118 protein-coding genes and 7 pseudogenes (2 of these 125 only partly in view) are annotated in these 109,607 nt (G+C 70.3%); 50 read left to right on the forward strand and 75 right to left on the reverse strand.

Going from position 1 to position 109,607, the window contains the following annotated elements; genetic code table 11:
• Positions 1-881: the 3' portion of a 3-oxoacyl-ACP reductase gene (locus tag DQ392_RS27665; RefSeq protein WP_181856599.1), read on the forward strand. The gene continues 64 nt to the left of window position 1, outside the view; only the last 881 of its 945 coding nucleotides appear in the window; its start codon lies off the left edge, out of view; the stop codon is at positions 879-881.
• Between the two features lie 341 nt (positions 882-1,222).
• On the opposite strand, the gene DQ392_RS27670 is transcribed toward DQ392_RS27665, so the two are convergent.
• On the reverse strand, positions 1,223-2,740 hold the full coding sequence (locus DQ392_RS27670; protein WP_181856600.1) for a hypothetical protein: 1,518 nt from the start codon (positions 2,738-2,740) through the stop codon (positions 1,223-1,225).
• Between the two features lie 321 nt (positions 2,741-3,061).
• Here DQ392_RS27670 and DQ392_RS27675 point away from each other — a divergent pair, with 321 nt between their 5' ends.
• The 3 genes from DQ392_RS27675 to DQ392_RS27685 are packed head-to-tail and all read left to right on the forward strand — an operon-like array spanning position 3,062 to position 5,987.
• Complete coding sequence (locus DQ392_RS27675) at positions 3,062-3,991, forward strand: Nif3-like dinuclear metal center hexameric protein (protein ID WP_114018427.1); 930 nt, start codon at positions 3,062-3,064, stop codon at positions 3,989-3,991.
• A complete protein-coding gene (locus tag DQ392_RS27680; protein ID WP_181856623.1) occupies positions 3,988-4,731 on the forward strand; it encodes a zinc ribbon domain-containing protein in 744 nt (247 codons plus the stop codon). Before DQ392_RS27675 ends, DQ392_RS27680 begins: the two co-directional genes overlap by 4 nt.
• Positions 4,728-5,987 carry a bifunctional RNase H/acid phosphatase gene (locus DQ392_RS27685; protein ID WP_114018429.1) on the forward strand — a complete coding sequence of 420 codons (1,260 nt, stop codon included), beginning with the start codon at positions 4,728-4,730 and terminating at the stop codon, positions 5,985-5,987. The genes DQ392_RS27680 and DQ392_RS27685 overlap by 4 nt, the downstream gene beginning before the upstream one ends.
• 33 nt (positions 5,988-6,020) lie before the next feature.
• Here the strand turns inward: DQ392_RS27685 and DQ392_RS27690 are convergent, their stop codons facing one another.
• The 3 genes from DQ392_RS27690 to DQ392_RS27700 all read right to left on the reverse strand — a co-directional run bounded on the left by DQ392_RS27690 (position 6,021) and on the right by DQ392_RS27700 (position 9,275).
• Complete coding sequence (locus tag DQ392_RS27690; RefSeq protein WP_114018430.1) at positions 6,021-6,653, reverse strand: bifunctional 4-hydroxy-2-oxoglutarate aldolase/2-dehydro-3-deoxy-phosphogluconate aldolase; 633 nt, start codon at positions 6,651-6,653, stop codon at positions 6,021-6,023.
• Positions 6,654-6,723: 70 nt separating this feature from the next.
• Complete coding sequence (yaaA, locus tag DQ392_RS27695; protein WP_114018431.1) at positions 6,724-7,524, reverse strand: peroxide stress protein YaaA; 801 nt, start codon at positions 7,522-7,524, stop codon at positions 6,724-6,726.
• 230 nt (positions 7,525-7,754) lie between these two features.
• Complete coding sequence (locus DQ392_RS27700) at positions 7,755-9,275, reverse strand: FAD-binding oxidoreductase (protein ID WP_245982037.1); 1,521 nt, start codon at positions 9,273-9,275, stop codon at positions 7,755-7,757.
• Between the two features lie 144 nt (positions 9,276-9,419).
• On the opposite strand from DQ392_RS27700, the gene DQ392_RS27705 reads away from it, so the two are divergent.
• Positions 9,420-9,938: a DinB family protein gene (locus DQ392_RS27705; RefSeq protein WP_114018432.1), complete on the forward strand. Its 519-nt coding sequence runs from the start codon at positions 9,420-9,422 to the stop codon at positions 9,936-9,938.
• 326 nt (positions 9,939-10,264) lie between these two features.
• Here DQ392_RS27705 and DQ392_RS27710 read toward each other — a convergent pair whose 3' ends face one another.
• Positions 10,265-11,644, reverse strand: coding sequence for a radical SAM protein (locus DQ392_RS27710; protein ID WP_114018666.1), 1,380 nt, complete (start codon positions 11,642-11,644; stop codon positions 10,265-10,267).
• A 139-nt stretch (positions 11,645-11,783) separates the two neighbouring features.
• A complete protein-coding gene (locus DQ392_RS27715; RefSeq protein ID WP_114018433.1) occupies positions 11,784-11,987 on the reverse strand; it encodes a hypothetical protein in 204 nt (67 codons plus the stop codon).
• A 134-nt stretch (positions 11,988-12,121) separates the two neighbouring features.
• Between DQ392_RS27715 and DQ392_RS34605 the strand changes: the two genes are divergently transcribed.
• The 7 genes and pseudogenes from DQ392_RS34605 to DQ392_RS27745 all read left to right on the forward strand — a co-directional run bounded on the left by DQ392_RS34605 (position 12,122) and on the right by DQ392_RS27745 (position 17,107).
• On the forward strand, positions 12,122-12,295 hold the full coding sequence (locus DQ392_RS34605; RefSeq protein ID WP_181856601.1) for a hypothetical protein: 174 nt from the start codon (positions 12,122-12,124) through the stop codon (positions 12,293-12,295).
• A 244-nt stretch (positions 12,296-12,539) separates the two neighbouring features.
• Entirely contained in the window at positions 12,540-13,337 is a 798-nt protein-coding gene (gene erm / locus DQ392_RS27720) for a 23S ribosomal RNA methyltransferase Erm (protein ID WP_114018434.1), read from the forward strand.
• Positions 13,338-13,634: 297 nt separating this feature from the next.
• Positions 13,635-14,043 (forward strand): annotated as a pseudogene (locus tag DQ392_RS27725) (nitroreductase/quinone reductase family protein).
• Between the two features lie 111 nt (positions 14,044-14,154).
• Positions 14,155-15,012, forward strand: a complete 858-nt coding sequence (locus DQ392_RS27730) for a class I SAM-dependent methyltransferase (protein ID WP_114018435.1) — start codon at positions 14,155-14,157, stop codon at positions 15,010-15,012.
• Between the two features lie 67 nt (positions 15,013-15,079).
• A complete protein-coding gene (locus tag DQ392_RS27735; RefSeq protein WP_114018436.1) occupies positions 15,080-15,649 on the forward strand; it encodes a TetR/AcrR family transcriptional regulator in 570 nt (189 codons plus the stop codon).
• A gap of 166 nt (positions 15,650-15,815) precedes the next feature.
• Positions 15,816-16,232 carry a Dabb family protein gene (locus DQ392_RS27740; RefSeq protein ID WP_114018437.1) on the forward strand — a complete coding sequence of 139 codons (417 nt, stop codon included), beginning with the start codon at positions 15,816-15,818 and terminating at the stop codon, positions 16,230-16,232.
• A 260-nt stretch (positions 16,233-16,492) separates the two neighbouring features.
• Positions 16,493-17,107, forward strand: coding sequence for a hypothetical protein (locus DQ392_RS27745; protein WP_114018438.1), 615 nt, complete (start codon positions 16,493-16,495; stop codon positions 17,105-17,107).
• Between the two features lie 36 nt (positions 17,108-17,143).
• On the opposite strand, the gene DQ392_RS27750 is transcribed toward DQ392_RS27745, so the two are convergent.
• Entirely contained in the window at positions 17,144-17,677 is a 534-nt protein-coding gene (locus DQ392_RS27750; protein ID WP_114018439.1) for a MarR family winged helix-turn-helix transcriptional regulator, read from the reverse strand.
• Positions 17,678-17,827: 150 nt separating this feature from the next.
• On the opposite strand from DQ392_RS27750, the gene DQ392_RS27755 reads away from it, so the two are divergent.
• Complete coding sequence (locus DQ392_RS27755) at positions 17,828-18,220, forward strand: VOC family protein (RefSeq protein ID WP_114018440.1); 393 nt, start codon at positions 17,828-17,830, stop codon at positions 18,218-18,220.
• A gap of 148 nt (positions 18,221-18,368) precedes the next feature.
• Here the strand turns inward: DQ392_RS27755 and DQ392_RS27760 are convergent, their stop codons facing one another.
• Positions 18,369-19,262: a helix-turn-helix transcriptional regulator gene (locus DQ392_RS27760; protein WP_114018441.1), complete on the reverse strand. Its 894-nt coding sequence runs from the start codon at positions 19,260-19,262 to the stop codon at positions 18,369-18,371.
• 265 nt (positions 19,263-19,527) lie between these two features.
• Between DQ392_RS27760 and DQ392_RS27765 the strand changes: the two genes are divergently transcribed.
• The 5 genes from DQ392_RS27765 to DQ392_RS27790 all read left to right on the forward strand — a co-directional run bounded on the left by DQ392_RS27765 (position 19,528) and on the right by DQ392_RS27790 (position 25,275).
• A complete protein-coding gene (locus tag DQ392_RS27765) occupies positions 19,528-20,544 on the forward strand; it encodes a zinc-dependent alcohol dehydrogenase family protein (RefSeq protein ID WP_114018442.1) in 1,017 nt (338 codons plus the stop codon).
• A gap of 73 nt (positions 20,545-20,617) precedes the next feature.
• Positions 20,618-20,761 carry a hypothetical protein gene (locus tag DQ392_RS27770; RefSeq protein WP_181856602.1) on the forward strand — a complete coding sequence of 48 codons (144 nt, stop codon included), beginning with the start codon at positions 20,618-20,620 and terminating at the stop codon, positions 20,759-20,761.
• A gap of 176 nt (positions 20,762-20,937) precedes the next feature.
• Complete coding sequence (locus DQ392_RS27775; protein ID WP_114018443.1) at positions 20,938-21,705, forward strand: SDR family NAD(P)-dependent oxidoreductase; 768 nt, start codon at positions 20,938-20,940, stop codon at positions 21,703-21,705.
• 465 nt (positions 21,706-22,170) lie between these two features.
• Entirely contained in the window at positions 22,171-23,160 is a 990-nt protein-coding gene (locus tag DQ392_RS27785; protein WP_114018667.1) for an aldo/keto reductase, read from the forward strand.
• 486 nt (positions 23,161-23,646) lie between these two features.
• Positions 23,647-25,275, forward strand: a complete 1,629-nt coding sequence (locus DQ392_RS27790; RefSeq protein ID WP_114018444.1) for a sigma-70 family RNA polymerase sigma factor — start codon at positions 23,647-23,649, stop codon at positions 25,273-25,275.
• 70 nt (positions 25,276-25,345) lie between these two features.
• Here DQ392_RS27790 and DQ392_RS27795 read toward each other — a convergent pair whose 3' ends face one another.
• Complete coding sequence (locus DQ392_RS27795) at positions 25,346-26,158, reverse strand: SAM-dependent methyltransferase (protein WP_114018445.1); 813 nt, start codon at positions 26,156-26,158, stop codon at positions 25,346-25,348.
• Positions 26,159-26,583: 425 nt separating this feature from the next.
• Between DQ392_RS27795 and DQ392_RS27800 the strand changes: the two genes are divergently transcribed.
• Positions 26,584-27,777 (forward strand): RNA-binding protein, encoded by a 1,194-nt coding sequence (locus DQ392_RS27800; RefSeq protein ID WP_220182665.1) that lies wholly within the window; start codon positions 26,584-26,586, stop codon positions 27,775-27,777.
• A 207-nt stretch (positions 27,778-27,984) separates the two neighbouring features.
• Here the strand turns inward: DQ392_RS27800 and DQ392_RS27805 are convergent, their stop codons facing one another.
• The 15 genes from DQ392_RS27805 to DQ392_RS27875 all read right to left on the reverse strand — a co-directional run bounded on the left by DQ392_RS27805 (position 27,985) and on the right by DQ392_RS27875 (position 41,658).
• Positions 27,985-28,863, reverse strand: coding sequence for a trypsin-like serine peptidase (locus tag DQ392_RS27805; protein ID WP_114018447.1), 879 nt, complete (start codon positions 28,861-28,863; stop codon positions 27,985-27,987).
• A gap of 1,062 nt (positions 28,864-29,925) precedes the next feature.
• On the reverse strand, positions 29,926-31,086 hold the full coding sequence (locus DQ392_RS27810; RefSeq protein WP_019359406.1) for a tyrosine-type recombinase/integrase: 1,161 nt from the start codon (positions 31,084-31,086) through the stop codon (positions 29,926-29,928).
• A 222-nt stretch (positions 31,087-31,308) separates the two neighbouring features.
• Positions 31,309-31,827: a helix-turn-helix transcriptional regulator gene (locus tag DQ392_RS35480; protein WP_337463734.1), complete on the reverse strand. Its 519-nt coding sequence runs from the start codon at positions 31,825-31,827 to the stop codon at positions 31,309-31,311.
• A gap of 457 nt (positions 31,828-32,284) precedes the next feature.
• The gene (locus DQ392_RS27825; protein WP_051019670.1) at positions 32,285-33,115 is read right to left on the reverse strand and encodes a glycosyltransferase family 2 protein; all 831 of its coding nucleotides are present in this window, start codon (positions 33,113-33,115) and stop codon (positions 32,285-32,287) included.
• A gap of 125 nt (positions 33,116-33,240) precedes the next feature.
• A complete protein-coding gene (locus DQ392_RS27830; protein WP_019359408.1) occupies positions 33,241-34,059 on the reverse strand; it encodes a nucleoside phosphorylase in 819 nt (272 codons plus the stop codon).
• On the reverse strand, positions 34,056-35,858 hold the full coding sequence (locus DQ392_RS27835; protein WP_019359409.1) for a B12-binding domain-containing radical SAM protein: 1,803 nt from the start codon (positions 35,856-35,858) through the stop codon (positions 34,056-34,058). Before DQ392_RS27835 ends, DQ392_RS27830 begins: the two co-directional genes overlap by 4 nt.
• A gap of 13 nt (positions 35,859-35,871) precedes the next feature.
• Positions 35,872-37,080, reverse strand: a complete 1,209-nt coding sequence (locus DQ392_RS27840; RefSeq protein ID WP_026005109.1) for a DegT/DnrJ/EryC1/StrS family aminotransferase — start codon at positions 37,078-37,080, stop codon at positions 35,872-35,874.
• A complete protein-coding gene (locus tag DQ392_RS27845; protein WP_019359411.1) occupies positions 37,080-37,580 on the reverse strand; it encodes an RpiB/LacA/LacB family sugar-phosphate isomerase in 501 nt (166 codons plus the stop codon). Before DQ392_RS27845 ends, DQ392_RS27840 begins: the two co-directional genes overlap by 1 nt.
• A complete protein-coding gene (locus DQ392_RS35485) occupies positions 37,573-38,574 on the reverse strand; it encodes an MvdC/MvdD family ATP grasp protein (RefSeq protein WP_063826285.1) in 1,002 nt (333 codons plus the stop codon). The genes DQ392_RS27845 and DQ392_RS35485 overlap by 8 nt, the downstream gene beginning before the upstream one ends.
• Positions 38,575-38,661: 87 nt before the next feature.
• Positions 38,662-38,907: a hypothetical protein gene (locus DQ392_RS27850; protein WP_114018448.1), complete on the reverse strand. Its 246-nt coding sequence runs from the start codon at positions 38,905-38,907 to the stop codon at positions 38,662-38,664.
• Between the two features lie 101 nt (positions 38,908-39,008).
• Positions 39,009-39,662, reverse strand: a complete 654-nt coding sequence (locus DQ392_RS27855) for a hypothetical protein (protein WP_019359414.1) — start codon at positions 39,660-39,662, stop codon at positions 39,009-39,011.
• The gene (locus DQ392_RS34865; protein WP_078565550.1) at positions 39,659-39,889 is read right to left on the reverse strand and encodes a DUF5999 family protein; all 231 of its coding nucleotides are present in this window, start codon (positions 39,887-39,889) and stop codon (positions 39,659-39,661) included. Before DQ392_RS34865 ends, DQ392_RS27855 begins: the two co-directional genes overlap by 4 nt.
• 294 nt (positions 39,890-40,183) lie before the next feature.
• Complete coding sequence (locus tag DQ392_RS27865; RefSeq protein ID WP_019359415.1) at positions 40,184-40,648, reverse strand: LuxR C-terminal-related transcriptional regulator; 465 nt, start codon at positions 40,646-40,648, stop codon at positions 40,184-40,186.
• A gap of 36 nt (positions 40,649-40,684) precedes the next feature.
• Positions 40,685-41,182, reverse strand: coding sequence for a hypothetical protein (locus DQ392_RS27870; RefSeq protein WP_019359416.1), 498 nt, complete (start codon positions 41,180-41,182; stop codon positions 40,685-40,687).
• The gene (locus DQ392_RS27875) at positions 41,182-41,658 is read right to left on the reverse strand and encodes an ATP-binding protein (RefSeq protein ID WP_019359417.1); all 477 of its coding nucleotides are present in this window, start codon (positions 41,656-41,658) and stop codon (positions 41,182-41,184) included. The genes DQ392_RS27870 and DQ392_RS27875 overlap by 1 nt, the downstream gene beginning before the upstream one ends.
• A gap of 192 nt (positions 41,659-41,850) precedes the next feature.
• Here DQ392_RS27875 and DQ392_RS27880 point away from each other — a divergent pair, with 192 nt between their 5' ends.
• Complete coding sequence (locus DQ392_RS27880; protein ID WP_019359418.1) at positions 41,851-43,197, forward strand: NsdA family TPR-like regulatory protein; 1,347 nt, start codon at positions 41,851-41,853, stop codon at positions 43,195-43,197.
• 5 nt (positions 43,198-43,202) lie between these two features.
• Here the strand turns inward: DQ392_RS27880 and DQ392_RS27885 are convergent, their stop codons facing one another.
• Both DQ392_RS27885 and DQ392_RS27890 read right to left on the reverse strand, forming a co-directional pair.
• Positions 43,203-44,234 (reverse strand): NAD-dependent epimerase/dehydratase family protein, encoded by a 1,032-nt coding sequence (locus DQ392_RS27885; protein WP_026005110.1) that lies wholly within the window; start codon positions 44,232-44,234, stop codon positions 43,203-43,205.
• Positions 44,235-44,653: 419 nt separating this feature from the next.
• On the reverse strand, positions 44,654-45,553 hold the full coding sequence (locus tag DQ392_RS27890; RefSeq protein ID WP_158687646.1) for a MerR family transcriptional regulator: 900 nt from the start codon (positions 45,551-45,553) through the stop codon (positions 44,654-44,656).
• Between the two features lie 139 nt (positions 45,554-45,692).
• Here DQ392_RS27890 and DQ392_RS27895 point away from each other — a divergent pair, with 139 nt between their 5' ends.
• From DQ392_RS27895 to DQ392_RS27935, 8 genes and pseudogenes are all read left to right on the forward strand, one after another.
• Positions 45,693-45,932 (forward strand): hypothetical protein, encoded by a 240-nt coding sequence (locus tag DQ392_RS27895; RefSeq protein WP_019359421.1) that lies wholly within the window; start codon positions 45,693-45,695, stop codon positions 45,930-45,932.
• A 61-nt stretch (positions 45,933-45,993) separates the two neighbouring features.
• A complete protein-coding gene (locus DQ392_RS27900) occupies positions 45,994-47,253 on the forward strand; it encodes a polyprenyl synthetase family protein (protein ID WP_078565552.1) in 1,260 nt (419 codons plus the stop codon).
• Positions 47,250-47,453, forward strand: a pseudogene (locus DQ392_RS35490) (FAD-dependent oxidoreductase); the annotation flags it as partial. The gene DQ392_RS27900 and the pseudogene DQ392_RS35490, both read left to right, overlap by 4 nt.
• Before the next feature lie 263 nt (positions 47,454-47,716).
• Complete coding sequence (locus DQ392_RS27910; protein WP_078565560.1) at positions 47,717-48,964, forward strand: hypothetical protein; 1,248 nt, start codon at positions 47,717-47,719, stop codon at positions 48,962-48,964.
• A 92-nt stretch (positions 48,965-49,056) separates the two neighbouring features.
• On the forward strand, positions 49,057-50,277 hold the full coding sequence (locus DQ392_RS27915) for a phospholipase D-like domain-containing protein (RefSeq protein WP_026005111.1): 1,221 nt from the start codon (positions 49,057-49,059) through the stop codon (positions 50,275-50,277).
• Positions 50,278-51,004: 727 nt separating this feature from the next.
• Positions 51,005-52,006 carry a DUF6192 family protein gene (locus tag DQ392_RS27925; protein WP_019359426.1) on the forward strand — a complete coding sequence of 334 codons (1,002 nt, stop codon included), beginning with the start codon at positions 51,005-51,007 and terminating at the stop codon, positions 52,004-52,006.
• A 2-nt stretch (positions 52,007-52,008) separates the two neighbouring features.
• Positions 52,009-52,428 (forward strand): hypothetical protein, encoded by a 420-nt coding sequence (locus tag DQ392_RS27930; RefSeq protein ID WP_019359427.1) that lies wholly within the window; start codon positions 52,009-52,011, stop codon positions 52,426-52,428.
• Positions 52,429-52,492: 64 nt separating this feature from the next.
• Positions 52,493-53,339, forward strand: a pseudogene (locus tag DQ392_RS27935) (IS5 family transposase).
• Positions 53,340-54,047: 708 nt separating this feature from the next.
• Here the strand turns inward: DQ392_RS27935 and DQ392_RS27940 are convergent.
• Together DQ392_RS27940 and DQ392_RS27945 are read right to left on the reverse strand one after the other, a co-directional pair.
• Positions 54,048-55,241, reverse strand: coding sequence for an alcohol dehydrogenase catalytic domain-containing protein (locus tag DQ392_RS27940; RefSeq protein WP_114018449.1), 1,194 nt, complete (start codon positions 55,239-55,241; stop codon positions 54,048-54,050).
• Between the two features lie 189 nt (positions 55,242-55,430).
• Complete coding sequence (locus DQ392_RS27945; protein ID WP_114018450.1) at positions 55,431-55,988, reverse strand: type 1 glutamine amidotransferase domain-containing protein; 558 nt, start codon at positions 55,986-55,988, stop codon at positions 55,431-55,433.
• A gap of 572 nt (positions 55,989-56,560) precedes the next feature.
• Between DQ392_RS27945 and DQ392_RS35500 the strand changes: the two are divergent.
• Both DQ392_RS35500 and DQ392_RS35505 read left to right on the forward strand, forming a co-directional pair.
• Positions 56,561-56,715: pseudogene (locus tag DQ392_RS35500) on the forward strand (transposase); the annotation flags it as partial.
• Between the two features lie 3 nt (positions 56,716-56,718).
• Positions 56,719-56,919: a hypothetical protein gene (locus tag DQ392_RS35505; RefSeq protein WP_228773899.1), complete on the forward strand. Its 201-nt coding sequence runs from the start codon at positions 56,719-56,721 to the stop codon at positions 56,917-56,919.
• A 122-nt stretch (positions 56,920-57,041) separates the two neighbouring features.
• Here DQ392_RS35505 and DQ392_RS27960 read toward each other — a convergent pair whose 3' ends face one another.
• From DQ392_RS27960 to DQ392_RS27990, 8 genes are all read right to left on the reverse strand, one after another.
• On the reverse strand, positions 57,042-57,350 hold the full coding sequence (locus DQ392_RS27960; RefSeq protein ID WP_007389165.1) for a putative quinol monooxygenase: 309 nt from the start codon (positions 57,348-57,350) through the stop codon (positions 57,042-57,044).
• Between the two features lie 304 nt (positions 57,351-57,654).
• Positions 57,655-57,927, reverse strand: coding sequence for a GlcG/HbpS family heme-binding protein (locus DQ392_RS27965; protein ID WP_245982039.1), 273 nt, complete (start codon positions 57,925-57,927; stop codon positions 57,655-57,657).
• The gene (locus DQ392_RS35510; RefSeq protein WP_245982041.1) at positions 57,912-58,064 is read right to left on the reverse strand and encodes a heme-binding protein; all 153 of its coding nucleotides are present in this window, start codon (positions 58,062-58,064) and stop codon (positions 57,912-57,914) included. Before DQ392_RS35510 ends, DQ392_RS27965 begins: the two co-directional genes overlap by 16 nt.
• Positions 58,065-58,474: 410 nt before the next feature.
• On the reverse strand, positions 58,475-58,666 hold the full coding sequence (locus DQ392_RS27970; protein WP_147266579.1) for a hypothetical protein: 192 nt from the start codon (positions 58,664-58,666) through the stop codon (positions 58,475-58,477).
• Positions 58,667-58,781: 115 nt separating this feature from the next.
• A complete protein-coding gene (locus DQ392_RS27975) occupies positions 58,782-59,615 on the reverse strand; it encodes an aldo/keto reductase (protein WP_026005114.1) in 834 nt (277 codons plus the stop codon).
• 134 nt (positions 59,616-59,749) lie between these two features.
• Positions 59,750-60,850 carry an NAD(P)/FAD-dependent oxidoreductase gene (locus DQ392_RS27980; RefSeq protein ID WP_019359437.1) on the reverse strand — a complete coding sequence of 367 codons (1,101 nt, stop codon included), beginning with the start codon at positions 60,848-60,850 and terminating at the stop codon, positions 59,750-59,752.
• 1,214 nt (positions 60,851-62,064) lie between these two features.
• A complete protein-coding gene (locus DQ392_RS27985) occupies positions 62,065-62,466 on the reverse strand; it encodes an OsmC family protein (protein WP_019359438.1) in 402 nt (133 codons plus the stop codon).
• A gap of 201 nt (positions 62,467-62,667) precedes the next feature.
• Positions 62,668-64,266 (reverse strand): FAD-dependent oxidoreductase, encoded by a 1,599-nt coding sequence (locus tag DQ392_RS27990; RefSeq protein WP_078565555.1) that lies wholly within the window; start codon positions 64,264-64,266, stop codon positions 62,668-62,670.
• 229 nt (positions 64,267-64,495) lie between these two features.
• On the opposite strand from DQ392_RS27990, the gene DQ392_RS27995 reads away from it, so the two are divergent.
• Positions 64,496-65,527 carry a carotenoid biosynthesis protein gene (locus DQ392_RS27995; RefSeq protein WP_106428942.1) on the forward strand — a complete coding sequence of 344 codons (1,032 nt, stop codon included), beginning with the start codon at positions 64,496-64,498 and terminating at the stop codon, positions 65,525-65,527.
• On the forward strand, positions 65,527-67,020 hold the full coding sequence (locus tag DQ392_RS28000) for a phytoene desaturase family protein (RefSeq protein WP_026005115.1): 1,494 nt from the start codon (positions 65,527-65,529) through the stop codon (positions 67,018-67,020). The genes DQ392_RS27995 and DQ392_RS28000 overlap by 1 nt, the downstream gene beginning before the upstream one ends.
• A gap of 856 nt (positions 67,021-67,876) precedes the next feature.
• Here the strand turns inward: DQ392_RS28000 and DQ392_RS36305 are convergent.
• Entirely contained in the window at positions 67,877-68,518 is a 642-nt protein-coding gene (locus DQ392_RS36305) for an SDR family oxidoreductase (RefSeq protein ID WP_425470617.1), read from the reverse strand.
• A gap of 164 nt (positions 68,519-68,682) precedes the next feature.
• Between DQ392_RS36305 and DQ392_RS28010 the strand changes: the two genes are divergently transcribed.
• Both DQ392_RS28010 and DQ392_RS28015 read left to right on the forward strand, forming a co-directional pair.
• Positions 68,683-68,898, forward strand: a complete 216-nt coding sequence (locus DQ392_RS28010; RefSeq protein ID WP_019359444.1) for a hypothetical protein — start codon at positions 68,683-68,685, stop codon at positions 68,896-68,898.
• 201 nt (positions 68,899-69,099) lie between these two features.
• On the forward strand, positions 69,100-69,294 hold the full coding sequence (locus DQ392_RS28015; RefSeq protein WP_019359445.1) for a PIG-L deacetylase family protein: 195 nt from the start codon (positions 69,100-69,102) through the stop codon (positions 69,292-69,294).
• A gap of 85 nt (positions 69,295-69,379) precedes the next feature.
• Here the strand turns inward: DQ392_RS28015 and DQ392_RS28020 are convergent, their stop codons facing one another.
• The 4 genes from DQ392_RS28020 to DQ392_RS28030 form a co-directional block, all read right to left on the reverse strand.
• Positions 69,380-69,979, reverse strand: a complete 600-nt coding sequence (locus DQ392_RS28020; protein WP_019359446.1) for a hypothetical protein — start codon at positions 69,977-69,979, stop codon at positions 69,380-69,382.
• On the reverse strand, positions 69,976-71,157 hold the full coding sequence (locus DQ392_RS34150; protein ID WP_337463735.1) for an MAB_1171c family putative transporter: 1,182 nt from the start codon (positions 71,155-71,157) through the stop codon (positions 69,976-69,978). Before DQ392_RS34150 ends, DQ392_RS28020 begins: the two co-directional genes overlap by 4 nt.
• Positions 71,154-71,465: a hypothetical protein gene (locus DQ392_RS28025; RefSeq protein WP_147266582.1), complete on the reverse strand. Its 312-nt coding sequence runs from the start codon at positions 71,463-71,465 to the stop codon at positions 71,154-71,156. Before DQ392_RS28025 ends, DQ392_RS34150 begins: the two co-directional genes overlap by 4 nt.
• 376 nt (positions 71,466-71,841) lie before the next feature.
• On the reverse strand, positions 71,842-72,291 hold the full coding sequence (locus tag DQ392_RS28030) for a helix-turn-helix domain-containing protein (protein ID WP_019359449.1): 450 nt from the start codon (positions 72,289-72,291) through the stop codon (positions 71,842-71,844).
• A gap of 319 nt (positions 72,292-72,610) precedes the next feature.
• Between DQ392_RS28030 and DQ392_RS28035 the strand changes: the two genes are divergently transcribed.
• From DQ392_RS28035 to DQ392_RS28075, 9 genes are all read left to right on the forward strand, one after another.
• Positions 72,611-72,976, forward strand: coding sequence for a hypothetical protein (locus DQ392_RS28035; protein WP_237735931.1), 366 nt, complete (start codon positions 72,611-72,613; stop codon positions 72,974-72,976).
• 2 nt (positions 72,977-72,978) lie between these two features.
• Positions 72,979-73,935, forward strand: coding sequence for a hypothetical protein (locus DQ392_RS28040; protein ID WP_114018451.1), 957 nt, complete (start codon positions 72,979-72,981; stop codon positions 73,933-73,935).
• Positions 73,935-74,642 (forward strand): ATP-binding protein, encoded by a 708-nt coding sequence (locus DQ392_RS28045; protein ID WP_114018452.1) that lies wholly within the window; start codon positions 73,935-73,937, stop codon positions 74,640-74,642. The genes DQ392_RS28040 and DQ392_RS28045 overlap by 1 nt, the downstream gene beginning before the upstream one ends.
• Before the next feature lie 95 nt (positions 74,643-74,737).
• Positions 74,738-75,289, forward strand: coding sequence for a WhiB family transcriptional regulator (locus tag DQ392_RS28050; protein ID WP_114018453.1), 552 nt, complete (start codon positions 74,738-74,740; stop codon positions 75,287-75,289).
• Complete coding sequence (locus DQ392_RS28055) at positions 75,286-76,305, forward strand: DUF2637 domain-containing protein (protein WP_114018454.1); 1,020 nt, start codon at positions 75,286-75,288, stop codon at positions 76,303-76,305. The genes DQ392_RS28050 and DQ392_RS28055 overlap by 4 nt, the downstream gene beginning before the upstream one ends.
• A 146-nt stretch (positions 76,306-76,451) precedes the next feature.
• Positions 76,452-76,676 carry a hypothetical protein gene (locus tag DQ392_RS28060; RefSeq protein ID WP_114018455.1) on the forward strand — a complete coding sequence of 75 codons (225 nt, stop codon included), beginning with the start codon at positions 76,452-76,454 and terminating at the stop codon, positions 76,674-76,676.
• Between the two features lie 221 nt (positions 76,677-76,897).
• Positions 76,898-77,302 (forward strand): plasmid mobilization protein, encoded by a 405-nt coding sequence (locus DQ392_RS28065; RefSeq protein WP_114018456.1) that lies wholly within the window; start codon positions 76,898-76,900, stop codon positions 77,300-77,302.
• A 5-nt stretch (positions 77,303-77,307) separates the two neighbouring features.
• The gene (locus DQ392_RS28070) at positions 77,308-79,038 is read left to right on the forward strand and encodes a relaxase/mobilization nuclease domain-containing protein (RefSeq protein WP_114018457.1); all 1,731 of its coding nucleotides are present in this window, start codon (positions 77,308-77,310) and stop codon (positions 79,036-79,038) included.
• A gap of 77 nt (positions 79,039-79,115) precedes the next feature.
• Complete coding sequence (locus tag DQ392_RS28075) at positions 79,116-79,517, forward strand: hypothetical protein (protein WP_114018458.1); 402 nt, start codon at positions 79,116-79,118, stop codon at positions 79,515-79,517.
• Between the two features lie 183 nt (positions 79,518-79,700).
• Here the strand turns inward: DQ392_RS28075 and DQ392_RS28080 are convergent, their stop codons facing one another.
• Entirely contained in the window at positions 79,701-80,924 is a 1,224-nt protein-coding gene (locus tag DQ392_RS28080; RefSeq protein ID WP_114018459.1) for an MFS transporter, read from the reverse strand.
• Between the two features lie 8 nt (positions 80,925-80,932).
• Positions 80,933-82,291 carry an NAD(P)-binding domain-containing protein gene (locus DQ392_RS28085; RefSeq protein ID WP_114018460.1) on the reverse strand — a complete coding sequence of 453 codons (1,359 nt, stop codon included), beginning with the start codon at positions 82,289-82,291 and terminating at the stop codon, positions 80,933-80,935.
• Positions 82,292-82,380: 89 nt separating this feature from the next.
• On the opposite strand from DQ392_RS28085, the gene DQ392_RS28090 reads away from it, so the two are divergent.
• Positions 82,381-82,740: an ArsR/SmtB family transcription factor gene (locus DQ392_RS28090; RefSeq protein ID WP_114018461.1), complete on the forward strand. Its 360-nt coding sequence runs from the start codon at positions 82,381-82,383 to the stop codon at positions 82,738-82,740.
• 30 nt (positions 82,741-82,770) lie between these two features.
• On the opposite strand, the gene DQ392_RS28095 is transcribed toward DQ392_RS28090, so the two are convergent.
• The gene (locus DQ392_RS28095; RefSeq protein WP_114018462.1) at positions 82,771-83,889 is read right to left on the reverse strand and encodes a hypothetical protein; all 1,119 of its coding nucleotides are present in this window, start codon (positions 83,887-83,889) and stop codon (positions 82,771-82,773) included.
• 195 nt (positions 83,890-84,084) lie between these two features.
• On the opposite strand from DQ392_RS28095, the gene DQ392_RS28100 reads away from it, so the two are divergent.
• The 3 genes and pseudogenes from DQ392_RS28100 (at position 84,085) to DQ392_RS35520 (ending at position 85,697) form a co-directional block, all read left to right on the forward strand.
• A complete protein-coding gene (locus DQ392_RS28100) occupies positions 84,085-84,429 on the forward strand; it encodes an ArsR/SmtB family transcription factor (protein ID WP_114018463.1) in 345 nt (114 codons plus the stop codon).
• Between the two features lie 5 nt (positions 84,430-84,434).
• A pseudogene (locus DQ392_RS35515) lies at positions 84,435-85,112 on the forward strand (methyltransferase domain-containing protein); the annotation flags it as partial.
• 108 nt (positions 85,113-85,220) lie between these two features.
• Positions 85,221-85,697, forward strand: a complete 477-nt coding sequence (locus DQ392_RS35520) for a GNAT family N-acetyltransferase (protein WP_245982098.1) — start codon at positions 85,221-85,223, stop codon at positions 85,695-85,697.
• 13 nt (positions 85,698-85,710) lie between these two features.
• On the opposite strand, the gene DQ392_RS28110 is transcribed toward DQ392_RS35520, so the two are convergent.
• The 4 genes from DQ392_RS28110 to DQ392_RS28125 are packed head-to-tail and all read right to left on the reverse strand — an operon-like array spanning position 85,711 to position 88,497.
• Positions 85,711-86,775 carry an ArsO family NAD(P)H-dependent flavin-containing monooxygenase gene (locus tag DQ392_RS28110; RefSeq protein WP_114018669.1) on the reverse strand — a complete coding sequence of 355 codons (1,065 nt, stop codon included), beginning with the start codon at positions 86,773-86,775 and terminating at the stop codon, positions 85,711-85,713.
• A complete protein-coding gene (locus DQ392_RS28115) occupies positions 86,772-86,993 on the reverse strand; it encodes a DUF2180 family protein (RefSeq protein WP_114018465.1) in 222 nt (73 codons plus the stop codon). The genes DQ392_RS28110 and DQ392_RS28115 overlap by 4 nt, the downstream gene beginning before the upstream one ends.
• 5 nt (positions 86,994-86,998) lie before the next feature.
• Positions 86,999-88,120: an ACR3 family arsenite efflux transporter gene (gene arsB, locus DQ392_RS28120; RefSeq protein WP_114018670.1), complete on the reverse strand. Its 1,122-nt coding sequence runs from the start codon at positions 88,118-88,120 to the stop codon at positions 86,999-87,001.
• Between the two features lie 35 nt (positions 88,121-88,155).
• Positions 88,156-88,497, reverse strand: a complete 342-nt coding sequence (locus tag DQ392_RS28125; RefSeq protein WP_425470618.1) for an ArsR/SmtB family transcription factor — start codon at positions 88,495-88,497, stop codon at positions 88,156-88,158.
• A 96-nt stretch (positions 88,498-88,593) separates the two neighbouring features.
• On the opposite strand from DQ392_RS28125, the gene DQ392_RS28130 reads away from it, so the two are divergent.
• The gene (locus DQ392_RS28130) at positions 88,594-89,016 is read left to right on the forward strand and encodes an arsenate reductase ArsC (protein ID WP_114018466.1); all 423 of its coding nucleotides are present in this window, start codon (positions 88,594-88,596) and stop codon (positions 89,014-89,016) included.
• Positions 89,017-89,065: 49 nt separating this feature from the next.
• Here the strand turns inward: DQ392_RS28130 and DQ392_RS28135 are convergent, their stop codons facing one another.
• Positions 89,066-90,121: a flavin-containing monooxygenase gene (locus tag DQ392_RS28135; RefSeq protein ID WP_114018467.1), complete on the reverse strand. Its 1,056-nt coding sequence runs from the start codon at positions 90,119-90,121 to the stop codon at positions 89,066-89,068.
• Positions 90,122-90,212: 91 nt separating this feature from the next.
• Between DQ392_RS28135 and DQ392_RS28140 the strand changes: the two genes are divergently transcribed.
• Positions 90,213-90,539 carry an ArsR/SmtB family transcription factor gene (locus DQ392_RS28140; RefSeq protein ID WP_114018468.1) on the forward strand — a complete coding sequence of 109 codons (327 nt, stop codon included), beginning with the start codon at positions 90,213-90,215 and terminating at the stop codon, positions 90,537-90,539.
• 29 nt (positions 90,540-90,568) lie between these two features.
• Here the strand turns inward: DQ392_RS28140 and DQ392_RS28145 are convergent, their stop codons facing one another.
• The 4 genes from DQ392_RS28145 to DQ392_RS28155 form a co-directional block, all read right to left on the reverse strand.
• Positions 90,569-90,871, reverse strand: a complete 303-nt coding sequence (locus tag DQ392_RS28145) for an esterase (protein ID WP_147266583.1) — start codon at positions 90,869-90,871, stop codon at positions 90,569-90,571.
• Positions 90,872-90,981: 110 nt separating this feature from the next.
• The gene (locus DQ392_RS34155; protein ID WP_147266584.1) at positions 90,982-91,182 is read right to left on the reverse strand and encodes a hypothetical protein; all 201 of its coding nucleotides are present in this window, start codon (positions 91,180-91,182) and stop codon (positions 90,982-90,984) included.
• Positions 91,183-91,273: 91 nt separating this feature from the next.
• Positions 91,274-91,495, reverse strand: a complete 222-nt coding sequence (locus DQ392_RS28150; RefSeq protein WP_114018470.1) for a hypothetical protein — start codon at positions 91,493-91,495, stop codon at positions 91,274-91,276.
• A 50-nt stretch (positions 91,496-91,545) separates the two neighbouring features.
• Positions 91,546-91,899, reverse strand: a complete 354-nt coding sequence (locus tag DQ392_RS28155; RefSeq protein ID WP_114018471.1) for an SPDY domain-containing protein — start codon at positions 91,897-91,899, stop codon at positions 91,546-91,548.
• Positions 91,900-92,104: 205 nt separating this feature from the next.
• Here DQ392_RS28155 and DQ392_RS34160 point away from each other — a divergent pair, with 205 nt between their 5' ends.
• Positions 92,105-92,287, forward strand: coding sequence for a hypothetical protein (locus DQ392_RS34160; RefSeq protein WP_147266585.1), 183 nt, complete (start codon positions 92,105-92,107; stop codon positions 92,285-92,287).
• Positions 92,288-92,308: 21 nt separating this feature from the next.
• On the opposite strand, the gene DQ392_RS28160 is transcribed toward DQ392_RS34160, so the two are convergent.
• The 22 genes and pseudogenes from DQ392_RS28160 to DQ392_RS28255 form a co-directional block, all read right to left on the reverse strand.
• Positions 92,309-93,133, reverse strand: coding sequence for an SPDY domain-containing protein (locus DQ392_RS28160; RefSeq protein WP_114018472.1), 825 nt, complete (start codon positions 93,131-93,133; stop codon positions 92,309-92,311).
• Positions 93,134-93,167: 34 nt separating this feature from the next.
• Positions 93,168-94,001 carry an SPDY domain-containing protein gene (locus DQ392_RS28165; RefSeq protein WP_114018473.1) on the reverse strand — a complete coding sequence of 278 codons (834 nt, stop codon included), beginning with the start codon at positions 93,999-94,001 and terminating at the stop codon, positions 93,168-93,170.
• A 95-nt stretch (positions 94,002-94,096) separates the two neighbouring features.
• Positions 94,097-94,885 carry a winged helix-turn-helix transcriptional regulator gene (locus tag DQ392_RS28170; RefSeq protein ID WP_114018474.1) on the reverse strand — a complete coding sequence of 263 codons (789 nt, stop codon included), beginning with the start codon at positions 94,883-94,885 and terminating at the stop codon, positions 94,097-94,099.
• Between the two features lie 19 nt (positions 94,886-94,904).
• Positions 94,905-95,831 carry an SPDY domain-containing protein gene (locus DQ392_RS28175; RefSeq protein ID WP_114018475.1) on the reverse strand — a complete coding sequence of 309 codons (927 nt, stop codon included), beginning with the start codon at positions 95,829-95,831 and terminating at the stop codon, positions 94,905-94,907.
• Between the two features lie 28 nt (positions 95,832-95,859).
• Positions 95,860-96,324 carry a hypothetical protein gene (locus DQ392_RS28180; RefSeq protein ID WP_114018476.1) on the reverse strand — a complete coding sequence of 155 codons (465 nt, stop codon included), beginning with the start codon at positions 96,322-96,324 and terminating at the stop codon, positions 95,860-95,862.
• Positions 96,321-97,100, reverse strand: a complete 780-nt coding sequence (locus tag DQ392_RS28185; protein WP_114018477.1) for a hypothetical protein — start codon at positions 97,098-97,100, stop codon at positions 96,321-96,323. The genes DQ392_RS28180 and DQ392_RS28185 overlap by 4 nt, the downstream gene beginning before the upstream one ends.
• On the reverse strand, positions 97,097-97,693 hold the full coding sequence (locus DQ392_RS28190; RefSeq protein ID WP_114018672.1) for a DUF4913 domain-containing protein: 597 nt from the start codon (positions 97,691-97,693) through the stop codon (positions 97,097-97,099). Before DQ392_RS28190 ends, DQ392_RS28185 begins: the two co-directional genes overlap by 4 nt.
• A gap of 94 nt (positions 97,694-97,787) precedes the next feature.
• Entirely contained in the window at positions 97,788-97,949 is a 162-nt protein-coding gene (locus DQ392_RS35525; protein ID WP_245982043.1) for a hypothetical protein, read from the reverse strand.
• 420 nt (positions 97,950-98,369) lie between these two features.
• Positions 98,370-98,687 (reverse strand): annotated as a pseudogene (locus tag DQ392_RS36310) (DNA cytosine methyltransferase); the annotation flags it as partial.
• Between the two features lie 70 nt (positions 98,688-98,757).
• Positions 98,758-98,997 (reverse strand): annotated as a pseudogene (locus DQ392_RS36315) (hypothetical protein); the annotation flags it as partial.
• Positions 98,939-99,553 carry a hypothetical protein gene (locus DQ392_RS28200; RefSeq protein ID WP_114018478.1) on the reverse strand — a complete coding sequence of 205 codons (615 nt, stop codon included), beginning with the start codon at positions 99,551-99,553 and terminating at the stop codon, positions 98,939-98,941. The gene DQ392_RS28200 and the pseudogene DQ392_RS36315, both read right to left, overlap by 59 nt.
• Before the next feature lie 90 nt (positions 99,554-99,643).
• Entirely contained in the window at positions 99,644-100,237 is a 594-nt protein-coding gene (locus tag DQ392_RS28205; protein WP_114018479.1) for a hypothetical protein, read from the reverse strand.
• On the reverse strand, positions 100,234-101,406 hold the full coding sequence (locus DQ392_RS28210) for a DnaB-like helicase N-terminal domain-containing protein (RefSeq protein ID WP_114018480.1): 1,173 nt from the start codon (positions 101,404-101,406) through the stop codon (positions 100,234-100,236). The genes DQ392_RS28205 and DQ392_RS28210 overlap by 4 nt, the downstream gene beginning before the upstream one ends.
• Complete coding sequence (locus tag DQ392_RS28215; RefSeq protein WP_114018481.1) at positions 101,403-101,633, reverse strand: hypothetical protein; 231 nt, start codon at positions 101,631-101,633, stop codon at positions 101,403-101,405. The genes DQ392_RS28210 and DQ392_RS28215 overlap by 4 nt, the downstream gene beginning before the upstream one ends.
• Before the next feature lie 90 nt (positions 101,634-101,723).
• Entirely contained in the window at positions 101,724-103,520 is a 1,797-nt protein-coding gene (locus tag DQ392_RS28220; protein WP_114018482.1) for a type IV secretory system conjugative DNA transfer family protein, read from the reverse strand.
• Positions 103,521-103,604: 84 nt separating this feature from the next.
• Entirely contained in the window at positions 103,605-104,087 is a 483-nt protein-coding gene (locus DQ392_RS28225) for a hypothetical protein (protein ID WP_147266586.1), read from the reverse strand.
• Positions 104,088-104,100: 13 nt separating this feature from the next.
• A complete protein-coding gene (locus DQ392_RS28230) occupies positions 104,101-104,598 on the reverse strand; it encodes a hypothetical protein (protein WP_114018484.1) in 498 nt (165 codons plus the stop codon).
• Positions 104,599-104,634: 36 nt separating this feature from the next.
• Positions 104,635-105,852 carry a hypothetical protein gene (locus DQ392_RS28235; RefSeq protein WP_114018485.1) on the reverse strand — a complete coding sequence of 406 codons (1,218 nt, stop codon included), beginning with the start codon at positions 105,850-105,852 and terminating at the stop codon, positions 104,635-104,637.
• A gap of 84 nt (positions 105,853-105,936) precedes the next feature.
• A complete protein-coding gene (locus tag DQ392_RS28240; protein WP_114018486.1) occupies positions 105,937-106,602 on the reverse strand; it encodes a hypothetical protein in 666 nt (221 codons plus the stop codon).
• Positions 106,603-106,681: 79 nt separating this feature from the next.
• Entirely contained in the window at positions 106,682-108,190 is a 1,509-nt protein-coding gene (locus tag DQ392_RS28245) for an ATP-binding protein (protein WP_114018487.1), read from the reverse strand.
• Positions 108,191-108,210: 20 nt separating this feature from the next.
• Positions 108,211-108,666: a DUF6238 family protein gene (locus tag DQ392_RS28250; protein ID WP_114018488.1), complete on the reverse strand. Its 456-nt coding sequence runs from the start codon at positions 108,664-108,666 to the stop codon at positions 108,211-108,213.
• A 50-nt stretch (positions 108,667-108,716) separates the two neighbouring features.
• A protein-coding gene (locus DQ392_RS28255; protein WP_114018489.1) for an SCO6880 family protein crosses the window boundary here: on the reverse strand, positions 108,717-109,607 show its 3' portion. It continues 582 nt past the right edge of the window; 891 of the gene's 1,473 nt are visible here — the last part of the coding sequence; its start codon lies off the right edge, out of view — the gene reads right to left on this strand; it ends in the stop codon at positions 108,717-108,719.

Here is a 109,607-nt window from a genome sequence, read left to right on the forward strand (position 1 = left end):
GCCGCGCCGAGGCGCTGGAGCTGGCCCGCCTCGGGGCCCGCGTCGTCGTCAACGACTTCGGGCGGCCCGGCAGGGACGGGAGCGGCGAGGCGTCGGCCGGTCCCGCGGAGCAGGTCGCCGCGCAGATCCGCGCGGCGGGCGGCGAGGCCGTCGCCCACCACGGCGACGTGGCCGACTTCGCGCAGGCCGAGGAGCTGGTGCGACGGGCCGTCGACACCTACGGTTCGCTGGAGATCCTGGTCAACAACGCGGGCATCCTGCGGGACCGGATGGTCTTCTCGATGAGCGAGGACGAGTGGGACTCGGTCGTCCGCGTCCACCTCAAGGGCCACTTCAACACCACGCGCTTCGCCGCCGCGCACTGGCGTGAGAGGTCCAAGGCCGCCGGCGGCCCGGTCTACGGGCGGATCGTCAACACCTCCTCGGAGGCGTTCGTCGCGGGCTCGGCGGGCCAGCCCAACTACGCGGCGGCCAAGGGCGGCATCGTCGGCCTCACCACCTCGACGGCGGGCGCGCTGGCCAAGTACGGGGTGACGGCGAACGCCATCTGCCCCCGGGCGCGCACCCGGATGACCGAGGACGTCTTCGCCGGCTTCGAGGTGCCCGACCAGGGGCTCGACCCGCTGGCCCCCCAACACGTCTCCCCGCTGGTGGGCTATCTGGCCTCGCCCGCGGCCTCCCACGTCAACGGGCAGCTCCTGGTGGTGCACGGCGGCATGGTGGCGCTGCTGGAGAGGCCGAAGGTGGCCGCGAAGTTCGACACGGACGAGGAGGTCTTCACCGTGGAGGAACTGGACCGGAAGCTGACCCCCTTCTTCGGCGCGCGCTCCCCGCAAGAGACCTTCGCGGCGAGCGAGGTGCTGGGCCTGACGAAGGGCTGAGCGCGCCGGGGGATACGGCGCGAAGCCCCGGCCGCCGTGGGTCGGGCGGGCGGCCGGGGCTTCGCCGTGCCGCGCGGCGGACATCGCCGCGCGGCGGGGCACTTACGCGGGTTCGGGACGGCGGTGGCGTCCCCGCGCGGGTACGGTCTGTTCCTCTCGTGCGGCGGCTTCCCCCCTGTGCTTCCCCCGGTGAGTCCCCTCGCCGGCCGTCTGCGTGTCGCCCGGCGTCTCGGTCTGGGTGTCGGACATCGTGATGTCACTCCGTCAATCGCTTGCTGCCGTCGTACCCGGCGGAGTTTAACGACCGGGAGCAGACGATCTCAGGCCGTTTCAGCCGCTGGTCACGCCGTGCCGGTGGGCAGCGGGGCCTGCTGGAGCGGCACCGGCTTCCGCGCCGCCTCGCCCAGGGCCCCGAACGACCCCGTGCCGCCTGCGGAAACGGCCCGGCGGACCAGGGAGCCCAGCAGCCCGGAGGGCGGCCCTCCGTGACCTCGATGTTGTAGAGCCGTGACGTCACCGCCCGGCCCTGAGGCCGGCGGTCCGGCCTGCTGCTGCGGCTCGGCCTGTCGCGGTGGCTCGCCGGCCCCCGGGGAGGGCGCCGGAGGAGCCGGAGGTACCGGATCCGGCGACGGGGGCGGCGACTTCGGCCCAGCCGCGGACGAGGGCGGGGACGGCGGCAGGGAGGACGGCGGAGCGGACGCCGGGGCGGGAGCGGGGGCCGCCGCCCGCGGGGGCGTCCGGGGTGCGGGCGGGGCCGGAAGCGGCGGTGTGTCCGCACCCGGCGCGGGTGTGCCGGTCCCCGTCGTGGGGTCCTCGGGCCGCCGCTGTGTCCCGGCCGCCGGCTCCTCACCGTCCGGGAGCGGGGCGCGCATGCGGGCCAGCCCGCACGGGTTGTGTGCCGTGGAGTAGGGAACCCGCAGTTCACCGTCGGCCGTCCACAGGCCCTTGCCCGTCAGCCATCCCGGCGGGCTCGCCACGTGCCGCAACTCCCTGAGCCCGGGGCGCCACACGGCCGGCCAGGTGCCCTGGGCGGCGTCGACGCGGAACGCCACCCCGCACCGTTCGGGCAGCAGCGTCTGCCCCGGCTGAACGGCGATCGGGGTGAGCCGGGTCCCGGACGGGTGCAGCACCTCGGGGAAGCGGACCGGACGGTGGCTGCCCAGCACGCCCCAGCCGAGCCGTTCCTCACCGGGCGCGTCGGAGCTCACCAGCAGCAGTCCGCTGTCCGGGTCGGCCAGCAGCAGGCGGTCGTTGCTCTGCTCGGTGATCTGGAGGAGCGGGGAGACCGCGCCGCCCGCGGCGAGATCGACGGCGACCGTCTTGGTCGGCCCCTCACCTCCGGGCCCCTGGGCCTCGACCGCGAGCAGCCGCCCCTCCGGGTCCAGCCAGGCGCCCCCGAAGCAGCGGGCCCCGATGCGGGCGACGCGCTCGAGCGCGCGCGGGGCGCCGGGCGTCACCTGCCACACGTCGGTGGCGCGGCCGCCCGGTGCCGCGGCGAGCGCGTAGGCGCGGGTGCCGCAGGGGGCGGGGGGCAGCAGCCGCAGCTCGTCCGTCTCCACGGTGCCCAGGCGCAGTTCGCCGGTGTCGGGCCCGGAAGGGTAGAGCAGGGCCAGGGAGTGGTGCCCCGGTGCAGGGCGGGCGATGAGCACCCGCCCGTCCGCGAGCGGCAGTACGCCGCTGCCGGGGTCTTCGGGCTGCTTCACGGGCAGCGGCACCGCGTACGGTTCGGGACCGCCGAGCGTCCAGCGCTCGGGGTACCACAGCTCCGTGCCGGCGCGCGTGGTGAGACGGGCGGCATAGGAGCCGTCCACCGCGACCGTGAAGCTCTCGTTCATGACCTTCGCGACACTCGCCGTCATGCCTCGATCACCTCCGGTGACCGAAACTAGGGGTCGCCGTCGCGGGCGCACGACGGGGACCGGGACGCTTCACGCGTAAGGGTGACCGAAGGCGGTGTTCGCCTGCGACGCCGCCCCGCGGTGTGCTGGGACCAGCGGTCCTCGCCCGCGGCGGCGGCGCGCGCCGTGCCGGGATCGGGCCGCGTCCGCACGCGCCGCGGGCCCCACGCGAGCGCGGCCGCCGGCCCCGGGGCGTGCGGACGAGTCCCGGTCCCGGCGCCCGGAAAGAAGGGGCCGCGGGGGCTGGGGGAGACCCCGGGCGGGACAGGTAGCCTTGCCCCCGTGCCAGCACAGCCCGCCCTCTTCGAAGTCATCGCAGCGCTCGACGCCCTGTGGCCGCGCGAGCGCGCCGAGCAGTGGGACGCCGTCGGCACCGTGTGCGGCGACGTCACCGATCCCGAGGCCCGCGTCAGCCGCGTCCTGTTCGCCGTCGACCCCGTGCAGCAGATCGCCGACGAGGCCGTCGCCACGGGAGCCCAGCTCCTGGTCACGCACCACCCCCTGTATCTGCGCGGGACGACCACCGTCGCCGCCGACACGTTCAAGGGCCGCGTCGTCCACACCCTGATCCGCGGCGGAGTGGCCCTGCACGTCGCCCACACCAACGCCGACACCGCGGAACCGGGCGTCTCCGACGCGCTCGCCTCCGCACTCGGACTGCGCGTGCTGCGGCCCCTCGTGCCCGACCCCGCGGACCCCGCCGGGCGCCGCGGGCTGGGCAGGATCTGCGAGCTCGACCGTCCGCTCGCCCTCGGCGACCTGCTCGAAGCGGCCGCCGCCGCACTGCCGGTCACCGCGCAGGGCATCCGCGTCGCGGGCGACCCCACCGCTACCGTGCGGACCGTCGCGGTCTGCGGCGGCTCGGGCGACAGCCTCTTCGACGCCGTGCGCGCCGCGGGGGTCGACGCCTACCTCACCGCCGACCTGCGCCACCACCCCGCCTCCGAGGCGCGCGAGCACTCGCCGCTCGCCCTGCTGGACGCCGCGCACTTCGCCACCGAGTGGCCCTGGTGCGAGCAGGCCGCCGCGCAGCTCGACGCCATCGCCGAACGCGAGGGCTGGGACCTGCGCACCCGGGTCTCCCGCACCGTGACCGACCCGTGGACCGCGCACGCGCCCTCGCTGCCGCAGGCGTCCCCGCTCACTTCGCCGGTCACGCCCGGCCCGACCGCACCGACCGCCCACGACCTCACCCCGGGAGCCCCCAACTGAACGCCGCGCCCGCCGATCAGATCCGCCTGCTCGACGTCCAGGCACTCGACATCCGCCTGTCGCAGCTCGCGCACAAGCGCAAGACCCTGCCCGAGCACGAGGAGATCCAGCGGCTGGAGGCCGACCACGCCCAGCTGCGCGACCTGCTCGTGGCCGCGCAGACCGAGGAGAGCGACACGGCGCGCGAGCAGACCAAGGCCGAGCAGGACGTCGACCAGGTCCGCCAGCGCGCCGGCCGCGACCAGCAGCGCCTCGACTCCGGCGCCGTCACCAACCCCAAGGACCTGGAGAACCTCCAAAGCGAGATCGCCTCGCTGGCCAAGCGCCAGAGCGACCTGGAGGACGTCGTGCTGGAGGTGATGGAGCGCCGCGAGTCGGCCGCCGGGCGCGCGGCCGAACTCGGCGAGCGCGTCGAGTCCGTCGGGGACAGGGTCCAGGAGTCCACCGCCCGCAGGGACGCGGCGCTCGCCGAGATCGACGCGGAGGTGGAGAGCGTGCGCAAGGAGCGTGAGACCATCGCCGCCGCCGTCCCCGACGACCTCATCAAGCTCTACGACAAGATCCGCGAGCGCGAGGGCGGCGTCGGTGCCGCCAAGCTCTTCCAGCGCCGCTGCGAGGGCTGCCGCCTGGAGCTGAACATCACCGAGCTCAACGAGGTGCGCGAGGCGCCCGCCGACACCGTGGTCCGCTGCGAGAACTGCCGCCGCATCCTCGTGCGGACGCCGGAGTCCGGCCTGTGAACTCGGGGCACCCCCGGCCGGAGACCGGCGGTGCCCCGGCCCGCCGGACGTTCGTCGTCGAGGCCGACGGCGGCTCCCGGGGCAACCCGGGTCCGGCGGGTTACGGCGCCGTCGTACGGGACGCCGCCTCGGGAGAAACCCTGCGCGAGACCGCCGAGTTCCTCGGCCGTGCCACCAACAACGTCGCCGAGTACCGCGGTCTGCTGGCCGGGCTGCGTGCCGCCCACGAGCTCGACGCCCACGCCGCCGTCCTGGTGCGGATGGACTCCAAGCTCGTCGTCGAGCAGATGTCGGGGCGCTGGAAGATCAAGCACCCGGACATGCGGCCGCTCGCGCTGGAGGCCGGCGCCGTCTTCCCGCCGGAGGCCGTGACCTACGAGTGGATCCCCCGCGAGGAGAACAAGCACGCCGACCGGCTCGCCAACGAGGCGATGGACGCGGGCAGGCGCGGCGTCAGCTGGCAGCCCGGCGCCTCCACCGCCGAACTCGACACGGCGGCCACCGCAACACCGGTCGCCGCCGGTACGGGCTCCACCGACGCAGGGCCGGCCGACGCGGACTCCGCACACGCGGACTCCGCCGACCCGGGGCCCACAGCGCCCGCCGTCCGCGTCGGCTGGGGCCCGGACATGGGGACGCCCACCACGTTCGTGCTGCTGCGCCACGGCGAGACGGTGCTCACCCCAGAGAAACGGTTCTCCGGCAGCGGCGGCAGCGATCCCGAACTCTCCGCGGTCGGACGGCGGCAGGCCGCCGCCGTCGCCGAAGCGCTGGCCGCGCGGGGCACCATCGAGGCCGTCGTCGCCTCCCCCCTGCGCCGCTGCCAGGAGACGGCCGCGGCGGTCGCCGGGCGCCTCGGGCTGAGCGTCCGCACGGAGGACGGGCTGCGCGAGACGGACTTCGGCGCCTGGGAGGGGCTGACCTTCGCCCAGGTCCGCGAACGCCACCCCGAGGACCTGGACGCCTGGCTGGGCTCGGCCCACGTGCCGCCCACGGGAGGAGGCGAGTCGTTCGACGCCGTGGCCCGGCGGGTGGCGCGCTCCCGCGACCAGCTCCTGGCCCGCTACGCGGGCCGCACCGTGCTCGTCGTCAGCCACGTCACCCCGGTCAAGACCCTGGTCAGGCTGGCGCTCGGCGCGCCCGTCGAGTCTCTCTTCCGCATGGAACTCGCCGCCGCCTCCCTGACGGCCGTCGCCTACTACGCCGACGGCAACGCCTCGCTGCGCCTCCTCAACGACACGGCCCACCTGCGGTAACTCCCGCCGGAGTGCCGGGTGGAGGGCGGAGGGTCAGCGGCCCGCCGTCGCGGCCTGCGCCGCCAGGGCCTCGACGCGGTCCCAGTCCTTGGCGGCGAGCGCGTCCCCCGGGAGCATCCAGGTGCCGCCCACACAGGCGACGTTGGGCAGGGCGAGGTACGAGCCGGCGTTGGCGGCCGAGACGCCACCCGTGGGGCAGAAGCGGGCCTGGGGGAGGGGCGAGGCCAGCGACTTGAGGTAGGCGGTGCCGCCCGCCGCCTCGGCGGGGAAGAACTTCATCTCCCGCACGCCGCGTTCCAGGAGGGCGACGACCTCGGAGGTCGTCGAGACGCCCGGCAGGAACGGCACGTGGGAGGCGCGCATGGCCTCCAGCAGCGTGTCCGTCCACCCGGGGCTGACCAGGAAGCGGGCGCCCGCCTCCACCGCCTCCCGCACGTGGTCGGGGCCGAGTACGGTCCCCGCGCCGACGACGGCTTCGGGAACGGCCTCGGCGATCGCCCGGATCGCCTCGGGCGCCGCCGGGGTACGCAGCGTCACCTCGATCGCGGGCAGCCCGCCTGCCACGAGCGCCCGGGCGAGGGGCACGGCGTCCTCGACGTCGTCCAGCACGACGACGGGGATGACGGGGGCGAGATCGAGGACGGAGGGCGCGGCGGGGCTGCTCATACGCGTATGCTGCCCCTCCTCGCGCACGCCGCGCAACAGTCGTTGCGCTCCCTGCAACGCGGGCCGTCCGCTAGAGCTCCGTCACCACCACATCGAGCGCGCTCGTGGCCCCCGGCTTGGGCTCGCCCTGCGGGCCCTCCACCACAAAACCGAGGTCGCGTAGCGCGTCGGCCAGCTCCTGCGGGGTCCCCGGCTCTGCGCCCTCCTCCAGCAGCGCCCGCACCAGGCGGCCCTTCGTCGCCTTGTTGAAGTGGCTGACGACCGACCGCTTCTCCACACCGTCCACGCGCTTCGACTGCAACACCCGCACCGTGGCCGTCCGCCCCGCCGTGTGGCCCTTGGGCTTCCACATCGCGGCGTACGCCGAGGAGCGCAGATCGAGCACCAGGCCCTCGCCTGCGGCCTGCGGCAGCGCCGACTCCAGCGGCCCACGCCAGTAGCGGCCCAGCGGTCCCGTGCCGGGCAGCTTCACGCCGCCCGAGAGCCGGTAGGAGGGGATGCGGTCCCCGGTGCCGACGGCGCCCCACAGCGCGGAGAAGACCAGCAGCGACCGCGCCGCGCGGCGCGCGGCCGCGGCGCTGAGCCCGCCCAGGTCCAGCGCGTCGTAGAGCACCCCGGTGTACAGCTCGCCCGCCGGCCTGGTAGGGGCCGTGAGCAGCCCCACGTTCTTGGCGACCTCGCCGCGCAGCCCCTCGCTGAGCCCGAGCACCTCGCGGGCCTTCTCCTCGTCCGCCCGGCAGAGCGCGACCAGCTCCTCCAGTACCGTCTCGCGGGCCGACGTCAGCTCGGGGAGGGAGAGCGAGGCCAACTCCAGCGGGCCCTCCCGCCCGCCTTCGGCCTTCCCTTCTGACGGCGGCAACAGCACGAGCACGGCACTTCTCCTTGTCCGGGACGCTCCCGGACGACGGGCCGGAAGCGGGGTGGCGGTGTGACCGCCAGCGTACGGAACCGTCCGCCGCCGGACGCGCGAGGCTCACGGCGCCTGCGGTCAGGGAGAGGTCGATGCACAGGCTGCCGCGGTCAGGGAGACGCGCCGAGGCGCAGGCTGCGGTCAGGAGACGCGCGAGGCGCGGGCTCTTGCGGGTCAGGAGACGCGGCGCTTCACAGTGCCTGCGGTAAGGAGAAGAGCCGGTCGGGGTCGTGCACCGCCTTGATCTTGGTCAGCCGCTCGGCGTTGCTGCCGTAGTAGGCGTGCCGCCAGTCGCGCAGCGCCGGGTCCGGGTCGTTCTGGTAGGCGAAGCCGCTGGCCCACGGCCGCATCGCCGCGTGCGTGGCGTCCAGCCAGCCGCGGAGGCCCGCCACCGCCTCGGCTCCCGCGGTCTCCTGCCAGCAGGCCGCGTACTGCGCCAGGAACCGCGCGTCGCGGTGCACGAAGGCGGTGGCGTCAGGGCGCGGCCGCTCCACCGCGCCGCCCAGCGCGTGCAGCGTGACGCTGCCCGCCCCGTCGCCGCGCAGCCGGGCCAGCCGCTCGACGCGTTCGACGAGCGCGCGTATGCCCTCGGGCGGCAGGGGACGGGTGCAGAAGTCCGAGCGCACCGCGTACGACTGGCGGGGCACCCTGCCGCGCTTCGTACGGCCGGGCAGCGTGCCGCGCTGGTGGGCCTGGGCCAGGGTCCACCCCGAGACACCGCCCAGCACCTTGACGGCGTCCAGGAACGAGTGCCGCCGCAGCGAGAGATCCGCCGGCACCCCCTGCGCCCGCGGACCCCGGCGCGGGCCCCGGGCGCGGCCCACCAGCCGGTCGAGGTGGTTCTCCACCTCGCGGCGGGCCCCGAGCGACAGGCCCGAGACCCGTACGCTGCCGGGGCGGCCGCCGGCCGGAGCCGACAGTTGCAGGTTCGCCCAGATCTCCTCCGGTGCCACGGGCGCCCACCGCTGCCACTCACGCACCACGTCGGCCGCGTGCTCCCACGGCCACGTCAGGAAGAACGTGAGGCAGGCGGGCGCCACATGGGTGCGGAAGTCCAGGGAGGTGACGACGCCGAAGTTGCCGTTCCCCGCGCCGCGCAGCGCCCAGAACAGGTCGGCGTCGCCGTCCTCGGCCACCCGGCGCTCCCGCCCGTCGGCCGTGACGAGCGTCGCCCCGGTGAGGCTGTCGCACGTCAGCCCGTAGGCGCGGGCCACGACCCCGATCCCGCCGCCCAGCGCCAGCCCCGAGATCCCCACCGTCGGCGCCGCGGCGGCCGGTATGGTCCGCTTGTGCGAGGCCAACTCGGCGTGCACGTCCAGGAGTTTCGCCCCGGCCCCGACCGTGGCGCTGCGCCCCGACGCGCTGACCGCCGCCATCTTCTGCACGTCGACGACGAGCCTGCCCGAGCCCGAGGACCAGCCCGCGGACGAGTGCCCACCGCTGCGGACGGCCACCGGTATCCCGAACCGGCGGGCGAACGCCAGGCACTCGGCGACGTCGCCGGGGCCCGCGCAGTAGGCGACGGCGGCCGGACGGACCGCGTCGAAGCGCGGGTTGACCAGCTTGCGTGCGGCGGTGAAGTCCCGGTCCCCGGGCCGCAGCAGCGTTCCGTCCATTCCCGCGCCGAGCGCCGCCCAGCTCGCCCCGCCGAGCCACTCCCGGCCGCCGGCCTCGCGCGCGCCGCGCCCGCGCGCCCGGTGCCCACGTGCCACACCCGCATCCCCGGTGCCCCCCGGTGGCCGCCCCGCCTCACCACTCGTGCCGGCCACGGGAACGGGCGGGTGCGGGGGAGTCATCACCGTAGCCAACCAGCAGGCGGGGGCGCCCGCCAGCCAATTGTGGTTACAGTCGGGCGCATGACTGATGTGACCGGGTTTTCCGCGCGTGGAGATGTAGGGCCGCCCCAGGTGGAGGGCGGCGAGAGGGAGACGCTGACGGCGTTCCTCGGATATATGCGGGAGGCGGTGATCGCGAAGGCCGCCGGGCTCACCGACGAGGTCGGCCTCGCGCCGGGCGTGCCGTCCGGCACCAGCCTGCTCGGCCTCGTCAAGCACCTGACCCGGGTCGAGTACAACTGGTTCGTGTGGGGCTACGCGGGCGACGGCGGTGAGCAGCCGCTGGACGACGACGCGCCGCCGGAGGCCGGGGAGACCGGCGAGGCGCTGATCGCCGCCTACCAGGACGCGATCCGCGCCTCGGACGAGATCATCGCCTCCTGCGACGACCTCGGCCGCCGCGGCGCGCGCTCGCTGCGCCCGGGGGTGGCAGGCCCGACGATGCGCTGGCTCCTCATCCACATGATCGAGGAGACCGGCCGCCACGCGGGCCACGCCGACATCCTCCGCGAGCAGACCGACGGGGCGACGGGGCGCTAGGGAGTGTCTTCCCAGTAGCGGCGTCCGCCCGGAGGGCGGGCCTGGCGGTGTCTGGTGCGTGCGCTCGCAAGGCGGAGGAGGGAGTCCCTGCGTGGGGGCACCTCCCGGGGCGAGCGAAGCCGAGCCCTGGGGGAAGCGGCGACCGACGACAACGCCGCGAGCGTGCGTGCCAGACACCGCCAGGCAGGCGGGACTTTGAAGACACGACCTAGGCGCTGTGCGGGCTCGCTCCGGCGGGGGCGCCACTGTTCGCAGCGTGCGGGCCGCGGGTGGGGCGTGGCCAATCGCGCCGCTCCCCGCGCCCCCTTCGGGGCGCGGGGCCCGCCTTACGCTACGGGCGCGCCCTCCTCCGACGGGAGCGTGTCCATGAACGAGCTGACGGAGAAGACCGCACGGCCCGCGCCCGCGGGACCGTATCCGGGCGGCGAGGACAGCCCGTGCCGCTGCATCGCGCTGCGGTAGGCGTCCAGCAGCCTGATGTGGTACTCCAGCGGCGCACCCATCGGGTTCGTCTTGCCCAGCGGCGTGGTCGGCTCCGGGCACCAGGTCGTGAAGCGCGGGGTGATCCCGTTGGACATGAAGAAGTCCAGGCCCTCGGTCGTGGAGGCGATCGCCTCGTCCACCGAGCCGAAGCCGTACGGAGCCGCCATCTCGACCCCCGCGACGAAGTTCGGGATCACGTTGCGCGGGCCGAAGACGTCCGCGGAGTCGAGGATGCGGCGGTGCCACTCCTCGCGGCCGACGTAGCGCTCCTTGCCGGGGCAGTACAGCTCGAACAGCCGCTTGTCCCACACCTCGAAGTTGGGGTGGTAGATGCTGATGCCGTAGTCGTGGAAGCGCTGCACGTCCTCCTTGGGCAGCGCCTGGGCCACCACCTTGCCCGTCCAGCGTCCCGGGAAGCGCTCCTCGATGGCCTTGGCGTACCGGCCGTAGAAGTCGGCCTCGTCCATGCCCTGCACCTTGGAGGTGATCGAGCCGCCGGTGAGCGTGTAGGCCCGCGACGCGCCGAGGGAGTCGTGGTCGGAGATGATCTGGAGCGCCTCCAGTACCTCCTCTACCGGCTTGACGCCCGTGTAGGGGCGCCCGGCCGCCTTGTGCTGCCGCCAGTTGTGGTTGATGTCGCAGTACTGGCACTCCTCCTTGGCGCCGAAGTACTGGCACACCCGGAAGACGGTCAGGTAGATCAGGTAGCCCCACTGGATGGTCGGCGCGACCTCCATCACGGACTTCCCGTTCGCGAGCGCGTGCCGGTAGTAGTCCGGCATCGGCGGCAGCCCGACGTCCGCGATCCGCTTCCCGTCCAGGTACAGCCCGAGAGCACCGTCCTCGCCCGCCTGCACGCGGTACGGCGAGTCCGGGTTCACCCGTACGGAGACGACGGTGCGGCGCAGGTCGTAGGGACCGCCCGTCAGCACGACCTCCTCCGGCGGGCGGCGCAGCGCGGCCTCACCCAGCTCGGGCAGGGTGCGGTGGTCGAAGGAGAAGATGAAGTACGACTTCGGCTTCACCTCGCCGGTGGCCTCGTCGGTGGTGTCGCTGAGCGCCGAGTCGTCGAAGGCCATCCCGCCGCGGAGCAGGTCCTCCTTGAGCACGGCCTCCCGCGGGATGTGCTCGAAGCGCTGCATCAGGTCCTCGATCAGGGCGGTCCTGTTGCCTGGCTCCTGCTCGTGCTGCGGTGGCCTGCCCGAGGGCAGGCGGGACGGCATCGGCAGGGGAGTGGGCGTTGGCGGCATGTGCGATCGGCTCCTCACTTCGCGGCCCGGGGGCGTACCCGACGGTACTCCCGCGTCCGAATGAGCCGCACACCTGCCCTCTTGGTTCGGTTTCGGTCGCCCGCCGCCCCGCTCACTCCCACACGTCGGGGCCGCCGCCGCGCCACTCGATCAGGTTCGGGTCGTCGAGCTGGATGTCGGCGGGGTCGAGCCCCGCGCGGCGCAGGAACTCGACCACGTCTTCGGGCCGGTGCGCGAACCCGAGGCTCTCCGCGTGGGCGGTCACCTTCCGCGCCCCGGTGGTGGACGGAGGGTGTACGACGATCGGTGGAGTCATACCCCCCAGCGTGCAGCCCAGGCCAACGCCTCGCACCTCCTCTGGACTCCCCACGCCCTGGCTCCCGGGCCCGGGGACGTCGGCACGCCCCACCTCTGGGCCGGTATAGCGAGTGAAGTGCGCATACATCCCGAATGGCTCCGCCGCACCCCGGGCAGCCCCGCACGTGTCCGCATCCGCCCGGCCGGGTGGGCGGCGAGGGGCAGGGGCGGCCGCAGGACATGCGCGAGACCGTGCGCCCCGCCGACGGCACCGGGACCGGAAGCCTCCTGAGCCCCCAGAGCATGGGCCGCCTGTTCGGCATGTGAGGACGCTCGGCCCGGCCCCGGCCGGGTAATGCGGTTGGCGCTGCCGAGCGCGCAGCCTAGAGTGCGCGCCATGAGTGCCTGCGCCTTCGCGGCTTGCGCCTGCGCCGCGTGCGCCGCCATGACGCGCCCGCGCCGCCCGTAGCGGCGGCCGTCTCTCCCCGCGAGAAACTCCGCCGCTCCAGCGCGTCAGCGCCGGGCGGCTCTTCGGGCTGCCCGGCTTCCCTTCCGAAGCCGCGGAGTTCCCGTGCCCAGGCACAGCACACGACACACGACCTTCCATGACGGCCGCCACGAACTCGGCCAGAACTTCCTCACCGACCCCGCGACGATCCGCCGGTTCGTCTCCCTCGTCGCCCGCACCCGGGGACCCGTCGTCGAGATCGGCGGCGGCGACGGCGCGCTGACGGTGCCGCTGGAGCGGCTCGGCCGGCCGCTGACCGTCCTGGAGGTGGACGGCCGCACGGCCGCCCGGCTCCGCCGGCGGGTGACGGCCGCCACCACCGTGCGGCAGGCCGACTTCCTGCACTGGAAGGCTCCCCGTACCCCGCACGTCCTGGCCGGCAACCTTCCCTTCCACCACACCACCGCCATGTTCCGCCGTATCCTGCACGCGCCCGGCTGGACGGACGCGGTCCTCCTCGTCCAGTGGGAGGTCGCGCGGCGGCGCGCGGGCGTGGGCGGGGCGACGATGATGACGGCCCAGTGGTGGCCCTGGTACGCGTTCCGGCTGGTCGAGCGCGTTCCCGCGGGGGCCTTCAGGCCCCGGCCCGGCGTCGACGGCGGCCTGATGACCGTCACCCGCCGTCCCGAGCCGCTGCTGGCGGCCGACACGCGCCGGCGGTACCAGGACTTCGTCCACCGGGTCTTCACCGGCCGGGGCCGCGGCCTGGCCGAGATCCTGCCGCTCGCCGCACGCGGTCTGCCCCGGCGGCTGATCGTCCCGTGGCTGCGCGGCCGGGGCCTGTCCCCTTCCGCCCTCCCCAAGTCGCTGACGGCCCCGCAGTGGGCGGAACTCTTCCGCCTGGCGGAGGGGCACTCGTAAGGGGCGTCCGTGGGGGATGTCCGAGCCGGGGTGACTGAGACGCGGACGGACCTGAGACGCGGCCCTGAGGCAGCGGGCCGCCCCCCGGGTGCCCGGAGCAACGCTGTCGGAGGGCCACGGCTTCTCGCCGCGCACCGTCACGGCCCGGGCTCTGGGGGCCGTTGTCAGTGCCCGGTGCGAGACTCGACTTCTCCGTATCCATCATGCTGGCTGCGTGTGGACGGAAGGCCCCGCCGGCAGCGCGGCGGGGCCGCTCACCTCGGGACGGACGGCGACGGAAGGGCGGGCAGGGACAGCATGGCGCACGCGCAAGGCCGCGGCGGCGGGCGGAAGTTCCGCGCCGTCACGGCGCTCCAACGGAAGGTCGTCAATCCCCTCACGACCCGGCTGCCGGGGCAGGTTCTCCTGGAGACCACGGGCCGCGTCTCCGGCCGCCCGCGCCGCACGCCGGTCGGCGCGCCGCGTGGGCGACCGGTTCTGGCTGGTGGCCGAGCACGGCGAAGCGGCGCAGTACGTCCGCAACATCCGGGCAGAGCCGCGCGTGCGGGTCCGGCTGCGGGGCCGCTGGTATCCGGGCACGGCCCACCCGCTGCCGGACGACGACGCGCGCGCCCGGCTCCGTTCCCTGCCGATGCTCAACAGCGCCGTGGTCCGCGCGGCGGGCACGCGGCTGCTGACGGTCAGGGTGGATCTGGACGGCGGCTGAGCGCGCCGCACGGTGCCTCGGCACCCCGGTGCCTCGGCACCCCACGGACGAAGACCGCACGACACACGGAAGCCGCACTCGTGGTGGGGCTCCGGCTGGAGGAGGAACCGGATGGTGCAGGAGAGAACGCAGATCCCCGACAACACCGCGGTGCGGACCGCGCTCTGGCGGGCGCTGCACCTGCGGGTCGACGCGCCGCCGCATGTGGTCGAGGACGAGGTCGGCTTGCGGCTGGCCGCCCCCGGCGACGACTGGCGTGCCCGTCCGGACATGGATCCGCAGGCCACCAGCGGGTTCCGGGCGTCCATCGTGGCGCGCGCCCGCTTCGTCGAGGACCTGGTCGCCGAGCAGGCCGACCGGGGCGTGACCCAGTACGTGATCCTGGGGGCCGGCCTCGACACCTTCGCGCAGCGCAGGCCGGAGCTCGCCGCCCGCCTGCGGATCTTCGAGATCGACCAGCCCGACACCCAGGCGTGGAAGCGCCGACGCCTGGCCGAGATGGGCTACGGCGTCCCCGGCGGGCTGCACCTGGTGCCGGTCGACTTCGAGGCGAGTGAGGACTGGCTGGAGAAGCTGGTCGCGGCCGGTTTCGACGCGTCCGGCCCGGCGGTCGTCGTCTCCACCGGCGTCTCCGTCTACCTCACCAAGGACACGACCGCGGCCACCCTGCGCCGGGTCGCCGGGCTCGCCTCCGGCTCGACGCTGGCCATGACCTTCATGCTGCCGGCCGACCTGCTCGACGGCGCCGACCGCCCGGGCCTCCGGACGAGCAGACAGGGGGCGCGGGCGTCGGGGACACCGTTCGTCAGCTTCTACACCCCGCCCGAGATGCTCGAACTGGCCCGCGAGTGCGGCATCGCGGAGGCGCGGCACCTGGCGGGCACCTCGCTCGCCGAGCGCTACTTCGCCGGTCGCGCCGACGGCCTCCGCCCCTCCAGCGGGGAGGACTGGCTGCTGGCCACCACCTGACGTGAGCGAAACCGGTGCTGCCGGCCGGGCGTTGACAGAGCCGGTATGTGAGTGGTTTATTACTCACATGCTCACTCCCGCGCCTCAGCGACAGCTCTCGACCGCCGACGAACGGCGGAGGACGGTCCTCCGCACGGCGGTCAGCGCCTTCGCCGACCGGGGGTACTTCGGCACCACGACCACGGACGTGGCGAAGCGCGCCGGTATCTCGCAGGCCTACGTCTACCGGCTCTTCCCCGGCAAGGAGGCCCTGTTCGTCGCGGTGGTGGAGCACTGCTTCGCCCGAGTCCGCGAGAGCCTCGGCGACGGAGTCGCCGCCGCGCGGGGGAGCGGGCCGCAGGAGGTTCTGGACGCGATGGGCGACGCGTACGCCCAGCTCATCGCGGACCGGGACTTGTTGCTGCTCCAACTGCACGCCCAGTGCGCGGCCGCGGCCGAGCCGGCCATCCGCGAGGTGGTGCGCACCGGCTACGCGCGGCTGGTCGAGTACGTGCGAGGGGTCTCCGGTGCTCAGGAGGCCGACGTCCAGCGCTTCTTCGCCGTGGGCATGCTCTGCCATCTCGTCGTCGCCACGGACGCGCACGAGGTCGAGGCGCCGTGGGCGCGGACACTGTCCGACGGGCTCCGCCACTACTGAGGGCGTCCGCCGCGGGGAGGGGCCGGCCGCGGCGTCGCGGCCGGCCTGCCGGCCCCGGCTCCCGCCGCCGGCCGTCCCGGGCGCCGCGTTCCGCGGCTCTTTTTCGGCCGCAAGAGTGAGTGGTTAACCACACACGGAATCAGACCGATCGAAAGGAACAACCCTGATGATCCACCACTGCGTCCGCTTCACCATCAAGCCCGGCACCGCGCCGCACCGACTCGACGACGCTCTCGCCGGTCTGCGCCACCAGGGCGAGGTCATCCCCTCCGTACGCTCCTTCCTCGTCGGCCGCGACCACGGCGGGGCGTACGAGTGGGGTGCCACCTTCATATTGGACGATCTAGACGGCTACTGGGAGTACCTCATGCACCCCGCCCACCGCCGTACCGACGAGATCGGGCTGCCGCTGGTGGACCGGTTCGTGTCCTTCGACATCACGGACGACACGGACCCCGAGGTCGGCGAGAAGATCGCCGCCCTGCACCAGCGCCGCTTCGACGCCGACCCGGACCTGACTCGGCTCGTCTCAGGACTCAACGCGTACACGGGCAGCGCGGCACCGGGGCCCCACGGCGCCTGACCCCCGTCGCCGGGTGCGATCCAGCAGATGGCCTCCGGGGCGGCAGCGCGCTCCCTCCAGGTCTGACATCATGAACTGGCGATCGAGAACGAGCGTTTCTCAGCCGGAAGTTGGGGGTCATGGCAAGACTGCGAAGAACGTCGTGCGGGAAAGTCCTCACGCTCCTCGTCGGCGCCTCACTGGCGGCGTCCTGCGGTCATGCCCAGCCGGCGAAGACGTCGGCGCGCGCGTCTGACGCGGCCAGTGTGTCGCCCTCGGCCGTGACCCCTCTGACGCAGCAGGACACGCGGGACGCCGTCCTCCGCCCCGAGGACCTGGGCGCGGGGTGGGAGGCCAAGAAGCTCAAGGACGTCTCACGGGCCTCTCCTGGTTCTCAGTTGCCGAGCGGGGACGGCTCGGACGACCACGTCACGACGGGTAACACCGCCTGCGACGCGGCACTGCTCCCCTCCGAGGCGATCACGCCGGTAGCGGGTGCGGAACGTGACTACGATCAGGACGGCACCGGCGTGTCCATGACCGCCGAGGTGACCACCTACAAGAGCGACGGCGCACAGCGCACGGTGGAAACAGGGCGGGCGGTGGCCGACGACTGCGCCGGTCTCGCCATTCCCTGGGATGACGGGATGACCGCGACCTTCTCCCGTATCTCGACGAGCAGCCTGGGAGACGACACCCTGGGTGTGCGCGTCGTGTACCGCAGCGACGATGCCGCTGAGACCCGGTTGGGACTGGTCGACATCGTCACTGTCCGCGTCGGAAAGAGCATTTGCATGGTCTCCTTCCTCATCGAGAACGGCAGCACCGACGCGGACACCATCGAATCCGTCACCTCCGTGGCGGCGCAACGCCTGGCGGACGTGGCACACGGCTGATCAGCGATGACCTGCCTCTCGACGCGCGGGAAGCTCTCACGCAAGGCGTCGGGCGGCGCTGAGCGGCTCGGTGGCGGGCTCGGAGGCGACGTTGTCGGCCACCCGGTCGAGGAACCCGCGCAGCGCTGCGACCTCCTCGGGCGCGAAACCGGCGATCAGCTGCGCGTTGGCGGCCTCGGCGGCCGCGGTGAGGCGCGCGTGGAGGCGCACGCCCTCGGTGGTCAAGACGATCTGCGCCTTGCGGCGGTCTCCGGCGATGGGGAGTTTGCGCAGCAGACCCGTCGCGGCCAAGCGGTCAAGCTGGCGGGTGAGGGTGGGCCCTCGCACGCCCAAGGCGTCGGCAAGCCGCCCCTGGACCATCGGGCCGTGGAACGCCAGCAGCTCCAGCACCGTCCAGGTCGCGAAGCCGGCACCGGCTTCCGCCAGCCGGCGCTCGAATCCCGCGCGTGCTCGGCGCGCCGACAAGGCGAGTTGGTAGCCCAGACTTTCGAGCCCTGCCGGCTGCCCTTGTGCGGGGGTGCCGATGACGGTCTCCGGTCTCGTCCCGGTGCGGTCGTCGTGTGTGTGCATCGTTTCGTCTCTCGTCGTTAGTGGGCTATCTGATAGCTTACTAACGAAATCGTGGCACCGTGTCGCCTCCCTGCGGCGCCACGGCCCGCGTCGGAACAAGGGTCTGCCCGCGGTGTCTTGCCGGCGGGCAGCTTGGAAGGGTGAGCAACAATGGCGCTCTCGCTCAACCACACCATCATTCCCGCCCGGGACAAGCGGGCCTCCGCCTCGTTCCTGGCTGAGATCCTCGGCCTGGAAGTGGGTCAGCCGCTCGGCCCCTTCGTTCCTGTGCACATCGGCTCACTGTCTCTCGACTTCGCCGACGTGGACTTCGCCGACAAGGGGATCACCGAGGTCGCGCCGCACCATTACGCCTTCGAGGTCGACGAGGAGGCGTTCGACGAGATCTTCGCCCGCATCACCAGGGCCGGGCTCGACTACTACGCCGAGCCCCACGAGCCCCACCGGTTCGGCGAGATCAACACCTCGCGCGACGGACGGGCCGTCTACTTCGACGACCCGGACGGACACATCATGGAGATCATGACCGTCTCGCACACCTGACCTCGCAGGAGGACCAGGATCCGCACGTCCTGAGGAGAGTGCCGTCGGCGAGCGGCACGCGGACGGCCTCGGCCCGCCCCTCGTCCGGCATGCCGTCCCAGAACCCGGCTCACCCCTGATCGGGTGGTCGGAAAGAGGGCGCTGTGTTTCAGCCCTTCGTGGACGGCGTGGTCGGGAGCTTGTCCACGTGGGTGGCGGCCCAGGAGGCGAGGAGCCGGAGCCCTTCTTCGGAGGGTGAGCCGGGTTCGGCGGTGTAGATGGTGAGGGTGAGACCGGGCTCGGCGGCCATCTCCAGGCCCTCGAAGGCGAGGGTAAGATCGCCGACGACGGCGTGGTGGAAGCGCTTGGTGCCGGTGCCGTGGTGGCGGACGTCGTGGGCGCCCCAGCGGGTGCGGAACTCCTCGCTGAGGGTGGACAGTTCGCCGACGAGGTCGTGCAGATCCTTGTCGTACGGGGCGCGTCCCGCCTCGGTGCGCAGGATGGCCACCGCCATGTCGGCGAACAGGTCCCAGTCGGGGTAGAAGCGCCGCGAGGCGGGATCCAGGAACTGGAACCGGGCGAGATTCTCCTGGTTGGCGGGCGTGGCGTAGAGGTCGGAGTAGAAGGCGCGGGCGAGCGGGTTGGCCGCGAGGAGGTCCATGCGGCCGTTGCGGACGAAGGCGGGCCCCGCGGTGATCGCGTCGAGTGTCCACTGCAGGCTGCGGTGCGGTGTCCACTGCCGGGTGCTGGTGCGGCGCCGGGGGCGGGTGAGCGCGTCGGAGCCGTCGGCGGCCTGCGCCAGGTGGAGCAGGTGGGCGCGCTCGGCGTCGTCGAGCCGGAGGGCGCGGGCGACGGCTTCCAGGACGGCGGGGGAGACGCCGACGAGGTTGCCGCGTTCCAGCTTGGCGTAGTACTCGACGCTGACGTCGGCCAGGGCGGCGACCTCGCTCCTGCGCAGCCCCGGCACACGGCGCCGTGGCCCCGCGGGCAGGCCGGCCTGCTGCGGGGTGATCTTGGCTCGCCGCGAGCTGAGGAACTCGCGGACCTCTGCACGGTTGTCCACACCTTCGACGGTACGACGCGTTCGGACCGTGAGGGATGCACTGCCGGTACACCCCTCACTGGTGACTCGCTACCCGCGCGAAAGGGCGTTTTCCTGGATGGCGTGGCGCTCGATGTCCGACCCCGGAACCCCGGGAAGACCGGGAGCCGGGCCCGGGGCCCCATGCGGCGGCGTCGCCGCCTGCCCCGGGCCGTGAACCGCATCCGGCGGCCACCGGTACGCCTCGTGTACCGGACGCCTCAGTACGTAAGGAAGAACCTCTCTCATGCGCGGAGCAGTGATCCACGCCCCCGGCGACGTGCGCTTGGAGACCGTGGACGACGCCAGGATCCTCAAGCCGACCGACGCGGTCATCCGCACCGCCGTGACCTGTGTATGCGGCTCGGACCTGTGGCCCTACCGGGGCGCGGAGCCGACCGACGCGCCCCATCCGATGGGCCACGAGTACGTCGGCTTCGTGGAGGAGGCCGGCTCCGAGGTCACCTCGGTGAAGCCCGGCCAGTTCGTCGTCGGCTCGTTCGCGACCTCGGACGACACGTGCGCGAACTGCCGGAACGGCTTCCAGTCGAGCTGCCTGAACGTCGAGTTCATGTCCACCTGCCAGGCCGAGTACGTGCGCATACCCAACGCCCAGGGCACCCTCGTCGCCACCGACGGGGTGCCGGGGGAGGAGCTCTGGCCCAGCCTGCTGGCCGTCTCCGACGTGATGGGCACCGGCTGGTGGGCCGCCGAGGCCGCCGAGGTGGAGCCCGGCTCCACCGCCGTGGTCGTCGGCGACGGCGCGGTCGGCCTGTGCGGAGTGATCGCCGCGAAGGAGTTCGGCGCGGAGCGGATCATCGCCATGTCGCGCCATGAGCCGCGCCAGAAGCTCGCGCGGGAGTTCGGCGCCACCGATATCGTCACCGAGCGTGGCGAGGAGGGCGTCGCCCGGATCAAGGAGCTGACCGGCGGCATCGGCGCGGACTCCGTCCTGGAGTGCGTGGGCACCGCCCAGGCCATGCGGCAGGCCCTGCACTCCACCCGCCCCGGCGGCAGCGTCGGCTTCGTCGGCGTCCCGCACGAGGTGGCCGTCGACGGGCAGGAGCTGTTCTTCTCCCACGTCGGTCTGCGCGGCGGACCGGCGCCGGTGCGCCGCTACCTCCCCGACCTGATCGACCGCGTCATGACCGGCCGGATCGACCCGGGCAAGGTCTTCGACCTCACCCTGCCGCTGGAGCAGGTCGCCGAGGGATACCGGGCCATGGACGAGCGCCGCGCCGTCAAGACCCTCCTCAAGCCCTGAGACACGCCGAGCCGGGCTGCGTCCGGCGCCTTGCCCCAGAGCGTCTGCCTACTTCTCTTGTGCAGGAGTCACCGTGAGCACATGTGCTCTTGTCGGTGCCGGCTCCGGCCTGGGGCTGGCGACCGCCCGCCGCTTCGGTGCCGCCGGACACGGCATCGCCCTCATCTCCCGCGGCGCCGACCACCTGGACGCCCCTCGTGGCCGAGCTGGCCGCTGAGGGCGTCCGGTCCCGCGGTCACACCGCCGACGTCCTCGACTCCGCCTCGCTGAGCACGGCGCTGGAGGCCGCGTCCGGGGGAGCTGGGGCCCGTGCACACCGACCGACAGGACGAAGCCGCGGCGGCGCCCCCTGTCCGGCACTGAACGCCCGCACACCTCCGGAAAGAAGGCACCATGAACCTCACCTACGACTTCACCGGCAAGGTCGCCCTCGTCACCGGCGCCGCAGGCGGCATGGGCCTGGCCACCGCACGCGCCTACGCCCGCTCCGGTGCCGCCGTCGTCCTGTCCGACCTCGACGGACAGGCCCTGCGCACGGCGGTCGAGGAACTGACCTCGGCCGGTCACCAGGCCCGCGCCGTTCCCTGCGACGTGGCCGACGAAGACCAGGTCGCCGCCCTCGTCGAGGGGACCGTGGAGGACCTCGGCCGTCTGGACATGGCCTTCAACAACGCCGGCATCATGATCCCTCTGGCCGACGCGGCCGACGAGGACGCCGGCGCCTTCGACCGGGTCAACGCCGTCAACCTGCGCGGCGTGTGGGCCTGCATGAAGCACGAGCTGCGCCAGATGCGCACCCAGGGCAGCGGCGCGATCGTCAACTGTTCCTCCCTCGGCGGCCTGGTCGGCAACCCCCGTCGTGCCTCCTACCACGCCACCAAGCACGGCGTCATCGGCCTCACCCGCAGCGCGGCCCTCGAATACGCACCGCGCGGCATCCGCATCAACGCCGTGTGCCCCGGCACGATGGAAACCCCGATGGTCGCCGACATGATCGCCAAGGGGGAACTCGACCCCGAGGCCGCCGCGGCGGAGGCCCCCATCGGCCGCCTGGGCACCGCCGAGGAGATCGCCGAAGCCGTCCTATGGCTCAACAGCCCCGCCGCCGGCTACCTCGTCGGCGTCGCACTGCCCGTCGACGGCGGCTACGTCGCCCGCTGAACCCCACCATGACCACTCACCGACCGGGCCCGCCCCAACCGAGAGGACGAGAGGAAGCATGGCACGCGTACTGGTCACCGGCGCCGCCACAGGGCTTGGCCACCTGCCTGCTCGCCCGGCCCGGCCGGCACGTCTCCCTCAGCAGCAGCATGCACAGCACCGGCGGGGCCGACGCCACAGGTCTCCTCACCTCGCGGCGCGAAGGCACCCGAACGGCTACGGCGACAGCAAGCTGTTGGTGACCGCGCCGGCCACCGCCGTGACCCGCCTCCGGCCCGGCGTGATCAGCAACGCCGTCGACCCTGGCTGGGTACCGACCGCATGGGCGGCCCCCAGGCCCCCGACGACCTGGCACTCGGCCACGCCACCCAGATGCTGGAAGCCGCCGACGCCGACTCACCCGGAAAACCACGCTGCGGACGGTACGCGTCCGTTCGCGCCGCACACAGGAAAGGTCTTCGCACCATGCAGTACACGCACCTGGGCCGCAGTGGTCTGAGGGTCTCCCGTCTCGCGTTGGGCACGATGAACTTCGGCGACGTGACGGACGAGACCGAGAGTTTCAGGATCATGGATGCCGCGCTGGAAGCGGGCATCAACATGTTCGACACCGCCGACGTTTACGGCGGCCCGCAGTCGCCCGACATGGAGCAGGGCTACGGCCTGTCGGAGGAGATCATCGGACGCTGGCTCGCCCAGGGCGGTGGCCGACGGGGACAGATCGTGCTGGCCACCAAGGTGTACCAGCCGATGGGGCCGGGCCCGAACGACAAGTACCTGTCCGCATACAAGATCCGCAAGGCCGCCGAGGACAGCCTGCGGCGCCTGCGGACCGATCACATCGACCTCTACCAGATGCACCACGTCGACCGCTCGACTCCCTGGGAGGAGATCTGGCAGGCGATGGAACAGCTCGTGCGCGAGGGCAAGGTCACCTACATCGGCAGCAGCAACTTCGCCGGCTGGCAGATCGCCACCGCGCAGAACGCCGCCACCGCCCGTAATGTCATGGGCCTGGTGTCCGAGCAGAGCCTGTACAACCTCACCGCACGCACCATCGAACTCGAAGTCATCCCCGCCCTGCGTCACTACGGCCTCGGCCTGTTCCCGTGGAGCCCACTGGGCGGCGGCCTCCTCGGCGGTGTGCTGAAGAAGATCGAAGCCGGGCGGCGCACCTCCCCCCAGATGCGGCAGACCATCGACCGGTACCGCCCCCGGCTGGAGGCGTACGAAGCACTGTGTGCCGAGACCGGCGAGCAGCCCGCCGACGTCGCCCTGGCCTGGCTGCTGCACAACCCCGTGCTCACAGCCGCGATCATCGGCCCCCGCACGACCGAACAGCTTGCCCAAAACCTGCGCGCCCCGGACGTGACGCTGTCCCCCGACACGCTGCGCAAGCTGGACGAGATCTGGCCAGGACCCGGCGGCGAAGCTCCCGAGGCCTACGCCTGGTAACGGCTCGCTCGGGCCCCTCGCTTCACGGGGAGGCAGGTGGGGCCTCGTGCGGGGAGGGCCTCACGAGGCCCCACGGTCTCGCGCATCGGTCCGTTTGCTGACGCGTCTTTCGAGAGGGGGCCAGTCCGCCGCCCCCGGTAGGAGACCGAGCACCGCGTCCCCGACGGCTTCGGCGGCGGAGTGTGCAGGAAGCTCGACGGCTGACACCGCGTCGAAGCTGACGCAGGACCTGACGGACGAGGTCGGTCCAGATCGACGTCCTGGATATCAAAGACTCGGTGACGTTCCGTGGTTCGCGAGCGCGGCGATCAGGCATGCCCACCCCCATGAGGCTGCCTTGAGGCGTCCCCCTTGGCCCGCCCGCCGACCGCTCCCGTAGTTTCTGTGGGTCGCGTTTCTGTCGTTTCTGTTATTCGCGCGGCGCCCCCGCACCTCCTGTGCCAGGGGGACGACCGTCCGCGGAAACCGAGAAGGAGCACGAGCAGCGTGAGCAGCGAACCCCAGTACGCCCTTGTCAGGGCGGCGCAGGCAGGGGACCAGCAGGCGCGGGACCGGCTCACCGCCGCGTACCTCCCGCTGGTGTACAACATCGTCGGCCGTGCGCTGAACGGGCACGCGGACACCGACGACGTGGTGCAGGAGACCATGCTCCGCGTCCTGGACGGCCTCGGCGGGCTGCGCTCTCCTGAGAGCTTCCGCAGTTGGCTGGTGGCAATCGCCATGAACCAGGTGCGCGGCTACTGGCGGCGGTACGGCGCCGAGGCCGCGCCGCCCGTCAGCCTGGAGGACACCCGCGCCGCGCCGCCCGTCGAGGACTTCGTGGACGCGACCGTGTTGCGCCTGGGCCTGTCGGGACAGCGGCACGAGACCGCGCGGGCCACCCGCTGGCTGGACGAGGACGACAGGACGCTGCTGTCGCTGTGGTGGCTGGAGGCTGCGGGGCAGCTCACCCGCGCCGAGGTCGCCGCGGCCATGGAGCTGTCGGCCCAGCACACCGCGGTGCGAGTGCGGCGGATGAAGGACCGGTTGGAGACGGCGCGCGTGGTGGTGCGCGCGCTGGCCGCCGAACCGCCCTGCGCGCGCCTGGAGTCCATATCCAGCGGCTGGGACGGCGTACCGTCCCCGCTGTGGCGCAAGCGTCTGGCCCGCCACACCCGCGACTGCGCGGTCTGCTCCGGCCGCTCTTCGGACCTCGTACCGGCCGAACGCCTGCTGGTGGGGCTGGCCCTCGTGCCGGTCGTCGCCACGGCCGCAGCGTCCGGCACCCCTGACGCGGTGACGCACGGCATGGCTTGCGCGCACCACTCGGTGCAGGCGCCCGCCGGTGCCGCTTCCTCTCGTTCCTCCAGCGCGGGTCCTGCCACCGCCCCCGGGGCGGGGCGCGCCCTGCGGCGCAGGCGGGCGCGGCGACGCAGGCGGGTGACCGGACTCGTCGCGGCGGCCGTGGTGTTGAGCACCGGCGCGGGCATCGTCCACCTGACCACCGGGCCCGAGGGGGACGACGACGGGGAACGTTCCCCCGACGTGGCCGCGCGGGCCGAACGGGCGCCCTCCACGCACTCCCCGAGTCCGAAGCCCTCGTCCTCGCGCACCGGCGCCTCGCCTTCGGCCTCACCGACCGCGCCTTCGGCCTCGCCCTCGCGGACGGCCGAGAAGTCCGCGAAGCCCCGGTCGAGCACCCCGCCCTCGCGGCCCGGCACCCGGCCGTCCACCCGCACGCCGGCGTCGACCCCGCGCGGCCCCTCGCAGGAGGTCGCGGCGCTCGTCAACGAGGAGCGCGCGAAGAAGGGGTGCGGCCCCGTACGCACGAACAGCGAGCTCGACGCCGCCGCGGCCGGCCACTCGGCCGACATGGCGGCCCGCGACTTCTTCGACCACACCAACCCGGACGGTGCGGACCCCGGCGCGCGCATCACCGCCGCCGGGTACCGCTGGAGCACGTACGGCGAGAACATCGCGAAGGGCCAGACCTCTCCCGAGCAGGTGATGAAGTCCTGGATGGACAGCCCAGGACACCGCGCGAACATTCTCAACTGCTCGTTCAAGGAGATGGGCCTCGGCCTGCGTCAGGGGCAGGGCGGCCCGTGGTGGACGCAGGCGTTCGGCGCCCGCTGAGGGCGGCGTTAGCTGAAGAAGGGCAGGGGGCCCAAAGGCCGCGGACGTGCGAACGGGAGGGCCCGCAGGGTCATGGTTTCCTCGCCAGCCCGCCGTAGAAGCTGACGTCGCTTTTGGCGGGTGGGCCGAAGGGTGTTGTTTCCGGGTGCCAGTCGGTGATGACGACGAGGCCGGGGTCGAGTAGGTGCAGCCCGTCGAAGAAGGGCAGGATGCCGCTGTAGGACCGTACTTGGGCCTCGATGCCTCCGGCGTGGTAGGCGGCGACGGCGTTGTTGATCTCTTCGGGGCTGAAGTCCGGTGTCGCGTGGGACAGGAGCAGGTAGCTTCCGGACGGCAGCGTGTCCATGAGTGTGGCGACGGCGCCGAACGGGTCGTGGTGGTCGGGTACGAAGTGCACGGTCGCGATGAGGGTCAGCGCCACCGGCTCGGACAGGTCCAGGGTCGCGGCGAGCTGCGGGTCTTCCAGCAGGGTGTTCGGCTCGCGCAGGTCGGCGTCGAGATAGGCGGTGCGGCCCTGGGGGCTGCTGCGCAGCAGGGCGCGGGCGTGGGTGAGGACGATCGGGTCGTTGTCCGCGTAGACGATGCGGGCGCTCGGGTTCTCCGCCTGGGCGACCTCGTGGAGATTGGGGCTGGTGGGGATGCCCGTTCCCACGTCGAGGAACTGCCGTACGCCGGCCTCGCGCACCAGGTAGCGGACCGCGCGGTGTAAGAAGGCCCGGTTCGCCCGTGCGGCTGTCGGCAGGCCCGGCCAGCCCTCGGTCGCCTTGACGGCGGCCGCGCGGTCGGCGGGGTAGTGGGTCTTGCCTCCCAGCAGGTAGTCGTACATCCGAGCGCTGTGCGGCTTGTCCACCCGCAGATCAACCGTCTGCCGCATACTCCCCATGAGCCCTCCGGGAACAACTGAACGAACAGCATTGACCACACCGAGTATTCCGGGTGTACAGGGGGCCAGGGGAGCGATTCGGCGAAACGGGCGGAGGACGAGCACCACGCCCACCGGCGCGGGTCGGAGGCGTAGCGCAGCGGTGTCCCAACCCGCGCGGGCACGGAGGAACCGTATCGACGGCGCCTCGTAGGCGCCGGAGTCGGATCAGCCTTGCGCTTACTCGGCTCCGGGCGGGCGGAAGACGCGCCTGGCAGGGTGGCCAGGCGCCATCCGTGTGTGGTGGGCAAGCGCCGCGTTCGGGCGAGCCGCGCTCGCCGGCAGCGAACACTGTGGCCTGCGCCTGGTTGGGTACCCGCTGCGGAGCAGATCGCTCATTGTCGCCGTTCCGCCTGCCTTGGCGGGTGCTGTGTAAAGGAGGGGCTGTGCCTGGCAACGACCACCTTCAGGGGGAGAGGAAGCTGAGGGTGATGGTGGACCCGGGGCTGCCCAGCGAGGTCGCCGCGGCGCTGGCCGTTGACCGGCTCCCCAGGCTCTTGCACCAGCACGTCGCCTCCGGCACCTGGCGCGTCGAGGTGGAGGCGCGGACACTGCCGCTGGATGAGAACGGTGTCCTACCGCTACTGCGGCTGGCCGGAGACCGGACGGAAGACAACACCGACCTGCTGGTCTACCTCACCGATCTTCCCCGCGGCTCGGTGGTCCGGCCTGTGCTGGCCGACATCAGCACGCGCCGCCGCGCCGCGCTGGTCAGCTTGCCTGCCACCGGGAGCTTCCGGCTGCGCCGCCACCTCGGCCAGGCCCTGCTGCACGTGGCCTACCGCCTTCACCACGGCCACGGCCGGAACGTCGCCCGCTCCGGTGCGGGGAAGGAAGGGGAGGCGGAAGTGCCGCGCCCTCAACGGCTGCGGAGGGCCCCGGCCACCTGGGGCTGGCCCCTCAAAGAGGTCTTCTCAGGCGAGGAGGGCATCGACACCTCCCTCGTGCTGACCGGCTGGCGGGGCCGCACACGCCTGCTGTGCGGCATGGTGCGCACCAATCGCCCGTGGCGGCTGGTGCCCCACCTGGCCAGCGCGACGGCGGCCGCGGCCGCGACCGCGGCCTTCGGCATCTTCTACTCCAGCATCTGGCAGATGGCCGACGCCCTCTCCGTCGCCCGCCTGGTGCTGATCACGGTGCTGTCCCTGGCCGGCATGGTCAGCTGGCTGCTTTTCTACAACCACTTGTGGGACTCCCCTCACGGGCACCGAGCACCGCAGGACACCGTGCTGTACAACGCTTCCACCCTGATCACCCTGGCACTCGGGGTCGGCTGCATGTATCTCCTCCTGTATGCGCTGACGCTCCTGGCGGGCCTGGTCGTCATCGACGCCGGGTTCCTGCAGTCCAAGCTCGGTCACCCTGCCGGCCTGGGCGACTACGCCACACTGGCCTGGCTCGCCTGTTCCATGGGCACCGTCGCCGGAGCTCTCGGCTCCAGCCTCGACTCCGAGACCGCCGTACGCCAGGCCACCTACAGCCGCCGTGAACAAGAACGCCAAGCCCGCAACCAAGCCGAAGCACGCGCCGAAGAAACCCACGCACTCACACACGGTGCGACAAAGGACGACGACCCGTGAAGCCTGGTCCGGGGCCGCCGTGGCGTGAGGCGCGTGCGGCGGTGTTCATCCGGGGCGTGAATCCGGGCGAGCCGGGTTTCGCTACGCGCTTTCAGGAGCGGGCGGACACAGCGTGTTCGAGGTCCCGGGTGCGACAGGCCGGGACCTCGAACACGTCACTCGTACCCCGTGACCCCGAGGTGAGTTGGGGCCGGCCGCGCCGTTTTCCTAGTTCTGCTCGATCCACTTCTCGGCTTCGTCGACGAGCGCAGGGACGGTGTCCGAGATCGCCGATCCGCCGTTGCTGTTCAGGACGGTGATGATTTCCGGATCGTCGCCGTCTGAGGGGGTCAGATACGGACCGCCGCTGGCGCCGCCGCCGATCTGGCATTCTTCTTGGTCGTCCACCCGGCTGATGGCCGAGCGGCCCTCGCCCGGGTGATAGGTGTAGTCACCGATGCAGGCCGCCATGGTGTCCCCGCCGTAGGGGTCAGGGACGGGGTAGCCCAGCAGCGTACCCTTCACGCTCTCCCCTTCGGAGACACCGGAGTGGACCTTCAGTCCGCCTCCGGTTTCCTCGGAGATCGTCTTCCCGTCGTTCTTGCGGATGGCGAGGACGGCTACGTCCGGCGCCGAGCCGTCGACTTCCTCGGTCGAGGAGAACGACTTGTCCACGTACCACCCGCCGATGGGCAGACTGGAACCGGTGGCGGCCGGCGCGAACTTCACCGTCTTTCCGTCCTGGATGTTGTTCGTGCAGTGCTCCGCGGTGATGGCCAGCTGCCCGCTGGGAGAGTCCAGAACAGTTGCGGTACAGCCCGAACCGTTGAAGTCCTCGCCGACATACAGCGGCCCGACCTTGCTGGCGGTGCTGTTGTCGGTATAGGGCGTCTCGACGAAGTAGCCACCCTGGCCGTTGGTCCGCAGGGAGCCGTCGGAGTTCTTTTGGAGATAGTCCGCGAGCACGCCTCCCGTGGGGTCGGGCTGGTCAACCGGGTCAGCGTGAGCCGTCGTGTTGACGAGGAGACCCGCGGTGACCAGTGTGGCGCTGGCGCCCGCCAATGCCATGACCTTCTTCTTGGAAATTCCCCTGCTGCGGTGCTTCATTCGATTACTCCCAGTAGGTCGATTGGAGCGTGGAGCATGGTGTGTGTGGCGTCGGGGCGCGATAATTTTCGGCGGCGCCGTGCGGTTTTCCTGTGTGCGGGGAACGCCTCACAGAGTGAGGGTGCGGAATCCGTGGCGAAGCCCCGGGATTCGACGGGAAGTTCCCCGTCCTCTCCGGGCATGGACTATAGCTAGCAGGATTCAGCGGATCCTTGGATTCTTGTTGGCTGGAACTTGGATTTTTGACCCACCGCACGGCACCTAATACTCCGGCTGTAGATCGTGATCTTCATGTCTGGGCTGCGGCTTGTCGGCGGTAATGGCTGGTCTGTGATCGTGCCTGGTGGCGTCGTCGCCAGTCGGACCAGCCGAGCCGGTGGGCGAGGTCGTTCAGCGGTGTACGGCGGTTCTCCCCGCGGCGGGCACCACGCCGACTGGGCCGGATGTCAGTGCCGTGTGGCACTGTCGCCCCGTGATCACCGTCATCGTCGGATCGATCGGGGGACCCGACGGCGGCCGGTGATGAGACGGCCAAGGAGACGGTGGAAACCGGTGTCGCCCCGGTCCCGGGGTGTGTGACCGAGGCACGGCGAGGACCGGCTGCCTCGGGCGTACATGCTGTGGCTCGTCGGCATCCTGGTGTCGCCTGCACACGGGGGAGCGCAAGGGGAGCGCGGACGCCTTTGACGGTGCAACCCGGGGCACGGACAGCAGGACCGCGACATGCGTTCTGATCTGCGAAAACGACACTACGGGTTCTGCGTACATCCGAGGTGGTGCACACGACGCAGTCACCGAGCCGTCTGCTCGGTACCCCTCTGAGTGGGGGCGGGAGGGCGGATGAGCGTGGCGCCGGGCCCTTCCCACCAGGGCTGGCGGCGGAAGGGCCTCCGACGCTGGTCAGAGGCCCTTTCCAGGGTGAAGCTCCAGGTAGCGGCGGACGAGTCGGCCTGTACGCCGGGTTCTGGCCCGCTGCTGGCAGAGTAAGGCTGTGACCTGCGTTTCAGGGCCGACGGGCCGGGCCGCCCAACGCTCTGGGACTTGTGAGGGACTTTTCCTCGTTCAGGGACTTACCGGTGCGTTCGAGAGCCAGGACTGCAGCGACTTCATGCCCCGCGCGCCGGCCTGCGGCATGAAGTGTGTGTAGGTGCGGAGAGTGAAGGCCGGGTCGGAATGACCGAGCCACTTCGCGAGCGAGACGATCGACTCGCCAGCTTCCAGCATGATGGAGGCGTACGTGTGACGAAGTACATGGAAGCCGTGCTCACGGCTGGGCTCCCAGACCCTGGACGGCTTCTCACCCTCCGCCGGTACAGCGAGGGGTGAGATGACGCCTGCGGCAGCGAGCGCCGGCTTCCACGTTTTCGTGTTCCACACCGACCGGTTGATCACCGACCGTCGGGTGGTGTAGACGAGCAGCGGGACCGTTACCAAGCGTCGCTGAGATCGGGGAACGTCCGGTTCTTCCGGATCGAGCCAAGGCAGGGTGACGTTGACCGGAGGGAAGCGCTCCTGGTGGCTGATGATGCGCTTGGCCAGAGACGGAGGGAGCGGCACGTCCCGCTCCTTGCCTCCCTTGGGCGGGCCGAAGTAGAGCTGCGACTTGTACCTGATGACCTGCCTCTCGATGTGGGCGAAGTCCTCATGCACGTCGTCCGTGCTGAGCGCGAATGCCTCCCCTTGCCTCAGTCCTGACCCCACGCCGAGGTCGACCGTGACCTGATACCGCTCGGGCAGATGTCCCCTCACGCGTTCGACACGGTCCCGATGCCACGCCCGCGCCTTCCTCTCCGGCCTCTTAGGTGGCTTGATCGAGCGGCTGCCCTTGCAGGGGTTGCGGTACAGCCGCTTGTCCTCGACGGCGGCTTCGAGGATGGCCTTCAAATAGACCCAGGCCAGGTGCGCGGTACCCGCTCCGACCTCACGCTGGATGTCAGCAGACCAGCGACGGAGCTCAGCGACGCCAATGTCCCGTAGGGCGAGATTGCCCAGGCGCGGTAGCAAGTGCCCCCAGATGCGGTACTGCATGCTCTCCAGCGTCTGTGCTGGGTGAACTTGGGAGGGCCACCAGTGCTTCTCGACGTACTCGCTGAGGATGATCGCGCCGTCGCGTGCGTCCACGAAGTCGCTACGTCGCGAGTCGGTTTGGGCCTCGGCAAGCCAAGCTTTGGCGTCCGCGACCGTATCGAACGACCGGTCCCGAACCTCGGGGATTCCCTTCACGCGGTACCGAGTGCATTTTCCCCAAAGCGTGGTGCGTTCGCGTTTCCCGGTTTCCTTGTTCGGACGTTTCTTTAGCCACCTGTCTTCTATGTAACCAGGCAATGGTGTTCTTGCTCCTTGGGTCACTCGCGTTGGTTGCACGACTGATGCTTGTAACGCCTCGCCCATCACGTTCGAATCCCGACGCGGGCGGTAAGTTTCGTGATCTTCCCCCTTCAGGCGTTACCGCTTCCAGCGAGCAGTTCGACGCTGTGGTGGCCTGCTGAACGGGCTACGGGAGGGATTGGACCGGGAGTCCGCAGACTCCTGCGCGGCCACCCACTCTTCCAGAGCGGATATGCGGTACATCACTCGACGACCCATGCGGAAGCTAGGCGGACCCTGCCTGCGGTGCCTCCACACGTAAAGGGTGTTGGCCGAGATGCCGAGATACTGGGCAGCTTTCGGCAGTGTGAGAAAAGACGGTGGTGGCAGGTGCGGTTGGTACTCGGACACGTGGACTCCCGTCTCGCTGTCGGTGTAAGGGGAGTGTCCACGGGAAAGACGACTTGGTGGTGCCGAGGTTTTGTGGTAACTGAGGTCTGTCTTCCCAGCGATTGCGAATGCCCGGCGTGGCTTCCGCTGGCCAGGGTGAAGCATGCGCATGTGGGCAGGTGGTTGCTTGCGGCCAGGTGGTTGCTGAGGGGAAGCCGGGCTGTCATTTGGATCGCTGTGGAGAACACACCAGGCGCTTCCCAGCATGGCGGGGTCTTCGGACCAAGACCGTCTCTAGAATTCAGCACCACCCCTGGCTGATCTCATCGAACAGCGCCGCGTGTTCGGCTGCAGGTTGTGCGACCGCACGCGGGCTCAGTTCAGAGAAACCTCGGGCTGAGGGGGCTTCCGAGACGTTAGTCGGCCGCTCGTGTAGCGGGCGCCATGTGTCTTGTTAACCAGCATGACGACCGTCCACATCGGGCTCCTGTTCCTCTATGCCGACCGTATCGAAGAAACCCATGAGTTCTACAGCGCCATGGGTCTGGTCTTCGTCGAGGAAAGAGCACGGGGTCCGGGCCCGTTCACTACTCTGCCTCGCTGCCCGGTGGTGTGGTCGTTGAGGTGTACCCCGCGACCGGTCGGCGGCCCGCTTCCAGCGTCCGGCTCGGCTGCCACGTCGTGGGGCAAGAGAGCCCGCCTTGGTCTGCGAGGCGGCACGTGGTCAGAGAATCGGTGGGCGGCCTGCGCGAGCCAGGCGGGCGACGGTGTGCCAGCTCATTCGGGAGCGTGTCCCGTGGCCTCCTCGCAGGCCCTCTACAAAACCTGTCAGGGAGGCCCGTAGAGCGGACATGCCGCGAAGGCGCCACAGGTTCAGCAGCAGCCAGGCTGACAGGTTGAGCGGGACCAAGGCGATAGGGAGGTTGCGTCGGGCGAGCCAAACCCGGTTGCGGGCGTTGAGCCGGTAGAAGGTGGCGTGGCGGGCCGGGTCGGTGGCGGGGTGGTGGACGACGACGTCGGGCATGTAGCGGCCGGTGTAGCCCTGGTTCCACAGCCGCCAGGCCAGGTCCACGCCCTCGTGGAAAAGGAAGAAGTGGCCGGGCCAACCACCGGCGTTGTCGTAGGCGGTGCGGCGCACCATGACGACGCCCTCGGCCATGACCGTGACGGTGCCGGGGCGGGTTGGATCGGCGGCGCGCAGGCGGGGGACCCAGCGGCGCAGGGTGGTCCCGGTATCCGGGTCCGCGATGCGGGGCTGGATGTACGCCAGGCCGGGGTCGGCTGCGAGCGCGTCGACCAGGGTCCGGAGGGCGTGGGGCTCTGGCAGGTGGGCGTCGTTGTCGAAGAAGAACAGGTAGTCGCCTTTGACCGCGTTGGCGCCGACGTTTCGGCCCTCGGGGATGCCCACGTTCTCCTGCAGGGAGACGGTCCGTGCTCCCTCTGGTACGTGTTCGGGGGTGCAGCCGTTGCCCACGACGACGATGTCGAGTTCGACGTCCTCCTGCGCCAGGAGGGAGGCCATCGCCCGGGGGAACTCGATGGGCCGGTCGTTCATCGTCAGCACGACGGCGCCGATGGCGGGGAGACTCACGTGGGCTGGTCCTTTGCGCGCGGATGGGGGTGAGACCGGCGGGCCGCGCCCCCGGCCTCATGAACGGCGGGTTACGACTGGAGGACACCTTAATGCGCGTGGTGTGCGCCTGCCGACGCTCGAACGCTGGCACTCAGGGCGTCCAAGGCGGCGGACAGGAGGGCGCACAGACTGGTGAAGGTGAGGGGCTGGGTCTGCCGGGGCCGCCGGTCGAGGAGGGAGTCGGCTATGGCGAAGGCAGCGGCTGCGTCGATGGCTCGGTGAGCGGCGGCGGCGAACACGCCGGCAGCTTCCATGTCAGCGGTCAGGATGCCGTCGGTGCGGTAGCGGGTGATCTCTGGGACGGTTTCGCGGTAGGGCGCATCGGTGCTCCACCCGTCTCCGAGCCGGAAGGGGACTCCTGCGGCGCGCAGGGCGGCTACCAGGTGCTGCGTCAGGTCGGATGAGGGGATGGCGCTGCGTCCGGGGGGCAGGTAGTGGTGGGAGACGCCTTCGTCGCGCAGGGCGGCGTTACAGACCGCGGTGTCGCCGGGGACCATGTCCGGCTGGAGAGTGGCCGCGGTGCCGACCGTGATCACGCGGGTGATGGCTAGGGCAACGAGCTGTTCGAGGACCAGTACGGCGGCCGGTGCGCCGATGCCGAACCCTCCGCAGATGCCGAGAGTGCGGCCGTCGTGTTGGACGATCAGCAGCTGCCCGCGGACCCAGCCTTCCAGCACGCGCGGGCGGTAGCGGTGGAGTGCGTGCTGGAGGAGGCGCGGTTGGTAGACCATCGCCACCCCGTCGAGTCCGCCGAGGCTCGCCCCGTGGCCGTGGATGCTGCGCACCCAGGCGGCGTGTTCGGCCGGGTCGGGGGCGGCTGAGTGGGTGTGCTTGTCGGGGAAGAGGGGGAACGTCGGCTGTCTCACCGTCCCTCCCTGGACAGGATCGCGTCGGTGAACTGCTGTTCGGCGTCGCGGTTGACGTGGTTGCTGGTGTGCCAGGGCAAAACCGGTTCGTCCATGTGCCGCAGGTGCCGGTTGTAGTCCAGGCCGCGTTTGTCCAGTGCTTCCACGAGCTTGTCCTTGGTCAGGGTGCGCAGATCGGTGCCGGCCGTGTAGAGGTCTTCCAGGACGTGTCCGATACGGCGGTCCCCGCGGGAGCAGACGACTTCGAGGTGCATGCGACTGGTGTCTCCGGGCACGACCCGGTAGTGCTGCGTGTACTGCTCCTCTCCGACGAGCGTGCGCAGCCTGTCGGCGATCTGCTCGGCGTAGTCCTCGACGAGGTCCGGGTCGGCCATGCGCAGCCGCTGACTGAGCGTGCCCGGTTTGGGCATGAATTGGTGCAGTTTGACGATGACGCTGCCGTCCGTGTGGCCCAGCCGCTCGCGTACGTCGCGGGCGTAGTCGGCGATGGCCAGCCGGTCTGCGGAGCGCTCGCCGGGCGCTCCGACGATGAAATACAGCATGATCGTGTTGACGTCTTTGCTGGCCCGACACAGGTCGATCGCCTTGTTCACGCGTTCGCGTGTCTGCGTCTTTCCGTAGAGGGCGACCAGGTCGCCGGCGGCCCATTCCGGTGCGATAGTGATGATGCCGCGGGCCTGGGACAGGTTCAGCTCGGTGAACAGGTGCCCGAAGTCGCCCAGTTCGGTGACGGAGTCCAGGTAGTGGGCGCTGAGTTCGTCCGCGCGGACTGACCCGATGATGGTGGTGACCTTGCGTCCGTCGGCAGCGGCCCGCTGCGCGTAGGCGTGGATGTGTTCGAGGAGTTCCTGCCGGTGGCGGTACTGGGTGAACGTCGGCGCGCTGATGATGACCTTCTCGACCTGAAGGTCCTCCAGGCGGTCGACGTAGCGGGTGAGCATGTCCAGCGGGGCCTGCCGGAAGGGCGGGACGCCCAGGTTGCAGAAGCCGCAGGAGTGGCGGCATCCGACCACGGGGTGGAGGCCGGCGGCTGTCCCGTCGGTGAGGGGGTAGGTGAAGTGCGCCGGGTGGAGGTCGCCCACCTCCAGGTACTGGGCGTGCACGGCCTCCGGAGCCGTCGGGGCCTTGGGCTGGACGTGGCGTACACCGCCGCCAGGGAGGAAGTCGGGGGCGTACAACGACGGCACGTACAGGCCCGGCACGCCGACGATCTGTTCGTACAGCGGGGCGTGGGCTGCGCTGGGCTGGGCGCGGTAGGCGTGCAGGATGCGCAGCAGCTCGGGCAGGGAGCGTTCGGCTTCGCCGAGGGCGACCACGTCGAGGTAGTCGGCCATCGGCTCGGGGTCGGCCAGTCCGCTGTTGCCGCCGACGACGAGCGGATGGACGCCGGGCAGCCGGTCGGCCGCTCGCCTGGGGACGCCGGCCAGGTCCAGAAGGCGGAAGACACTGTGCAGGTCTCCGCTGTTGATCACCGACAGGCCCAGGACGTCGGCCTCGCTCACCGGGAGGGGGGATTCGATGCTGCGGTACGGCTCGCCATCCGGGATGACGAGCTGGTTGCCGTCCCGGACCAGGCAGTCGTACTGGATGGCCCGTTCGGCGAGGGCCGGGATGTCCTCGCTCCTGTTGATCAGGTCGTACAGGCTCATCGGGCCGTTGCACATGAGGCTGTAGGGGTGTCCGAACGGCATGACGAACACCATGCGCAGTAACCCGGCCGGGTCGGTGTGCGGGTAGGGCGGGGTGAGCTGCATCTCGCGGGCGCGGATGCCGTCGATCTCTTCGGTCTGCTGGGACATGGCCGTTGCTCCCTCAGTCGGTGGTGGCGTACGTGCGGGCGATGTGGGCGGTGGACTGCTCGATGGCGTCGCAGACCGCCGCCTCCTCTGGGGGTCGCATGCGCGGGTGCATGCAGGGGCACAGCAGGCGGGCAGCGAGCTGCTCGGCGCGCGGGCAGCGCTGCCCGCGGGTGTGGTCACGGATCAGGCGGTGGCCCAAGTAGGTGGGCGGATCGTTGACGATGCTGCCGACGCCATACCGGGCGGCCAACAGCTCCATCAGCTCATCGCGGCCGGCCCCGGCCCAGGGCTCGGGGACCAAGAGGTTGTGCCGGTAGTACAGATGCCGCCGTTCGCCCACGGCGGGGGGCAGCGAAAGCTCCGCGGTGCCGGCCAGGCGGCGGGATCGCTCGTGTGCCCGGGTGACACGGGCGTCGTTCATCTGATCCAACCGGGCAAGCTGCACAAGCCCGACCGCCGCTTGGGCCTTGCTCATCATCTGGTTGGTGCCCCAGCGCTCCCGGCCGCCATAGGTGCGCAGCCATCGCAGCTGCTCGCCCAGGGCCGGGTCGTTGGTGGTGACCATGCCGCCTTGGCCCAGGGTGGTCATCAGCTTCTTCGACTCGAAGGAGAAGACGGTCGCCCAGCCCTCCGACCCCACCCGCACGCCCGAGGGAGCCCGGCCACCGCACGCGCGCGCGGCGTCCACGATCACCACCGGCGGCCCGTGTACCGGGTGGGGATGACGTTCGGCGAGGTCCAGGAAAGGCCGCAGGTCGGCACATGCTCCGTTCCAGTGAGTGACCAGAATGACCCGGGTGCGGGGCGTGATCACCCGCTCCGCATCGGCGGGGTCGAGGTTGAGCGTGACCGGTTCGGGCTCGGCCAGGATCAGGCGACCGCCCTGGCTGATGACCGCGAGGTGCGGCCCGACGAAGTTGAGCGCACAGGAGATCACCTCGTCCCCGGGCGCGAGCCTCAGGTGGTGCAGCACCATCTCCAGGGCGGTGCCGCCCGAGTTGAATGCCACGGCATGCCGTGCTCCGGTGTACGTGGCGAAGGCCGCCTCGAACGGGTCGCTGTAGGACGTGGCTCTCCATCCGGTGCGCCAATTCGCAGACTCCGCGAGGACCCGGCGCAGCGCTTCGTGCTCGGCTTCCGTGTACCAGCCGCCTTGCGCGGGTTCCACGGGCCACCGCAGAGCATGGAGAGAGCGGGGAACTGTGGAGGGATCGGTGGGCATCAGCCTCTCCCTTGCATGTAGTGGCTGGCACGACGTTCCAGTGCCGTGATCGCCTCGACTTTCTTGGCAGCCGAGGAGGTGCTGTCGAACCGGTAGGTCAGCCACTCCGCGACAAGGCGGCGGGCGAGCTGGAGCCCGATGACGCCCTGTCCCAGCGCCAGCACCTGTGCGTTGTTCGAGAGGACCGCGGCCTGGACGGAGAGTGAGTCGTGGGCGGTGACGGCGCGGACGCCCGGCACCTTGTTCGCGGCCACGGCCATGCCCAGTCCCGTGTGGCACACCAGCAGCGCGCGGTCCGCCTCCCCGCACGCGACGAGCTGAGCAGCCGCGAAAGCGACCTCCGGGTAGGTGGCCGCAGACTGCTGGCCGGGGCTGCCCTCGATGACACCGCCCACCAGGCGGTGAGCGTGCAGATCGCCCGTCAAGACGGACTTGTAGGTATCGCCGGCGCGGTCGGAGCCGATTGCTACGCGCAGTGCCCCGTACTCGGTGTCACCCACGGGCTTCGACCGCTCGGTCGTTTCGCAGCGGAGAGAGGGTCCCACCCAGGAGCCTCGCCAAAGCGGTGGTGACGCCCAGGTCGGGGAGTGCGGTTTCGAGCCAGGACCAGCGGCCTGCCGGGTTGAGGTCCACCAGCCACCAGGTGCCATCGCCGTCGACCAGCAGGTCGACGGTCGCATACGCAAGGCCGTAGGAGTCCATGAGGTCGGCGATCCCTTGCCTCACCTCGGCCGGTAGGGGGATGACCGAGTACGACAGCGACTCGTAGTCGGCGCGGAAATCCCCGCGCGCGCGGGCGCTGTGGGTGTCGATGCGGACCGGGAACATGCTGGACCCGATGACTGTCAGTCGCACCTCGTACACCTTGTCGATACGGCGCTGGAACTGGTGGACCGCGCTCTCGACCGTCTCGTCGAGCCCGTCCGGCGGCAGCGAGGTGGTGAAGAAGGTGCGCGCGCTGCCGTCCGGCAAGCTGATCTGAGGGCTCGCCAGGGCTTTCCCAACCAGCTCGCCGGGGGAACCGGAGGCGAACCGTGCCGCGCTGGGGTAGCTGTTGCCGATCCACGTGGCAGGCACGCGCAGGCCGCACTCGGCGGCTCGCGCCAGCACGCCGGCCTTGTTCTGGGCCGCTGTGACGCGTTCGGGGTGGTTGAGGTGCAGGCACGGCAGCGCGTGCAGTACGCCGGTGAGCCCGGCAACGGTCTCGCGCTGCGCCCAGTCACGGATGTCGCGGGGGCGCAGGCTGGTGTGGGTCAGGGGTGAGGGGTGCCACCACCACACGGCGCCGATGTCCTCAAGGCACACGTGATGTGCGCCGGTGCTCAGCGTGCCGTGCCACCCGGCAGGGCCGTGGCCGGCCGCCAGAGTGACCGGCTGGCGGGCAGGGTCGAAACGCAGCACCGGGGTGCCGAGTTTCCCGAGCTCCAGGATCACCTTGTCGGCGGCCAGGTCGTCAGCAGACGTCAGGACGACCACAGCTCCGGGGACAGACATGGGGGCTCCTATCAGTCTGGGGCGGGTGGTGGGCTCGCGGTCGAGCCCACCACCTCAGGGCGTGCTGCCTTCAGTGGCAAGCGGCCGTTACCACCAGTTGGTGATCATCGGCTCGGGGTCGTCGCCGGGCCTCCCGCTCACGGTGACCGCGGTCTTCTGCACGGAAGCGCCCGGGTGAGCCTGCACGAGAGGCGCCCCGTCGGGCGCCATGGTGACCTGGACCGCGGTGCTGTAAGCGCTGCCGGTGGCCTCGGGCGTGGTGGGAGCCACTGGTCCTTCGAACAGCCGCGCGGCGAACGGCAGGGCAGGGGCCGGACTTGAGATGGTCGGCATGTCAGATTCCTCTTTCTCGGTTCTCTCGGTGAGGGTGCTGCGCTCCAGGCGGAAAGCCCGGAGACGGCTCGGGGCGAGCGAAAGCGTGCTTCCGCCGCCAGTCACGCGGTGAGGTGGAGGTCGTCCAAGTCGATGGCCTCCACGCCGTGCAGGGTGCTGACGTCCCGGGCGGCGAGGGTCCAGCGGATGCGTGGATCGCCGAATCCCACGAAAGTGAGCCCGTCTCTCGTGCCGCTGTAGCGGATCTTCAGGGTCTTCGGGTGGTGGAGGAGGCCGGCCACGCCCCAGGGCTGGAAATGCCGGACGAAGGCAGCCACGTGGCCTCGGCGCAGATGCGGGCAGTCACGGACCGACTCGGCTGCACAGCTCTCATGCACGGGAGGTGAGGCGGTCCGCTCTCCCTCGCGGATGGGTGTCTCCCCACGCACGAGGACCATGTGCCGCTCGTCGCTCCTGTCGAAGGTGTCAGCGCCGCAGACCTGGCACAGCATGAGGCTCATCGCCTGCCGTTGACGCAGCGGATGGACACTGCCCAGCCGCGCCCGCCCCCGCCCCCGTGCGAGGGGCGCCCTGACCCACAGAACGCCGTTTCGCCGGTCGACGCCGCCCATGCGCGCCTCACCCTGGTAGCCAATGCCCGCGCCGCCGACGCCATGCCGCCGCTCGACCGGTGTCGGCATGTAGGAGTCCTCGTACTGCCAGGACGCGACGTAAGGCACGCGCAGGCCGTCTTCGTAGTACTGCTGAAGGCTCATGCGGCGGTCAGGAGGTGATCACTGAGCGGACGGTGCGGGCCGACGACGCGGCCGTCCGGCAGCAGCTCTCCCGTGTCATCGAACAGGACTACGCCATTGCACAGGAGCGACCACCCTTGCTCGGGGTGGAAGGCCAAAGGCTGCGCTGCTTCCCGGTCGCCTGCCTCGGCGGTCGGGCAGGACGGTTGGTGCGGACATCGCTCGGGAACGCGCGGAGCGGGAGTCATGGTGGTGGTGCCTTTCGTCGCGGTAGGTAGCGGTGTTGAGGCCGGCCGCCGCTCCTCCAGCCCATATGAGCGGCGGCCGGGGCGCTCGCCCCCGGGGGGCACCGGTACGGGTCGGCAGGCGGGGACGGCGCCGCGCCCCTCGGGGCGGCCGGCGTCCCCGGCCAGGTCTCGGGAGCGCGGCCGGGGAGGAAGCCCATCTGGAGGGTCTTCTCCGCCAAGTGGCCTGCACCCGGGCGAGGGGGCCTGCGCGGCAGAGACGACCGGTCAATGAGGTCAGGCGACGACCACAGCGGGTCAGGGTAGCCACGTCATGACCTGCTTCTCGGTCAGGACCTGGTGCTGCCACGTCCGCGTGACCAGGTGAGCCGGGTTGACCGCCTTCGCAGCCGCCAGGAGTTCACGGCCGTCTCGGCGGACGGCGTTGAGCGGCCGAGTGAGCTGCGCCGCCATCTGGGCCGCGCTCATCCCCTGGGCGATGAAGGGCACGAGGGCGCGCTGCTCGGGAGTCAGGAGCAGTTGCTCAGGCGGCAACGGCATCGGCTGGGTGATGGCGTTGACGGCGTAGCCGGTCGCGATCGCGGACTCGGTACTGCGGGCGCCGAACAGCTTGGACTTCGCCAGGTCGAGGTAGCCCCGGGCCGTACCCTCCCGAAGCCGGAGCCGGCTTGCGACCTCTCCGAGGGTGTTTCCCTCTGCTAAGCCTGCGAGGACCTGCCGTTCCCGGGGTGCGAGCTGGGGCCTGGCGACAGAAATGGTCACAGAGGTGCTCCTTGCCGGGAGGAGTGGTGGGGCGTGTCACGCGTCGTCTCCCATCAGGTCGAGGACGTCGAGGATCGCGAAGGCGTACCGCCGCAGGTGCGCGACGGCCTGGTCGGGTGGCGGGCGCTCGTCAGCGAGAGCGATCAGGCGCGCGATCTCCCGGGCGGGGCAGACCGCGGTACGGTGCGGTGCGAGCTGCTTCAGCTCGGTCGTCGCGCTGCGGAAGTGGTCGGTGATCCGCGCTGCCTCTGCTGGGTCCATAGGCGGGGCGCTGCCGCGCCGACAACGCCGCGGCAGCGGAAGCCGGAGGCGCACCAAGGCGTCGTCGAGCTTGGGGCGGCGGAGGCTGTCGGGGGCGGGCTGGGCCCGTTCGCCGACGATCTGCTCCAGCACGTCGTAGAGGTCGTCGCCGATGCCTTCCTCCGCCGCCAGCCAGCGGCGCATGGAGGCCAGGTACTTGATCAGCGTCTCGGTATCGGTGGAGTACCGGCGTCGCACCAGCGTGGCGGCGGTGGCGTCGTCTACGGCGGTCATCAGGCCCTCCCAGCGAGGCGGAAGGAGCACCAGGTCGTACGGCCGTCGCGGCTGACGCCCCAGCTCTGCGCGAGGGCAGCGACGAGAAGCAGCCCGCGGCCGGAGAGTTCATCAACGTCGGGGCGGCGCAGTTGAGCGGGCTCCGGGTTGTCGTCGGTGACCTCGATGCGCACCTCGTCGAGAACGCGCAGCACCCGCGCTTCGACGTCGCCGTTTCCGTGCTCCAGTGCGTTGGCGAGCAGTTCGGAGACTGCGAGCTGGATGTCCTCGGCTAACTGTTCGGGCAGGTTCCAAGAACGCAGGATGGTGCGAACGGTGCGCCGTATCTCGGGTACACGGGCACTGTCCGGTGCGAAGACCACCGCGAAGGCCCGTGAGGTCTGCGGCCGGAGCTCACCGGAGTCTGACGTCCCGGTCTGCGGGCGCTTCGTCCTGTGCCTCTTCTCCACCGTCTCCGTGAGCACATCCACGCTCATTGGTTCCTCCTCGTCGCGAGGTGAACACACAGAGTTCAAGAGAGGGGGACGCGTTGGCTAGGACGGGAAGTTGGACTTTTCCAGGACTTGCATGTCTCAGGAGGACTTCTTGTCGGCCTTCTGTTTGCGCACCGTTTCCTACAGCAGACTGAGGCGGTATCCCGGGAGGGAACCGAATCTGCGGAGGGGGCCATGAACGGCGAGGACCGCACGCTGCTCTGCGAGTTGGCAACTGCGCAGGGCATCAAAGCCCACAGCAAGTTCAGTGAGGCTTATCGTGCCGCCGCGAGCGACCTGACCCGCCGTGGGGCGGATGTGGCTCCAGCACCGACCCAGCGGCACTTGACCCGCCTTCTCAAGGTGGGTGCCGTCAAGACGGAGCCCTTCGCGCCGACCGTCCGGGTTCTGGAATACATGTTCCAGCGGCCCATCGCTGAACTGCTGGGCCCGGCCCCTATGCCCCAGTCGCCCCCGGTAGACGCCGTTTCGCAGACCCGTGCGCCCAACGAAAGTGAACTGCTGATGACCGCTCAGGACGCCGCTGTACACGCAGGCCAGGCCGCTTCTCTCCACCTGGACGAGATGAGCCTCGACCAGCTCGACGACGACCTGGTCGTTCTCGCCCGCTCGTACGGAATGACCGCCCCGTCACAGACCTACGAACGCGCGAAGATACTGCTCCAAGCTGCGCAAAGCATGCTGGAGCGGACGAGCTCACCACAGCAGCACACCCGCCTCTACTATGCGGCAGCGCAAGCTACGGCGCTGCTCAGTGCAGTCTCCTTCGACCTGGGTGCGATGGCACCCGCGGTCTCTCTCGCGCGTTCCAGCGCGCAGTACGGCAAAACCATCGAAAACGGCCCTGTCCAGGCATACGCCCACGGAATGCTCGCCTTCATGGCCTTCTGGGAAGGGCGCCCCACTGGTGCGGTGCGCCTCGCCCGGCAGGCGCTGGAGTTCGGTGGCTTGGGGGACACTGCACGCCGCCGTCTGCTCGCCATCGAGGCGCGCGCACACGGGCACCTGCGCAACGACCGCGAGGCCCAGCGCGCCATACGCCAGGCGGGGGAGCAGGCGGCCGGCGACCGTGACGAGCTCCACGACGATATCGGTGGGGAGTTCGACTTCGACCTCGCTCGCACGGCGATGAGCAACGCCACCACGAGCTTGCTGCTGCGGGATGGCGAAGCAGCGGAAGCGTCCGCTACCGAAGCCCTCGCCTTGCTGAGCAACCGTCCCGAGAACGAGCAGCCGATCGTGGTCTCCGGCCCAGCCGCCATCGACCTGGCCCGTGCGCGGCTGATGCGCCGGGAGGTCGAAGGCGCTAGTGAAGCGCTCGCTTCGGTCCTGCAGATTCCACCGGAGTGGCGCGGTGCGGGCCTACTGGAACGGTTGACCGCAGCCAGGATCGAGCTGACCAGCCCCGCGTTCGAGCGAGCTCCGGCCGCGGTCGACCTGGCGGAACGCATAGAGGAATTCAGCGCGCTGTCGCCGGCCCGCCGGCTCGGAGCAGTCAGCCCCCTGGCAATCGAAGCCTGACCGTTCTAGCGGCCGAGCGCGGCGAGGATCGCTCGTTCCTTCTCGGGCGAGATACCGTGCTCGGCCCATCGCGGGTGTTCCACCGGCGTGCCACCTTCTGTCATCCATGACCAGGTGTCCGCGACCGTGTCCGCCAGCGGTCTACAGACCAGCCCAGCAGCCTGCGCGCGCGTCGAGTCGATCCGCCATACGCCGGCATGCGTGCGCCACAGCGGCAGCTCCGTCCACTGCCTCACCTCGTGGTCCAGGAGCAGCTTGTCGGAAGCCCAGATGAGCTGTGCGTGTCCGCCCGTGGCCAAGACGCACGCTGTCAGCAGATCGCTCATAGTCGCCTGGGCGACTGGCGCGACGCAGTTGTAGGCGCCTCCACTGTCGGCAGCCGCCTGGTCGAGAGCAAACGCAGCCACATCCCGCACGTCGATCGGCTGGATGGTCCTCTCTGGCGCCCCGGGAGCCAGCATGCGACCACCGCGGGAAGTACGGCGCAACCACCAGGGAAGCCGTCCGACGTACTCACGTGGTCCCAGGATGACACCCGGGCGCAGAACGCTCGTTCTCCCGGGGCCGTAGACGGTGGTAACTGCCCGCTCGGCGCCCGCTTTCTGCCGACCGTAATGCCAGTCGGGGCCTGTCCAGCCTTCCGGGAGGCGGCCGTAATCGGCATCGGCGTCCGGAGGGCCGTCCAGCAGCTCAGAGTCTTCCGTCAACGGCTCGTTTGGCCAACCGCGATAGGCGTTCACTGTGCTGATGTAGACGTACCGCCTGGCGACTCGTTCCAGGACCCGGGCCCCTGCAAGGACATCGCGTGGGGCCAACTCGGACGCGGACGTGTCCACGACGGCGTCCCAGGGCCCTGCGGAAGCAAGCCGTTCGAGATCTGCGGCAATGGTCCGATCACCATGCACCGGGCTGGCGCCATCCGGGACCGCTCCGGACTTGCCGCGGTTGAAAACGTGCACCTCCCACCCTCGGCTCAGAGCGTCGTGTGCGACCGCGTGCCCGAGGAACCATCCACCGCCCAGCACAAGAAGTCTCATGCCTGCGATCCTGCCCGAACGGTCACCCGATCAGCCAGAGCCCCGCGGCGGCTTGCCTGTGCGGCCTTCGGCCGGTGCCCGGGCAGGGGGCGTCACGCCGACAGCTTGGCCGGTCTCGTCATCACCCCATTCCTGGTGGTGCGCTGAGGAGACACACTGTGCTGCGGAGTGCAGGACACGTGGCGGGCCACGAGGTCATTGCGGCCATCGCCTTGCGAGCGCTGGGGAGGAACTGTGCCTGCCGCACCAGCTGGTACCACTGGGTTCGGCCCGGAGCGTTCGGTGGTGCAGATGGCCGCCGCGCTGACGGGTTGGGTGCCAGGCCTCGGCCGGCGTCTGGCCGGGGCCCGGAAGTGCCTCAGTCAGCCCGACAGTTCGACTGCCAGAAACGGTCGGTTGAGTCGTCTGCGGCGTGGCGATCAGATGCCGGTGAGGACGTCGAGGGTTTGAGGCAAGGTCTGGAGCACGGATGCGGCGTGTCCGGTGCAAGGGGAGCAGGGCCATCCTGGTCCCGCCGGGTAGACCGGTGCGCTCGCGCTGCTGGCAGCGTCTTGCAGCATGCCGGTGTCGGCTGTGGCCGGGTCGCGTGCCCACAGCACGGTGGCGTGTGGCTGGGTACGGGAGATGGCTTCGATCAGGTAGCGGGAAGGGAGGCTGCCGAGCAGGACGCTGGTGTAGCTGCGGTCTGCCAGGGCGGCAGCCAAGGCGGTCAGGGGCAGAGTGTGCTGTTCGTCGGAGGTGGCTGCCAGCAGCACGAGCGGGGCCTGTGCTGACGGGTTCGGGGCGTGGGCTTGGGCGTGCTGGCGCAGGGCGGCTTCGAGGAGGCCGCTGGTCATGTGCTCGGTCTCGACTCCGCAGCCGGTCTTCTCCCAGTGCTCGCCGATCGCCACCAGAGCGGGGGCGAAGACGGTCGTCCACGCCAGCGCGGCGCCCTGGCGGGCGAGCGCGGCTGCGGCCAGGCGTGTGACGGCTTCGGGGTCGAAGGCGTCCATCGCCGCGCGCAGATCCTGTGCGCTGACCGGCACGGACCCTGTGGAGTCCGGCGGGGGGCCGGCCGAGACTGCGCGGGCTGCCTGGGCGGCGGCGACGCCTTGGCGGACAAGATGGAGCATGCGATCCAGCCGCTGTAGGTCTTCCAGCGAGTAGCGCCGGTGGCCACCGGGGGTACGGCCGGAGGGCTCCAGGCCATAGCGGGTCCCCCAGGCGCGCAGGGTCGCCGCTTTGGTCTGTAGCCGCTGGGCCGCGACACCCACCGAGAACAGGCTCACCTCCGCCTCGGGCGTTGCCGAGGTCCGACAGGGTGTCGCGTGCGTGCTCATGCGCGCCATATTCCGGCGACCGGGCCGCACGTCGCAACATCGCAAGGCACGAACGGGTGCATAAGTTCTGTCGAGGTTTGCCGCTTTCGGGGGCGGGTTACTCGTCGTGTCGTCCGGTCACAACGGAGAAAGGGACGGCATGATCGTCAAGAAACTGCATGAAGCAGGACTACGCAGCGAGCACGCCTACTTGGGAGCGTTCGCGTCGATCGGCGCCTCCTTCGTCACCTGGCTGACCTCCAACAAGGCCGAGCACGCCGGTATGGACCGCGCGGACCGTTGGGGCATCTTCGTCGGCGAGTGGGCCCCGACCTTCTTCGCTCTTGGGCTGGCACTGTCCCAGTACGAACGCAGCGAGGGCACCTTGTCCTCCCAGTGATCGCGCAACGGCCACCGCACCACTGCGGTCGTCGTCTGGCTGGAGCTGCCGGACGGCACGGATGAGTGACCTCGTCAGCGCAGGTGTTGCACATGTCGGCGAAACCGAAGGGAGTGCGATGCGGCACGACGGCCCGGTCCGGACCGCACCACCGCTGCCGGACACACGCATCACCCCGGCCTGCGAGGCGGACGAGGCGCCGCCGGGCTCCTGCGCGCGGAGCGTCGCCGCACGTGTCGAACGTGTCCTCGACACCCATTTGGCGCAACGCCGCACGGAAAGCGCCGTGCTGACTGCCGCGTTCGCCGACGAAGTCGTCCACCATCTCACCCGGCTCGTCCTGGGAGGCGGGAAGCGGCTGAGGCCGGCGTTCCTGTGGTGTGGTTGGCACGCGGCAGGAGCAGCCGACGTCTCGGAAGACGCCGTGCTGGAGATCGGTGCGGCGCTGGAGTTGCTGCAGGGCTGCGCGCTCATCCACGACGACCTCATGGACTCCGCGACGAGTCGTCGGGGCCGGCCCGCCCTGCACGTCGCTTTTCAGGCCGTGCATCGCAGCCGAGGCGCAAGTGGCTCGGCCGAGGCGTTTGGATACTCGGCTGCTCTGCTGGCTGGTGACCTGGCACTGGCATGGGCACAGGACTTGTGGGAGCAGACGGACCTGCCGCAGCACTCTCGGCAGCGGACGCGTCGCTTGTGGCAGGCGATGCGCACCGAAATGGTCGCTGGACAGTACCTTGACCTGCGTTCTCAGGCTGACGGCGCAAGCTGCCCGGACGAGGCGCTGCGCACTGCCTACCTTAAGTCCGGCCTGTACACGGTGCAGCGCCCGTTGTTGCTGGGTGCCACGCTCGGCGGAGCATCCGCTGACCTCAGCGCGGGGCTGGAACGGGTCGGCCGGTGCGCCGGACTGGCCTTCCATCTGGCAGACGACTTGGCCGATCTTTTTGGGGATGAACAGCAGTTGGGCAGGCGGACAGGGGAGGACGTCCGGCAGGGCAAGCCGACCTACTTGATGACCGTGGCGTTGGAGGCCGCCAGCCGCGGCGGTCACCGCACAGCGCAGCAAGTCCTGACCCGCGCACAAGGGAATCCCGAGTTGAGCGAGGACGGACTCGACGAGGTCCGCGCAGCGGTGACGCAGGTAGGTGCCCGCGGCCACGTCGAAAAACTGGTCCGCGAGCTGGCGGACGAAGCCCGGGAGGCGGTCGCCGAGTCGGCCATGCCCCGGGCGGCAGCCGACAGCCTCACCGCGCTGGTCGGCGCCACCCTTCGTGCGGCTCCGCCCCGACACGCGAGCGCCGAGGGGGTAGATCCGGTATGAAGGCAGTGCGTGGCCCCAGCGACCATGTCGTTGTGGTGGGAGCCGGTTTGTCGGGCCTGTCGGCAGCGCTGCATCTGCTGGGGGAGGGGCGGTCGGTGACCGTCGTGGAAGCGGCACAGGCCCCCGGCGGCCGGGCCGGTCTCGACGACATGTCCGGCTACCGCATCGATACGGGGCCCACGGTGCTGACACCTCCCGACCAGCGCAGACGCATGCCGAGAGCGGAGATACGTACCCCTCTGGTCCATGTGCGCGCGCCTTACCAGCGAAAACGAGTTGCGGAAACCCGTTTCGGCTGTGAAAGCCTCCCGGGCTTGGGCGGCGCGTGTCCGGGTACCGCAGGAGATGGGCTTCTCGGCACGCACTTCGCCGCAAGCAGAACAACGTACGGAGAAAAGAAGCCGCCGACCTGGACACTTACTTCCGTGACCGGGCAATAGGGCGGTGCGAATGGGAGATGTTTTTGAGCACGCAGGAAGACCCGGCAGAAGCGGGCAACGGTCGCGGAGACGATGCAAAAGCCGTTCTCGGACTGGTCGCTGACCCTGGCCTGTCGGCTGAGCTCGTGGATGCGATCGGGCAGGAGCTGCCTGCTCTCCTCGCGGAGCGGGAGGATGGCCCGGAGCGCTGGCGGGTGGAGACCTCGTCGCAGCTGCTGCCTTTGGACGAGGAAGGTGCGTTGCCGCTACTCGACATCGGGCGTCGTCAGCGCGAGGAGCAAGGCTGGGACGTCACTGTCCTGCTGACTGAGCTGCCGCGCCGTGCTGGTCGGCAGCCGATTGTCGCCGACTGTCATCCTGAGGCCGGGGTGGGGCTGGTGTCGTTGCCCGCGTTGGGGGCGTTTCGGGTGCGTCGCCGGGCGCGCGACACGATCGCGTATCTGGTGGCCGCGCATCTCGGGAACGCGGGCGGTGCTCGATCCGCGGCCGAGGAGTCAGGTGGGGAGCGGAAGTCTCCTGGGCCCGCGCTGGGGTTCTCCTACGAGATCATCAGCGATCGGGAAGAGAGGCGCGCCGACATCGAGGAGGACGGCAGCGAGGATTCCGACGTTCAGCTCGGTACCCAGGGGGAATCCCTGCATCTTGTGCTGACGGGGGCGCGCGGGAAGCTGCGGCTGTTGACCGGGATGGTGAGGGCGAACCGTCCATGGCGTCTGGTCCCGAGCCTCTCGCCGGCGTTGGCGGGCGCTGCTGCCGGTGCCGCGTTCGGCGTGTTCTACTCCAACATCTGGCAGTTGGCAGATGCCTTCAGCACCGCGCGCCTGATCCTGGTCAACGCGGCCGCGGTGCTCGCGATGATCGTCTGGCTGATCTTCGACAACGGCCTGTGGGAGAGCCCGAGAAACCGTCGCCTGCGGTCCGAATCGGCGTTGTACAACTCGGTGACGACGCTGACCGTGTCTTTCGGTGTCTTCTGTATGTACCTGTTGCTGTACGCCGTCACGCTGCTTGCCGCGTTCGTAGCCATCCCGACCGGCTACCTCGCCACCACGCTCCGGCACGGCGCCGGCATTCCCGACCTCGCGACCATCGCGTGGCTGTCCGCGTCCATGGGAACGATCGCAGGTGCTCTGGGATCCGGTCTCGCGGGTGAGGACGCCGTGCGCCGGGCCGCCTACAGCGAACGAGAGCTTGAGCGTCAGGCGCAGCGCGACAAGGAAGAGCAGCGCACCGACCGCGAGGCGACACGCGCTGAAGAGCACGAGAGCTGAGCTCCGGCCACCGTCGTCCGGTGTCCGAGGGGCATCACTGCTGTGACGAGGGGTTTTTCCATCCCGTCGTCGCGATCCGTATGGTCCCCCTCATGAGTGTTGTGGAGCAGGCCGACAGTCCCGCCGATGACGACAAGAATTCTGCGGCTGTGCCGGTCGGTAAACGGAAGCAGGAGATACGCAGACGTCTGGAACGACTGATCGGCATCGCCGCCACAGAAGGCAACGAGCTGCGCGTGTTGCGTAACGGCGATGAGATCTTCCCCGCGATGCTCGGGGCGATCCGAGCGGCCGAGCACACGGTCGACATGATGACGTTCGTCTACTGGCGCGGTGACATCGCCCGTGACTTCGCAGCCGCGCTCTCGGAACGCGCCCGGGAAGGCGTACGCGTACGGCTGTTGCTGGACGGGTTCGGCAGCAGCCCGATCCAGCAGGACCTGCTCGATGAGATGTCCTCGGCCGGCGTGCATGTGGTGTGGTTCCGCAAGCCGCTGTGGGTCTCTCCTCTCAAGCAGAACCACCGCTGCCACCGCAAGGCTCTCGTGGTCGACGAGCGCACCGCCTTCACCGGAGGGGTGGGCATCGCCGAGGAATGGTGCGGGGACGCCCGCCATCCGGGTGAATGGCGGGACACTCACATCCAGGTTCGCGGCCCCGCGGTCGACGGCATCACGGCCGCGTTCGCACAGAACTGGGCGGAGTGCCACCAGGAGCTTTTCGACGAGAAAGACCGGTTCATTGAACACGACACGACCGGTCGGTCCGTGGTCCAGGTGGTCCGCGGTTCGGCCAGTTTCGGCTGGCAGGACATGCAGACCCTGCTGCGCGTGCTGCTGGAGTCGGCGCGGGAGCGGGTCCGGGTCTCGACCGCGTACTTCACCCCGGACGACTTCTTCGTCCAGTTGCTCTGCCGCACAGCTCGCCGGGGAGTCACGATCGACATCCTCATCCCCGGCCCGCACACGGACAAACGCGTCTCACAGCTGGGCGGCCGCCGCTCCTACGAGGACCTCCTGGATGCCGGGGTCCGGATCGCCGAGTACCAGCCGACGATGCTGCACGCCAAAATCGTGACCATCGACGGCATCGTTTCCCTGGTCGGCTCCACCAACTTCAACCGTCGCTCACTCGAACACGACGAAGAGGTCATGCTCGCTGTCGTGGACGAGGAGCTCACCGCCACGCTGGACAAGCACTTCGCCGAGGACTGGGAGGGAGGCGACCTCATCACGCCCGGACGCTGGAAGCGCAGGCCCGTGCAGCAGCGCCTCGGGGAAGCAGCTGTACGTCCCATCCGCCGCTTCCTTTGATCACCCACGGAGAGCATCGGGACGTTTCGGGCGAGGCGCCTGATACACCGCCGCGACCCCGGAGAAGTTCACGGGGCTCGCGGGGTGCGCAGACGAGAGCCTGCTCGGTGATGCGTGGTCCAGGCCCTGGATGGACATCACCCACCAGATGACGATGGTGCGACACTGCCGCGGATTGTCCGTGGCCCTGACTGAGTAGCTGTTTCCGATCCAAGGTTCTGGGTAGATTTGCCCCCTAGCCTGGACCGGTGTCTGAGGGTGCCGAGAGGGCCAGAGTGAGGGACTGTCCGGCTTGTGGTGAACGGCTGAGGCCGGACGCCCGGCCCGAGGCGGTGTTCTGCTCGTCGGTCTGTCGTTCCAGGCAGTGGCGCAAGGAACAGCGGCTGAGGAAGCGGTTGGCAGCTGTCCGGGACAAGGTCGGCCTGGTCGAGTGCCCCGAGTGCGGGGCCCGCTGGGTGGCGGGTGTCGACCGTCGCTCGGACGCCCGGTTCTGCTCGCGGCGCTGCGTCGTGGGGGCCTGGCGGAAGCGGAAGGATCCGTACGCGGATCGTGCACAGTGACCACTGAGCGAACGCATCCTTGGACCAGTTTCGTTCACGGAACGGTCAATTGCGGTCATTCCTTGCGATCTTCATATTTACGGTCTGACTCTCGGAAACAGATGCGGTCCCTGTCCTGTCACGGCCCGAAGTGCCGCGCCTGGGAGCGCACTTGGATGGTGAAAGCCATGTCCGAGGAGAACGAGACCATCGGCGCCGTCAGCCAGTCTCGCTACGAGCAGATCGTGGCCGAGCTGCGGGACGTCGTCGAACAGCAGACCCGCGGCCAGTTCACGATCGGGGACCGGGCCCTGGAGGTCGAACCGATGCGGCAGCGGGGCGGCGAAACCGGGGACAGCGAGTACACGGTCGAGGAATCGCTGACGCGCCTGGCCGAGGACATCGGCCTGAGGTTCTCCACGGTGAAGACGGCCAGGTGGGTGGCGTCGCGGTGGCCGAAGGAACGACGCCGTCCCGAGCTCGCGTCCTACACGGTCCACCGGTCGCTGGCGAGTATCGAGGACGAGGAGAGGCGGTTCGCGACGATCCTGACGCTCCCGGAGGGAAAGGCCCGCTGGACCAAGGACGACGCCAATCGACAGGTCGGCCAGCAGGTCGAGACGCCCATCACCCCGCAGGAGAAGGTTACCGCGATCCACTCGCTGGCCCGGGACGCCGAGGTCGCGGCTGCGGTGACCACCGACTTCCTGAAGCGTCCCCAGGTCGCGGCCAAGGTGTCCTCGGAGGACAAGGTCCGGGTGGTGGAGGAATTCACCCGCGACGAGCAGGTCGCGACGACCGCCGCGACCAGCCTGCTCCGCAGGCCGGACGTCGCGTTCAAGGCGATGAGCGATGACACCGCCCGCTTCCAGGTCAACTCTGCCCAGGCCGAGCGCAGTCGGCAAGCCCTTGACCACTTCGAGCGCTCGAACCCCGTCGCCCCGGCAGTCCGCAACATCGACCGGACGGTGGAGTTCCTTGACTTGGTGACCGCCTTCCACGCGTTCGTCGCCGCAGCTGGCCGGACCGTCCCCGGCCTGCGCGACCGCCAACTGTCGGAGGACGAACGCACCATCGTCCACCAGAACGTAGCCAAGGTGAAAGCGACTCTGGACTGGATCGAAACGGCGGTCGACACCGGCAAGGTCGACATGGACGACGAGCTCGCGGCGATCCTGCGGGGCGAGTAGTCGTGCCCCGCGCCTCCCGGCGCAAAGGGGACGCGGCCAGACGACACGCGGACACCGTCCGCTTCGTTCTGTTCGAGGCCCGCCCGGCCGGGCTGGAGTTTCACCAGCTGGTCCGTGCGAGCGCGCTCTCACCGCACCAGGTCCGCTCCGGCCTGGCCGCGCTGAAGGACGAGGCCGCGTCCAAGGGCTGGCCTCCGCTGATCTGGAACCGTCTCGACGGCTACCAGCTCGGAGCGGAGCGGGCCGCGCTCGAAGCCTACGAGCGGCAGGTCGTGGGCGAGAAGCTGACCCAGTTCCGGCGGTTCATCACCGGCACGGTCGCCCCGCACGCCGCCGCCCACCCGAACGACAAGTGGGTACGGCACATCGTCGCCCAGCTCAACTCCATCGAATCCACCCTCGACCTCATCGCCAGCGCCTGACCGATCCACGGGGCCGACCGGCGAAGCCGGCCGGCCCCGCAGCAGGTCACAGACGGGAGGGGAAGTGCGTCAGCGCCGCTATCCGTCGGACATGACGGATGACGAGTGGGCCCTGATCGAACCGCTGCTGCCCGCTGCCGGCCTGCGACACCGCCCGCGGCGGCCGGCCGGAGAAGCACCCCCGGCGCGAGATCGTCGACTCGATTCGATATGTCGTGGACACCGGCTGCAAGTGGAGGGCCCTACCCGCGGACTTCCCGCCCTGGAGGACCGTTTGGGGGTTCATGGCCCGCTGGGCTGCCCGCGGTGTCATCGGTCAGATCCGTGACGCCCTGACCCAGCGGATCCGCCGCGAGGTGGGCAAAGGCCTCAGAGCCGTCGCGACGATCATCGACTCGCAGTCAGTCAAAGCGGCATCGACCGTCGGCAAGAACTCCCGCGGTTACGATGCAGGCAAAAAGATCAATGGCCGCAAACGGCATCTCGTGGTCGACACCCGCGGCCTGCCGCTGCTGGTCATGGTCACCCCGGCCGATCTGCATGACTCCGCCGCGGCCAAGGAAGTCCTCTTCCGTCTCCGTCTCATGCACCCCGAGATCACCATCGTCTGGGCCGACCGCGCCTACGCGGGCAAGCTCATTACCTGGGCGAAGAAGCATCTGAACCTCACGATCAAGACCGTTGCCCGCCCGAAGGACTCCTCCGGGTTCGTCCTGCTGCCCCGCCGCTGGGTCGTTGAACGCTCGCTGGCATGGATGATGAACGCCCGCCGGCACGCGAGGGACTACGAACGGCTCGTCCAGCACTCCGAAACGCTGATCACCTGGGCGGCGATCACGCTGATGACCAAGCGTCTGACCCGCAACGGGGCGGGCTCCGCCTGGGCCAGCAAGCCCAGTACGTGCGCCTGAACTGGTTATTCGCCCGGCTCCGGGCCGGGCCACGCGTACAGGTCGAAGGCTGCTGATCAAGGACCGCCAGGGGCATCTGGGTGGAGGAAGCACGGTCCGCAGCCTGTGCCTTGGCTGGCCGGGTGAACGTGCCGCTGGCCCGAGAGACCGCAAGCTCTTTTCGGTTCCGGAGCACCGGTAGCGGTCAGCCATGAGGTCGAGGAGGGCCAGTGTGCTTGCACGCCCGTCGTGTCCGAGCTCATCCACCGTCCGCGGTCCGCTGCGGCACCGGGGTACGGCAGAACCGGCGCCAGCGAAACGAGTCGGCGTTTGGTAACACAGTCGGTGCGGCGCTTGAGATACAGCAGCCGCAATCGCGTCTCCCGCCGTACCGACAACCGACGATGAAGCGCTCGTCCAAGAAAGCATGGACCCCAGTCAGCTCGGCAGATAACGGCCGCACGCTCCGGCAACGTCTTCTACCAGGAGTCCTGCACTGGCGCGAGGCACAGCGCCGCCCACGCCTCCCGCCCACCTGTCGCGGTCGGCGACTGCGCTGCGGCGGCACGATCTTCTTCCAACCGATGGCTGATGCGCTGAGCGCCTACGGCGTCAGCGGGTACTAACCGCTCCTTGGGGGCACCTGGGCAGTCCGTCGCGTCGTCGGGGGTGACGGACTGCCCACTACGCCGTCGCTTATGAGTTCGCAGGGACGGATGAGGGCGGGCCTCAGGCGGGAATGAGGCCGTGGGGGTCGATGATGAACTTTTCGGACACTCCCGTGTCGAAGGTCGCGTAGGCGTCGGGGGCGTCGTCGAGGCTGATCACCTTCGTGTTGAGCATGGCGCTCAGGTAGGGCATGCGGTCCCACAGGATCGCCATCATCAGCTCGCGGTTGTAGTGCATGATCGGTGCCTGCCCGGCGGCGATCCGCGGCGACTTGATCCACGCCTTGCCGAAGTCGATCGGGTACGTTCCCTCCTGCTCGGCCTTCGACTTCGCGAGCGGGTCGGCGCCGTAGACGCCGATGACTCCGGTGGCCCCGCCCGCGCGGGTGGCGTCGAGCACCTGGTTGATGGCGTAGGCCGGGTCCATGTCCTCGGCCTCGCGGCCGATGCCGTGTGCCTCGGTGCCGACGTAGTCCACTGCGCAGTCGACCATGGGTTCGCCCAGGATGGCCTCGATCTGGTCGGTGAGCTCCGCGTCCTGGCTCAGGTCGATCGTCTCGCAGCCGTTCTTCTTCACCAGCTCCAGGCGGTCCTTGTGGTAGTCGCCCACGATGATGCAGGACGCCCCGAGGAGGCGCGCAGCTGCTGCGCCGCAGCGGCCGACCGGGCCGGCGCCGGCGATGTACACGGTCGAGCCCGGCTTGGCACCGGCCTCCATGAGACCGTGAAACGCGGTGGGCAGGATGTCCGAGAGCAGCGCCAGGTCACGGATCTTCGCCATGGCCTGGTCCCGGTCCGGGAAGCGCAGGAGCTGGAAGTCGGCGTACGGGACGAACAGGTACTCGGCCTGGCCGCCGGTCCAGTCGCCCAGGTTGAAGCCGTACGCTGCGCAGGACACCTTGGGGTTTGTGGTCTCGCAGACTTCGGTCCGGCGCGCCCGGCAGTTGCGGCATCGGCCGCAGGCGACGTTGAACGGGACGGAGACGAGGTCGCCCTCACTGAGGAACTCGACGTCGGGGCCGACCTCGATGACCTCCCCGGTCATCTCGTGCCCCATCACCATGCCCTGGGGCACCGGGAAGGACCCGCGGTAGATGTGCAGGTCACTACCGCAGATGTTGGTGGCGACGATCCTGAGGATGACTCCGTGCGGGGCCTTCTTCCCGTTCGGCATCTGAAGCTTCGGGAAGTCCAGGGACTCAACGCGCATGTCCTTCGCGTTCTGAAAGGTGACGGCGCGGTTGCTGCTTGCCATGACGATCTCCTCTGCTGATTCACGGTGACTCGGCCGAGTCAGTGTCGGCGGTCATTTGGGCGACTTTGCGACCTCGGGTTTCCTAACGTAGGGCTCCATCCGAGGTATGCAGGCCAGCGCCACACCCTCTTGCGTGCCATCGCACTAACGCTGCGTGACAAGCGCCCGGTCAAGCGCGTCTTCTGCCGATCAGGCGGGTTGCGGTGCGTTGACGAAGTGTTCGATGATCGCCTTGCAGAAGGCGGGGAGGTCTTGCGGGCCGCGGCTGGAGATCAGCTGGCGGTCGATCACGACCTCCTCGTCGACGACCTCGGCGCCGGCGTTGCGCAGGTCAGTACGAATGCTGGGCCAGGAGGTGAGGCGGCGGCCGTGCAGCACGTCTGCCTCTGCCAGGGTCCAGGGTCCGTGGCAGATGGTGGCAACGGGCTTGCCGGTCTCCACGAACTCCCTCACGAAGGCGACGGCGTCGGGGTCGGTTCGCAGCTGGTCGGGGTTCATGGTTCCGCCGGGCAACAGGAGCGCGTCGTAGTCGCTCACGCGTGCGTCGGCGACCTTCTTGTCCACGGTGAAGGCTCCGGCCGGGTCGATGTCCATCTGGCGCGCGTTGATCTCGCCGGTGTGGAGGGACAGGAGTTCAGCCTGCGCTCCAGCGCCCAGCAGTGCGCCGAGAGGCTCTTCGAGCTCGACGCGCTCAACGCCGTCCGTGGCCAGGATTGCGACCTTCCTGCCGTGCAGTTCGTTGGTCATGGTGCGTGGTTCCTTCCGGTGATCGGCGGAGGACCGGTTCGGGTCCGTGCCCTCCGCTCAGCTGCCGTCGGGGAGGAGGACCTTGGTCCTTGCCCTGCTCGATCAGCCTGGTTGGCCTGGCCCGTCCCCATGTCTGGTGGGCACGTCACCCACATAACGACCTCACCACTCCCACTGTCCCACCCTCACAAGACATGTCAAAAGGTGCGAATTGTCTCGCTTGGTCGGTGGCGCGCCGGGAACCCGGCCTGCCCGGCCCACGACAGACCACGGCAGGAAGGGAGATGCGGCCAGACGCCGCGGTGACACCGTCCGCTTCGTACTCCTCGAAGACCGCTCGGCCGGGCTGGACTTCGGCCAGCTCGTCCGCGCGACGGACCTGTCCGCCTACCAGGTCAGATCCGGTCTCGGAGCGTTGTCCAGCCGAACGACAAGCGGGTCAATCACATCGTCGCCCAGCTCAACTCTTTCGAGCGACCCTCGATTTCATAGCCGGTCCCGGAGATCTTGTCCGCAAGGGGACCGTCCGTCGCCGATCGGGCGGCCTCCGTCACATCGCTGGGGCGGCCGTCATGCGTCATCCTCGCTATCCGTCGGATACCACTGATGCCACTGGGCTCTGGTCGAACCGCTGCTGCCGCCGGCGGCCTGCGACACGGCTCGCGGTGGCCTGCCGGAGAAGCACTCCCGTCGCGAAATCGTCGACGCGATCCGATACGTCGTCGACGGCATCACTGAAGCCCGCTCCCGAACCGGCCAGGAATTCGGCCTCGACCGCTTCCTTGCCTTCCTCACCGGCCACATCGATGAAGGCGTGCCCCTCCCCGAGACTCTGCGCCGCCTCATGCACAGCCACCACGGACACCTCTGCGACGACGCCACCACCGTCCTCCTCCAGTGGCACGGCCCCCAGCCCTTCGCCCCACCCTGAAGCCCTCGTCGGACTCCCCACATCCGGCACCGCCCCACCAGAACGTCAATCGAGCCCTGGCTCTCCACCAACTATCCGCGACAGCTACGGCTGACCACGCCGCCCCGCGGGCAGCACCTGCTCTAGGCGGGCGGCTTCTCCACGAGGACATCGATCTGCTCGATCGTGGGCTCCTCGAAGAGCTCACCCGTGTTCTCAGCGAGCGCTTGCGCGACCTCACCCGACAGATGCGCCTGGCGTCCGTCGTCGTCGGGAAAGGCGTCGAAGATTCCGAACGACGAGGGTCCGAACTGGATTCCGAACCACCTGACGGTCTTGGGCTCCCCCTCGACGATCGACAGCCCCTGGTTCAAGAAGTCCTGGACGTCGTCCTCCCTGCCGGGAAGTGCTTCGAGGCGTACCAGAAGTGCTTTGCTGACCTGTGTTGCCATCTTGGGTCTCTCCTCTTCCTTTTCCTTGGTTCGCGTCGCCGCGATCACCAGAACGCCGCTATGGCCGCCTCGGCGACCGTCTGATCTTACTCGCCGCTGCCCCCCATCACTCCTACCGAGCCCCAGGACCTGGCCGTCGTGGGGGAGCGGGATGCCACAAACGAAGATCATCATCAACATCGGCCGAGGTGGCGGCACACCCGCGCTTGCCCGTCATGACGACTCCTCTGCTCTCCTACGCGGCTTTCGCACGACTCCTGTGCTCTCCTGCGCGGTTCGCGACGCGGGCGGGATACGCGGGGGGTTACAAGCATGCGGCAGCCGCCTGGGCGACGCTCTGGTCTTGGTCCCCTGACCCTCCGCTCACCCCGACGGCGCCCACCACCTGTCCGTTGCGGTGGAGAGGCAGGCCGCCGGCGAAGATCATCACGCGGCCCTGGTTGGAGCCGCTGATGCCGTAGAACTGCTGCCCGGGAGCGGCGTTCTCGGCGAGGTCGGCGGTGCTGATGTCGAAGGCGCGGGCGGTGAAGGCCTTGTTGATGGAGATGTCGACGCTGCCGATCAATGCGTCGTCCATGCGGGCATGGGCGACGAGGTTCCGCCGGCGTCGACCACGGCGATGTTGCTCGGCTGCCCGAGCTCCTGCGCTCGTTTCTCTCCCGCGTCGATGACCCGCCGAGCGTCCTGAAGGGAGACGGTCTCGATGCTGGTCATGGTGCGAGCTCCTTCCTGAAGTCGTTTCCGGGGATATGGGCCAGCGCTTCAGCCGCCGTCGGGGTGGAGCAGGACCTTGGTCCAGCCGTTGTCGCGCTTGTCGACGTGCTGGTAGCCCTCGGGGGGCGCGTGCTCCTCTCCGGGGCGAAGTGGCTCGCCGCCGTGAAAGTGTTCGAGCTGTCTCCACCGTCACCTGGCTTCGCCTCACGTGCAAACGCAGTCCGCGGGTGACCAGCGTCCGATTCGTGGACCAGGCGGCGACTCTCTGGACTCCGCTCTAACGGCCGCGCCGACCCCGAACAGGACTTGACCAAGTTCTGTGGGTGTTCGGGTTGGAGATGATGCCCAGGCGCTCGTCCCAGGTCATCACGATCCTTGGGTGGCCTTGGCGACGACCCGGCCCCGGCCAGTCAGGCGGTCTGACCGAAGCCGGCCGCCGTGAGGTCCTGCTCTCGCAGCGGAGTGCAGTCCACGTCCAGCTTCGGTCGGACACCTCGGGCTGGAGTACTCACGGTCAGGTACGGCCAGATGCGCGCCAGGTCCTCCGGCTCGATCGTCCAGCCCTCTTCCAGCAGCTGGCGGACGGTCTCGGCGAAGTCCAAGGGCGTTGTGGAAAATGCCCGCGTTTGCAGGAACAGTGCGACGCCCTCTGCCGCCACCGGTGAGGTCGGGCCACCCGGCTCCGGGCGGAGCCCGGTCGGGCACGCTGCAGGGGTGTCACAGCATCTCCAGCGGCCGTTTGCTCCCCGGCGGCGGGAACGCCCGGTCCAGCGTCGCGAGGTCCTCGGCGGTCAGGTCCACCTCCAGAGCCGCTCTGTTCTCCTCGACGTGCGCGCGGGAAGACGCCTTCGGGATCGCGATGACGTCCTCGTGCCGCAGGACCCAGGCCAGGGCGATCTGCGCGGGCGTCGCACCGTGGGCAGCTGCCACGTCCCGCAACGCCGGGTGGCCGAGCAGACGGCCCTGCTCGACCGGCGAGTACGCCATGACGGGGATCGACAGTTCACGGCACCTGGGCAGCAGACCGTACTCAGGCCCTCGACGGCTGAGGTTGTACAGCACCTGGTCGGTCTGCGGCCCGGCTCCGGGCGGCAGATCCGCGAGATCATCCACGTCCAGGTTGCTCACTCCCCAGGAGCGGATGGCACCCTCCCGCACCAGGGACTCGAATGCCTCGACCGTCTCCTCCAGCGGCACGGCTCCACGCCAGTGCAGCAGGTACAGATCGATCCGGTCCGTGCGCAAACGACGCAGGCTCCCCCGGCATGCCTCGGCCACTCCACCGGCGTCCGCATGGGTGGGGAGCACCTTGCTGACCAAGAAGACCTCGTCCCGCCGTCCGGCCACCGCCTCGGCCACCACTTCCTCCGCCGCGCCGTCCCCGTACATCTCCGCGGTGTCGACGAGGGTCATCCCCAGGTCCAGCCCGGCGCGCAGGGCCGACACCTCGGCCGCGCGGCGCCCGGGATCCTCCCCCATCCCCCAGGTGCCCTGACCGAGCACCGTGACCGCAACCCCGCAAGGAAGGATGACCGTCCTCGGATCCGCCATGGCTTCCTCCTGGATGTAACGGTGGCCAAAGACTGCCAACCACCAACAGCACCACGATCGCGCATCGGATGGCACCGCGATCACCGACGTAGGTACCACGTCGTCGGAGCAGGATGCGCCGACTGTTGGGGCGTTCAGCGGGGCTGGCCGAGTGCTGCCGCCGGCCGCAGGTTCTCCTCGAGTTCATCGTCCATGGCCGCGCCGGCCAAGGCCCGTCCCAGTCGAGGTGCCTGTTTAAAGAGGTTGTGCCCGGCGGCGAAGAAGATTCTGTCGGCTTCCCAGACCGCCATGCCGTCCTCACTCCACGGCAGGCTTGTCACCCAGCAGTTGAGGCGCTCGACGGGCTCGGGGTCAAGGCCGGGCAATGCGTGGGAGATGTACGCGCGGGCGCGGTCACTGAGTGCCGTCAAGGCTTCGGCGTCCGCGAAGCTGCCGTCCTCCCGCACCTCGACCGTTTCGCTGAGCCCCACCGCATACCGGCTGTTGCCCGGGTAAGGGGCTGCGTAGACGCCAACCTCACCGAAGTCGCCGCTGCTGTCCTGCAGGCAGGCGACCCGTTCCGGGGGCGCTCCCCTGACCTGGAAGGTGAGGCGGACGTGGGCTGCCGGCTGTACCGGCAGCGAAAGCCCCACGTTGCGCGCCAGCCGCGCGGTGCCCACGCCCGCGCACACCACGGCCGTCGCGTACTCTTCGCGGCCGACGCTACTGACCACCTCCACCGTGCCGCGGCCCGTCGGATACAGCGAGATGACTTCATCGGTGACCAGCGAGTCACCCAGCGCATCGGCCAGCCGCTCGACCGCGGCACGGGTGCGGATGGCACCGCCGCCCTCATCGAGCATCGCGGGACCGCGGTAGTCGGCGAGCAGCGGCATGCGCGCGTGAAGCTCGGCGCTGTCCACGGTGCGGGCCGGTATGCCGCCGGCATCCTGCAGAATGCGCAGTCTCCCAGGAACGGTACTGCCCAGTGCGACCACTCCGTCCCGGGAGACCAGCTCTGCGCCCAACCGGTCGGCCCACTCGTCCCAAACGGCGCGGGCCTCCCGGGTGAATTCCACCAGGCGGGCGTCGTCGTGCGCGTGGCGGAATATGCGGGACTGGCCACCGGATTGCCCGTGGCCTGGAACGCCGCTCTCGTACACCCGCACCGCCGTTCCGCGTTCGGCCAGTGCGTAGGCGGTGCAGAGTCCGACGATGCCGGCCCCGACCACGGCCACCTCGGGAACCCGGTCCATTCGATCGCCTCACTTCGCGTCCCGGAGCCGTCCCCCTGCGGGCCAGGGACTAAGTTCATCTGTCGCCGCCGCGAACGGGTGGGTGACTGGACCCCATGAGCATTGCCAGTTCTACGTGACTTGGCGGCGCAACCCTGCCTCCTCCAGCCTCACACCGGTACGAAATATGTCAACCGGTCACCTCGGACAACGATCGTGACCCACCGGCGGAGAGCCGCGGGTCGGACGTCCGGTCAAGGCACGGCAGGAGGAGTCTGAGCAGTACATCGGCCGGCTGGCGATTCCGTCGCTGTCCAGACCAGCGGGCTGCAGGGGTTCCGCTCGGCCGAGATGTCGACCCGCCGGACGTGGTGACGGCAATCGGAGCGATGGGTGCGGAATGACCTTGCATCATGATCAGCCTGGCAGCTTCCGCAGCCAGGACATCCTGCACATCAGAGTCCAGGCTCATCGTGTCGTTCCCCGTGCTCTGGCCAGCCCGTAGCGTGCGCGAGGGGGAGGTCTGTGCACGCCAGTCACCGGCCAGGCGAAGTCGTACATCAGGACGGGGAAACGACAGAGTTCAGGGCTACCGGCAGGACAATGCGGCCTCGGTGGCCTGGTCCGGTCCAGGGTGGGCGTGACATGCCGAGCCCCACGAGGCCCGGGGCGGCCAGGTGCCAAGTCGCCCACTCCCGGCCTGCGCCTCGTCAGATCACTCAGGACGACGTCAAGCGGGCCATCGCGCGCTCTGCGGCCAGCTGGCGCGATCAAGGGCCAGCTATCGCGCTCAGTCACACCTCAGACGCTCCGAGATCGAAAACAACTTCTGAGACTCGAGTCAACCCGTCGTGCCCGGGAGGCGGCCCGTGCCTCTTCGGGGCGAGCGGCCCCCGGGGACGACGGTCACCTGGGCCGGTCGGTCCCCCTACGGGAGGTCGTTGCAGTCCCGTTCGAACTGTTCAGCCTTCTGACACGAGACCGCGCGCGACCGGCCACAGCACACGATCCCTCGGCGAACGTATGGCTGGCGGCCAGCCGGATCAGTTCCTTGACGGTCCGCTCAAAGTCTGCGCTGTCGGTTGCCCAGTAGCGCTCCATAAGGCCGTCCAGGCGCTCGTGGTCTCGGCGCTGCCTGGCAAGAACGCTGTCAGAGCCGCTCAGCTCCTCGAAGCTCTGTTCCGCGACTGAGCGTGTCCGAGACGCTGGATGACAAGATGGCACCGTCGTGGGCTTCAGAGACCGTCGATGTGGACGCCGGAAGCCATGGGGCACGCGCGTGCGGCTTCGGCGATCAGGTTCTGGTACTCGCCGGCTTCCAGGTCCGGCAGGTCGATGCGCATGCTGGCCTGGAAGGCGTATCGCAGCGGGCCGCTGTGTTCGAGTGAGACGTCGGCGGTCACGCTGCTGTTCTCCACGGACAGGCCGCGGACACTCGCTGCCAGGGCCAAGGACTGTTGCATGCAGGAAGCCAGGGCAGCGGCGTGCAACTGCTCCGGGCTCCATCCCTCCCAGGCGTTGGCCCCGCCCAACGCAGTGGGAAGGGCGACCGGCAGCGTTTCCCCGGTTCCCTCGACCTTCACCTGGCCGGCTCGGGCTCGGGCCGTCGTTGTGTAGATGCTGCGTTCCTGTGTCATGTTGCCTCCGGTCGGGTGTGGTGGGCCGCGCACGTGCGGCGCGTGATGGGTTCCAGCGGCTCGGGTAGGTGCGCGGCACGTGCGGAGATCGATCAGGTCGGCCCTTTGCGGCATCGCACGCTCAGGCACACGGTCGGCGTTCGCAGTCTCGGCACGCCGGTCGCCTGCGGTTGCTACTCGCGCCTTGCCGATGGAGGGATGTCACGGGGCACGGTCGCTGGTGCGGGCGGCCGCGGCACGCAGGATCCGTGCACGGCCGCCCGTGGGCACGCTCCAGATGTCGTGCCCGGGCAGCTTCCACCGGGCAAGGAGCGCGTTGGCTGCCTGGAAGCCACTTGTGGCGGCTCGCTCCATCAAGGCGACGGGGAGGTCGACTCGGACGAGGTCACCTGCGCACATCACGCGCGGATCGGGGGTGGCAACGGTCGGCCGCCGGTCGAACTGGCCGACCGGGAAGAGCGGGCAGTCGGCCCGGACTTCGGTACGTTCGTCGACCACGCGCGCGGAGGCAGTCTCCGGATAGATGCGTCGCAGCTCTTCGAGCAGTCGTTCCCGCGTACGTGCTGCATCCTGGCTGCCGGGGAGCGCGTACGCGTGCAGTTCCACGACGGCGCCGTTGCGGCGCTCTGCCCAGGCCTGTGCCTCCTGCTCGTAGCGGTTGAGGACACTGATGTTGTCCAGGGGGCCGCAGTCGGCTGTGCCCAGGAAGGCGGGGCGGGTGGAATCCAGTGGCCGGTCCAGCCACAGGCGGGTGACCTGGAAGGGCGGGGCGGTGCGGAGCTGGTCGATCCGGCGGCGCCAGGTGCCGGTTCCCAGATTCGGCGAGGAAGCGACGAGCTTCTTCAGGCCGTCGGTGTCCATCGCCAAGACGACGCCGTCGAACCGCTGGCCTCGAAGGCCGCCTTGCGGGCCACTGTCCTCCGTCTCGACCGTGAGCTCGTGCGTGGTGTCCGCCACGAGGCGCTTGACGGGCGTGCGGGTATGGATGGAGACGTGGTGGGCGCGCAGGTAGTCACCCAATGGCTCCCACAGGGCTTGGGGAAAGGGCCGCGTCGGGACATCGAAGAGAAGTCCCTCGCTCGATCCCAAAAAGTAGAGGTGGAACATGACGGCCAGTTCGGCAGCGGAGAGCTGGGACGGGTCGGCGAAGAAGCTGCGGGAGAAAACTTCGAAGGCCAGATGGTGGGCGCGCTCGGGGAAACGCATGGAGCGCAGGTAGGTGCGGGCGTCGAGGTGATCGAGTCGTCGGTAGGTCTCGGGGACGCCGACGTTGAAGAGCGACAGTGCGGTCTGTCGGTCGATCGCTTTGAGGTCTGTCATGGAGAAGGCAGGGCTGCGCAGGATGAACGCTGCCACGTTCCATGGCGGGGTTCTGGGCAGGCCGGCGAAGCTGTCATGGTGGCCGGCGCTGTGCCAGAGGGGGTAGTCGGGCACGGGGGAAAGAAACTCAAGCTGTGGGTCGACACGGCGCAGCAGGGCCCGAAGGTTGTAGTACTGGCGGAAGAAGGCGTGGAAGCCGCGCGACATGGTCACCTGGCTTCCGTCCCGCAGTGTGCTCGGCCAGCCTGCCAGCCGCCCTCCCAGTGATGCTTGGCCTTCGAAGAGGTCGACGCGTACGCCGCGTTCAGCCAGGGCGGTGGCGGCGGTGATGCCGGCGATGCCTCCGCCGATGACCGCGACGTTTCGCGCTTTCCTGGGTGCGTGTGGATCGCCCGGCGTGGCCGTGTGCCGTACGGCGCGCCTGTCACGGCCGGGCCTCACCTCGCGTGGGCGGGGAGTTACAAACGCCGGAGTAAACACTTCACTCTCCCGAGCAGACGCCCAGTGGGGTAATCGAGCGTCCCAGCCGCGCCGACGGGGATCGCCGCGACACGCCCGCCTGCTGCGCCGAACGAGTGCTGAGTACGCAGCGGTACATGACGCATGGACGTCTCAGCGTGCTGCGTTGGGCGCCCAGTGGCACTGCGGGGGCGGAAAATGGGCCTGCAGCTCCTGCGCGGCTGATGTGTGCCTTTCTAAGCTCATGCCCATGCTGCAGTCGGTTCAGCCCCCGGCACCTGCGCCAGCGCTTGGACGGCATCGTCGGCTCACGGCTACGGTGTGTGGCCTGGCCGGCATCGCCATCGTGTGCCAGATCCTCTACCCGCTCGCGACGCCTTCCCAGCGCAACAGTCTGACCATCGTGACGGTGCTGTTCTTCTGCAGTGCTTCGCTGCTGGACGCTTCCCGGTGCCACGGTCGCCGGGGCGCGTTCACAGTGTTGCTGGTGGCCGCAGGAGGCGGCCTGGCTGTGGAGGTCGTGGGGTTGCGCAGCGGCTTCCCCTTCGGCTCCTACGAGTACAGCGACACGCTGGGTCCCTCGCTGGCCGGTGTCCCGCTCGTCGTGCCGCTGGCGTGGGCCATGATGGCCTGGCCCGCACTCGTCGTCGCTCGCGTCCTGACCGTCCGCAACCGCGACCGCACCCCGCGGCGGCACAACCGGCTGCGCACGACTCTGCTGGGGGGATGGGCGCTGGCGTCCTGGGATGTGTTTCTGGACCCGCAGATGGTCGATGCTGGCCACTGGCGGTGGCACGACCCGCACCCCGCGCTACCCGGTGTAACGGGGATTCCTTTGTCCAACTTCGCCGGCTGGCTGGTTGTGGCCACCCTCATGATGGCCGCGCTCGACACCGCGGTCGGGCGCACCGCCAGGGCCCCTCGCGCTGAGGTGCGCTTCGACGGCGCGTGCAGCGGCCCAGCGGTCACGCTGTATCTGTGGACTTACGCCTCCTGCGTGCTGGCCGCCGCCGTCTTCTTCGGCCGGCCCTCGGTGGCCCTCGTCGGAGGACTGCTGATGGGCGTCACCGCTGTACCCATGGCCTCGGTGGCTTGGCGCAGCAGGTCAGTCCTGACAGTCGTTTCAGGCCGTGTGGGCTTGGCAGCGCGCTGCCGCGGCAGCGCGCGACGCCATCGGTGGCGACGTCCTCGCGCAGCGAGAAGCGCGCCCACGCCGCCGCTTCGTCAGCCGACCGGCACGACAACGTCTCGTCAGGCACCGGAGCGAGGAGGGGGCGGCTGATGGCTCGCATTGTCGTGGTGGGTGCGGGCATGGGCGGACTGGCCGCAGCCGCACGACTCGCCGTCGGCGGACATCGCGTCACCGTCTGCGAGCGGACCCAAGTAAGCGGCGGGAAACTCGGTGTGCATCGCCGGGAAGGGTTCGTCTTCGACACAGGCCCGTCTTTGCTCACCATGCCCGACGTCTACCGCCAGCTGTTCACCGACACGGGTGCGCCTCTTGAGTACTACTGCGACCTGTCGCGAGTCGACCCGGCGTGCTGGTACCGCTTCGCCGACGGCACCCAACTCTCCATGCCGGGCAATTCGCGAGAGGTGCCGGCCGCCTTGGACCAGGCGCTCGGCGACGGGGCCGGTCAGCAGTGGAGCAGCCTCCACGAGACCACCGCACGGCTGTGGCACATCGTCAACGACACAGTCATGCAACGCCCTCTGCAGGGGCCCCGTGACCTTCTGCGCCACGCGACACGCCTACGCGACCTGGCGGCCATCGCGCCGTGGCGAACCCTGCGCGGCATGGGCAGCAGACACCTGCACGATTGGCGGTTGCGCACCTGGCTGGACCGTTATGCCACCTACACGGGCTCCGATCCGCGACGGACCCCCGCGGTCATGGCGGTCGCCGCCCACATCGAGCAGCACTACGGCGCCTGGTATGTGAAGGGCGGACTGCACCGCCTGGCCCAGGCGCTGCACGAACGGTGCCTGGAGCGCGGTGTCCGCTTCCACCACGGCTGCGAGGTTGTCGAGGTCACCACTGCGGGCACTCGCGTCGACGGCGTACGGCTCAGGGACGGCAGCGCACTGGCGGCGGACGTGGTGATCTCCAACGCCGACGCCGCACACCTCTACGGCCGCCTCACCGCTGATCCGCGTTCTCAGGGGGCGCACACCGCGCTGCGCCGCGCGGTCCCGTCGTTTTCCGGGTTCGCCCTCCTGATGGCCCTGCGGGGACGCGAGCGCGGTACGCCGCATCATCGGGTCTTCTTCCCCCGCGACTACGACGCGGAGTTCGACGCGCTCTTCGGCAGCCATGCCCGGCCCGTCACCGATCCAGCCATCTACATCAGCGCCCCCGACGATCCGGCCCTGCGCCCGGACAACGCGCACGAAGCCTGGTTCGTTCTGGTCAACGCCCCACGCCACTCCCCAAGCGAGGCAGCGGGAACGGTGGACTGGGAGGCCACCGGCTTGCGGCACAGCTATGCGGAGCACGTGCTGGACGTTCTGGCAGACCGGGGACTCGATGTGCGTGACCGCCTGCTGTGGTACGAGACACGCACACCCGCTGACCTGGAACGGCACCACAGCGCACCCGGGGGCGCCATCTACGGCACCTCCAGCAACGGCCTCCGTGCTGCCTTCCTGCGGCCGGCCAACCGGTCGCCGGTCCCTGGCCTCTTCCTCGTCGGCGGCTCCAGCCACCCGGGCGGCGGACTGCCCCTCGTGGCGCTGTCCGCCTCCATCACCGCGTCCCTGATCGGAGCGTGCTGATACCCGCCGCGCGCCACGCCCCAGGGGGACACTGCTCAGTGGGGACACTGCTTAGTAGCCCTCCCAGGGGCTCTTGGCCGCCCGCACAGCACTCCGGCAAACCCGCGCGATGCACGACAACCGCGGTACACGGGCCTTTGGGAAGAGCACTGTTTACCCGCATGGCGGCGGAGACAGTCCGGTCAACGGTGGGCAGGAGCGGCTCCTGCCTCGCCCGGGCCGGACGGCACGCACCGGGCGCCGAACACACGTCCCCTCGGCAGCTGCGGCACCAGCCGGGCGGTGCCGGCGTTGCGCGGTACGGTTTCTGGACAGTGGCCCCTGCGCTCCGGGCGCGATGGCGGCCCTGGTCCGCGCTCCGTTGCCCTGACCGGCCACCGGCACCCGGCGACGTCCGCCTCCTCGGCGTCCATCCCGAGGATCTCCGCCGTTCTGCCTATCAGCGCTCCCTCAGCGCCAGCCGTTGGCAAGCGCGAGCTTTCAGAGACCGGGCTTGAGCGGACGCGAGACGGCGCACGAGAGCCCAGGCGGCGAGAGCACCGATGGCGGCGACCGGCACGCGATGGTGTGAGGCCCACAACTGCATGGAGAAGCGCCGGGTGTAGCTCACGCAGTGGCCTTCGACGCCTCGTTCTTGATCATCGTCTGCGGCGGCCCACAGGTTCGAGGGGGGAGCGGGGTGCGGCTTCGAGGAGCTTGCGAGCCAGTAGCCCGCCGCGACGAGGACCCGGTCCACGATGGCAGGCGCCGCCTTGGTCGCCAGTATGGTCACGAGGCTCTGGCCGCCCACCCAGTACTCGCGGCGGCGCGGATGGTCCGCGGCATGGAGGATACCGCGCGCCGCGACATCGGGATGTTAGGCAGGAGGCACGGGCCTGGGCTGCCTGCCGGCCTCGGCGGGCATCCAGTCGTAAAGCGGCGTATTGACCGAAGGCAGTTGCACCATCGTCACGGCGACTTTGCTGCCCGTCGGCAGCAACTCGCAGCGCAGCGACTCATGGAAGCCCAGGATGGCGTGCTTGGCAGCGCAGTAGGCCGCCTGCAGGGGAATGCCGCGGTAGGCCAAGGCCGAGCCGACCTGCACGATCGTTCCGGCATCGCGGGGCAGCATCTTCCGCAGTGCACATTGGGTCCCAAAGACGTAACCCAGGTAGGTGACCTCAGTGACGCGCCGGAAGCTGTCCGCGCCCACCAGCGAGACCGGGGCGAAGATCGCCGTGGCCGCGTTGTTGATCCACACATCGATCGGCCCCCAGGTGTCCTCCACCATGTCGGCAGCCTGGTCCAGTGCCTGGTGATCGGTGACATCTACCGACATGACCAGCGCCTGACCGCCCGCTGCTCGCACTTCTCCGGCAGCCGCCTCAAGGCCACCGCGTCCGCGTGCCAGCAACGCGACGCGCGCCCCACGCGCAGCGAACGCACGAGCCGTGGCTCTGCCCACGCCGGCGCTGGCGCCCGTGATGACGACAACCTGCTCACGCCGATGTCGGTACACGGCTACCTCCCGGCCTCGACCCGGTATGCAGCGGTACCTCATCTCCGAGCAGCGAAACAGATAGCGGCTCACCGGTTCAGCCCCGCGCGCGTGGCAGCTTCTGCGCGGCGTTGTTCTGATGAGGACACAGGCACTGCCCGACTGGCGAACCCAAGGAGCCCAGCATGATCGTCAAAGCGCTGCACGACGCGGGAATGAAAAGCGAGCACGCCTACCTGGCCGCATTCGCGTCCATCGGAGCCTCCGTGCTCACCTGGAACGCGTCAACCCAAGTCGAAAATGCCAAGGTGGACCGGGCCGACCGCTGGGGCATCTTCATCGGCGAGTGGGCCCCCACCTTCATGGCCCTGGGCATCGCCCTGAGCAAGTACGAAGACTGACCAGCAGAGCGCCGCCGCCCGCGCCTGCAGGTTCTCGGGCTGCGGTGGCCTTGCCTCGAAGTGACAGGTGCGCGCTGCAGGTACAAGCTCGCCAGTCCAAGTTGTCCGTATTCCTTTGGGAACTGGACAGGGACCGGTTCTGCCGACGGGACTCCTGCGAGGCGCAATTCGCTGACCCTGAACGGCCCACTCGGCGCCATCGTGATCGTCGACATCAACACCACCTACCGACCGAGAAAGCGTGCCCTCGCCGAACACGCCTCGCAGCCGATCGACGATCACTTCGGTCCCATGGCCCACACGTTGAGCACTCTGTGGGGCCAGCGCACCGGAGTCGCCCACGCCGAAGCCTTCACAGCCATGCCGGTCCTCGGCCGCCTGCCCGGCGCCACTTAGCGGTTCAACGGCGCTCTCAACTTACGAACCCACACCGTGGGAAGGAACGACTGGAGACTCACGAACGTAGTCGTCTGCCGGCAGCTCACCGAAGGAGGGCGAAGCTCGCCGCAGCGACGACTGCGCCGAGCAGGGTCCCGGTGAGGGCCTGCCCGCGGGTGTGGTCCCCGAGGGCGACACGGGACCAGCCGACGAGGCCGACAAGGAGGTAAAGCAGCAACATCCACGAGCCGTAGGTCTGCGCGAGCATGATCGCGGCGCCGGCGGAGACGGCTTGGTGCACGCTGATCTTCCAGACCGTGGTGATCACCGCGAGAACAGCGAGGGTGATCAGCATCGTCGCGATCAGGGCCACGACCTCGCGCGGAGCGTCGAGGCCAACCAACAGCGCGATACCGACGCCGACGGAGACCAGGATGGCCACCATCACGACCAGGCGCCCCTTCTTGGCTCCGAGGTGCCGGTCGGCCCAGTGATCCTTGCGAATCCCGTACTTGATCACCAGGAGGGGGATCACGGCGGCGAAGAGGATGCCAAGGACGGCCCAGGCGAGACCGGACCAGGCCGCCGCGTGCCAGCCGACAAGCACGGTGACGAGCGTGATCCAGGTGGCTGGTGCGAGTTTGTCGGTGACGGTGCGGGCGAGCGCGGACTCCTGTGGGCTGGCTGTGTGGCTGTCGGTCATGGTGAGGTTCCCTGCTCGGTGCTGTGCCGGGAGAGCGCTGCGGCCTCGGCGGCGGCGAACTCGGTTACGAGGGGCGTGCGGTAGAGGTCGCTGACGTGCAGGAGCCAGGCGACCTCTTCTTCCGGTGAGGTGTCGACCACGCCGGGCACGGGGCGGTCGTCCGGGCACTGGGTTGCGGGGACGTGGTTGGTTCGGACGGCGGTGGCGAGCCAGCCGGCTTCCGCTGCTGCGGCTCTGTCCGCTTCGGGGATATCGGCTTGAGCCGCTGCTGTCCGGGCCTTCGCCTGGACGCTGGCTGGTACGACCTCACGTAGGGCCAGGCATGCGTCACCAATTTCGACGACACGTCGCTCCAGCCGGAATTTGATCTTGTGCCACGGCGCCTGCGTCGGCAGCACGACGTCGGGTGCGGCCGTGGTGAGTTCCTCCCACAGAGATTCCAGTCGCCTGTAAGTACGCCAGTTGTATACCGCTTCAGTCGCAACAGCGATGGGAGGGAGGCAACTCCCCAGAACGATGCTGGCGATGGCAGTCAATTTGAGCCCCTCGGAAAGCCCGTCTGCCAGAGACTCTCCACCGGGAAGTGCGTGCCCCGATGCGAGAAGGGCCAGGGACAGGAGCCGGTGCAGAGCGTACGCGGCACCTATTGCTGTGCCGCCGCCGAGGAAACATCGGCCACCACGTGTCCATCCGTGGGAATGGCGCACACCGCTAAGAAAGAGCCAGCTAGCCATGGTCATGGCGCAGCCGATGTAGAGCGTGAATACGCTCTTGTAAGCGGCGGCGAAGAGTGACGGCCGGACGGATTCGAAAAAGTCCTCCGCCTGGGGGCCGGGCGTGAGGGCGAAGAACAGAACCATTAGCGGGAGGGCGGTTATCACGGCTGCCCATCGCAAGCGTGGAGCGAATCCTTCGGGACGTGCCATATTCGCAACAAAGTCGAGAACGGCGGCAGCGGAAATAATGCCAAACAGGTACTTCAGCAGGTGGGCAAGGCCAGTTACTCCCATCGTCGAATCGATTGATTCCGCCACGGGGCGGGGCTCAAAGGTGAGCGCTATAGCCAGGAAGGTGAAAGCAGCCCACAGGGACCGTTGACGGTGGGAGTGGCGAACTGACGGCAGGCGCCACAAGGAGACGATCCACAAGGCTCCCGCGACTAGTGCTTGAGCGCTCATGTGTATCTGCCGGACTCGCGCTTGCGGGGGTGAGCCAGCACGTCGTCCAAGCCGTTGTCACCAGCGTTGTCAGCCGGGAGATTGTCGATTATCTCTCCGAGGAACGAGGCTGCCAGTTCGGCATCACGTTCCTGCTGGGTGTCGTAGGAAGCCCGCCCAAAAGCCGCACGGATCTTGTCCGGGTCGATGAGATGGGATAGGACCGCGACGATTGCCGAGGTGTCACTGGTGACATGGTGCCCCAAGAGCATGTGCGCCAGTTCATGACGAATTATTTGTTCTCGATGCCGCTTACTGGTGCCGATCACGTGGAAAATGTGGTCGGTCTCATCGAAGGAAACGAATATCCCGCATGGTGCTTCTACTCCGCCCACTTCTGGCAAGGGGTGCAAGTGAAGCGGTCTGCCTCGGCCGCTGCCTAGGCGTTCGCAAAATTCTTCGATGGAGAACGGACGTGGGGCCCGTATTCCGCTTAGCTGTTCCGCGCATCGAGTGCGTAGATATTCCTCGCGGCGCTGGTGGTAGAGCATCTCGTCGGTCCTTGAACGGTCTTCACCCCCCAATTGCACACGTCACCGGAATGGATACCCGCTCCCGGTTGCGTGTCGAGTGAAGCTATCAGACGAGAAGCTTATTGTGCATTCAACCAGTTGTGGTGACTGGATTCATTCGGAAGTGGATCTGTTACTCGCTGTCAGGTCTTCCTTCAAGACCTTCGAGTTTGCGCGCCCGCTCGATGACCATCTTGATCATTTCGAGGCTCTCGGCAGACAGGCCGTTGGCGCGGAAGGCGAGATTTCGCACACTGCTGTCCTCGGCCGTTCTCAGGAGTTCGAGGGCTGCGTCTGCACGGGCGGACTCCGCCTCATCGACATCGAAGAAGTAGTTGGGCGTGACCCCGAACAGCCGGGCCACGGCTGCGAGCGTGGTGGCGGTCGGGTTCGTCTTCGTGCCCTGCCGCAACTGGGAGATCGCACTCGGTGAAACCGTGGACCCTTCGGATTCCGCTGCCGCCTCGATGGTGCGTGACGCTTCTGCGTTGGTGTAGGGGCGCCCCGTCGCCGGATTGGGCACGGTCTCAAAGAGGTGATTCAGCCTCTGTGTGAGCAGTGGCGTTCCTGGATCGTCAGACACCCTGTCCTTCCTCTCGCTCGCCCACGACCGGACGATACTCCAGTGTCGGCTCAGGCGAAAAATCCCAGGGTTGGATACTCAAGGGTTGACATGCGTCGATCGAGGTCACGTATGGTCACCGTCACCAACGCCAAAGTGTTGGGGCGACCCCGTCCGGTACTTAAGTATCGGACGCCGTCCGGGGCGGCGCCGGTGCCCGAGGGGACTACCTCGAACACCGGCCGCGCCCCAGCGGGGCGGATACATAACCGGAGCAGACCGGCTGGCCTTTTCGACGAGAGCTGCCGCCCTGCCCCGCCTACGAGGGAGGAATCTTCGCATGCCTGCACCTCCGGCCGGAAGCGTGCGCCACGATACGACCGCCGAGGACGGTGCTTCCGGCGCCGGCGCCGGCGCCTGCCACGCACGCCTTGCCGAGCTGCTCGCCGACATGATCCCCCGCGCCTGCGTCATCCGTGTCTCCCAGCGTGAACCGGACCGTTGCTGGCCCAGCCCCTACGCTCGCGCCTACGACGAGCGGGGGCGGCTGCTGATCCTGAACCGCGCCCAGCGGCTGACCGCTGCCCGCTGGGTTATCCGGGCCAGCCCGGAGCTGGACTGGGACGAGCCGCACGACCTCGACCTCGTTTCGGGCACGCTGCGGCCCACGGCCGTGGGATACGCCGCTGTCGACGGGGGGTGCTGAGCATGGCCCGGATTCGCACGCTCAAGCCCGAGGCGTTCGCCTCGGAGTCGCTCGCCGAGGTGAGCATCCACGCCGAGCGGACGTTCTTCGGCCTGCTGACCCAGTGCGACGATCACGGTCGCTTCCGAGACCAGCCCGCCGTTATCGCCGGACTATTGTGGTCGTTGCGCCCCGAGCACGGCCCGGTCGGTGTCGAGGACGATCTGACCCAGCTCGCGACGGCGGGGCTGATCTGCCGCTACGAGGTCGACGGCAAGCGGTACCTGCACGTCGTTACCTTCCTGCGGCACCAGAGGATCAACCGGCCTAGCGGTATGCGGCATCCCGACTGCCCGCTCCACGACGCCGAGCGGCCTGCCACGGACGATGCGGCGCAGACTGCGGGAGCCCTCCCTCAGTCCTCACGGAGGGATCACGGAGGGCTCACGGAGGACTCAGTGAGTCCTCACGGAGCAGTGCGTGAGGGCTCCGTGAACGACGAAACCGCAGGTCACCTCGCATTCAGTGAGGGTTCAGTGAGTCCTCACGGAGGAGGCGATGAGTCCTCCATGAGCCCTCATGGTCCGGATCTAGGACCTAGGAACGTGGATCTAGGATCTTCCCCTTCGGGGGGCGCGAGCGCCCCCGCACAGGAGTCCGTCTCCACCCAGCAGCTCATCGGCGAGTACGCCGCTTCTTGCGCGCACCGTCCGCCGAACGGGGTGCTCGGACACCTCGGGCGCGAGGTCGCCAAGCTGCTCAAGGAGGGCATCGACCCGGCCCACGTCCGTGCCGGGCTGGCCCGCCACCGGGCGAAGGGGCTGCATCCGAGCACGCTGCCGAGCCTGGTGCACGAGGCGATGAACGCCACCGGCCCGGCTGGTGGCTTGGTGCGGCCGGAATCTGCGAATACCGTGCGCGGTCACCGGGCCTGGGCCAACCCCGCCGACCCTGCCGCCGCCTACGCCGAGGAGCTGTGATGCGCGATCACGACGCCCAGCCCGTCGGCGGCATCGCCCGCCGCCTGACCGGCATCCTGAAGTCTCGGGGCATCGACCCGAACGCCCCGGTGTTCGAGGAGGCCGAGCCCAGCCCGGCGCTGGAGGCTGCCCAGGCCCGCATCCCCGCCCGCTACCAAGGCGCCGTCGCCGACCACCCGGCTGTCGACGCCTGGGTGGGCGAGGTCGCCGCCGCCGGGCGCCGGGGCCCGGACGGCTCCCCGGGCATCGCCCAGGGCCGCTCGCTGCTTATCGTCGGCACCACCGGCACTGGCAAGACCCACCAGGCGTACGGCGCCGTCCGCAGCCTGCTGGCCGCCGGGGTGCGGCTGCGGTGGAAGGCGACCACCGCAGCCGACCTGTACGCCGAACTGCGACCCCGCCCCGGCTGCGACGGCGAGCGGGAGCTGCAGGACCTGGCCCGCTGCCCGCTGCTGATCATCGACGACCTCGGCGCCGCGAAGGCGTCGGAGTGGACCGAGGAAATCACGACGCGGCTGATCGACCGCCGCTACACGCAGATGATCCCGACCCTGGTGACCACCAACCTCGGCATGAGTGACCTGCGCGCACACATCGGAGACCGTGTCGCCTCCCGGCTGACCGAGATGACCGACAAGGTCATCCTCGACGGCCCGGACCGCAGAAGGGCCCTTGCGGCCGAGCGCCGCCGCCTCACCGCCGTCTGACCTTTTCCGCGCGACCAACGGTCCGCCTCCCTTCACGCACCAATCCCCGGGCCGCGCCTGCCCGAACGCGCCCGGGGCCGATCGGAGACACCCGCATGCACCACACCCACACCGCCGAGCCGCGCACCCTCGGCGACCACACCTGGCACAACCAGGCCGCCTGCCTGTCCACCACGACCAACCCGGTCGACCCGGAGATCTTCTTCCCCGAGCCGGACGAGATGGACCGCATCCACGCCGCCAAGGCCCTGTGCGCGCAGTGCCCGGTCCGGCGAACCTGCCTGGACGCCGCCATGGAGGCCGGGGACCGCGAGGGCATCCGGGGAGGGATGACCGAGGAGGAACGCGAGCCGCTGCACAGCAAGCTCCACCTGCGCCTCGACTACGCCCGCGTCAACGCGACACTGGCCGGGGACGACATCCACCTCACCGATGCCGAACGCCGCGCGGTCACGCGCACCGCGTACCAGAACGGCGTACCGGCCGAGCACCTCGCACGACTGCTGAAGATCACCGAGGAGCACGCGAAGAAGCGCTACCGCGAGCTGCGCCGCGAGATCCGTAACCGCGCCGTCCACGGCACCAGCAGCGATCAGACCCTGGCCACTGCTCAGGCCGCCCGCGATGACCTGGGGACGGCCGCGTGACCCACACCGACGCGATACCGGTGCGCATCACCGGCTGGGACCGCGCCGCCATCGTCGCCCTCGGAGCCGCCGGATGCGCCCTTTCGTACGACGCGCTGCAGCAGATGGCTGTGGCCATCCACATCCGCGGGTTGCTGACCTTTCTCTTCCCCTTCGTCATCGACGGGTTCATCGGCTACGGGGTCCGCGCGGTGCTGGTGATGCGCAGCGCCTCCCTCGGCGCCCGCTGTTACGTGTGGGCGCTGTTCGGCACCGCGACCGCCGCGAGTATCTGGGCGAATGCCCTGCACGCCGTGCGCCTCAACGACCGGGCCCAGAGTGGTAGCGGTCTCCGGCTCGGGGACGTTGCGGTCGGCGTGCTGTCCACGCTCGCCCCGCTGGCCCTGGCCGGAGCTGTCCACCTCTACATCCTCATCGCCCGCCGCGCCGCACAGCCCGGACACCCGGACACGGCCGGTGCGGACACCTCGGTCGTCCGCGCCGGGCGGGTCACCGGTGTCCCTGCGGACAGCCGGTCCGGCCGGGGCACTGCGGACAGCCCGGACACTGACCGGCCGGTCACCGGCCACCAGCCTTCCGCACTGTCCGCCGGGGCCTCCGGCCGTCCGGCGGACACCCGCTCGGAGGGCCGGAGCGGACGGCCGGTCACCGGCTCCGCAGCCGAACCGGTCGCTCCCTCCGACGACGCACCACACCACGAGGGGCACGACGGTGTCCTCGGCGGAGGGCCGGATGCGAGATCCGGTCAACCCGCCCCCCACGGGACGACGCCCGCTCCGGGCCCGTCGGCGGGCAACGGCGATGCGGAGACGGGCTCCCCGTCCGCTTCCGGTGAGGCCGAGGACCTGCTGCCGATCGCTCGGCGCGCGGTGTCCGAGGCCGGGAAGCTGACCCGCCAGGTGGTGGCCGACGCCATCCGGGGGCAGGGACTCCCGCTGTCCAACGACCGGCTGACCGAGCTGATGCAGCAGCTCCGCACCGAAGCGGGCCACCGCACGCTCCGGCCCACCGGCTGACCGTGCGAACCCACCCGGCGGACACCCCGTCCGGTCACTCCGGACACCGGTCACCCGGTAGCCCGGACACCGGCAGCGGGGTGTCCGCCCTACCCGGTCAGCCCACGACCCCTCCAGCCCTACCACTTCCATTTGGGAGACCCCCAGTGCGTACCACCCCGCCGTCCACCGAGGAGATCGACGTGTGGCTCGCAGTTCTGCGCGCCCACGGCCACCTGGACCGGGCCGAGTCCGGTTGCGACGGGAGCTGGACCGTGTGGCGGACACCGTCGAGCGCCCCGCACACGCTGCATCACCCCGTCCTCGCCCTCGACTACATCGCCGCCGTGCTGCGGGAAGTTCGCGTCGAAGCCGGAGACGGAGCCCGATGAGGCACCTGAACACCCCGGCCATCCCGTCCGAGGGGAACTCGTATGACCAGCCGGCACGAGGCCGAGCAAGCTATACCTTGCGAAACTCCCTCGACGGCCCCGCCGTCGAGGGAGTTTCGCAAGGACATGCCCCCGCCCCTACGGGGGCGGGGGAGGTCCGGCACCAGGGGGCGCCGGACCAGGCCGCGACCGAGGGCGGATCGCAGCCGAAAGGGGAGGAGATGCCGCCGAGCACCGCTGTCGAGACGCGCATGCGCCCGCGTCTTCGTCAGTCCCAGCAGCGCGACCGCGTGCGCAGCGTCCGCCTGACCGCCGACGAACTCACCGACGTCCAACGCGGCGCCGAAGCGATGGGCCTGCGGGTCGCCGGGTTTCTCGCCGACGCCGCGGTCGCCGTCGCCCGCGCCCAGGACGGCCCGCACACCTGGCTGATGGACCAGCGCTCCCTCGTCGAGGAACTGATGCGCGCCTCCGCCCAGCTCGCCCGCGTCGGCAACAACCTCAACCAGGTGGCCAAGGCGCTCAATAGCGGCGGCGAGACCCCCTACGCCGAAGACGCCCTGACCCGCGTACGGCAGGCCGCCGCCCGCGTCGAGGCCGCCGCCACCGAGATCGCGAAGCGCTGACCGCCGTGGTGCCCGACATCTCCCTCGGCGGCCGGACCTACGGCCTGCTCGCCTACCTCTACGGTCCCGGCCGCCGCGACGAACACCTCGACCCCCACCTGGTCGCCTCCTGGCAACCGGAACTGGCCCCCGACCCCGGCCGCGACCCGCAGGTAACGCTCCAGCAGTTGCAGGAGCGCCTCGACCTGCCCGTTCAAGCCGTGCCGGAGCACCGCCGCCCCAAGCGGCACGTGTGGCACTGCCCCGTCCGCGCCGACCCGGGCGACCGGCACCTGTCCGACGCCGAGTGGGACGAGGTCGCCCGCCGCGTCGTCCACGCCACCGGCATCGCCGAAGACGGCGACGACCAAGCCTGCCGCTGGATCGCCGTACGCCACGCGGACGACCACATCCACATCGTCGCCACCCTCAAACGCCAAGACGGCCGCTCCCCACGGCGGCACGACGACTACAACCGCGCCCAGACCGAATGCCGAGCGATCGAGAAGGACTTCGGCCTGCGCCAGCTCAACCCCGGCGACCGCACCGCCGCGCAGCGGCCCACCAGTGCCGAGCGCGCCAAGGCCGAACGCGCGGGCCGCACCGCCACCGCCCGCGAGCTGTTGCGCGACCACGTGCGTCAAGCCGTGGCCGGCGCCGGGGACGAGGCCGAATTCTTCCGCCGTCTCACCGAGGCCGGAGTACGTATCGACCGACGGCTCGCCCCCTCCGGTGACGTCCTCGGATACATGGTTGCCCTGCCGGGTGATCGCAACAGGGCGGGCGAGCCGATCTGGTTCCCCGGCTCCCGCCTCGCCCCTGACCTCTCCCTCCCCAAGATCCGAAGGCGCCTCGGCAGCCCGGACGAAGCCGAGGACCAGCCAGACGTCAGTCGCCCACGACAAGGTGGCGGCCCGGCACAGGCCCGCCGCGAAGCCACCGGCATCGTCGGCCGTGCGACCTCTGCCTTCGCCGACGGCGACGAAGCCGAGGCTGGCGCGCAGCTCTCCGGAGTGGGCGAAGTCCTCGACGCACTCGCTCAGACCTCTCCAGCCTCCACCCGGCAGCAGGCGACCGAAGCAGCCCGCGCCTTCGAACGCGCCACCCGATGGCACACCCGCGCCGAACGCGCCGACGACCGCGCCATCCGCTCCGCAGCACGCGGCATCATCCGAGCTGGCAACGCCCTGGGGCGTGGCGAGGACGGTGGCGCGACCGCCATGCTCCTGTCCACCCTGGTCCTGGCCACCCTCGCCGCCGCCCGCTGGCACACAGCCCGCCAGCACGCCCAACAAGCAGCCGCCGCGAGGCAATCCGCCGAACAGCTCCGGGCCGCCTACCGCACCGCCGCCGCCACACCGATGCGCGCCATGCGTGCGCAGGGGCGTCACCTGCCCGAGCGTGTGCGGACACGCCACGTCGGCACGGTCGAAGCCGCTCTTCCCGGGCATGCCGACAGCCTGCGCCGCGAGCGTGGCTGGGACGCCCTGATCGCCACCCTCGACCAGGCCGAGAACGCCGGGCATGACCCCGACCTCCTGCTCCAAAGGGCGGTCGAATGGCGTGAGCTGGACACCGCTGACCGAACAACCGACGTCCTGGTCTGGCGACTCCGTCGCCTCGGCCGCCTCCCCGCGGACCCGCCGCGAGCCCGCACCGACACACGAACCACGAAACAACAGCACCAGCCAGCAAGGCAGTACACCACCACACCGTCGCAGCACCCCGCCTCGCGTGAGCACCTGCCGAGGCGCTGAAGACACGATACAAAGGGCTGGACGGTGCCGGCCTGGCCTGTTATGGCTGGTCAGAAGAGCACAGGGAGTCGATGCGCATGCCCACCGAAAACCTCCAGAAGCCCAGAGCCATCCCGCCGGAGACCACGTCCGGGGACGACCCGCTGCTGCGACTGCAAGCAGAGAGCGAACCGGAGGACTCCCCCCGGATACAGACCACCCACCACTTGGACCCGATCACCATCACCGGCATCACCGTGATGTGCCCAAAGTGCGGCGCCCGCCGTGACTGGCTGGTCATCTGCGACGTACCCGGCCGCGTCTTCCTCCGCTGCCGCTGTGCCCACCAGTGGCACGAGCCGGAGCTGACCCGCGCCGACTTCAAGGCCATGACCGGCGAAGGCGGCCAGAACTATCCGAGCCTCGAAGCCATCGCACGCGATGTCGGATACGACGGCACGCTGGCCGGCACCTACCTTCCCGCCGATGGGACCCCGTGAAGGACGGCCCGGAGGCGTTCTGAAGCGCGACCAGTCTCGTGAGCTTGAACTTGTACCTTGCCGACGGGCGGTCACGCGTGTGTTGACACGCGGCTGACCTGTCGACGTCTGTCCTGTGGCCCGCAGTCGTGAGCTAGCGAGAGTGGCTGCATTGTCACCGTACGTCCCGCTGCGGACAGCCGATCACTCGCGGGGTTGGCTCCTGAGCGCCAGCAGGGCTCCTGCGAGGGAGAGGCCCGCCAGGGCGAGGAAGAGATGGGCGTGGCCGCCGAGGGGCTCGGCCAGGGCTGAGGCGGTGAAGGGGGCGAGGCCGGTGGCGAGGGTGATGGGAGCGCTGAGGAGGCCGGTGAGGCGGCCGTAGTGGCGGGTGCCCCATCGGTCGGTGACGGCCGTGGCTTGGAGGAGGGTGAGGTTGCCGCGCACCATGCCTGCGGCCATGGACAGGGCTATGAGTAGAGGTAGGGGGCCGGGGACGAGTGCGAGGGCTGCGGTGGTGGCGCCTCCGGCCGCGATCAGGAGGACGGTGCGCGCGGTGGTGCCTGTGTGGCGGGCGAGTGGAGCGTAGCCGAGGCGGCCGAGGGTTTGTCCGAGGCCGCCGAGTCCGAGGGCCCAGGCGGCCTGGGTCGGTGTGGCACCGCGTTCGGTCATGAGGGGGACCAGTGCGATGACGACGGCGTAAACGGTGAGTGCGGAGAGCGTCATGGCTGCGGTGAGCATCAGGAACGGACCCGTGCGGGCAACAGGCGTGCGGCCGTGCTCTGCTCCGGGGGCGGGGATGGTCGTTGGGGCTGGAGGCCAGGGGGCGCGCAGGCTCAGCGCGTGGGCGGGGATGGTGACGAGGGCGAGGACCGCCGCCAGGACGGCGTAGGCGGCTCGCCAGCCGAGGTGCTGGGCGAGGGTGGCGGACAGCGGGGCGAAGAGTGTGCTGGCCAGTCCGCCGGCGAGGGTGACGATCGTCAGGGCGCGGACCCGGTCGGGTCCCCACCAGCGCGTCACGGCCGCGAAGGCCGGGGGGTAGAAGGTGGCGGCCATCGCGACGCCCGCGCACAGCCAGGCCGCGATGAAGACGGCGAAGTTGGGGGCTGTCGCGATGGCCAGGACGCAGGCTGTGCCGAGGACGGACCCGGTGGTCATGACGGCGCGGGGACCGCGCCGGTCGAGGATGCGGCCGATGGGGATGCCCGCGAGAGCGGAGATGAGCAGGGCGGCGGAGAAGGCGCCGGAGATCGCGGTGGCGGACCAGCCGGTGTCTGCGCTCAGGCGTGGCAGCAGGACGGGGAAGGCGTAGTAGAGGACGCCCCAGCTCGTGATCTGGGTAGCGCACAGCGCCGGCAGCACGGCGCGGGGCCGCGACCGTATGCCGTCTCCGGCTCCGGTCGAGGCCCGCGTACCTGTCTTGGGCGGCACGGCCCGGGTCAGCAGCCGCCACCCGTCGCGGTGGCGGGGGCGCCGATCTGGACAGTTGCCGGGGTGGCGCAGCAGCCTCCGCCTTCACCCTGCTCGGCTTCGGGCTCATCGATGAGTCCGGAGCCGCCGCAGACGCCGGTCTCGGCGAGAATCAACTCAACGCGGGCCGCGGCCTCGTGGTCCCCGGCGAGCGCGGCGGCGACGGAGCGTGCCTGTTCGTAGCCGGTCATGGCGAGGAAGGTGGGGGCGCGGCCGTAGCTCTTCATGCCGAGCAGATAGACGTCAGGCTCCGGGTGGGACAGTTCCTTGGCGCCGTGGGGGTAGACCGTGCCGCAGGAGTGCACGTTCGGGTCGATGAGCGGGGCCACGGCAACCGGAGCCTGGAGGCGTTCGTCCAAGTCGAGGCGCAGTTCATCGAGGTAGGAGAGGTCGGGGCGGAGGCCAGTGAGAGCGATGACCTCGTCGACGGGGTCGAGGCGGCGGCCGTCCTCGGCGACCAGGACGAGCTGTTCCCCGTCGCGCTCGACGGCCTGGGTGCGGAAGCTGGTGGTGGCGGTGGCGTGTCCGGCCTCGACGGCGGCCTTCGCGCGCAGACCCAGTGCGCCGCGCGCGGGGAGCTGGTCGGCCTCGCCGCCGCCGAAGGTGTCGCCGCCGATGCCCCGGCGCAGCACCCAGGCCGCGTGCGTGCCGGGCTCGTCCTCGGCGAGCGTGGCGAGGGTGGCGAGCACGGTGAAGGCGGAGGCGCCGGAGCCGATGACGGCGGTGCGCTTGCCCGCGTAACGGGCGCGTACGGCAGGGTCGTTGAGGTCAGGGACGCGGTAGGTGATCCGGTCGGCGGCGCCGCGTTCGCCGAGTGCCGGGAGGCCGTTGCCGCCGAGCGGGCTGGGGGTGTCCCAGGTGCCGGAGGCGTCGATTACAGCGCGTGCCAGGACGCGCTCCTCGCTGCCGTCGCGGCCGGTCAAGTGGAGAACGAAGGGCTGGTCCTCGCGTCCGGCGTCCACGACGCGGTCGCGTCCGACTCGGGAGACGCCGGTGACGCGGGCGTCGTAGCGCACACGCTCGCCGAGCGCGTCGGCGAGCGGCTGGAGGTAGCGCGCGGCCCAGTCGGAGCCGGAGGGGTAGGAGCTTCCTTCGGGGCGCTCCCAGCCGGTGGGGGCGAGGAGCTTCTCGGCGGCCGGAGCGATGACCTCGTCCCAGGTGGAGAAGAGCCGCACGTGCCCCCACTCCCATACGGCCTTACCCGCCCCCGGACCGGCTTCCAGGACCAGCGGCTCCATGTCGCGTTCCAGGAGGTACGCGGCCGTGGCCAGGCCAATCGGGCCGGCGCCGATCACGGCGACGGGAAGGGCGGGGTGCTGCTCGGACATGGGGAGTCCCCCTCATCACTGATTCGAGATTCATCGATGTAGTGAGATGGAGTCTGGCACTCTGGATCGACGAGTGTCAATATTGAGGCATGTCGAAGCTGAAAGACCGCCCGCTGGCCGAGCCGGACCGCGAGGAAGACGCCGTGCCCTGCTGCCCACCGTTGGACTCCCCGGACCTCTCGCGGGAGGACGCGGAGACGATGGCGGCGATGTTCAAGGCCCTCGGGGAACCGATCCGGGTGCTGCTCTTCTCCCGGGTCGCCTCGCACCCGGACGGCGAGGTGTGCGTATGCGACCTCGGTGACCTGGGGGTTGGCCAGCCCACCGTCTCCCACCACCTGAAGAAACTCCGCGACGCGGGCCTCGTCGTCTCCGAGCGGCGCGGGACGTGGGTCTACTACCGCGTTGCCCCTGGGGTTCTGGCCCGGATGGGTGCGATCACGCGCTGAGCGGATGCCCGCGGTCGGGCCGTCGGGGCGTCACTCTGCCAGGATGATCGGCCGCTGCGTCTCTTCGAGTTCGCGCAGCAGGCCGACGGCGAGCATCACGGCCGCCAGCGCATTGGCCTTGGTGTACTGAGTGGGGCCGACCGCGTGGGACGTCGCGTGCCGGGAGTAGTGCTCCGGGACCGGAGTCGGGGGTCCGTCGAAGTTGACGCAGGCCGCGTGGACGCTGGTGTGGATGCAGTAGGACCGGAACTGGCCGATTGCGGTGCCCAGAGTGGCCTTCGGCATCCCCTTCTTGACGCTTCCGTACGTGATCCTCTTCCCGTTCCGCAGTGCGGGGTCCGCTCGGGCGACTGCGCGCAAGGTGGTGTCCCACACGGAGGCGGACAGGGCCTGCGCGGCGGCGCAGCGGCCTTCGGTGATCAAGGACAGACAGTCGTTCACATGGGCGGCGTGAGCGGTCAGGTCTTCCCGGGTGATCGCCTTGATGGCGCTCCGGCAGTCCTCGATGACGGTGGCGGCGCGCTCTTCGAGGACCGTGCGCCGCGCGGCGGCATCCGCCTCGGCGGCCAGCCCGCGGATGACCTCGGAGGACGGTACCCAGACCAGTGGTATGCCGTCCTCCAGGACCCGCAGGACCGCATCGAAGTCGAGATCTTCGCCCCGCCAGTTGTCCGGGAGCAGCAACTCCATCCGCTCGGTGAGGGCGGACCAACGGCTGTTCAGCTTCCGGGCGAAATCGAAAGCGCCGCTCCTCCCCATCGGCGCCCCGGGCATCAGGTGACGGAGATCCAGGCCGTGCAGAGGGCTGCTGAAGACCTCCTGAATGCCGGAGTGGCGCACGAACTCCTCGGCGGCGAACGTGAAGCGTGGCCCCAGCAGTGCCCCGCTGGTGAGATCGAGGGCGGGCGTGAGCGACTCCCGGAGCCTGACGTGCGCGGATCCGAACGAGGAGACAGCCGCAGCCTGACGCACGGCCATCCCGACACTGCTGCCCCCGGCGACTCGGAAGCCGGTGCTGGCGAAGGAGTCTGTGAGCCCTGCGGCGCCGCGCCCGGGACGGCGCCGCCTGGAGCCGGAGGCGGGAGCCGGTTCGGCAGAGGCTTCCGGCTCCTCCGGAAGTTCGTCGTGCTCCGGTTGCTCATCCGTCATGGCATCGATCTCCTGCTTCTTCGGTGACGCGATGATATGTCCGAAGTCCCGCAAGTGCCCAAGGATTTGCGGGGATTCCGGAGTGGGTGAGGGGTGGTCCGGGGCGGTGGCGTCGGACGGCCGCTGCGCGGACTTTCGCACAGGGGTGGGGCGCTTCTATCGCCAAGCTCGTTCATCGCCTATCGTCGATGAACGATGGAAACTGTGGAACCTCTCGACCGTCCCACCGCCGAGGAGTACGCCTCCTGGTTCAAGGCGTTGGCCGATGCCACCCGGATCCGGATCGTCTCGCTGCTTGCCCGGCACGGGCGGGAGATGACGGTCGGAGAGATCGTCAAGGCCGTGGGGATAGGGCAGTCGACCGTCTCCCAGCACCTCAAACAGCTCGCCGCGGTCGGTTTCGTCCGTGTGGAGCGGGTGCGGACGGCCAGCTACTTCCGGATCAACGAGGAGTGCGTGAGCTGTTTCCCCTCCGCCGCCGACGTCGTGATGGGCCACCCCGCGCCCGAACGGCCAGGCACCGAATCCGACAAGGAGTGATCCCCATGCCTCAGCACGAGTCCGGCGATACCCCACATGCGGAGGTCACGGCCCGCTACGGCGCGCTGGCCGAGGCGGCGCGGGCGGGCGAGGCGGTCGTGGCCGCCTGCGGCGAGGAAGCCTTTGCCGCAGGCCGGTTCGGCGCCGCAGGATACGAGGGGGACGAGGCTGCTGGCGTGTTGCCCGAGGGAGCGGTGCGGGCCAGCCTGGGGTGCGGGAACCCGGTGGCGGTGGCCGAACTGGCCCCGGGCGAGCGGGTACTGGACCTTGGCCCGGGCGGCGGGATCGATGTGCTGCTCTCGGCCCGCCGGGTCGCACCGGGCGGAATCGCCTACGGGGTGGACGCCACCCCCGGGATGGTCGCCCTGGCCGAAGGGCACGCGCGGGAGGCCGGGGTGGACAACGCCCGCTTCCTGCACGGCCGGATCGAACAGATCCCGCTGCCCGACGGGCATGTGGACGTGGTGGTCTCCAACTGCGTGATCAGCCTGTCCGCCGACAAGCCGCGCGTACTGGCTGAGGCGTACCGGGTGCTGCGCCCCGGAGGCCGCTTCGGCGTCAGCGACGTCCTCGCCCACCCCGGACTCGACCCCGCGCAGAGGGAAGAGGCCGAGCGGGAAGTCGGGTGCACCGGGGGCACACTGACGGCGGACGAGTATCGCGCTCAGCTCCTGGCGGCGGGCTTCACCGACATCCGCATCACGCCGACAGCCGAGGCCGGCGCAGGGCTGCACTCCGCGCTCGTTCGGGCGGACAAGCCCCCAGCCCCCGGCGGCTTCACCCTGCGGCCGATGCAGGAGAGGGACGCCGGGCGGGTGCTGGAGCTGTACCGGGTGGGGATCGAGGAGGGCCAGGCGACCTTCGAGACCGAGCCGCAGAGCTGGGAGGCGTTCGATACGGGCAAGCTGCCGCTGCACCGTTACGTCGCCGTCGAAGAGGCCAGCGGGAAGGTGGTCGGCTGGGTCGCCGCGGGTCCCACGTCCTCGCGGGCGGTGTACGCCGGGGTGGCCGAGCACTCCGTCTACGTCGCATCCGAAGCGCGCGGCAGGGGCGTGGCTCGGGCGCTGGTCGAGGCGCTGGTGGCCTCGACCGAGGCGGCCGGGATCTGGATGGTGCAATCCAGCGTCTTCCCGGAGAACACCGCGAGCCTCGCGCTGCACGAGCGGGCCGGATTCCGGCAGGTCGGCCGCCGGGAGCGGATCACGCAGCATCACGGGGTGTGGCGGGACACGGTGCTCATCGAACGCCGCAGCCCGTTGGTCGACTGAGCCGCAGCGCCCCTCACGTGAGCAGGGCGGCGATCTCGCGTACGGCGTCGCGCGCAGGGCGGCCGACGCCGATGAGGGTGGCGGAGGCCGGTCCGGTCCAGTCGCCGTAGCCGAGCAGGTGCAGGCGGGGCTCGTCGCGGGCGCGGGTGCCCTCGGTCGGGATGCGGCCCCCGTTGCTCCGTAGCCCGAGCGGGGTGAGGTGGGCGAGGGCGGGGCGGAAGCCGGTGGCCCAGATGACCGCGTCGGCGTCTTGGCGGGATCCGTCCGTCCAGACGGGCCCGTTCGCGTCGAGGCGGGCGAACATCGGTCGCGCGGCGAGCAGTCCGCGCTCGCGTGCGGCACGGACCGGCGGGACGGCGACGATGTCGCCGAGCGCGGCGACGCCGCCGGTGTCGGTGCGTCCGGCCTCCAGAGCGCGGCGGCGGGCGGTGGCGGCGTCGAAGAGGGCTCGGCCGTCGATGTCGTCGGGCAGCCAGCGTGGCGGGCGGCGGGTCACCCACGTCAGGCCGATGTCCTCCTGGGTGGCGAGGTCGGCGGCGATCTGCGCGCCGGAGTTGCCGCCGCCGACCACGACCACGCGCTGTCCGGCGAAGTCCTTGGGACTGCGGTAGTCGGCGGTGTGCAACTGCCGCCCCGCGAAGACACGCTGGCCGGGCACGGTGGGCCAGAACGGGCGCCACCAGGTGCCTGTCGCGCTGATGACCGTACGGGCGAACCAGTTGTCCGAGTCGCTCTCGACGCGCAGCAGTTCACCCTCGTCATGGACGCCGCGTACCGTGACCGGGCGGTGGACGGGCAGCTCGTAGCGCTGTTCGTAGGCGGCCAGGTAGCGCACCGCGTGGGCGGCCTGCGGGTAGGGCTGACCCGGCTGTACGGGCATGGGGCGGCCGGGCAGCGAGGAGTGGGCGGCGGGGGAGAAGAGGTGCAGTGAGTCCCACATGTGTTGCCACGCGCCGCCGGGCCGCTCCTGCGCGTCCAGGACCGCGAAGTCGAGTCCGGCGCGGCGCAGGTGGTAACCGGCGGCGAGCCCTGCCTGGCCGCCGCCGATCACCACCACGTCGTGAACGGCCTTGCTCACGAGGAGACGGCGCCCGGTACCGGGGCGCGGGCAGCCGCGCAGGCCGCGCACTGCACCTTGCGCACCTCGGCCTCGTCGGGGGCGCCGAAGATCGGACCGCGCCGGATGCGGCGGGTGCCGATCACTGCGTGTTCCTCGCACACGGCGGCACCGCAGGTCTGGCAGACCGCGACCGCTTCTTGTTCGTGCTGGTGCTGGTGGCACTCAAGGCACTGCATGGGAATCAGCGCTCCCCTCGTGAGGTGGGCGAGGCGGTGGTGGCCACTGCCTGGGGGCTGAACTTGCGACGCCAGGCCAGCGACACGTACACGAGGGCGATGAGGACGGGGACCTCGATGAGCGGGCCGACGACTCCGGAGAGTGCCTGGCCGCTGGTGACGCCGAAGGTGGCGATTGCTACGGCGATGGCCAGTTCGAAGTTGTTGCCTGCGGCGGTGAACGCGAGGGTGGCGGTGCGGTCGTAGGCGAGGCCGATGGCCTTGCCGAGCGCGAACGTGCCGAACCACATCACCGCGAAGTAGACCAGCAGCGGCAGCGCGATCCGCACGACGTCGAGGGGCTGCGAGGTGATCGTCTTTCCCTGGAGGGCGAAGAGGATGACGATGGTGAACAGCAGGCCGTAGAGGGCGAAGGGGCCGATCTTCGGGAGGAAGTGGTTCTCGTAGCGCTTGGTGCCCAGCTTCTTCTCGCCGAGGCGGCGGGTGAGGTATCCGGCGACGAGGGGGATGCCGAGGAAGATGACGACGTTGAGCGCGATCTTCCACATGGAGATGTCCAGGTGCTGGCCCTCGCCCAGGCCGAGCCAGCCGGGCAGTAGGTCGAGGTAGAACCAGCCGAGTACGCCGAAGGCGATGACCTGGAAGACGGAGTTGAGGGCGACGAGGACGGCGGCGGCCTCGCGGTCGCCGCAGGCGAGGTCGTTCCAGATGATGACCATGGCGATGCAGCGGGCGAGTCCGACGATGATGAGCCCGGTGCGGTATTCGGGCAGGTCGGGCAGGAGGATCCAGGCGAGCGCGAACATCACGGCGGGGCCGATGATCCAGTTGATGGCCAGGGAGGATGCCATCAGTTTGCGGTCGCCGGTGACGGTGTCGAGCTTGTTGTAGCGGACCTTGGCCAGCACCGGGTACATCATGATCAGCAGGCCGAGGGCGATCGGCAGCGAGACCCCGCCGATCTCGACCTTGGACAGGACGTCGTTCAGCCCGGGGATCATCCGGCCCAGACCCAGGCCGACGGCCATCGCCGCCAGGATCCATACGGCGAGGTAGCGGTCGAGGGTGGAGAGCTGCTTCGAGACGCTGGACCCTTCGCCGGATCCAGCAGCCGAGCCGCCGGTCATGTCGGCCCTGGTGTCCGTGGTGGGTTCCGTCTTACTCACGGGCAGGGCCTCTTCCGGTCGGTGGCGACGGTGGTGCGCGCGGTCTCGGCCAGCTCGGTGAAGGCTCCGGCGAGCGAGGTCAGCACCTCGGGACGGAGCCTGTAGTACGTGAACCGGCCGCACGGCTCGGTCTCCACGACCCCCGCCTCACGCAGCACCCGCAGGTGGTTGGAGAGGTTGGTCTGCCGTGCGCCGGTCTCCTCCACCAGGTGTGTGGTGCACAGGGTCTCGCGGGCGAGCAGCGTCACGATCTCGTACCGCAGCGGGTCCGCGATCACCCGGATCAGGTCCGCACCCTCCGGCGCCGGAATCGCCTCAGTCTTGGCTGACATCATCATGCACTGATACTCTCACATCACCAAGGAGTGATGCCAGCGGGTGCTGATATCAGCGTCAGTGCGTGGCCCGCAGGTATCCGTAGCGAAAGAGACGCCATGCCCGACAAGCCCTCCGTCCTGTTCGTCTGCGTCCACAACGCCGGCCGCTCCCAGATGGCCGCCGCCTGGCTCACCCACCTCGCCGGAGACCGCGTCGAGGTCCGTTCCGCGGGCTCGGCTCCGGCGGACACGGTCAACCCCGCCGTGGTCGAGGCGATGCGCGAGGTCGGCATCGACGTCGCCACCGAGACCCCCAAGGTGCTGACCGCCGACGCGGTCCGGGCGTCCGACGTATGCGTGACCATGGGGTGCGGCGACGCCTGCCCCGTCTTCCCCGGCAAGCGTTACCTCGACTGGAAGCTCGACGACCCGGCCGGAGAGGGAGTCGAAGCAGTACGGCCCATCCGCGACGAGATCAAGACCCTCATCGAGACGCTGATCAGCGAGATCGCCCCGCAAGCCTCGGGGGCCACGAAGTGACCGCCCCAGGCCGGTGCTCTGGTGTCCGCGGTGGCTTCTCCCGTGGCGCTCATCGGCCTCGACGGTGCAGCTTCCTGACGACGTACGCCGCGTCCCGGCCCACTCCACGCACCGACGCGGAGGCGTTGGTGCGCTGGTACTCCAGTCCCACATAGCCCAGCCCTCGCACGGCCGTGGAGAGCCCGGCCCGCTGCAACGGGATGCCCTTGGTGTCCAGTGCGCCTGTCTCGGCCAGGTAGCGCATGTCGGGTCGGTAGCCGGTGGCCAGGACGACCGTGTCGAGGTTCTCGCGCGTTCCGTCCTGCCACTCGACGCTGTTCTCGTGGAGCCGGTTGAAGATCTTGCGGTGGTCAGGGTTGCCGGACTCCAGCGCCGCGCGATACCGCCCGTCGTCGATGATCGGCATCGACTTGCCGCCCAGCCACCGCCCGATCGGCGCGGAGTCGATCCCCGTCCGTGTCAGCCACCAATGCAGATCCCGCCCCGCGATCCGTTGTGCCTGCCACCGCAGCGGCGCCCGGCTGGCCAGAGTCACCCGCGCCACCCCAGCGAGATCGGCGGCGATCTGCATCGCCGAGTTCCCGCCCCCGACCACCACCACGCGCTGCCCCTCGAACGCCTTCGGTGCCCGGTACTCGCACGCGTGGAGCACCGTGCCCGCGAACTCCCGGAGTCCTGGCAACTCGGGCCGGTAGGGGTTCCCGAAGTACCCGTTCGCCGCGATCACCGCCGACGCTTCGTACTCCGTGCCGCTCTCTGCCCGTAATGCGAACCCGCCGTCGGGCGCCATCGTCACCGCCTTCACCCGCTGTCCGTAGCGCACGACGGCGTCGAACCGCTGTGCGTACGACCGCAGGTACTCCACGACCTCATCCCGCCGCGGATATTGCTCCCCGTTCCCTGGGAACCGCGCTCCAGGCAGCGTGGAGAACCGCGCCGGGGAGAAGAGGGCCAGGCTGTCGTAGTAGTGCGACCAGGAGCCCACCGCTTCCTCGGCGGCCTCCAGGACGAGGGAAGGCAGGCGTGCCGCGCGTAGTGCGTGGGCGGCGGCAAGGCCGGACTGGCCGCCGCCGACGACGATCACAGGACGTCTCGTGTTCAGCATGACCTCAGTGTATTGACGTATCTCAAAATAGCAATATGAAGACGGGGGGCTAGGCTCCAATCAGAGATGAGCGCAGAGACGGGAGAGCGAGATGGCAGCAGGAGACACTCGGCCCGACAGCGCTGACCAGGTACCGGAGCTGCGTACGGCCACCCACGACTTCCTCAAGGCCCTCGCCAATCCGACTCGTCAGCGGGTGATGCTCCTGTTCGCCCGGGGCGCCGAACTCTCCGTCAACGAGGTCGCCGAGCAGGCCGGAATCGGCCAGCCCACCGCCTCTCAGCAACTCGTTCTCCTCCGCCGGGGCGGCATCCTCACCTCCCGCCGCATCGGCAAAGTCGTCCTCTACCGCAGCGACAAGGAAGGTGTCTCCGCCGCCCTCACCGACCTCCAGGACTATCTCCGCGTCTGCTGCTGACCTGGGTTGTCGCGAGGGCCGGGCGCTGATCAGCGTGCGTCGAGCAGGTGGTTGGCGAGTCGCAGCGCGTCCTTCGCCAGCGACATCGCAGCGTGCAGGCCAAGGACTTCGTGCAGGGTGGGGTGGACGATGCGTACCCAGTTGCCGCAGAGGTTCGGCCAGAGGGCCAGCGTGACCTCGCCGCTGGCGAGGCCGAGTTGGGCGGAGACGTCCGTGGCGCCGTTGGATGTCGAGCGCCAGCTCAGCAGAACGGCGCCATCAGGAATCTTGGTTCCGTGGCGCGACCAGGAAACCGGCACCGACGCCCCCACAGCGGCGGGGACGTGCGTCATGAGCGCGCCCCGCGCCCATGCGGGCGTGGGGTGTGGGGCGACGTCGGCCAGCAACGGGCAGTTCTCCGCCCCCGGTTCCGGCTCCGGTGTACGAGGATGTCGAGCGGTGGTCACGCGCGCTCCGGGGCATCGAAGTCGGTTCGCCAGAAGCGTTGTTCGCGGCGGCGGGCGATACGCCGCCTGTGCTTTTGTGCCCCGGAGCGCGTACGGGTGCCGTTCTCGTCCGGGTAGTAGTAGCAGGTGCAGCCTTGGCCTGCGCGGACGCAGGGTCGTCCGTGCCCGGGGACCGTTTTGCCGAGCATGCCGCTCACGGGACCTCCTTGTTCGTCTACGAAGTTGCCGGTGCCGCCGAGGGCCCGTGACGCGGCGGGATGAGTCGCGTCACGGGCCCTCGGGGCAAGTTCAGGACCAGGCCAGTTCGGTGCGTACGGCCGGGGGGAGGTATCCCTCTTGGCCGTTCTCCGCGATGTAGACAATGGTGGCGGGCCCGTCGGGCACGGTGAGGACCTTGCTGATGCGGTGGGCGAAGGGCCAGTCGGGGTTGATGGCGAGGAAGACCGGCTGGTCGTGGTCGAGGGTCTGCAACTGGTGGATCAGTTGCCCGACTGTGAGTGTGCGGGACACGAGGCCTCCGTGGTGTGGGCTGTAAGAGTGGGCTGGCCGTGCCGTGGGCGTCAGATGCACTCGCAGTACCGGTCGGGGTAGGCGATGAGCGCGGCGAGGAATCCGGCGACGGCGTGGGCGGGGACGTCGTGGTCGAAGGTGGTGCTCCAGGCGCGGCGGCCGTCGGGTCCGTGGACGCTGATGTGCCACAGTTCGCCGAAGGCCGCCTCCGGGCTCTCGGGCAGGAACCCGACGAAGACGCGGCGGTCGGGGCTGGCGCAGTAGACGTTGGCCTGGGGGGCGTCGACCGTGGTCCAGTCGCAGTTGTCCAGCAGCCGCAGGACGGGGTCGGCGCAGTGGCATTCGAGCAGCCACTCGCGGTCGGTGGAGTCGGGGCGAGCGGGTGTAAGAGTGTTGGACGTCACGGGGAATCCCTTCGTTGACCTGCGGGTTTTCGAGCCGTCCGTACGTTGACTTGGAATCGGGCCGTCATTCCAGTCCGTGGGCCGGGTTGGTGTCTGCCGCAGGCGAACTCGGCCCGGGAAGGTGCGGATGGACTCCTCGTTTGGGAATGAATCGGTCGCCCCCGCGGGCTGAGCGGGGGCGACCTGATGAAGAAGGAGGGGGCGCGTGGATGCGGATGAGCGGCGTCGGTTCGGCGAGAGCTTTGATGGTGCCGAGGCGGCGTCGGTGGGACGGGCTCGGGCGGCGCGGGGCGGACGGATCGAGGTGACGGTCGAGGAACTCGCCCAGGTCCTCGGCTGCCCCCGACCGCCAGACCCGTCCGCGGGTGACACCCCCGGATACGGGTGACCGCTTCGGACGGCAGGGACGTCACCTTCGGTGGCGCGGCCGGGCGCTGGCCGCCTGGTTGGCCTTGTGAACCGGCATCGGGCTCGGCTGGGGTTGCGAGCCCCCTGTGGTGGCGCGCGTACAGCTGCGGGCGGCCAAGGCCCGAGAGGCATCGGTGGGCGTGGATGAGCGCACGGCACTGTGGGTGACGGTCGCCTCGGGGTGCAGGGTTTCGGTGGTGGTGCGCGGGACCGGCTCGGGGCTGCTCAGCCGTGTGGCGACGGCGGTGACGAGGCGGGTCGGGGTGTGGGTGGTGAAGGCGGCGTACCAGTCGTGGCCGTGGCCGAGGTTGCGTGCCCCGGAGATGAGCCAGGGCTCGTAGCCGGAATCGAGAGGATGGCCGGGCGTGGTGTCGTAGCTGACCGTTGCCAGGTGATCAGGGGAGGTGAAGTCGATCTCCCATTCGTTCTCCCGGCGGCGCCAGCCAGCCTCGGCCAGAGGACGCAGCACATCATCGGCCCGGGGCCGACGGCCGCCCGGCCACGGGCTCTCATCCTGGGCGAGGGCCGTGGTGAAGGCGGCGACGACCTCCGGCGGCGTGTTGTCGGTGAACGCGGCCTGCCAGATGGGCGGGGTGTAGCGGTCGGGCCCTTCGCTGATGCGCCACTGGACCTGGGTGAGCCCGCGCGGCATGTAGTCGACCCGGTGGCGTTGTGTGGGAGAGGTGAGGCGGGCGTTGCCGAGCGCGTCGTCCTCCTGCCGGAAGCCCGCCTCCAGGAGAGGGCGGAGCGCGGGCTCGGCGGAGCCCTCCCCGGCGAGGTAGACGGGCGAGACGAGCACGGTGGTGTCGGGGTGGGGTTCGGGCATGGAGTAACTCCAGTTCAGGGCGAGGGGGTTGGTCTCAGCGCGTTCGGGCTGTTCGCGAGGGCGAGGGCGAGGGCGTGGGCGCGGCCGAGGACGGCGGAGGACTTTCACGGGTGGGCTGCGTGGCTGCGGAGAAGCGGCCACGGGCCTGAGCTGCCGCTGCGCGTGCGGAGTGCGCGGCGGGCCGCAGGCCGACCAGATCGCGATGGGCCTCGGGGACGCGATGTGCCGGGCGCTGGGCGGGCTCGGGGTCGGCCACGGCCAGGGCGACTGCGGTCATCAGCGGCTGAGGGGTGTGGCCGGTGAAGTGCGCTGACCAGGTCGGCCGGTTGACCGGATCGGGGCCAGCGGTGATCTTCCAGATGGCGGCGCCCCGGTGACGCAGCTCCTCGGGGTCATCGACGTAGCCGGTGCGGATGTGGAAGGCGGCGTGCTCGTCGGGGGCGAGGGTGCGCCAGGGCCGGGTGCCGCGAACGGGCTCCCAGCCGTGTTCGGCGAAGACGCTGGCGGGGGTCTGCCCGGTGTGGAGCGGCCCGCCGGACAGGTAGTCGGCGAAGTAGCTGTCCAGGCCGTCGGTGAGCCGCTCGGTGAAGGCGGCGAGGACTTCGTCGGGGGTGGTGCGGTCGAAGTGCGCCGACCAGTCCGGTATACCGAGCGGGTCCTGGGCGTAGGTGAAGGTCCACTCGCCGTTCCGCCGGGCGGCGCGGAGGCGTTGGCAGGAGCTGGCGTAGTAGTGGTCGGGGCCGACGAGTGTGTGGCTCCAGCCTGGGGCGGCGTCCAGGAGCGGCGCGGCGGGGTCGGTGCCGGTGGTCCCGGCGAGATAGCGGGGCGCGACGAGCACGTCCCCGCTGACGGTGGTGCGGTGCGGCATGGAGTATCCGGGGGGAGCACGGGCGCCCGCGCCCGGCCGCAGGGGGCCAGGGCGGGCGCCGTTGCGGGCAGGTCTTCTGTGGCTGGGCACGCCGCTCACCGCCTGCGGGCCGGGTGGGAGAGCGCGGTGACGTAGGCCGGTACGCGCGGCGGCGGCTGGTCCGGATGCGAGAACAGCCCGGTCACCCTCTGCGCGCTGGGTGAGTGCTGGCGGGCCGCGTGTGCCCGACTCGCCACGGCAGAGCGCTCGTTGGCCTGTCCTGCCGCGCCGTTGGCCTGGGTGCGGCGGCCGAAGTCGTGCAGCTCGGCGTACACCGGCGCGAGCCCTCGTGCGGCGGGCGTCAGGGTGTATGCGGAGCGCTGGTCGGGGCCGAGGCGCGTGACGAGGCCATCGTCGAGGAGCTGCTGGGTGCGGTAGTGGAAGGACCCGGTCGCCAGCCCCGTGGCCTCGCGCAACGCGCCCGGCCGGAGAGGGCCGTTTTCTTCCAGTGTGGTGAGTACGTCGAGGGTGCCCTTGCCGCGCAGCCGGGTCAGCGCGTCCTCGACGCGGTCGGGCTGCCTCCAGGCGGTAGCGCCCACCTCGAAGTGCCGTGCGTGCCAGGAGGCGAGGGTGTGGCGGACGGGACGTGTGTCCTGGCCCAGGGGCGAGGCCGCGTAGCAGCCGCGTTCGGGCTTGGCGAGCAGGTCGCTGGTGCGCATGCGCAGCAGGACCTGGTGAAGGGTGGCTGTGTTCAGCCACGGCGTGGCGGAGGCGAGTTGAGGGGCGCGCAGCGGCCCGCGTTCGCGGAGGGTCTCCAATGTCCAGGAAGTCCACAACGGCGCGAGCACGCCGACGGCGTGGTGGATCCGGTTCGCGGGGGCGGCGCGGGGAGTGGGGGCGTGCATGGTGGTTCTCCAGAAGGGTTCAGCGCCGCGGGCGGGCAGCCGTCCGCGAGGCGGCGAAGGCGTCGGCGCGGGCCGCCGGGGCGGCGGGTGTCGCGCTCGGCCGGGGCCGGGGGTGCGTCGTGCGGATACGCGCGGCCTGGGCACGCCTGGCGCCGGGCTCGCTGTGCGAGGCGCGGTGGAGGGCGGCGGAGACGGCCGCGTGCTTGGCATCCAGCGGGGTGGGAGCGCCCGTACGCGGCTGGGCACGGGCGCTGACCGGTTCGAGGCGGACGAGGTGCTCGACGTCCCGGTGGATCATGTGCCGCTCACGAACGACGGGCGTGGCGTCGTTCAGCGCGGCGGCGGTGGCGGCGATGAGGTGGCTGGGGGTGTCGGAGGTGAAGGTCGCCTCGGCGCGGGTGAGGTATCCCCTCGGCCCGGCCCACAGCACCACGGTCTCGTCCTCTCGGCCGTGGTCGCGGGTGTCGATCCAGGCCCCGGCCTGCCGGTCGGGCGCCCGCAGTTCCACCGTGCCGGGCTCGGAGGCCCGCAGCCGCTCCCACCCCGCGTCGAGCAGAGGCTCGACGCTGTCGGCCCAGTAGATCGACGGCCGCGCGAGGAAGCGTTCCCCGTCCGGTTCCCAGTCCTGGGCCAGCGCACTGGTGAAACCGGCGGTGATCTCCGGCGGGAAGTTCTGATTGAAGCGGGCCGTCCACCGAGCGGGGCCGACCGCGTCCTCGGCTGCGGTGACTTTGACGGGGTCGTAGTCGTCGCCGAACCAGCCGAGGCGGATGCGGCCGTCCGGGCTGGTGTGCAGAAGTTGGCAGAGATTGTCGTCGTCAGGGTCGTGGCGGGGCCAGTGGCTGACCGGTGCGAAGGCAGGATCTCCGAAGCCGCCGGATCCGGCGAGGTAGCGCGGGGTGACTCGGTACTCGCGCCAGTGCTCGTTCTCTGGCTGATCAGGCATGAAAAGCGTTCCGTTTCCGAGGAGTTGGTCAGCGCACGTGCCGCGGACGCTGCTGCGGCGTTGAGGAATCCGGGGCCGGTGCGGCAGGTTCGGTGCGGCCGAGTGGGGCGTGGGTGGAGCGGGCGCGGGCGGCCCGTGCCCGTCGGGCATGCGGGTCGCCATCCGTGTGTTGGTGTTCGCGTGCCAGGCGCCGGGCTGCGGCGTTGTAGGCGGCGTGGTCCTGCCGTTCGCCGACGGCCAGCAGGCAGATCTCCCGGTTGTGCTGGCAGGAGGCGGGGGCGTCGCGGTACTGGATGACCATCCGCCACCGTGTCTGCGGGTCGACGTAGACCTTGTGGCAGCCCGCCAACTCCCGCTGGAGCGGGGCGCCGCGTTCGTTGCCGTGGACCAGGTGCTGGAGTTCGAGCAGCGCCAGGTCGCGGATCTTCTCCGGTGCATCGCGCAGATCGGCGAGAGCTTCGGGGTGGGCGGCGAAGGCGTAGCGGGCGCTCACGAGAGCCCCCTGGAACGGGCCTGAACCGTGCCGGGCACCGCAGTGATCCCCGGCAGGGGCGGCTGCGTGCTGGCCATGGCGTTGGTTGTGGTCCGGGTGAGGGCGGCAGTGGCACGCCGGTCGACGGGATGGTGTGCGGGCGCCGGGGCCATCGGCAGTGGCGTGTCCCGGTCCCGCAACCAGGCGTCGACCGCCTCGGGGTTGGTGAACGCGCCCTCGCGCACGGTGTACGTGTCGAGGGATGGCGTGGTCTCTTCCAGGAAGAGCCGGTAGGGCCGCTCGGTCGAGCCGGGGTGGCCGTCGTGGACGAGGGCGCTGACCTCGATGCCCTCGTTGAAGCTGCTGGGGTTGTGCGTGTGGTGGTCCAGCAGCGTGTACCGGCCGTCCGGATTGGCGCGCAGCATGTCCTCCAGCCGGGAGGTGAGCCCGTCAGCCGGGCGCGGACCGGGCGGGGCGCTCAGCTCGATCGCGTCAGGTGGACAGCCACGGGAGATGAGCCAGTTCTGCGTGATCGGCACGGTGGGCTGCCGGATGTGTTCGAAGGTGAAGGTGCCCTCGAACAGATCGCGCTGGACGCGCATTCCGACGTACTCGGCCGTACCGGGGACGTCCCAGACGGCAGTGCTGTCGTAGAGCAGCAGGAAGGTGTTGCGCTTGGTGTGGTGCGAGGCCAGCTCGGTGTACATGTCGTCGGAGAGCGTCGCGGCGTGGAAGTCGTCCTCGACGAGGGCGGAGGCGGGCGCGAAGCCGTCGATGCGGTAGTCCGGGCCCGTCACGCCGCCGCCTCGTACGCCGACGGGTCCGGGGGGGCCAGCAGCCGGTGGTTCGGGCGGGATGGGCTGGTGGTGCACGCGCCGAACGGGCCGTCTGGCGCCCGCAGTTGCATTAGCCCGGGGTCGAGGTGGTCGCGGTGCCACAGGGAGGGCCCGGTGAGCCCGGCCTCGGTGTCGGTGAACTGCTGCCAGGCCAGCCACAGCGCGTGCAGACGGGCAACCGCCTCGGGGTGCTCGGTCCACTGCGGGCACCATGGGCGGGTGGAGGTGATCTCGCGTCCGTAGACCGGCAGCAGCAGGTCCTCCACCCACACCTTCAGCGCCGCCAACTCCTGCGCGTACGAGGTGCCTGCTAGCGCCAGAATGAAGACGGAAGCAGGATCTTCCCCGTCGCTTTTCCTGCTTGGAGCGCCACTGGTTCCCCGGCCGGGCTCGTCCTCTTCGCCGTCCTGCGACGGCCGCTCGTCGGTGAGACGGGCGAGGGTCTCGCCCTGCTTGCGAGCCTCGGCGACCAGACCACTGACCGTGGAGACGAGGTCATCCAGGTTGTGATCCGGTATCCGTACCGGCTCGTTCTCGTCGGCGGACTCCGACATCGACATCCCCTTTCCTGCTCGGGTGTTGGGGGTGTCGAGGATCCGGAGAAGGGAGGGTTTGGCTCGGCCGGGGAACCGGGTGTAGAGGGGTGGCTCAACCGCAGGAGCGGTGGCGGCAGGCGACCGTGGGCGGATCGAGGATCCCTATCGCCCTCGCGGCCTGCTGCGGCACGACACCGTTACCCAGCGCCGTAAGTTGGGCCGGGCGTCCGAGGCCGGGGGTGGTGGTCACCCAGCCGTCTTCGAGGCCCTGCATCCATTCCACGAACCGCGGTGAGAGGCGGCCCGCGTCGTCGGTCGGCGCCGGTGCCGGGCGGGTGAACCTCTCCCATCGGGCGATGGCGTCGCCGTACCGCCCCCACTCCCGGGGGCCTTCTTCGCCAGCGTCGAGACGTCGAAGAGGACGGGAGGGGACTTCGCCTGGACGCGACCAGTGGTGGCCTGGCTGTTCAGTTGCGCCGCCGCCGAGGGGAGCGTCAGGTCGCCGTTGCCATGGCGCTGACGGGGTGAGCCCTTGATGCCGTCGGATGCCTTCGGGGTCGGCAGCAGCCACTCGATCTCGTCGGCCAGATTCGGACCGTGCCCACCCTGTTTCCGTTTCGACGGGTGCTGGCTGCCGCCGTTGGAAGCGATGTTGCTGGTCGGCGTCTTCAGCAACGGGCTCTCGTCGCCAGGCGGCCAGGAAGAGCCGTTCCCTTCGGTGCGGTGCGCCGACGTCGGAGGCGCGTAGCACGCACCAGCGCGCATCACGCCGGAGGTCGGCCAGGGAGCCGAGTACGGCACCGAGTGCCCGCACAGCAGGCCGGCCTGTGCCGTCTCCCAGACACCACGGGCACGGTTCCAGGTCGCCAGCGGTAGCGGCGGGGGAGGTGAGGAGTCCCCGTACGTTTTCGATCACCACCAGGCAGGGGTCGAGGGCGTCGATGGCACGTACCACGTGGTGCCACAGCCCTGAGCGGTTTCCTTCCAGCAGGCCGGTACGGGGTCCGGCGATCGAGACGTCTTTGGCAGGGGAAACCCGCCGTCAGGACGCACGCCTCCGGCGCTTCCGCCCAGTTGACGGTGGCGATGTCGCCGAGGTTGGGCACGCTGGGCCAGTGGCGGGCCAGGATGCGGCTGGCGCCGGGGTCGGTCTCGGCGTGCCAGGCGAGGGTGCCGCCGAGGGCGGCCTGGACGCCCAGGTCCAGGCCGCCGTAGCCGGAACACAGGCTCCCGATCAGTGGGCCACGCTCGCCCGTCGTCGGGTCATCGTCCACGTACGGCCCCGGGTGCATGCGAAGGCTGCTGTGCGGGGGCTTCCGCATGTGTTTCTACCTCGGCCGGAGCCTGGCCTCGGGCGTGGTCCGCGTGCGTGGAACGGGTGCGGGCTGCACGGGAGACGGACTGGGCGTCCGTCTCCTTCAGGCGGGCAGCCTCGTTGTGCAGGCGAGTGCTCGCCGCATCGAGGCTGTTGGCGCTCTGGCCTGCGTTCTCCCGGACCACGGCGATGGCGGTCTCGCGGGCGTCCCGCAGAACCTGGGTCTCTTGACGGGCGGCGACACCGTGGAGAAATCCGAGTTCCCCCACGGCGGTGCTGTAGTGGCCTACGGCCCGGCCGGCTTGCTCGGCGGTTTCGGCGTAGGCGCGCAGGGACGATGCCAGATGGGGGTCGGAAGCGCGGTCGGTATCCCGTCGCAGGATTTCGGCCGACACGCTGTGCAGGAGAGCGGTGAGGCGGTCCAGGTGGCGTACGGCGGCTGTCAAGGCAGGGAGGCCGTCCTGGGCGTGGTCGATCCTGAGTTGATCGCGCTGGCGGTCGAAGTCGGCTGCTCGGCGCAGTGCGTTTTGCCGTTCGGTCTCGGCCTGGGGACGGTCGTTCATGAAGATGCTCCTGCCAGTGCGTTGAGGTTTCGGGGAAGACGGAGCGGGTGGTTCTCAGCGGAAGCGCACCTGCTCGGAGTCGGGAGGGCATCACCGTGTGCGTCCCGGCGCGCGCGTGCGGGCGTGGTGAGGCGGTGCGGGGGCGACGGCCTGTGCGTGCGGACCGGAGATCATCTGCGTCGTACGGCAGCGCGAAGCCTGGGTCCGGGCCGGTGTGCCGCCGAGGTCCTCGGCGACTGGCCGCAGGCGGGTGGCGCCGTCGGCGAGGCTGTCGCGGGTCCAGTCGAGGCGGTCCTGGATGCACGCGAACGAATGCTCGCGTGCATCGCGCAGATCGGGGCCCGCGCCCTGGCCACGGTAGCGATGCTGGAACCCCAGTTCGGCGTATGCGGTGCTGTAGTTGGCCACCGCTTCGCCCGCCTGCTGTGCCGCGTCCGTGTACGCGCTCATGACGCGGTCGTGGTCGGTACGTGGCCCGGCCTCGGCGGAGCGGAAGAGGACTTCGTCGGACAGGTCCCGCACCAGACCGGTGAGGGACGCCAGTTGCTTGGAGGCCCCGGCCAGATCCGGCTGATCTGTCGGAGAGGAGGGCACGGTGACGCCCGCACGGAGCCGTTCAGCCCTCTCCGCCATGAGGAGGAGCTGTGCCTGTTCCGTCTCGATGCGCTCGGCTGGGTCTGTCATGGGGAATTCCTTCGGGAACGTCGGGCTGCGGCGGTGGGTGCAGACGCGGTCGCGCTCGGTGGCGGCTTGTTCTCGGCGCGGGGCGTGGGGCTGCGGGCCCGTGCGGCGGCGGTACGGGCCGGAGGGGGTACACCCGACGGTTTCGTCGCCGCCTCCTCCGGCCCGGGACCGTCCCGTCGTCGGCGGACCTCGTCGAGCGGGACGAGGGCGTGCCGGGCCTGGCTGATGAGCTGGCCGGGCGCGAGGGATTCGTCGTCGGCCAGGGCTTGGACCTGTCGTGCGGAGGTGGCGGCGGTGCGCAGGAGGGAGGAGTCGAGGACCTGCTCGCCGAAGTGCTCGGCCGAGCCCGCGACAGGGACGTGGCAGATGCGGCGCACGCGCTCGGCATCGAGGGAGCCGTCGGTGAGGGCGCCTCGGCGCTGGCACTCCCACAGCACCGTCAGCTCATCCACCGGCTCGCCCCGGTGCCCCAACGCACCGAGTGCCCGGTAGACCTGCCGGTGGCCGGGGTCGGCGAAGTCACCGGGGCGGAGCCAGTCGGCCACCTGGGCGAACTGCTCGGGGTGGGCGGTGAGCGCGCCGAGGAGGAACTCCTCGTCGGCCAGCACCCGCTCGGCAACCTGCCCTGGAGTCGTGGCCGTCGGCCCGGCGACGGCGGTGTTCGGCTCGACGGGCCGGGGTTCGAAGCCCCAGCGGCGGCTGAGGTCGTCGAGTACGTCGTGCAGGACCTGCGCGCGGTGCAGGGTCTCGTCCACGCCGCTGCCGCGGGCGGTATCGGCGCGGGCGGCCTGGCGCAGGCGGACGGCGTGCTGGGTGACGCTGCGGTGGATGGCGCCCTCCAGCACCATCCGTCCGTAGACCGGCGCGTGCGCGGGACGCGGACAGGCGGAGGCCAGCGAGTGGACGTAGCCGGTGGTGACGCCGCGCGTGCGGGTACTCGCCTCCTCGCGTATGTCGTTGAGCCAGGCCAGGGGGACCGGCGCGTCGGGCGCGAGCTTCGTCGCCGGGTGGCCGCCGGTGCGGAGGGTGAGCATGGCGGCGTAGATGGCGGAGTGCGCGGGCCGGTAGAAGTGTTCGGGGCGCAGCCATCCGGACAGGCGGCCGAGCTGGCGTGGCTCCAGCAGCACCGCGCCCAGGACGGCCTGCTCCGCTTGCAGCAGCGGCGTCACTCCAGCCCCTGGTCGGGCTCGTCGATGCCGAGGTGGGCGACGGCCCGGTTCGCGGCGTTCATGTCGGCTGCCAGGGAGTCGAGTTCACGGGTGAGCGCGGGCTCGTCGGCTGGGGTGGCGCCGCTGGGGGCGACCAGCCACCAGCGCTCGCCCCGGCGGACGGCGGGAGTGTCGGCCAGTTGCTCGGAGGAACGGATGCTGGCCCAGGTGGGTTCGGGGCAGGTCATTGGGCACCTCAAGGGGAGGGTGGGCTGGGCGGAGGGGCGTTGTGGCGGAGCCCGTTCGTCTCGTCGGGGTGCTGCTGAGGGGAGCGGCGGTCACGCCGCCGGTCCGTACTGATCGCGGCCGGGCCGGTCCTTGGCCAGAGCACGCTCGGTGATGGCGGCGGTGGCCTCCTTCGAGGCGGCGCCGAGGCGGTCGGCGTCCCGCTCGCGGTACCAGGGCTTGAGATCCAGCAGCGCCGGTCGGACCCCGGTCGCCAGCAACAGCGCACTGCCCTTGGGCAGAGCCCGGATCTTGTCCGGCGGGAGCACGCGCTCTTGCCGCATGCTCACGGAGGAGGACTTCCCGGACTCGCTGTTGGAGACCGAGAGGGTCTGCACGTCGTGGTCCCCGGCCAGGCGGGAGAGCTTGTCGGCGAAGTCCGCGTCATCGATCCCGGATCCGATGAGCTTGATCGTCGCCGCGCTCCACAGAGCGTCCATCCCGGTCTCGCCCCACACCCGCTGACCTTGCCGGTAGGACTGCAGGATCGTGATCGGGATGACTCCACGGCTCCCCAGGTGGGAGTAGAGGTCGGGCAGGTCCTGGATCTTGCACACGTTCGCCGCCTCATCCAAGACGCTCAACAGCGGCGGGTCGAGGCGTCCGCCGTCGCATTCGGCTTGGATGACGGCCGCCCGCATCACCGCGTCAGCGGCGGCGGCGATGATCGCCGAGGCCGATCCGCCGCCGTCCTTGGAGAGCAGATAGAGCGTGTCGCGGCTGGAGGAGAACGCCTCCGGCTTGAACTCCCGTAGCTGCGACGTGCGGTGGGGCGGGGTGACCCAGGCGGCGATGCGTGGGTCGAGCAAACATGCCGCGTACTGTCGCGCGTTCTCGAAGATGCCGTCCCGCGTCTCGACGGCTCCGGCGACGGTGCCCTGGAGCTGGGCGGCGACGGCGTCCAGTCCCGCGTCGGTGAGCAGGTCGATCGGGGTGCGGTCGGCAGGGGAGGCGAGCCAGGCGGTCACCTCGGTCACCGGCCGCCCGCCCCGCGCCGCCGCGAGGAAGAGCGCGGTGAGGGTGTTGGCGGCGGCCGTCGACCAGAAGTCCCCCGCGGTGGACTCGTCAATGGAGGCGGTGACGAAATGCTGCGCCAGACGGCGGGCCCCGGTCAGGTCGTGGGCATCGGAGAGGATGTCCCACCACATCGTCTGCTCGGCGTGCGCGATCTGCTGAGGGTCCAGCGTCCATACGGTGCCCACCTTGGCGCGCTCGTCGAGCGTCGCGGTGTAGGCGTCGTTGGCCGCTTTGTTGGAGGTCAGCAGGACCGCGCCGGGTGCGCGGAGGATCGCGGGGATCGCGAGGCCGGAGGTCTTGCCGGAGCGGGGCGCCATGATGGCCAGGAGGACGTCCTCCCAGGAGGAACGAACCTCCGCCGAGCCGGGCTTCAACGAGCCGAGCAGCACCCCGCGGTCATCGGGAGCGATATCCGCCGGTTTGCTGCCGGTGAGGCTGGGGCGCAGGCCGGTGGCCTTGACGGCGGCCTTCTTCGGCAGCAGGTCACCCAGATCGCGGTGGTCGGCGAGGCCCTGCTTGTTGGTGCGGAAGCGCAGCCACAGCTTCGCGCCGAGCACGGCGGCCGTGAGCAGGAGCACGGCGGGGACGGCGTAGCAGCCGGTGAGCAGGGCGGGCCGGTCGAGATGGGGCCACAGGGTCTCGGGGTGGAAGAGGGCCTGGAGTGGTTCGAGCGGAACCCACGGGCCGGAGCCGAAGGCGGTGTTGGTGAGGTTGCCGAACAGCCAGGCCAGGCTGCCGCCGCCGATACCGAGGGCGGCGATGCCGAGCAGGAGATAGAGCAGGACGTCCGTACCGGTGGTGGTCGAGGGCGTCCTGGTACGCGCAGCAGACAAGACGAGATCCAGGAACGTGCGGAAGCGGCGAGGAGGGCGCGGAGGGAGGGGAAGGCTCTGGAAGTGGTCATGGGAGAGGGGCTCCTAGCGGTGGTGGCGGGGCTGTGGGGCGTGCTCGGGGCGTACCGGCGCGGCGGGCGGCCCCGGTACGGCGGAGGTCGGGCTTGCGGGACCGGGACGTTGCGGGGCCGTGGCGTAGTAGCGGGCGACCTGGGCCTGCCAGCGCGGCTCCGGGAGCGGGCCGAGCGCCCGCATCTCGTCGCTGGCGCCGTGCAGCTCGTCGCTGAGATCGGTGAGCGTGGCGGCGGCGTCCTCGAACCGGCAGGCCAGCTCGAAGCCCTCGTCGGTCCCGCACGCCCTGGACTCTTCGACGGCGGCCTCGAAGAACTGGCCGAGCCGTGCGAGCACGCCGTCGGCTTCGTCCAGCACGTGCTCGGTCGCCTCGGCGGCCTGGTCGTAGGTCTCGGCACCGGTGAGCCGGTCGGTGAGATGGAGGATCTGGTGCCCGTAGGTGCGCTTGCCCTCCGGATCGGTGGGCGTACGCGTCACATGGGGGTCGAGTGGCACGGGACCTCCCTGCTCAGAAGTGGGGGTTCTCGCTGGGACGGTCGGCCTCACCGGCGGCCTCCAGCAGCTCGGGCAGATCCGACGGGTCGGCGTCCCTGTTGTCGATCCACCACCCGGCCCGGGTCAGCGGCCGTACGGCCTCCTCGATGGCCTCCCACTCGGCCTCGTCCATCCCGCCTTCGAGAACGAGGCCGGTGTACGCGGACGCCACGAGCTGGTGGCGGCAGCGCGTCGCCCAGCCGACCGCGCGCTCGCTGCCATCCAGCGGCGGCATCCGGTACTGCTCGGCCCACTCCTCGGCCTTGGCCGCCTCCTCGGCACGCTTCTTCGCCAGCCACTCGGCCTTCGACTCGGAGTCCTCCTCGCGGGAGGCACGCCAGCACTCGGAGCAGTCACGGGAAGCGAGCCAGCGCGCATAGCCGGCACGCCGGTCGGCCGCGCGGGCGGAGAGGTCGGCCTCGGTGGTGTGTCCGCAGGCGTGGTCGATGGACCAGATCTTCTTCACGGCCATGGGTCAAGCTCCGTTCGGGGTCGCGGGGTTGCGGGATCAGCGGGTGTGTCGCGGGTGGGGTGGTGCGGCCGGTGGGCGGACCGCCTCTGTGGTTGGTGGCTTCGGGGAGGCGGGTGGTCGGTGAGGTGAGGAGGCCATAGCTGCGCGGGACCGTGCGGTGTGCGTCACCGGCAGCCACGTATGGCGTTCAAGGAGCGGGACCTCGGCAAGGGGCGTAGCGTCTTCCGGGGTGGTGTCCGGCATGTCGTCCATCTCCAGCGCAGCACGGTGGAGTTGGTCACCCAGGAAAGAGACGTGGTGCGCGATGCTGCGCAGATGCAGGGCCAGCTCCCGGCCGTCGGCCGAGTCGAGCCGGTCGCACCAGGCGGCAGCCGTGTCGATGAACTGCTCCAGGTCACCGATCGCGCCGGTCTGTTCGTCCAGAGCCTGCAGCAGCCGGTCAGACACGTCAGAGGGGTGGCGCAGCTCGTGCAGCTCGGCGGTCAGGGCAGGCAGGGACTGACCAGGAACGGGCTTCTGCACTTCCGCGTCGTCCAGTGCCAAGGCGGGCGGCGGTACGACAGCGCGGGGATCGGCGGCGACCGACAGGCCCGCGTCCTGGAACTCGTGCGTGGCGGCGACCACCGCCTCGACGGCTGAGTTGTGAGGGATACCGGACGGCAGCAGGTACACATCCAGCCGGGCGTTGTACGCGAAGTGGTGCTTGCGCAGGACCTCGTCGAGGAAGGGGCGGTCATCGGCGACAGCAGCGGCGACACCGAATTCGGGGATAGAACCGAAGGCGACATCGGGTTCAAGTTCCAGGGACACAGGAACGTTTCTCCTAGCGGTGGTGCGCGGGCTGCCGGTACACGGCCGGGCTGGGCGGTACGTGCTCTCGATCAGCGGGCCGGACCGCGCGGGGGCGGTGCCCGTGCGGGTGGGCGAGACGGCGGTTGCCGCCTGGGCCCTTCGCTGCTGGGCGGAGGCCGCCGCGAGGGACGGCTCCTGCGGTCGCTCGCCGGGGAGAAGGTCGTAGGCGGCATCGGCATGGACGTTCTGGCGCGCGGCCCGCAGCGATTGCACCGCGAGTTGGGTGCGGCGTACCGGGTCGCGGCCGGGCTCGGTCAGGGCGTAGAGGTGGCTGTCGGGGAGGGGGTCCAAGCCGACCCGGCGGAGCAGGTGGTCGGTGACGTGGTGTTCGTGGGAGGGGGCGGCCACGACGCCGGCATCGGGGTGGTGGCCGATGGTGATGTGCGGAGCTGCTTCCGCCACGAGAGCTGCACCTCGCAGAATCGGGGATGTGCGGGTGGCGAGGATCCGCCCGGGATCGGGGTTTGGTGGTGCCGGAGATTTTCGCTAGCGCCTCCGGTGCGTCCTCTCGGGCCCGGACGGCGCGGCGGTCGAAGGTCCGGGCGTGGTCGGTGAAGCGGTGGGTGCGGCTGTGGTGGTGGAGCGGGCGCGGGCGGCCTCGGCCTGAGTCGTCCAGCCGCGACCGGCGCCTGTACGCGCGCGGGTTGCCTGGTCGATCTCGACCAGGACGTCGGCGTTGTCGGCGAAGGTGATGGCGTAGTGCCAGCCCTCGGCGTTGCGCAGGATCTGTGACCTGTGCCGGAACTCGGCGCTCTTGGGGTGGTCGGGCAGGACCATCTCTTCCGCGTACTCCCAGGCAGCGCGCTCCTGGCGGCCCCCTTCGACCGCTTCGTGCAGGGCGGTGAGCTGGGACCTGCGGCGCCGGATGGTCTCGAAGCCGGGGTTCCCGTAGTCCTGGTGGAGGGCGCGGAAGTCCTCCTCGGCCTGGGCGAGCAGTTCGGGCCCATGGTCGAGGAAGGGCTCGAAGGCGGCCCATGCTTCGGCGTCCCGCTGGTGCTGGCGGGTGTCGTACCGCTCATCGAGGGGTTCGAAGTCGTCGCCGCACAGGCTGTCGGAGACGGCGTCCCAGTCCTCCAGCGCCTTGCGCCCGCGTCCGGCGGCCTCGGGGAGTGCGGCGAGGAGAGACTCGCGGGTGGTCGGATCGAGAGGCATCGTGTGCTCCTTCGCAAGGTCGGGGGCGGGCGGTGCCGAACCCGGTACCCGGCACCGCCCGCCTTGGCGTTCTGGCTGGTCAGCCGTGCATGCGGGCGTCGGTATCGAACAGTTCGCGCTCGCGCGGGTGGAGCAGGTGCTGGGTGATGAAGCTTCGGCCCGCGACTTTCCACAGGCCGCGTCCCTTGGTGAGGGCGGAGACGGCCTGGGCCTCGACACCGGTCATCCCCAGCAGGGATGAGGCGGCGGCCAGTTGGTCGGCTTCCTGGCGGTAGATGATCCGTGTGGAGCAGTCGGTGAGCAGGCCCTCGGCCAGAGCGCGGCCCCGGGAGCCCGCGTCGCCTGCGGTCAGCAGATCGCTCAACCTGTGGATGACCATCAGGTTCGCGATGCCGAGCCCCCGCGAGAGCTTCCACTGGGACTGCATGCGCTCCAGCAGCGCGACGTGCCGCATGACACGCCAGGCTTCGTCGTAGATCACCCACCGCCGACCGGCGTCGGGGTCGGCGAGCGCGGACTCCATCCACGCGGACGCGCACGTCATCGCCAGCACGAGCGCGGTGTCGTCCCCCGCGCCGCCCAGACGGGAGAGGTCGATGGACAGCATCGGAGCGCCCGGGTCGAAGGCGACGGTCGACTCCGCATCGAACATCCCCGCCAGGTCCCCGTGCACCATGCGCCGCAGGGCGTGGGCGAGATCCTCGGCGGCAGTCCCGAGACGGCCGGATGGCTCGCCGAGTGCGGCGTCGAGCTGGTCCGGCGAGCCGAGGACGTGCGCGATCTGCCCCAGCAGCGGCGTGCTCCCGCCAGCCTCGGCGTGTGCGACGACCTCGTCGAGGGCGACGTCGAGCGCGGTGTGCTCCATGGGATGCAGCTCACGCCGCAGCACCGTCTTCGCCAGCGAACCGAGGAGGAGCAGGCGGCGCTTGCGGACCTCACCGCGCCAGTCCTCCTCGCTGGTCCCGCTCGGCCGCGCGGGGGCATCCAACGGATTGAGACGTCCGGGCAGGCCAGGCCCCAGCGCGATGGTCTGGCCGCCCAACTCCCTTGCGACGACGGTCCACTCGCCCTTCGGATCGCAGGGGACGTAGATCTTGTATCCGAAGGCGACGGCCCGTACGGCGAGGGACTTGGCCACAGCGGACTTGCCCATCCCGATGACCCCGGCCAACAAAATGTTGGGGTTGGTGAACCCATCGAGGCGCCCGTAGAGCGAGAACGGGTCGTAGCAGAACGCGGCCTCCGCGTGGACATCGCGGCCGATGTAGATGCCCTGGGCGCCCAGGCCGCCTTCGGCCAGGAACGGGTAGGCGCCGGAGGCCGTCGCGGTCGTCATGCGATGGGCGGGGAGCTTGAGGCTGCCGCCGCGGGCGGAGGCGGGACCGGGACGTCCGGCTGCGGGGTAGGTGGCCCGCAGGTCGGGATCGAGGCCGGAGGGTGTGGCACGGGTTTCGGGGCGGTTGGCGTTCCGGGCCTGGTCGCGGGCGCTGGCGAGGTGGGCCCGCGCGGTGCGCGAGGTGTGGCGGTCGCTCTTGGCCGGGACGAATAGTGGGCTGGCGGTGGCGCGGGTGGGTATCGAGGGGGGCATGCGGGTGGTGCTCCTGGTGGTCAGTGGCGGGTGAGGCCGGTGAAGGGGTCGCGCAGATCGGCCGGGGTGTGATCCCGGCGCACCCGAGCCGAGGTGGCCAGGTGGCGCTGGCACACGGTGAGTTCGGGCGCACCCTCGGGAAGCCGGGCCCGGCACGCCTCCCGTGCCGGAGGGCGGCCGGTGTCCGGGTGCGGGGCTGAGTGGAAGGCGGCGTGGAGGTGGTCGGCGGCCTGCCACAGCCGGATCCGGCACGCCCGCAGGTGGTCGCCCTCGACGCCGGTCACGGGGGTGGTGCGGGCGGTGTGTGCGTCGAGGAGCCCGTAGAGGGCGACCAGATGCGCGTGCAGGGAGTCCAGTTCTGTACGGGAGGCGGCGACGGGTGCGTCGGGGAGGTTGATCGCCCGGTGGAAGTCGAGCGCGGCGGTGGCGAACGGCACGAAGTCCGAGGCCAGGTCGGGCAGGGGATCGGTCGGCATGGGGAAGGGGCCTTCGGTCGAGCGCGGCAAAGGGGACTGGCGTGGGTTGGTTACGCCGCGAGGGCGAGGGGCAGGGTGGCGCGGGTGAAGGCTTCGGCCTGCTGCCAGGTCAGGCGGCGCAGGTCGGTCATGGTCGCCACGGCGGCAGTCTCGATCGCGGCGCAGGCGGAGTTGAGTTCGTCACCGGACTCGGCGCTGACCGTCAGCAGCCCGGTAAGGGCCACGTCCGCGTGTCCCGCGATGAGCTGGCGTTCGCGTTCCTTGACGTCGGCGTACTCGACGGCGTCCTCCTCGGAGTCGACCTGCCCCTTGCGGGCCCGCTCGGCGGCGTCCGCGATGACCGATGCCTTCTTGCGCTGGACGTCCTTGAGGGCAGAGTCCAGGCCCTTGGGGGTGTAGGTGATCGAGAGGGTGCGGCGTACCCCGGAGGTGAACAGGAGCTGGTGGAGGAACCCGGGGCTGGTCTCGGTGCGGGGCCAGTTCTCGATCCAGAAGGTGGCGTGGTGGGCGGTGTCGGTCTGGATGCGGTCGCCCTTCTCGACCAGGACCACCGGTCCGGCGGCAGCGGGGTCGGCCTGCGGGCGTCCAGTTTCGGACCACTGGTCGAGCGCGGCGGAGGAGGCGGGGTCGTAGGCGGTCCGGATCACCGCTGCGACCTCGCCTGCGGACAGCCAGCCGCCCGGGGCGAGGCCGGCGTTGCGGGCGGACTGGTCGAAGGTGGAGGTGAGCTGGTTCAGCACGGAGAAGGCCCCCGTGAGTCCTCCACCGCCCTGGTTGATCAGGCGGCGGGCGGCCTTCATGTCGAGGGCGAGGGCGACGTATGCCTCGTGTGGCGCGGCGGCGGGCCCGGCGGCGTCCAGCAGGTCGCGGTAGATGTCCCCGGCCAGCGGGGTCTCGGTGTCCCCGTGTTCGTGCCAGTACCGGTTGAGGGCGTCCCCGCT

Source organism: Streptomyces reniochalinae, assembly GCF_003323735.1.
Lineage (GTDB): Bacteria > Actinomycetota > Actinomycetes > Streptomycetales > Streptomycetaceae > Streptomyces > Streptomyces reniochalinae.

Bases quoted from the DNA above. Each gene is read 5' to 3' on its own strand.
- DQ392_RS27670 (WP_181856600.1), bottom strand. From the start codon at position 2,740: ATGACGGCGAGTGTCGCGAAGGTCATGAACGAGAGCTTCACGGTCGCG.
- DQ392_RS27690 (WP_114018430.1), bottom strand. From the start codon at position 6,653: ATGAGCAGCCCCGCCGCGCCCTCCGTCCTCGATCTCGCCCCCGTCATC.
- DQ392_RS27705 (WP_114018432.1), top strand. From the start codon at position 9,420: ATGACTGATGTGACCGGGTTTTCCGCGCGTGGAGATGTAGGGCCGCCC.
- DQ392_RS27710 (WP_114018666.1), bottom strand. From the start codon at position 11,644: ATGCCGTCCCGCCTGCCCTCGGGCAGGCCACCGCAGCACGAGCAGGAG.
- DQ392_RS27715 (WP_114018433.1), bottom strand. From the start codon at position 11,987: ATGACTCCACCGATCGTCGTACACCCTCCGTCCACCACCGGGGCGCGG.
- DQ392_RS34605 (WP_181856601.1), top strand. From the start codon at position 12,122: ATGGCTCCGCCGCACCCCGGGCAGCCCCGCACGTGTCCGCATCCGCCC.
- DQ392_RS27730 (WP_114018435.1), top strand. From the start codon at position 14,155: ATGGTGCAGGAGAGAACGCAGATCCCCGACAACACCGCGGTGCGGACC.
- DQ392_RS27735 (WP_114018436.1), top strand. From the start codon at position 15,080: ATGCTCACTCCCGCGCCTCAGCGACAGCTCTCGACCGCCGACGAACGG.
- DQ392_RS27740 (WP_114018437.1), top strand. From the start codon at position 15,816: ATGATCCACCACTGCGTCCGCTTCACCATCAAGCCCGGCACCGCGCCG.
- DQ392_RS27750 (WP_114018439.1), bottom strand. From the start codon at position 17,677: ATGCACACACACGACGACCGCACCGGGACGAGACCGGAGACCGTCATC.
- DQ392_RS27755 (WP_114018440.1), top strand. From the start codon at position 17,828: ATGGCGCTCTCGCTCAACCACACCATCATTCCCGCCCGGGACAAGCGG.
- DQ392_RS27765 (WP_114018442.1), top strand. From the start codon at position 19,528: ATGCGCGGAGCAGTGATCCACGCCCCCGGCGACGTGCGCTTGGAGACC.
- DQ392_RS27775 (WP_114018443.1), top strand. From the start codon at position 20,938: ATGAACCTCACCTACGACTTCACCGGCAAGGTCGCCCTCGTCACCGGC.
- DQ392_RS27785 (WP_114018667.1), top strand. From the start codon at position 22,171: ATGCAGTACACGCACCTGGGCCGCAGTGGTCTGAGGGTCTCCCGTCTC.
- DQ392_RS27795 (WP_114018445.1), bottom strand. From the start codon at position 26,158: ATGGGGAGTATGCGGCAGACGGTTGATCTGCGGGTGGACAAGCCGCAC.
- DQ392_RS27805 (WP_114018447.1), bottom strand. From the start codon at position 28,863: ATGAAGCACCGCAGCAGGGGAATTTCCAAGAAGAAGGTCATGGCATTG.
- DQ392_RS35480 (WP_337463734.1), bottom strand. From the start codon at position 31,827: ATGCTGGGAAGCGCCTGGTGTGTTCTCCACAGCGATCCAAATGACAGC.
- DQ392_RS27825 (WP_051019670.1), bottom strand. From the start codon at position 33,115: ATGAACGACCGGCCCATCGAGTTCCCCCGGGCGATGGCCTCCCTCCTG.
- DQ392_RS27835 (WP_019359409.1), bottom strand. From the start codon at position 35,858: ATGTCCCAGCAGACCGAAGAGATCGACGGCATCCGCGCCCGCGAGATG.
- DQ392_RS27840 (WP_026005109.1), bottom strand. From the start codon at position 37,080: ATGCCCACCGATCCCTCCACAGTTCCCCGCTCTCTCCATGCTCTGCGG.
- DQ392_RS35485 (WP_063826285.1), bottom strand. From the start codon at position 38,574: ATGTCTGTCCCCGGAGCTGTGGTCGTCCTGACGTCTGCTGACGACCTG.
- DQ392_RS27850 (WP_114018448.1), bottom strand. From the start codon at position 38,907: ATGCCGACCATCTCAAGTCCGGCCCCTGCCCTGCCGTTCGCCGCGCGG.
- DQ392_RS27855 (WP_019359414.1), bottom strand. From the start codon at position 39,662: ATGAGCCTTCAGCAGTACTACGAAGACGGCCTGCGCGTGCCTTACGTC.
- DQ392_RS34865 (WP_078565550.1), bottom strand. From the start codon at position 39,889: ATGACTCCCGCTCCGCGCGTTCCCGAGCGATGTCCGCACCAACCGTCC.
- DQ392_RS27870 (WP_019359416.1), bottom strand. From the start codon at position 41,182: ATGACCGCCGTAGACGACGCCACCGCCGCCACGCTGGTGCGACGCCGG.
- DQ392_RS27875 (WP_019359417.1), bottom strand. From the start codon at position 41,658: ATGAGCGTGGATGTGCTCACGGAGACGGTGGAGAAGAGGCACAGGACG.
- DQ392_RS27880 (WP_019359418.1), top strand. From the start codon at position 41,851: ATGAACGGCGAGGACCGCACGCTGCTCTGCGAGTTGGCAACTGCGCAG.
- DQ392_RS27885 (WP_026005110.1), bottom strand. From the start codon at position 44,234: ATGAGACTTCTTGTGCTGGGCGGTGGATGGTTCCTCGGGCACGCGGTC.
- DQ392_RS27890 (WP_158687646.1), bottom strand. From the start codon at position 45,553: ATGAGCACGCACGCGACACCCTGTCGGACCTCGGCAACGCCCGAGGCG.
- DQ392_RS27895 (WP_019359421.1), top strand. From the start codon at position 45,693: ATGATCGTCAAGAAACTGCATGAAGCAGGACTACGCAGCGAGCACGCC.
- DQ392_RS27900 (WP_078565552.1), top strand. From the start codon at position 45,994: ATGAGTGACCTCGTCAGCGCAGGTGTTGCACATGTCGGCGAAACCGAA.
- DQ392_RS27915 (WP_026005111.1), top strand. From the start codon at position 49,057: ATGAGTGTTGTGGAGCAGGCCGACAGTCCCGCCGATGACGACAAGAAT.
- DQ392_RS27925 (WP_019359426.1), top strand. From the start codon at position 51,005: ATGTCCGAGGAGAACGAGACCATCGGCGCCGTCAGCCAGTCTCGCTAC.
- DQ392_RS27940 (WP_114018449.1), bottom strand. From the start codon at position 55,241: ATGGCAAGCAGCAACCGCGCCGTCACCTTTCAGAACGCGAAGGACATG.
- DQ392_RS27945 (WP_114018450.1), bottom strand. From the start codon at position 55,988: ATGACCAACGAACTGCACGGCAGGAAGGTCGCAATCCTGGCCACGGAC.
- DQ392_RS27960 (WP_007389165.1), bottom strand. From the start codon at position 57,350: ATGGCAACACAGGTCAGCAAAGCACTTCTGGTACGCCTCGAAGCACTT.
- DQ392_RS27965 (WP_245982039.1), bottom strand. From the start codon at position 57,927: ATGGACGACGCATTGATCGGCAGCGTCGACATCTCCATCAACAAGGCC.
- DQ392_RS35510 (WP_245982041.1), bottom strand. From the start codon at position 58,064: ATGACCAGCATCGAGACCGTCTCCCTTCAGGACGCTCGGCGGGTCATC.
- DQ392_RS27975 (WP_026005114.1), bottom strand. From the start codon at position 59,615: ATGGCGGATCCGAGGACGGTCATCCTTCCTTGCGGGGTTGCGGTCACG.
- DQ392_RS27980 (WP_019359437.1), bottom strand. From the start codon at position 60,850: ATGGACCGGGTTCCCGAGGTGGCCGTGGTCGGGGCCGGCATCGTCGGA.
- DQ392_RS27985 (WP_019359438.1), bottom strand. From the start codon at position 62,466: ATGACACAGGAACGCAGCATCTACACAACGACGGCCCGAGCCCGAGCC.
- DQ392_RS27995 (WP_106428942.1), top strand. From the start codon at position 64,496: ATGCTGCAGTCGGTTCAGCCCCCGGCACCTGCGCCAGCGCTTGGACGG.
- DQ392_RS28000 (WP_026005115.1), top strand. From the start codon at position 65,527: ATGGCTCGCATTGTCGTGGTGGGTGCGGGCATGGGCGGACTGGCCGCA.
- DQ392_RS28010 (WP_019359444.1), top strand. From the start codon at position 68,683: ATGATCGTCAAAGCGCTGCACGACGCGGGAATGAAAAGCGAGCACGCC.
- DQ392_RS28020 (WP_019359446.1), bottom strand. From the start codon at position 69,979: ATGACCGACAGCCACACAGCCAGCCCACAGGAGTCCGCGCTCGCCCGC.
- DQ392_RS34150 (WP_337463735.1), bottom strand. From the start codon at position 71,157: ATGAGCGCTCAAGCACTAGTCGCGGGAGCCTTGTGGATCGTCTCCTTG.
- DQ392_RS28035 (WP_237735931.1), top strand. From the start codon at position 72,611: ATGCCTGCACCTCCGGCCGGAAGCGTGCGCCACGATACGACCGCCGAG.
- DQ392_RS28040 (WP_114018451.1), top strand. From the start codon at position 72,979: ATGGCCCGGATTCGCACGCTCAAGCCCGAGGCGTTCGCCTCGGAGTCG.
- DQ392_RS28045 (WP_114018452.1), top strand. From the start codon at position 73,935: ATGCGCGATCACGACGCCCAGCCCGTCGGCGGCATCGCCCGCCGCCTG.
- DQ392_RS28050 (WP_114018453.1), top strand. From the start codon at position 74,738: ATGCACCACACCCACACCGCCGAGCCGCGCACCCTCGGCGACCACACC.
- DQ392_RS28065 (WP_114018456.1), top strand. From the start codon at position 76,898: ATGCCGCCGAGCACCGCTGTCGAGACGCGCATGCGCCCGCGTCTTCGT.
- DQ392_RS28075 (WP_114018458.1), top strand. From the start codon at position 79,116: ATGCCCACCGAAAACCTCCAGAAGCCCAGAGCCATCCCGCCGGAGACC.
- DQ392_RS28085 (WP_114018460.1), bottom strand. From the start codon at position 82,291: ATGTCCGAGCAGCACCCCGCCCTTCCCGTCGCCGTGATCGGCGCCGGC.
- DQ392_RS28090 (WP_114018461.1), top strand. From the start codon at position 82,381: ATGTCGAAGCTGAAAGACCGCCCGCTGGCCGAGCCGGACCGCGAGGAA.
- DQ392_RS28095 (WP_114018462.1), bottom strand. From the start codon at position 83,889: ATGACGGATGAGCAACCGGAGCACGACGAACTTCCGGAGGAGCCGGAA.
- DQ392_RS28100 (WP_114018463.1), top strand. From the start codon at position 84,085: ATGGAAACTGTGGAACCTCTCGACCGTCCCACCGCCGAGGAGTACGCC.
- DQ392_RS35520 (WP_245982098.1), top strand. From the start codon at position 85,221: ATGCAGGAGAGGGACGCCGGGCGGGTGCTGGAGCTGTACCGGGTGGGG.
- DQ392_RS28115 (WP_114018465.1), bottom strand. From the start codon at position 86,993: ATGCAGTGCCTTGAGTGCCACCAGCACCAGCACGAACAAGAAGCGGTC.
- arsB (WP_114018670.1), bottom strand. From the start codon at position 88,120: ATGACCGGCGGCTCGGCTGCTGGATCCGGCGAAGGGTCCAGCGTCTCG.
- DQ392_RS28125 (WP_425470618.1), bottom strand. From the start codon at position 88,497: ATGATGATGTCAGCCAAGACTGAGGCGATTCCGGCGCCGGAGGGTGCG.
- DQ392_RS28130 (WP_114018466.1), top strand. From the start codon at position 88,594: ATGCCCGACAAGCCCTCCGTCCTGTTCGTCTGCGTCCACAACGCCGGC.
- DQ392_RS28135 (WP_114018467.1), bottom strand. From the start codon at position 90,121: ATGCTGAACACGAGACGTCCTGTGATCGTCGTCGGCGGCGGCCAGTCC.
- DQ392_RS28140 (WP_114018468.1), top strand. From the start codon at position 90,213: ATGGCAGCAGGAGACACTCGGCCCGACAGCGCTGACCAGGTACCGGAG.
- DQ392_RS28145 (WP_147266583.1), bottom strand. From the start codon at position 90,871: ATGACGCACGTCCCCGCCGCTGTGGGGGCGTCGGTGCCGGTTTCCTGG.
- DQ392_RS28160 (WP_114018472.1), bottom strand. From the start codon at position 93,133: ATGCCCGAACCCCACCCCGACACCACCGTGCTCGTCTCGCCCGTCTAC.
- DQ392_RS28165 (WP_114018473.1), bottom strand. From the start codon at position 94,001: ATGCCGCACCGCACCACCGTCAGCGGGGACGTGCTCGTCGCGCCCCGC.
- DQ392_RS28170 (WP_114018474.1), bottom strand. From the start codon at position 94,885: ATGCACGCCCCCACTCCCCGCGCCGCCCCCGCGAACCGGATCCACCAC.
- DQ392_RS28175 (WP_114018475.1), bottom strand. From the start codon at position 95,831: ATGCCTGATCAGCCAGAGAACGAGCACTGGCGCGAGTACCGAGTCACC.
- DQ392_RS28190 (WP_114018672.1), bottom strand. From the start codon at position 97,693: ATGTCGGAGTCCGCCGACGAGAACGAGCCGGTACGGATACCGGATCAC.
- DQ392_RS35525 (WP_245982043.1), bottom strand. From the start codon at position 97,949: ATGCAGGGCCTCGAAGACGGCTGGGTGACCACCACCCCCGGCCTCGGA.
- DQ392_RS28200 (WP_114018478.1), bottom strand. From the start codon at position 99,553: ATGAACGACCGTCCCCAGGCCGAGACCGAACGGCAAAACGCACTGCGC.
- DQ392_RS28205 (WP_114018479.1), bottom strand. From the start codon at position 100,237: ATGACAGACCCAGCCGAGCGCATCGAGACGGAACAGGCACAGCTCCTC.
- DQ392_RS28215 (WP_114018481.1), bottom strand. From the start codon at position 101,633: ATGACCTGCCCCGAACCCACCTGGGCCAGCATCCGTTCCTCCGAGCAA.
- DQ392_RS28230 (WP_114018484.1), bottom strand. From the start codon at position 104,598: ATGGCCGTGAAGAAGATCTGGTCCATCGACCACGCCTGCGGACACACC.
- DQ392_RS28240 (WP_114018486.1), bottom strand. From the start codon at position 106,602: ATGCCTCTCGATCCGACCACCCGCGAGTCTCTCCTCGCCGCACTCCCC.
- DQ392_RS28245 (WP_114018487.1), bottom strand. From the start codon at position 108,190: ATGCCCCCCTCGATACCCACCCGCGCCACCGCCAGCCCACTATTCGTC.
- DQ392_RS28250 (WP_114018488.1), bottom strand. From the start codon at position 108,666: ATGCCGACCGATCCCCTGCCCGACCTGGCCTCGGACTTCGTGCCGTTC.